Source organism: Tropicimonas sp. IMCC6043 (genome assembly GCF_004146235.1).
GTDB lineage: Bacteria > Pseudomonadota > Alphaproteobacteria > Rhodobacterales > Rhodobacteraceae > Tropicimonas.
The window spans coordinates 167283-281984 of sequence record NZ_SELO01000003.1 but is presented as its reverse complement, the minus strand read 5'-3'; the positions used below and the strand labels follow the sequence as shown (position 1 = coordinate 281984).

The 114702-nt window shown below is 66.1% G+C and carries 108 protein-coding genes and 1 pseudogene (2 of these 109 running past the window's edge); 75 read left to right on the top strand and 34 right to left on the bottom strand.

What is annotated here, in order from left to right:
• The 9 genes and pseudogenes from EU800_RS05625 to EU800_RS05585 all read left to right on the top strand — a co-directional run.
• A protein-coding gene (locus tag EU800_RS05625; RefSeq protein ID WP_129629428.1) for a YbcC family protein crosses the window boundary here: on the top strand, window positions 1-2060 show its 3' portion. Its footprint begins 319 nt before the window's first position; the window shows 2060 of its 2379 coding nt (coding positions 320-2379); its start codon lies off the left edge, out of view; it ends in the stop codon at window positions 2058-2060.
• Window positions 2061-2140: 80 nt separating this feature from the next.
• Window positions 2141-2800, top strand: a pseudogene (locus tag EU800_RS05620) (SDR family NAD(P)-dependent oxidoreductase); the annotation flags it as partial.
• 558 nt (window positions 2801-3358) lie between these two features.
• Window positions 3359-4483, top strand: coding sequence for a sialidase family protein (locus EU800_RS05615; RefSeq protein ID WP_165354571.1), 1125 nt, complete (start codon window positions 3359-3361; stop codon window positions 4481-4483).
• Between the two features lie 419 nt (window positions 4484-4902).
• Window positions 4903-6240 carry an extracellular solute-binding protein gene (locus EU800_RS05610; protein WP_129629422.1) on the top strand — a complete coding sequence of 446 codons (1338 nt, stop codon included), beginning with the start codon at window positions 4903-4905 and terminating at the stop codon, window positions 6238-6240.
• Between the two features lie 102 nt (window positions 6241-6342).
• Complete coding sequence (locus tag EU800_RS05605; protein ID WP_129629420.1) at window positions 6343-7260, top strand: carbohydrate ABC transporter permease; 918 nt, start codon at window positions 6343-6345, stop codon at window positions 7258-7260.
• Between the two features lie 23 nt (window positions 7261-7283).
• Window positions 7284-8111, top strand: a complete 828-nt coding sequence (locus tag EU800_RS05600) for a carbohydrate ABC transporter permease (RefSeq protein ID WP_207209856.1) — start codon at window positions 7284-7286, stop codon at window positions 8109-8111.
• Complete coding sequence (locus EU800_RS05595; protein WP_129629416.1) at window positions 8108-9604, top strand: aldehyde dehydrogenase; 1497 nt, start codon at window positions 8108-8110, stop codon at window positions 9602-9604. Before EU800_RS05600 ends, EU800_RS05595 begins: the two co-directional genes overlap by 4 nt.
• 42 nt (window positions 9605-9646) lie before the next feature.
• On the top strand, window positions 9647-10855 hold the full coding sequence (locus EU800_RS05590; protein ID WP_129629414.1) for a sialidase family protein: 1209 nt from the start codon (window positions 9647-9649) through the stop codon (window positions 10853-10855).
• A 79-nt stretch (window positions 10856-10934) separates the two neighbouring features.
• Window positions 10935-12026, top strand: a complete 1092-nt coding sequence (locus EU800_RS05585) for an ABC transporter ATP-binding protein (protein WP_129629412.1) — start codon at window positions 10935-10937, stop codon at window positions 12024-12026.
• A gap of 18 nt (window positions 12027-12044) precedes the next feature.
• Here EU800_RS05585 and EU800_RS05580 read toward each other — a convergent pair whose 3' ends face one another.
• Genes EU800_RS05580 through EU800_RS05565 form a run of 4 tightly spaced genes read right to left on the bottom strand, consistent with a single transcriptional unit; the run spans window position 12045 to window position 16634 of the window.
• On the bottom strand, window positions 12045-13244 hold the full coding sequence (locus tag EU800_RS05580; protein ID WP_129629411.1) for a mandelate racemase/muconate lactonizing enzyme family protein: 1200 nt from the start codon (window positions 13242-13244) through the stop codon (window positions 12045-12047).
• Window positions 13244-14149 (bottom strand): NAD(P)-dependent oxidoreductase, encoded by a 906-nt coding sequence (locus tag EU800_RS05575; protein ID WP_129629409.1) that lies wholly within the window; start codon window positions 14147-14149, stop codon window positions 13244-13246. Before EU800_RS05575 ends, EU800_RS05580 begins: the two co-directional genes overlap by 1 nt.
• A gap of 3 nt (window positions 14150-14152) precedes the next feature.
• Entirely contained in the window at window positions 14153-15637 is a 1485-nt protein-coding gene (locus tag EU800_RS05570; protein ID WP_129629583.1) for an aldehyde dehydrogenase, read from the bottom strand.
• Window positions 15638-15665: 28 nt separating this feature from the next.
• The gene (locus EU800_RS05565; RefSeq protein ID WP_129629407.1) at window positions 15666-16634 is read right to left on the bottom strand and encodes a dihydrodipicolinate synthase family protein; all 969 of its coding nucleotides are present in this window, start codon (window positions 16632-16634) and stop codon (window positions 15666-15668) included.
• Window positions 16635-16834: 200 nt separating this feature from the next.
• Between EU800_RS05565 and EU800_RS05560 the strand changes: the two genes are divergently transcribed.
• Window positions 16835-17974: a GlxA family transcriptional regulator gene (locus EU800_RS05560; RefSeq protein ID WP_129629405.1), complete on the top strand. Its 1140-nt coding sequence runs from the start codon at window positions 16835-16837 to the stop codon at window positions 17972-17974.
• A gap of 62 nt (window positions 17975-18036) precedes the next feature.
• Here the strand turns inward: EU800_RS05560 and EU800_RS05555 are convergent, their stop codons facing one another.
• Window positions 18037-18702, bottom strand: a complete 666-nt coding sequence (locus EU800_RS05555; RefSeq protein WP_129629403.1) for a PRC-barrel domain-containing protein — start codon at window positions 18700-18702, stop codon at window positions 18037-18039.
• A gap of 167 nt (window positions 18703-18869) precedes the next feature.
• Here EU800_RS05555 and EU800_RS05550 point away from each other — a divergent pair, with 167 nt between their 5' ends.
• Window positions 18870-19130, top strand: coding sequence for a hypothetical protein (locus tag EU800_RS05550; protein WP_129629401.1), 261 nt, complete (start codon window positions 18870-18872; stop codon window positions 19128-19130).
• Between the two features lie 50 nt (window positions 19131-19180).
• On the opposite strand, the gene EU800_RS05545 is transcribed toward EU800_RS05550, so the two are convergent.
• The 4 genes from EU800_RS05545 to EU800_RS05530 form a co-directional block, all read right to left on the bottom strand.
• Window positions 19181-20962, bottom strand: coding sequence for an SLC13 family permease (locus EU800_RS05545; protein ID WP_129629399.1), 1782 nt, complete (start codon window positions 20960-20962; stop codon window positions 19181-19183).
• 215 nt (window positions 20963-21177) lie between these two features.
• The gene (locus EU800_RS05540) at window positions 21178-21840 is read right to left on the bottom strand and encodes a flavodoxin reductase (protein WP_129629397.1); all 663 of its coding nucleotides are present in this window, start codon (window positions 21838-21840) and stop codon (window positions 21178-21180) included.
• Between the two features lie 131 nt (window positions 21841-21971).
• The gene (locus EU800_RS05535) at window positions 21972-23687 is read right to left on the bottom strand and encodes a thiamine pyrophosphate-dependent enzyme (protein ID WP_129629395.1); all 1716 of its coding nucleotides are present in this window, start codon (window positions 23685-23687) and stop codon (window positions 21972-21974) included.
• Between the two features lie 9 nt (window positions 23688-23696).
• Window positions 23697-25331 carry an FMN-binding glutamate synthase family protein gene (locus EU800_RS05530; protein WP_129629393.1) on the bottom strand — a complete coding sequence of 545 codons (1635 nt, stop codon included), beginning with the start codon at window positions 25329-25331 and terminating at the stop codon, window positions 23697-23699.
• A gap of 326 nt (window positions 25332-25657) precedes the next feature.
• On the opposite strand from EU800_RS05530, the gene htpX reads away from it, so the two are divergent.
• The 4 genes from htpX to EU800_RS05510 all read left to right on the top strand — a co-directional run bounded on the left by htpX (window position 25658) and on the right by EU800_RS05510 (window position 28253).
• Entirely contained in the window at window positions 25658-26563 is a 906-nt protein-coding gene (gene htpX, locus EU800_RS05525; protein ID WP_129629392.1) for a zinc metalloprotease HtpX, read from the top strand.
• Window positions 26564-26716: 153 nt separating this feature from the next.
• Window positions 26717-27166, top strand: a complete 450-nt coding sequence (locus EU800_RS05520) for a hypothetical protein (RefSeq protein WP_129629390.1) — start codon at window positions 26717-26719, stop codon at window positions 27164-27166.
• 126 nt (window positions 27167-27292) lie between these two features.
• Entirely contained in the window at window positions 27293-27589 is a 297-nt protein-coding gene (locus EU800_RS05515; protein WP_129629388.1) for a hypothetical protein, read from the top strand.
• Window positions 27590-27593: 4 nt separating this feature from the next.
• The gene (locus EU800_RS05510; RefSeq protein WP_165354569.1) at window positions 27594-28253 is read left to right on the top strand and encodes a Fe2+-dependent dioxygenase; all 660 of its coding nucleotides are present in this window, start codon (window positions 27594-27596) and stop codon (window positions 28251-28253) included.
• 48 nt (window positions 28254-28301) lie between these two features.
• Here the strand turns inward: EU800_RS05510 and EU800_RS05505 are convergent, their stop codons facing one another.
• From EU800_RS05505 to EU800_RS05485, 5 genes are all read right to left on the bottom strand, one after another.
• Window positions 28302-29711, bottom strand: a complete 1410-nt coding sequence (locus EU800_RS05505) for a CoA transferase (RefSeq protein ID WP_256369755.1) — start codon at window positions 29709-29711, stop codon at window positions 28302-28304.
• Window positions 29712-29764: 53 nt separating this feature from the next.
• Entirely contained in the window at window positions 29765-31399 is a 1635-nt protein-coding gene (locus tag EU800_RS05500; protein WP_165354567.1) for an ABC transporter permease, read from the bottom strand.
• Window positions 31386-32174 (bottom strand): ABC transporter ATP-binding protein, encoded by a 789-nt coding sequence (locus tag EU800_RS05495; protein WP_129629380.1) that lies wholly within the window; start codon window positions 32172-32174, stop codon window positions 31386-31388. Before EU800_RS05495 ends, EU800_RS05500 begins: the two co-directional genes overlap by 14 nt.
• Window positions 32175-32212: 38 nt before the next feature.
• Window positions 32213-33229 (bottom strand): ABC transporter substrate-binding protein, encoded by a 1017-nt coding sequence (locus EU800_RS05490; protein ID WP_129629378.1) that lies wholly within the window; start codon window positions 33227-33229, stop codon window positions 32213-32215.
• A 275-nt stretch (window positions 33230-33504) separates the two neighbouring features.
• Complete coding sequence (locus EU800_RS05485; protein WP_129629376.1) at window positions 33505-33909, bottom strand: helix-turn-helix domain-containing protein; 405 nt, start codon at window positions 33907-33909, stop codon at window positions 33505-33507.
• Window positions 33910-34000: 91 nt separating this feature from the next.
• On the opposite strand from EU800_RS05485, the gene EU800_RS05480 reads away from it, so the two are divergent.
• Window positions 34001-34846 (top strand): SDR family oxidoreductase, encoded by an 846-nt coding sequence (locus EU800_RS05480; RefSeq protein WP_129629374.1) that lies wholly within the window; start codon window positions 34001-34003, stop codon window positions 34844-34846.
• Window positions 34847-35008: 162 nt separating this feature from the next.
• Here EU800_RS05480 and EU800_RS05475 read toward each other — a convergent pair whose 3' ends face one another.
• Window positions 35009-35905 (bottom strand): LysR family transcriptional regulator, encoded by an 897-nt coding sequence (locus EU800_RS05475; protein WP_129629372.1) that lies wholly within the window; start codon window positions 35903-35905, stop codon window positions 35009-35011.
• A 168-nt stretch (window positions 35906-36073) separates the two neighbouring features.
• On the opposite strand from EU800_RS05475, the gene EU800_RS05470 reads away from it, so the two are divergent.
• The 9 genes from EU800_RS05470 (at window position 36074) to EU800_RS05430 (ending at window position 45035) form a co-directional block, all read left to right on the top strand.
• A complete protein-coding gene (locus EU800_RS05470) occupies window positions 36074-36496 on the top strand; it encodes a DoxX family protein (protein ID WP_129629364.1) in 423 nt (140 codons plus the stop codon).
• A gap of 90 nt (window positions 36497-36586) precedes the next feature.
• Window positions 36587-37411: a 4,5-DOPA dioxygenase extradiol gene (ygiD, locus tag EU800_RS05465; RefSeq protein ID WP_129629362.1), complete on the top strand. Its 825-nt coding sequence runs from the start codon at window positions 36587-36589 to the stop codon at window positions 37409-37411.
• Window positions 37412-37792: 381 nt separating this feature from the next.
• On the top strand, window positions 37793-38794 hold the full coding sequence (locus EU800_RS05460; RefSeq protein ID WP_129629360.1) for a LacI family DNA-binding transcriptional regulator: 1002 nt from the start codon (window positions 37793-37795) through the stop codon (window positions 38792-38794).
• Complete coding sequence (locus EU800_RS05455) at window positions 38791-39810, top strand: ABC transporter substrate-binding protein (RefSeq protein ID WP_129629358.1); 1020 nt, start codon at window positions 38791-38793, stop codon at window positions 39808-39810. The genes EU800_RS05460 and EU800_RS05455 overlap by 4 nt, the downstream gene beginning before the upstream one ends.
• Window positions 39811-39814: 4 nt before the next feature.
• Entirely contained in the window at window positions 39815-40642 is an 828-nt protein-coding gene (locus tag EU800_RS05450; RefSeq protein ID WP_129629356.1) for an ABC transporter permease, read from the top strand.
• Window positions 40639-41418 carry an ABC transporter permease gene (locus tag EU800_RS05445; protein WP_129629354.1) on the top strand — a complete coding sequence of 260 codons (780 nt, stop codon included), beginning with the start codon at window positions 40639-40641 and terminating at the stop codon, window positions 41416-41418. Before EU800_RS05450 ends, EU800_RS05445 begins: the two co-directional genes overlap by 4 nt.
• On the top strand, window positions 41411-42385 hold the full coding sequence (locus EU800_RS05440; protein ID WP_129629352.1) for an ABC transporter ATP-binding protein: 975 nt from the start codon (window positions 41411-41413) through the stop codon (window positions 42383-42385). Before EU800_RS05445 ends, EU800_RS05440 begins: the two co-directional genes overlap by 8 nt.
• Complete coding sequence (locus tag EU800_RS05435; RefSeq protein WP_129629350.1) at window positions 42385-43275, top strand: nucleoside hydrolase; 891 nt, start codon at window positions 42385-42387, stop codon at window positions 43273-43275. The genes EU800_RS05440 and EU800_RS05435 overlap by 1 nt, the downstream gene beginning before the upstream one ends.
• Window positions 43272-45035 carry an adenine deaminase gene (locus tag EU800_RS05430; RefSeq protein ID WP_129629348.1) on the top strand — a complete coding sequence of 588 codons (1764 nt, stop codon included), beginning with the start codon at window positions 43272-43274 and terminating at the stop codon, window positions 45033-45035. The genes EU800_RS05435 and EU800_RS05430 overlap by 4 nt, the downstream gene beginning before the upstream one ends.
• Here EU800_RS05430 and EU800_RS05425 read toward each other — a convergent pair.
• Window positions 45027-46184 carry an amidohydrolase gene (locus tag EU800_RS05425; protein ID WP_129629346.1) on the bottom strand — a complete coding sequence of 386 codons (1158 nt, stop codon included), beginning with the start codon at window positions 46182-46184 and terminating at the stop codon, window positions 45027-45029. The genes EU800_RS05430 and EU800_RS05425 overlap by 9 nt on opposite strands.
• A gap of 47 nt (window positions 46185-46231) precedes the next feature.
• Between EU800_RS05425 and EU800_RS05420 the strand changes: the two genes are divergently transcribed.
• From EU800_RS05420 to EU800_RS05405, 4 genes are all read left to right on the top strand, one after another.
• A complete protein-coding gene (locus EU800_RS05420; protein ID WP_129629344.1) occupies window positions 46232-46918 on the top strand; it encodes a phosphoribosyltransferase in 687 nt (228 codons plus the stop codon).
• Between the two features lie 171 nt (window positions 46919-47089).
• Window positions 47090-48271 carry an anaerobic sulfatase maturase gene (locus tag EU800_RS05415; RefSeq protein WP_242500406.1) on the top strand — a complete coding sequence of 394 codons (1182 nt, stop codon included), beginning with the start codon at window positions 47090-47092 and terminating at the stop codon, window positions 48269-48271.
• A 178-nt stretch (window positions 48272-48449) separates the two neighbouring features.
• Window positions 48450-48878, top strand: a complete 429-nt coding sequence (locus EU800_RS05410; RefSeq protein WP_165354566.1) for a VOC family protein — start codon at window positions 48450-48452, stop codon at window positions 48876-48878.
• Window positions 48879-49150: 272 nt separating this feature from the next.
• Entirely contained in the window at window positions 49151-49519 is a 369-nt protein-coding gene (locus tag EU800_RS05405) for a hypothetical protein (protein WP_129629340.1), read from the top strand.
• 71 nt (window positions 49520-49590) lie between these two features.
• Here the strand turns inward: EU800_RS05405 and EU800_RS05400 are convergent, their stop codons facing one another.
• Entirely contained in the window at window positions 49591-52692 is a 3102-nt protein-coding gene (locus EU800_RS05400; RefSeq protein ID WP_129629337.1) for an efflux RND transporter permease subunit, read from the bottom strand.
• A gap of 12 nt (window positions 52693-52704) precedes the next feature.
• Entirely contained in the window at window positions 52705-53856 is a 1152-nt protein-coding gene (locus tag EU800_RS05395; protein WP_129629335.1) for an efflux RND transporter periplasmic adaptor subunit, read from the bottom strand.
• A 494-nt stretch (window positions 53857-54350) separates the two neighbouring features.
• Between EU800_RS05395 and EU800_RS05390 the strand changes: the two genes are divergently transcribed.
• The 11 genes from EU800_RS05390 (at window position 54351) to EU800_RS05340 (ending at window position 64510) form a co-directional block, all read left to right on the top strand.
• The gene (locus tag EU800_RS05390; RefSeq protein ID WP_129629333.1) at window positions 54351-54521 is read left to right on the top strand and encodes a Flp family type IVb pilin; all 171 of its coding nucleotides are present in this window, start codon (window positions 54351-54353) and stop codon (window positions 54519-54521) included.
• Between the two features lie 134 nt (window positions 54522-54655).
• A complete protein-coding gene (gene cpaB, locus EU800_RS05385; RefSeq protein WP_129629331.1) occupies window positions 54656-55462 on the top strand; it encodes a Flp pilus assembly protein CpaB in 807 nt (268 codons plus the stop codon).
• Between the two features lie 23 nt (window positions 55463-55485).
• Window positions 55486-57081, top strand: a complete 1596-nt coding sequence (locus tag EU800_RS05380; protein ID WP_129629329.1) for a pilus assembly protein TadG-related protein — start codon at window positions 55486-55488, stop codon at window positions 57079-57081.
• Window positions 57082-57085: 4 nt separating this feature from the next.
• Complete coding sequence (locus EU800_RS05375; RefSeq protein ID WP_165354565.1) at window positions 57086-57595, top strand: TadE/TadG family type IV pilus assembly protein; 510 nt, start codon at window positions 57086-57088, stop codon at window positions 57593-57595.
• Window positions 57592-58308: a TadE/TadG family type IV pilus assembly protein gene (locus EU800_RS05370; protein ID WP_129629325.1), complete on the top strand. Its 717-nt coding sequence runs from the start codon at window positions 57592-57594 to the stop codon at window positions 58306-58308. The genes EU800_RS05375 and EU800_RS05370 overlap by 4 nt, the downstream gene beginning before the upstream one ends.
• 26 nt (window positions 58309-58334) lie before the next feature.
• On the top strand, window positions 58335-59549 hold the full coding sequence (locus tag EU800_RS05365; protein WP_165354564.1) for an AAA family ATPase: 1215 nt from the start codon (window positions 58335-58337) through the stop codon (window positions 59547-59549).
• A 16-nt stretch (window positions 59550-59565) separates the two neighbouring features.
• A complete protein-coding gene (locus EU800_RS05360) occupies window positions 59566-60957 on the top strand; it encodes a CpaF family protein (RefSeq protein WP_129629321.1) in 1392 nt (463 codons plus the stop codon).
• 3 nt (window positions 60958-60960) lie between these two features.
• Entirely contained in the window at window positions 60961-61932 is a 972-nt protein-coding gene (locus EU800_RS05355; protein WP_129629319.1) for a type II secretion system F family protein, read from the top strand.
• A 9-nt stretch (window positions 61933-61941) separates the two neighbouring features.
• Window positions 61942-62943, top strand: a complete 1002-nt coding sequence (locus EU800_RS05350; protein WP_129629317.1) for a type II secretion system F family protein — start codon at window positions 61942-61944, stop codon at window positions 62941-62943.
• Between the two features lie 234 nt (window positions 62944-63177).
• Window positions 63178-64032, top strand: a complete 855-nt coding sequence (locus EU800_RS05345; protein WP_129629315.1) for a helix-turn-helix transcriptional regulator — start codon at window positions 63178-63180, stop codon at window positions 64030-64032.
• On the top strand, window positions 64022-64510 hold the full coding sequence (locus EU800_RS05340) for a prepilin peptidase (RefSeq protein ID WP_165354563.1): 489 nt from the start codon (window positions 64022-64024) through the stop codon (window positions 64508-64510). The genes EU800_RS05345 and EU800_RS05340 overlap by 11 nt, the downstream gene beginning before the upstream one ends.
• Window positions 64511-64527: 17 nt before the next feature.
• On the opposite strand, the gene EU800_RS05335 is transcribed toward EU800_RS05340, so the two are convergent.
• The 3 genes from EU800_RS05335 to EU800_RS05325 are packed head-to-tail and all read right to left on the bottom strand — an operon-like array spanning window position 64528 to window position 68935.
• Window positions 64528-65394, bottom strand: a complete 867-nt coding sequence (locus EU800_RS05335) for a DMT family transporter (RefSeq protein WP_129629310.1) — start codon at window positions 65392-65394, stop codon at window positions 64528-64530.
• Entirely contained in the window at window positions 65391-67754 is a 2364-nt protein-coding gene (locus EU800_RS05330) for a PIG-L family deacetylase (RefSeq protein ID WP_129629308.1), read from the bottom strand. The genes EU800_RS05335 and EU800_RS05330 overlap by 4 nt, the downstream gene beginning before the upstream one ends.
• A gap of 8 nt (window positions 67755-67762) precedes the next feature.
• Window positions 67763-68935 carry an ROK family transcriptional regulator gene (locus EU800_RS05325; RefSeq protein ID WP_207209854.1) on the bottom strand — a complete coding sequence of 391 codons (1173 nt, stop codon included), beginning with the start codon at window positions 68933-68935 and terminating at the stop codon, window positions 67763-67765.
• Between the two features lie 128 nt (window positions 68936-69063).
• On the opposite strand from EU800_RS05325, the gene EU800_RS05320 reads away from it, so the two are divergent.
• The 6 genes from EU800_RS05320 to EU800_RS05295 are packed head-to-tail and all read left to right on the top strand — an operon-like array spanning window position 69064 to window position 75562.
• Window positions 69064-70323: an extracellular solute-binding protein gene (locus EU800_RS05320; protein WP_129629304.1), complete on the top strand. Its 1260-nt coding sequence runs from the start codon at window positions 69064-69066 to the stop codon at window positions 70321-70323.
• 52 nt (window positions 70324-70375) lie between these two features.
• Window positions 70376-71269, top strand: a complete 894-nt coding sequence (locus EU800_RS05315) for a carbohydrate ABC transporter permease (protein ID WP_129629302.1) — start codon at window positions 70376-70378, stop codon at window positions 71267-71269.
• A complete protein-coding gene (locus EU800_RS05310) occupies window positions 71269-72153 on the top strand; it encodes a carbohydrate ABC transporter permease (RefSeq protein ID WP_129629300.1) in 885 nt (294 codons plus the stop codon). The genes EU800_RS05315 and EU800_RS05310 overlap by 1 nt, the downstream gene beginning before the upstream one ends.
• Entirely contained in the window at window positions 72150-73634 is a 1485-nt protein-coding gene (gene argH, locus EU800_RS05305) for an argininosuccinate lyase (protein ID WP_129629298.1), read from the top strand. Before EU800_RS05310 ends, argH begins: the two co-directional genes overlap by 4 nt.
• A 3-nt stretch (window positions 73635-73637) precedes the next feature.
• Complete coding sequence (locus EU800_RS05300; protein ID WP_129629296.1) at window positions 73638-74696, top strand: ABC transporter ATP-binding protein; 1059 nt, start codon at window positions 73638-73640, stop codon at window positions 74694-74696.
• Window positions 74693-75562, top strand: coding sequence for a carbohydrate kinase family protein (locus EU800_RS05295; protein ID WP_129629294.1), 870 nt, complete (start codon window positions 74693-74695; stop codon window positions 75560-75562). Before EU800_RS05300 ends, EU800_RS05295 begins: the two co-directional genes overlap by 4 nt.
• On the opposite strand, the gene EU800_RS05290 is transcribed toward EU800_RS05295, so the two are convergent.
• Both EU800_RS05290 and EU800_RS05285 read right to left on the bottom strand, forming a co-directional pair.
• Window positions 75559-76233, bottom strand: a complete 675-nt coding sequence (locus EU800_RS05290) for a GntR family transcriptional regulator (protein WP_129629292.1) — start codon at window positions 76231-76233, stop codon at window positions 75559-75561. The genes EU800_RS05295 and EU800_RS05290 overlap by 4 nt on opposite strands.
• A complete protein-coding gene (locus tag EU800_RS05285; RefSeq protein ID WP_129629290.1) occupies window positions 76233-77264 on the bottom strand; it encodes a Gfo/Idh/MocA family protein in 1032 nt (343 codons plus the stop codon). Before EU800_RS05285 ends, EU800_RS05290 begins: the two co-directional genes overlap by 1 nt.
• A 187-nt stretch (window positions 77265-77451) precedes the next feature.
• On the opposite strand from EU800_RS05285, the gene EU800_RS05280 reads away from it, so the two are divergent.
• The 6 genes from EU800_RS05280 to EU800_RS05255 all read left to right on the top strand — a co-directional run bounded on the left by EU800_RS05280 (window position 77452) and on the right by EU800_RS05255 (window position 83035).
• Window positions 77452-78459, top strand: coding sequence for a tripartite tricarboxylate transporter substrate binding protein (locus EU800_RS05280; protein ID WP_207209853.1), 1008 nt, complete (start codon window positions 77452-77454; stop codon window positions 78457-78459).
• 72 nt (window positions 78460-78531) lie between these two features.
• Window positions 78532-79281 (top strand): hypothetical protein, encoded by a 750-nt coding sequence (locus EU800_RS05275; RefSeq protein ID WP_242500405.1) that lies wholly within the window; start codon window positions 78532-78534, stop codon window positions 79279-79281.
• A gap of 1 nt (window position 79282) precedes the next feature.
• The gene (locus EU800_RS05270) at window positions 79283-80794 is read left to right on the top strand and encodes a tripartite tricarboxylate transporter permease (RefSeq protein WP_129629288.1); all 1512 of its coding nucleotides are present in this window, start codon (window positions 79283-79285) and stop codon (window positions 80792-80794) included.
• Complete coding sequence (locus EU800_RS05265; RefSeq protein WP_129629287.1) at window positions 80794-81084, top strand: putative quinol monooxygenase; 291 nt, start codon at window positions 80794-80796, stop codon at window positions 81082-81084. Before EU800_RS05270 ends, EU800_RS05265 begins: the two co-directional genes overlap by 1 nt.
• Complete coding sequence (locus tag EU800_RS05260) at window positions 81081-81878, top strand: N-acyl homoserine lactonase family protein (protein ID WP_129629285.1); 798 nt, start codon at window positions 81081-81083, stop codon at window positions 81876-81878. Before EU800_RS05265 ends, EU800_RS05260 begins: the two co-directional genes overlap by 4 nt.
• The gene (locus EU800_RS05255; protein WP_129629283.1) at window positions 81875-83035 is read left to right on the top strand and encodes an isocitrate/isopropylmalate dehydrogenase family protein; all 1161 of its coding nucleotides are present in this window, start codon (window positions 81875-81877) and stop codon (window positions 83033-83035) included. The genes EU800_RS05260 and EU800_RS05255 overlap by 4 nt, the downstream gene beginning before the upstream one ends.
• A 54-nt stretch (window positions 83036-83089) precedes the next feature.
• Here the strand turns inward: EU800_RS05255 and EU800_RS05250 are convergent, their stop codons facing one another.
• The gene (locus tag EU800_RS05250) at window positions 83090-83776 is read right to left on the bottom strand and encodes a winged helix-turn-helix transcriptional regulator (protein ID WP_129629281.1); all 687 of its coding nucleotides are present in this window, start codon (window positions 83774-83776) and stop codon (window positions 83090-83092) included.
• Between the two features lie 177 nt (window positions 83777-83953).
• On the opposite strand from EU800_RS05250, the gene EU800_RS05245 reads away from it, so the two are divergent.
• The 6 genes from EU800_RS05245 (at window position 83954) to EU800_RS05220 (ending at window position 88761) form a co-directional block, all read left to right on the top strand.
• Window positions 83954-84160 carry a hypothetical protein gene (locus tag EU800_RS05245; protein WP_129629279.1) on the top strand — a complete coding sequence of 69 codons (207 nt, stop codon included), beginning with the start codon at window positions 83954-83956 and terminating at the stop codon, window positions 84158-84160.
• A 54-nt stretch (window positions 84161-84214) separates the two neighbouring features.
• Window positions 84215-85111, top strand: a complete 897-nt coding sequence (locus EU800_RS05240) for a class I SAM-dependent methyltransferase (RefSeq protein ID WP_129629277.1) — start codon at window positions 84215-84217, stop codon at window positions 85109-85111.
• 241 nt (window positions 85112-85352) lie between these two features.
• Window positions 85353-85916 (top strand): OsmC family protein, encoded by a 564-nt coding sequence (locus EU800_RS05235; protein ID WP_129629275.1) that lies wholly within the window; start codon window positions 85353-85355, stop codon window positions 85914-85916.
• Window positions 85917-85983: 67 nt separating this feature from the next.
• The gene (locus tag EU800_RS05230) at window positions 85984-87219 is read left to right on the top strand and encodes an NAD(P)-binding domain-containing protein (protein ID WP_129629273.1); all 1236 of its coding nucleotides are present in this window, start codon (window positions 85984-85986) and stop codon (window positions 87217-87219) included.
• A 17-nt stretch (window positions 87220-87236) separates the two neighbouring features.
• On the top strand, window positions 87237-87794 hold the full coding sequence (locus EU800_RS05225; protein WP_129629271.1) for an OsmC family protein: 558 nt from the start codon (window positions 87237-87239) through the stop codon (window positions 87792-87794).
• Between the two features lie 187 nt (window positions 87795-87981).
• Complete coding sequence (locus tag EU800_RS05220; RefSeq protein WP_129629269.1) at window positions 87982-88761, top strand: SDR family oxidoreductase; 780 nt, start codon at window positions 87982-87984, stop codon at window positions 88759-88761.
• A 94-nt stretch (window positions 88762-88855) separates the two neighbouring features.
• On the opposite strand, the gene EU800_RS05215 is transcribed toward EU800_RS05220, so the two are convergent.
• From EU800_RS05215 to EU800_RS05180, 8 genes are all read right to left on the bottom strand, one after another.
• Window positions 88856-89629 carry a hypothetical protein gene (locus EU800_RS05215; RefSeq protein WP_129629267.1) on the bottom strand — a complete coding sequence of 258 codons (774 nt, stop codon included), beginning with the start codon at window positions 89627-89629 and terminating at the stop codon, window positions 88856-88858.
• Between the two features lie 33 nt (window positions 89630-89662).
• The gene (locus EU800_RS05210) at window positions 89663-90037 is read right to left on the bottom strand and encodes a hypothetical protein (protein WP_129629265.1); all 375 of its coding nucleotides are present in this window, start codon (window positions 90035-90037) and stop codon (window positions 89663-89665) included.
• Window positions 90038-90138: 101 nt separating this feature from the next.
• On the bottom strand, window positions 90139-91032 hold the full coding sequence (locus tag EU800_RS05205) for a GTPase (protein ID WP_129629263.1): 894 nt from the start codon (window positions 91030-91032) through the stop codon (window positions 90139-90141).
• Window positions 91029-93158: a dynamin family protein gene (locus tag EU800_RS05200; protein ID WP_129629261.1), complete on the bottom strand. Its 2130-nt coding sequence runs from the start codon at window positions 93156-93158 to the stop codon at window positions 91029-91031. Before EU800_RS05200 ends, EU800_RS05205 begins: the two co-directional genes overlap by 4 nt.
• Before the next feature lie 166 nt (window positions 93159-93324).
• Window positions 93325-94554, bottom strand: coding sequence for a hypothetical protein (locus EU800_RS05195; RefSeq protein ID WP_129629259.1), 1230 nt, complete (start codon window positions 94552-94554; stop codon window positions 93325-93327).
• Entirely contained in the window at window positions 94551-95507 is a 957-nt protein-coding gene (locus tag EU800_RS05190) for a PP2C family serine/threonine-protein phosphatase (protein ID WP_129629257.1), read from the bottom strand. Before EU800_RS05190 ends, EU800_RS05195 begins: the two co-directional genes overlap by 4 nt.
• Window positions 95491-96819 (bottom strand): FHA domain-containing protein, encoded by a 1329-nt coding sequence (locus tag EU800_RS05185; protein WP_129629255.1) that lies wholly within the window; start codon window positions 96817-96819, stop codon window positions 95491-95493. The genes EU800_RS05190 and EU800_RS05185 overlap by 17 nt, the downstream gene beginning before the upstream one ends.
• On the bottom strand, window positions 96816-98276 hold the full coding sequence (locus EU800_RS05180; RefSeq protein ID WP_165354562.1) for a serine/threonine-protein kinase: 1461 nt from the start codon (window positions 98274-98276) through the stop codon (window positions 96816-96818). The genes EU800_RS05185 and EU800_RS05180 overlap by 4 nt, the downstream gene beginning before the upstream one ends.
• 296 nt (window positions 98277-98572) lie before the next feature.
• On the opposite strand from EU800_RS05180, the gene EU800_RS05175 reads away from it, so the two are divergent.
• The 17 genes from EU800_RS05175 (at window position 98573) to EU800_RS05095 (ending at window position 113822) form a co-directional block, all read left to right on the top strand.
• A complete protein-coding gene (locus tag EU800_RS05175) occupies window positions 98573-99013 on the top strand; it encodes a paraquat-inducible protein A (RefSeq protein ID WP_129629251.1) in 441 nt (146 codons plus the stop codon).
• Between the two features lie 215 nt (window positions 99014-99228).
• A complete protein-coding gene (locus EU800_RS05170; RefSeq protein ID WP_129629249.1) occupies window positions 99229-99501 on the top strand; it encodes a hypothetical protein in 273 nt (90 codons plus the stop codon).
• A gap of 57 nt (window positions 99502-99558) precedes the next feature.
• Window positions 99559-100920, top strand: coding sequence for a DNA repair protein RadA (radA, locus tag EU800_RS05165; protein ID WP_129629247.1), 1362 nt, complete (start codon window positions 99559-99561; stop codon window positions 100918-100920).
• 43 nt (window positions 100921-100963) lie between these two features.
• Window positions 100964-101536, top strand: coding sequence for a CvpA family protein (locus EU800_RS05160; protein WP_129629245.1), 573 nt, complete (start codon window positions 100964-100966; stop codon window positions 101534-101536).
• A gap of 125 nt (window positions 101537-101661) precedes the next feature.
• Window positions 101662-103149, top strand: coding sequence for an amidophosphoribosyltransferase (purF, locus tag EU800_RS05155; protein ID WP_129629243.1), 1488 nt, complete (start codon window positions 101662-101664; stop codon window positions 103147-103149).
• A 327-nt stretch (window positions 103150-103476) separates the two neighbouring features.
• Complete coding sequence (locus EU800_RS05150; protein ID WP_129629240.1) at window positions 103477-104130, top strand: DUF1236 domain-containing protein; 654 nt, start codon at window positions 103477-103479, stop codon at window positions 104128-104130.
• Between the two features lie 333 nt (window positions 104131-104463).
• A complete protein-coding gene (locus tag EU800_RS05145; protein WP_129629238.1) occupies window positions 104464-104715 on the top strand; it encodes a hypothetical protein in 252 nt (83 codons plus the stop codon).
• A gap of 46 nt (window positions 104716-104761) precedes the next feature.
• Window positions 104762-105403, top strand: coding sequence for an SDR family oxidoreductase (locus EU800_RS05140; RefSeq protein ID WP_129629236.1), 642 nt, complete (start codon window positions 104762-104764; stop codon window positions 105401-105403).
• 213 nt (window positions 105404-105616) lie between these two features.
• A complete protein-coding gene (gene ruvC, locus EU800_RS05135; RefSeq protein WP_129629234.1) occupies window positions 105617-106120 on the top strand; it encodes a crossover junction endodeoxyribonuclease RuvC in 504 nt (167 codons plus the stop codon).
• Window positions 106117-106782 carry a Holliday junction branch migration protein RuvA gene (gene ruvA, locus EU800_RS05130; RefSeq protein WP_129629232.1) on the top strand — a complete coding sequence of 222 codons (666 nt, stop codon included), beginning with the start codon at window positions 106117-106119 and terminating at the stop codon, window positions 106780-106782. Before ruvC ends, ruvA begins: the two co-directional genes overlap by 4 nt.
• Before the next feature lie 108 nt (window positions 106783-106890).
• Window positions 106891-107934, top strand: a complete 1044-nt coding sequence (gene ruvB, locus EU800_RS05125; RefSeq protein ID WP_129629230.1) for a Holliday junction branch migration DNA helicase RuvB — start codon at window positions 106891-106893, stop codon at window positions 107932-107934.
• A 157-nt stretch (window positions 107935-108091) separates the two neighbouring features.
• Complete coding sequence (locus tag EU800_RS05120; protein ID WP_129629228.1) at window positions 108092-109888, top strand: long-chain fatty acid--CoA ligase; 1797 nt, start codon at window positions 108092-108094, stop codon at window positions 109886-109888.
• A gap of 134 nt (window positions 109889-110022) precedes the next feature.
• Window positions 110023-111126 (top strand): AI-2E family transporter, encoded by a 1104-nt coding sequence (locus EU800_RS05115; protein ID WP_129629226.1) that lies wholly within the window; start codon window positions 110023-110025, stop codon window positions 111124-111126.
• A gap of 203 nt (window positions 111127-111329) precedes the next feature.
• Window positions 111330-111551, top strand: a complete 222-nt coding sequence (locus EU800_RS05110; protein WP_129629224.1) for a twin-arginine translocase TatA/TatE family subunit — start codon at window positions 111330-111332, stop codon at window positions 111549-111551.
• Window positions 111552-111590: 39 nt separating this feature from the next.
• Window positions 111591-112079, top strand: a complete 489-nt coding sequence (gene tatB / locus EU800_RS05105; protein ID WP_129629222.1) for a Sec-independent protein translocase protein TatB — start codon at window positions 111591-111593, stop codon at window positions 112077-112079.
• Between the two features lie 7 nt (window positions 112080-112086).
• Entirely contained in the window at window positions 112087-112974 is an 888-nt protein-coding gene (gene tatC, locus EU800_RS05100; RefSeq protein ID WP_129629220.1) for a twin-arginine translocase subunit TatC, read from the top strand.
• Window positions 112974-113822 carry an ATP-binding protein gene (locus tag EU800_RS05095; RefSeq protein ID WP_129629218.1) on the top strand — a complete coding sequence of 283 codons (849 nt, stop codon included), beginning with the start codon at window positions 112974-112976 and terminating at the stop codon, window positions 113820-113822. Before tatC ends, EU800_RS05095 begins: the two co-directional genes overlap by 1 nt.
• Here EU800_RS05095 and EU800_RS05090 read toward each other — a convergent pair.
• Together EU800_RS05090 and EU800_RS05085 are read right to left on the bottom strand one after the other, a co-directional pair.
• Window positions 113812-114561 carry a hypothetical protein gene (locus tag EU800_RS05090; protein ID WP_129629216.1) on the bottom strand — a complete coding sequence of 250 codons (750 nt, stop codon included), beginning with the start codon at window positions 114559-114561 and terminating at the stop codon, window positions 113812-113814. The two genes, EU800_RS05095 and EU800_RS05090, sit on opposite strands and share 11 nt — an antisense overlap.
• Before the next feature lie 92 nt (window positions 114562-114653).
• Window positions 114654-114702 carry the end of a peptidoglycan DD-metalloendopeptidase family protein gene (locus tag EU800_RS05085; RefSeq protein ID WP_129629214.1) on the bottom strand. It continues 1109 nt past the right edge of the window, so the window shows 49 of its 1158 coding nt (coding positions 1110-1158); its start codon lies off the right edge, out of view; its stop codon occupies window positions 114654-114656.

Here is a 114702-nt window from a genome sequence, read left to right as displayed (position 1 = left end):
CCTTTGCCAGCGACGGCCCGGCCGGTGGACCCGCTGCCCTGCCGACGGTGGCCGACCTCGCGGCCGAGCCAACCGGCGTGGACTGGCCGTCCCTCATCGAGAAATCCTTCGGACTCTGGGCCGCAGGAGAGTTCGACCGGGGGCAGGCACTCTGGTCGCCGACGCCAGGAATGGAAGCGTTTGCGTCCTGGCGGGCCTGGGCCACGCATGACCTGACGCCGGAGATCGCGGGCCTCGCCGGCTTCTGCGCTCATGTGGCGGCGGCGCCGGACACTGCGGAGCGCGCAATACTGCGGGCCGCGGATGCACTCGGTCTGGACGAGGCGGCTTGCGAGACCGCGTTCCACCGGCTCTTCATGGATCTCGGCGGCTGGTCGCAGCATGCGCGCTGGCTCCTCTGGCAGGCCGAACTCTCCGGAGAGACAGACCGGACACTGACCGATCTGCTGGCGATCCGGCTGATCTGGGAGGAGGCGCTTCTCGCGCATGTGCCGGAGGTCGCTGCCAAATGGACCGAGACCGTCGCGGCACACAGAGCGCCGATCGAGCCCTCGGAAGAGGATGTTGCCCTGTCCATCCTTCAGGAGGCGTCGGAACGGGCGCATCAACGGAGGCTTCGGGCCGCGCTTGACGGAGGCTCCCCGTCCGAGGGCCGGCCCTCGCTGCAGGCGGCATTCTGCATCGACGTGCGCTCCGAGATCTTCCGGCGCGCGCTGGAAAGCGTTGCCCCCTCCATCGAGACGATCGGTTTCGCGGGCTTCTTCGGCCTGCCGCTGGCACACAGGTCGCAGGGGTCGGATGTAATTGAGGCGCACCTGCCGGTTCTTCTCAAGCCGGCCATCGAAACCGCGAGCCATGCCGACCCTGCGCGCGAGCAGGACCGCCGGATCGCGGCGCGGACCCGTCGTGCCTGGGGCCGGTTCCGCCAGGCGGCTGTCTCCTCCTTCGCCTTCGTCGAAGCGGCCGGGCCCTTCTATGCCGGAAAACTGCTGCGCGATTCCTTGGGCCTGGGAGCGAGGGCGAATGAGCCGGCTCCGACGCCGCAGGTCATTGGCGGTCTCGACGCCGCAGCGAAGACCGAAATTGCAGCCGCTGTGCTGGGCGCCATGAGCGCAACCGATGGGCATGGCGAGGTCGTTCTGCTTCTCGGACACGGCGGACAGGTCACGAACAATCCGCATGAAAGCGCCTATCATTGCGGCGCCTGCGGCGGCTACACGGGCGAGGTGTCCGCGCGGCTTCTCGCCACCCTCCTGAACGACCCTGAAACGAGGGACGGTCTGGCCGGGCGCGGCATCGCGATCCCGGAAGACACGCTCTTCGTCGCCGGCCTGCACGACACGACGACGGACGAAGTCACGATCTATGACGACGGACTGCCCGCAAACCGGGCCGCGGACATCAGCCGGATCGAGGGCTGGCTGAAGCAGGCCGGACGGATTGCCCGGGCGGAACGGGCGCCCAAGCTGCCGGGGGCCAAGGCTGCCAACGTCACCGACCGCGCCCTGAACTGGGCCGAGATCCGCCCCGAATGGGGGCTTGCCGGCTGCGCCGCCTTCATCGCTGCCCCGCGCGCCGCAACCCTTGGCAAAGACCTTGGCGGGCGGGCCTTTCTCCACAGCTATGACTGGCAGGCGGATGACGGCTTCGCAACGCTGGAACTGATCCTCACCGCCCCGGTCGTCGTGGCAAGCTTGATCAGCCTTCAGTATTACGGATCGTCGGTGATGCCGGACGTGTTCGGTGGCGGTAACAAGCTCATTCACAACGTGGTCGGGGGCATTGGCGTGATCGAAGGCAATTCGGGCCGGCTGAGGCCGGGATTGCCGTGGCAAGCGGTGCATGACGGCGAAAGGCTGATGCACGAACCGCTCCGCCTCACGGTCATGATCGACGCACCGCGTGACGCCATTGCCAGTGTTCTCGAGCGCCACCCGGACGTTCGCGATCTCTTCGACAACGGCTGGTTGCATCTCTTCGCGTTGAAGGATGGCAAGGTCGACGCCCGGTATCGTCCCGGACTGAACTGGACGGAATCGGAGGAGGATCTCGCGGCCTGATCCTCGCCAAAAGGGCTGACTGTTGCGTCACGCATCGCGAGGACACGGCGGTCAGCTAAGCGTTTTCAGGCAGGTATGTCTGTGTGCACTATGCGGGCGCCAGGGCCGCCGCAGAACAGGTGGCAGGTGAGATCGAGGCCCTCGGGCGCCGTGCCGCGGTCGTCGGGGGCCATCTTACGGCCGAGCATGTCGCGGAGGACCTCGTGTCAGGCGCGGCGTCCGGTCTGGGCGGTGGTGTGGACCTCCTGATCGCCAATGCAGCGGTTCAGATCCGGCAGGATTGGCGCCGTGTCGATCGCGATGCGGCGCACCGGCAATTCGATGCCAATATCATGGCAACGATCGCGCTGATACAGGCGGCGACCCCCCATATGATCGCGCAAGGTTGGGGCCGGATCGTCACCATCGGGTCGATCCAGCAATGGCGACCACATCCCGAGATGCTGGTCTATGCCGTGATGAAGAGCGGGATGGAAAACATGGTCCGAAGCCTCGCGGCGCAACTCGCCCCGGACGGCATCACGGTCAACAACGTGGCGCCCGGTGTCATCGGAACGGAGCGCAACGCAGACGCCCTTTCCGACCAGACCTACCGCTCGCGAGTGGAGGACAAGATTCCACTTGGACGCGTCGGGTGCGCGGAGGAATGTGCAGGCGTCGTCGCAATGCTTTGCGCAGCCTCCGGCGATTACATCACCGGTGTTGATATTCCGGTCGATGGCGGGATGCGGCTCGGGTGAACGGTGGTTGGGCGCGACCCGCCCCGGCGCGTCGTGGCGGCGGAGATACCCACACTGTCTGCCGGATCGTTCCGTCTTTCCGGGGGAGGGCCGGGTCCTCCGTTATGAGCACGAAGCATTCGCGTCCCGCAGTCCCCGGTCCGCCGGAACCGTCCCGATGACCGGCAGTGCACAATCCCGGTCGCGGCGGGTCAATGCGCCGCCGGCCGGCTGCTCGATAGTCGGGACGACCTGAACGCGATCCCGACGCGCCTGCATTCGCGAACCCGGCGATGCCGGTTCACCTGTGTCGCACACAGTGTGAACGGCCTGGGCCCGATCCGGCGCAGGTGGTGGGAGAGTTTCCGAGATTTTAGATGGGAAAAGAAATGATCGGGTGCAGTGCTGGAGTGGGGGATATGCGAACGCACGTCGCACGCAACGCGCGACATCGAGCCCTCCGCGTCCGCTGTGTCTCCGGCGATCATGATCGTCGCGTCAGTGTCAACCCGACTCGACGGCAATGCTGCCTGCCGCGCGTGCCGAAATGACGCCCCCCGCAGTGAAAGGCTGTCCGACATGATCCATGCAGACGATGTTGAGCACGCGGTCCTCTTCCGCGATCCTCACAGCTATCTCGCGCATCCCGATGCGATCCGGCTCGCCGATGGCGGGATCGCGATGGTCTTCAACAAGGCCCCGAGGCGCGAGATCATCATGCATCCGCCACAGGATCCGATGTTCATGAACGTGGTGACTCGGTCGGAGGACGATGGCGAGACCTGGTCGCCGCCCGAGGTCGCGCCCGGCTATGGCTGGACCGGAACGGAATGCGCCGGCCTGACCGAACTGCCGGACGGGCAGGTGATGCTGAACCAGTGGCGGGGGACCTGGATTCCCCTGTCGCGGGCGCGGACGATGGAGGCCGAACCGCTGATGACCTGGCCGGCGGAGCTTCTCTCGCCCTGGATCGCCGCCGGCGTCTATTCGGGACACGACGCCGAACGCAATCCCGAGGCGCACGCGCCCTGGGTCCGCAACGGCGGCCGGTGCTTCGTTCATTTCTCAAGGGACGGCGCGCGATCCTTTGCAGAAACGGTCGAGATCGATACCGCGCCGCTGATCGGCGGCTATGGCAATCGCGGCGGCGTTGTCACGCCGGGCGGGCGTATCCTGCTGCCGCTGACCGATGCCTATCGCTTCGCGACCCTGTTTCTCGTCACCTCCGACGACATGGGCCGGACATGGTCGGCTCCGACCGTGCTTGCGGATGCCGAGGGCAGCGAGTTCGAAGAGCCCGCGACCCTGATTACCCGGACCGGCCGGATCCTGATGATCCTGCGCGACAACGGGTTGCGCACCATGCACGCCATCCATTCGGACGATGGCGGCGCGACCTGGTCGCCTCGGCGCGACCTCCAGACGGCGGGGCTTCCGGCGCATCTGGCGGAACTTGCCGACGGGCGGATCCTGATGACCTACGGATGGCGGATTCCGGACCACGGAATTCGTGCCGTCTGGTCCGACGACGATGGCGAGACGTGGTCCGAACCTGTCGTGATCCGCGCCGGGATGGGCAACGGCAATCTCGGCTATCCCTGCACGATCCCCTGCGGCGACGGATCACTGCTGACGCTTTACTACGGCGAGGATGGCGACCGGACCACCTGTATCCTCCGCACGCGGTGGTCGCTGCCCGCCTGACGCGGGAAACGGCAACGCCACTGCTCTCATCCTCCGCGAGTCAGGAACGGCGCGGCGCCTCGGGGCGCCGCGCCGTTAACGATTCGAACTTGCGTATCAATGCATCGCGAAACCCAGAGTTTGGCCGTTTCGATCAACAATCTATCCGAATGGATCAATTTAAGCTGCGGGGGCCGCGTCATGATATCGCTATGGGCGGTGCGACTGGCCGCCTCTGCAGCGAGCCATGAACAACCGGAACCCGGTCCCACGCGTCTGAATCGTGCGAGTCAGCGAAGGGGACAGGTGTATCTAGAGGAACCACAAACCCGGTCATTTGGCGAGCAGGTTCGCAGGCGGACCACCGTGGCGGCAATGCCGCCGCGGCGAGAGACGATACATGTAAATTCGGGCCGTGCCCGGAGCAACAGGGGACCCTGATGATGACCAAGATCACCAACACACCGCACCCTATGTCCCGCCGCCGCCTGCTGAAATCCGGCGCGGCGGCCGTCGGTGGCGCCCTCGCGGCACCGACGCTTTCCACCCGTGTCTGGGCGCAGAGCCCGATCGAGATCGTTCACTGGTCGTGGCTGGCGGCCTCCGACGGCGAGGTCTGGGCCAAGTCCATCGATGCGTTCAACGAGGCGCACAAGGACAAGGGCGTGCAGATCAAGATGGAGCTGGTTCCCGAGGACCAGGTCGTGACCAAGACCCTCGCGGCGGCCGCGACCGGCCGCGCACCGGATTTCGGCTGGGGAACGGCTGGCAAGGGCGCCAAGCTAGCTCGCGACGGCGTGACCGTGCCGATGGACGAGCTTGCCGTCGAAAGCGGGCTGGACCTCTCGGATTTCGAGGAAGGCCCGCTGAACGCCGCGCGCTACCCGGCCTATGACAACGCGCTTTATCTCATTCCGATGGACCTGATGAGCCTCCAGCCGGAGATCAACCTCCAGCACATGGCCGAGGCCGGGTTTGCGCCCGACGCTGCCCCGGAGACCGGCGAGGAGCTGATCGAATGGGGCAAGGCGATGACCAGGATGGATGGCGACACCGTGACGAGGTCGGGCATCCTGATGACCGGCTCGGGCGTGCAGCCCACCGTGACCTGGGGCATCGTCGCGGCCCAGATGGGCTTCGAGCGCGCCTCAGCCGATCTCAAGACCGCCGCTGTGAACCCGGAAGCCGGTATCGCCGCGATGGAATGGGTCCTGGCGCTCTTCGACGAGTGGAAGGTCTCCACCCGCGACGTGACCGACCGCTACAAGGCCTTCGGCACCGGCCAGGGCTCGATCTTCTGGACCGGACCATGGACGCTCAACGGCTATGTCGGCCAGGGGCTGGACTTCAAGACCGCGCTCTTCCCACAGATCGGAGAGAAGCGCCGCACCTATTTCGAAGAGGGCGGGCTTGAGATGTATGTCCAGCAGGACAAGGGCCGCTACAAGGCAACCATGGACGCCATCAAGTGGCTTTCCGACAATTCCTTCGAGTGGACGACGGTCGGGCGCGGCGCATCGCCCCGGAAGTCGATCCTGGCGATGCCGGGCTACGACACCGCTGGCCATCCGTGGAACGTGCGCGGAGCCTTCATCGAGGGGATGTCCTTTGCCGATATCTACGAGGTCCCGGTGCTCGACGGCCCGGAATTCACCATCTACTCGGGCGGCAATATCCTCGCCAAGACGCTCGAACTCGTCTGGACCGGCCAGGCGACTCCCGCCCAAGCGATGGAGCAACTCGCCACGGCGTGGCAGAAAGCACTCGACAAGGGCTGATACGGACCAGGATGGGCGGGCGGCCCGGATTGCCGGCCGCCCGTTCCATGTCCGAGGACATCCACCTGTCGAAACGCGGCGCGGAACTGAGGTGCAAAGAGCATGACAACCTCCACCGGGACGATTGCGGGGGCGACGGCAGGTCTTGCCGAGGCGGAGCGTGAGCGGATCCATTGGGTCGGCTACCTCTTCATCGCCGCGTTCGGCATTCCGTTCCTGATCTTCAACGTCCTGCCGGTCATCTTCGGCTTCTATGTCGCCTTCACCGAGTGGTCGATCTTCGGCGCACCGGAATATGTCGGCAGCCGGAACTTCGAGGAGATCTGGTCCGACCCTTGGGCCTGGCAGGCCTTCACCAACGTGCTGTGGTACGCGCTCTGCATCGTTCCGTCGGTGACGGTCCTGGCAACGCTCTTCGCGCTCTACGTCAACCGCGGCTATCCGGCCTCGGGACTGGCGCGGACGCTCTTCTTCTCGCCCAATGTCGTGTCGGCCACGGTGATCGGGCTGGTCTGGGTGTGGATGCTCGACACCCAGTTCGGCCTGATCAACCACTATCTCGGATTTGTCGGGATTGGCCCGATCCCCTGGCTGACATCTATCGACTGGTCGCTCTTCGGCGTCGCCATCGCGTCGGTCTGGTGGGACCTCGGGCTCGCCTTCGTGCTGATACTGGCGGCGCTCCAGGACATCCCGAAAGACCTGATCGAAGCCGCGCGGGTTGATGGGGCGGGGCCGTTCAGCCGGCTGCGCTTCATCATCCTGCCCCAGCTGCGTCCCGTCCTGTCGATGGTCGTCACGCTGCAACTCATCGCCACGCTCAGGATCTTCAGCCAGATCTTCGTGATGACCGGTGGCGGGCCGGCCGGGTCCTCGGCCTCGCCGATCTACTACATCTACACAACCGCGATCACCCGCAACCTCTATGGCTACGCCTCGGCGCTGGCGATCATCCTCTTCGTACTGATCCTGCTGATCACCGTCGTGCAGCGCGTCATCTTCCGGGAGGTCACACATTGAAAGGCCGGATGCGCGAGTTGGGCATGACCCGCGGCGACGTGATCGTCTGGATCGGCGGCCTGCTGGTGGCGCTGGCCTGGGCGGCGCCCTTCGTCTGGATGGTTTCCACCTCCTTCAAGTTCCCCGCCGACGTGATGACCCAGGACATCGAATGGTTTCCGCGCCGCTGGACCCTCGACAACTACCGCAAGGTGTTCGAATACCCGGTGATCCGCTGGGGGTTCAATTCGCTGGTGCAGGCGACGGTCTCGACCGGGCTCTGCGTCTTCTTCGGCGCCATGGCGGGCTACGCGCTGGCGCGGCTCCGGGTGCCGGGCGGGCGGATCATCTTCCTTGTCTTCCTTGCCTCGCTGATGATCCCGAGCGAGGTCACGGTCGTCCCCATGCTGCTCGCCTTCATAAAGATCGGCTGGGCCTCGACCTATCAGGCGCTGATCCTGCCGACGATCGCCAACGTCTTCTCGGTCTACATCTTCCGCCAGTTCTTCCTTTCCTTCCCGCGGGAGATCGAGGAGGCCGCGCGGCTGGACGGTGCCTCGGCCTTCAAGACCTTCCTCCTGGTCGCGCTGCCGCTGGCGCGCGCGCCGATGATCGCCGCCTCGGTCATCATCTTCACGCTGAACTGGAACAACTTCCTGTGGCCTCTGCTGGTGGTCTTCGACGACGAGATGAAGACCCTGCCGGTCGGCATCGCGGCCTTCGCACCAATCACCGGCTCGCACACCCAGCTCGAAGCCTTCTCGGTCTCGATGGCCGCGGTGACGGTGCTGTCGGTGCCGTCGCTGCTGCTGTTCTTCTTCCTTCAGAAATACTTCATCCAGGGCATCTCCCAGGGAGGTGTGAAGCAATGAGCCACACCGTTTCCACGCCGATCCTCGATCTCCTCGCCACCATCCTGTCCGGCGACGCGCCGACGCTGCCGTCGATCTACACCGCGGCGGGCGGGACACCGGCCGCGGGGGGCGAGACCTTCGACAGCCACGATCCCTCGACGGGACGGCTGATCGCGCGGCTCGCCCGGGGCAGGGCGGAGGACGCAGAGCGCGCCGTCGCCTCGGCAACGGCGGCGCTGCCGAGCTGGCGCGACATGGTCCCGCAGGATCGCGGTCAAATGCTCATGCGTCTTGCGGAGGTGCTGGAGGCGCATTCCGACCTGCTCGCACGTCTTGAGACGATGGATATGGGAAAGCCCCTGTCGGCGGCGCGGGGCGACATGCGAGGCTGCGTCGGCGGACTGCGCTACAACGCTGGCTGGGCCGACAAGCTTCAGGGGATCACCGTGCCCCTCGGGCCGGATTTCGTCGACTATGCCGAGCTGGAGCCGCTCGGCGTGACCGTCCATATCACGCCCTGGAACTACCCGCTCGGCATGGCCATGCGCTCGGCAGCACCGGCTCTGGCGGCCGGCTGCACCGTCATCCTCAAACCCGCCGAGCAATCCTCGCTGACCACCCTGGCCTTTGCCGAGCTCTGCCGGGTGGCGGGGCTTCCGGCGGGGGTGGTGACCTGCGTGACCGGCTTCGGGGCGGAGGCCGGCGCCGCCCTGACCGATCATCCCGGCATCGATGGGATCACTTTTACCGGTTCTGTCGCGACCGGCCGGCGCATCGGCGAGGCCGCGGGGCGGAACCTCAAGCCGGTGGTGCTCGAACTCGGTGGCAAGAACCCGATCCTGATCTTCGACGATGCCGATATCGACGCCGCGGTCGAGGTCGTCCTCGACGGTGCCTTCGACAATTGCGGTCAGGTCTGTTCCTCGGTGTCTCGTGTGGTCCTGCAACGGGGCATTCACGATGCCTTTCTCGACCGCCTTGTCGATGCCGCGAAGGGGGTCACCGTCGCGCCCGGGATGGAGGACGCGATGATCGGCCCGCTGGTCTCGGCCGAGCAGCACGCCAAGGTCATGTCGCATATTGAAAGCGCGCGGACGAACGGGGCACGGCTGCTTCTCGGCGGCGGGCGCCCCGCGGGGCTCGAGGATGGCTGGTTCGTCGCGCCCACGATCTTCGCCGATGTCGACCCTGCGAGCGCCATAGCCAGCGAGGAGACCTTCGGCCCGGTGATCACGGCCTTCGCCTTCGACACAGAGGAGGAGGCGCTCGCGCTCGCCAACCGGCTGACCTACGGGCTCGTCGCCGGCGTCTTCACGAAAGACATCGACCGGGCCTTGCGCCTCTCGCGCAGCATCCGGGCCGGGTCGGTCTGGATCAACGGCTGGTTCATCGGCGGATTGCAGGCCCCGACCGGCGGAACGCGTGACAGCGGCGTCGGCCGCGAGCGCGGCGAGGCCGGGATCATGAACTACGTCGCCCTCAAGAACATCGGCATCCGCATTCGACGCTGACGCCGGAGTGGAAACCTGGAAACCAAGGACTCAGGACAGATCATGGCAATCATTTCTGACATCGAGCACGTGACGATCGAGACCAGCGACGTCCATTGCCTGAATCAGATCGCGGCCCGCACGCTCAGGAACGGCGACATCCTCGCCGTCTTCAACGAGGAACGCTTTCCGATCCACCACGACACCGGCCAGACCCGCATCACGCGCTCGAAGGACGGCGGAAAGACCTGGTCGGTGTCCAAGGTCGTCTATCCCTGGTCCGACGTGGAAGGGAACTGGGATTGCGGCATCTGCGAGATGGAAGACGGCACGCTGATCGTGAACTTCACCATCACCGCCTTCTTCAAGCGCGGACAGAAGCACCTCCAGCCCTCCTGGGCCGCCGGGCCGCTGACCGAGGAATGGGGCGACTGGACCTGGTCCTACCGCCTGCGCTCCTGGATCGGAACCTATGTGGTGTATTCCCACGATGGCGGCGAGACCTGGACGGAGAAGCCCGTCGCCTGCAACGTCCGGCCGATGAAGCACGCGGGCTGCCGCCTCGGCTGCTGGCAGCTGCCCGACGGCGGGCTCCTGATGGGGCTCTATGGCCGGATGCACGGCTACGAGGAGGAGGGCGAGGGCGAGACCACGCGCTCCTTCCTGATCCGCTCCGACGATGGCGGGCGCAACTGGGAATATTACTCGACCCTCGCCTATGATCCCGCAAATATCATCGACTACGAGGAACCCGCGATCCTGCGGCTGAAGGACGGGCGGCTGGTCTGTTTCATGCGGACGCATGTGAACCCCTCCTCGGACGCCAAGAACATGGTGATGACGATCTCCGAGGATGACGGTTTCTCCTGGACGCCGCCGAAATGGACCAACATCTGGGGCTTCCCGGCCGAGTTGATCACGTTGCAGGACGGCCGCTACCTCATGGTATACGGCTATCGCAAACCACCCTACGGCGTGCGCGGCATCATCTCGGAGGACGGCGTTACCTGGGACGTGAAGGACGAGTTCGTCATCCGCGAGGGCGGCGTCCCCGGCAAGTCGGCCGAGGGCAAGGTGGCGAGCACGCTTGGGTTCAGCGCCGGCGGTCACAAGGGCGGGGAGGTCAACTGGGAGCATCCGGGCGTCTACCAGCATATCGGCTACCCCTCGATCGTGAAGGTCCCGGACGGTACCTGCGTCGCGCTCTATCACGAGTGGAGCGAGGACGAGGTACCCCTGCAATATGTCCGCTGCACGCGCTTCAGGGTCTGAGCCAGCCGCGATACCACCGTGCCCGGCGCCCGCTGCGCCGGGCCTCCGCCCGAGGGCAACCTGAACGAGAAAGAGCGCAATGAGCGATGTCGAACTGGTGCAAGTCGGAAAGAACTTCGGGGCTTTCGAGGCCATTGGCGAGGTCAGCCTTCACCTGAACTCCGGCGAGCTGGTGGTGTTCGTGGGCCCCTCGGGATGCGGCAAGTCCACCCTGTTGCGCATGATCTGCGGGCTCGAGACCCTGACGCGTGGCGATATCCGGATCGGCGGGAAGTCGATGCGCGATGTCGACGCTTCCAAGCGCGGCGCGGCGATGGTGTTCCAGAGCTATGCGCTCTATCCCCACATGACGGTCGCCGAGAACATCGCCTTTCCGCTCCGAATGGCCGGGATCGGCAAGGCGGACCGGCTCGAGATGGCCCGCAAAGCGGCCGCGATCCTGCAACTCGAGCCGCTGATGGACCGTTATCCGCGGCAGCTTTCCGGCGGCCAGCGCCAGCGCGTCGCCATCGGACGGGCCATCGTGCGTGAGCCGGACGTGTTCCTGTTCGACGAGCCGCTCTCCAATCTCGACGCCGAGTTGCGGGTGCAGATGCGGCTGGAGATCACCTCGCTGCACCGCAAGCTCGGGGCGACGATGATCTATGTGACCCACGATCAGGTCGAAGCGATGACCATGGCCGACAGGATCGTGGTGCTGCGCGACGGAAGGATCGAACAGGTGGGCACGCCCATCGAACTCTTCACCCGACCGGCGAATGTCTTCGTCGCGGGTTTCGTCGGCTCGCCGCGGATGAACCTGCTCAAGGGCCGGGTGGTTGCGCTCTCGGAGGCCGAGGCGCAGGTGGAGATCGCGGGATGCGACGCGCCGGTGCCTGTCAAGGTCGCGCCCGGGAGGCTGCGTGTCGGCGATCCGGTGACGCTCGGGGTGCGTCCCGAGCACCTGACGCTGTCCGAGGTCGGTCCGTTCCGGGCCGAGGTGACCTTCGTGGAGCGGCTCGGCACCGTGTCGTTGCTGCACGCGCCCGATCACCCGGCGGGTCCGGTGATCATGGAGTTCCGGGGGCTGAACGTGCCCGAGGGCGGCCCTGTTCGGGCTGCGCCCGACACGGCGCATCTGCATCTCTTCGATGCCGACGGCATCGCCGTCGGCGCCGCTTCGGAAGGTTGAAGCCGCCGCTTCGGACGGTCAGCGGGTCCAGTATTCGTCGGGCGGCGGGCCGTAATCGGCCAACATGCAGGAATAGACCGCGCTCTCGTCGAACGGGTAGCGCGCCTCGATCTCCGGCGTCAGGCTCACGCCGATCCCGGGCGCGTCCGGCCGCAGCAGCCGGCCGTCGACGATGCGCGCGCGCCCGCCGATCATGTCGTCGGTCAGCGGGTGATACAGCATCGGCCATTCCACGAGGTCTCCGCCCCCGGCAAAGGCCGCATGGTAGGACGCCATGATCGCCGCCGGTCCGCCCCAGGCATGGACGATCACCCGGACACCGGCAGGCCCCGCCGCGGCGAACACCTCCATGACCGCCGAGATGCCGCCGATCACCGAGGCGTCGGGCTGCACGCCGTCATAGGTGCCAGCCTCCAGACGGTCGATCATCTCCTTGGGCGTGGTGATGATCTCGCCGCCATAGACCGGCACGTCGATCCGCTCGCGCAGGGCGCGGAAGTTCTCCGGCGCATCCGGGCCGAGCGCCTCCTCGACAAAGACCATCGGCACCGATGTCAGCCGCGCGACGCCCTCGATGAAGCTCGCGGCATCGGCCACCGATTGCGGCGGGTCGGCGAGGTTCTGGCACATGTCCACGCCAACGCCGATGCCGCGCGCCGCCGCCTCTTCCAGTACCCAGGCCGTGCGCCTCAGATCGGTCTTGACCGAGCGGATCTTGTAGAGCCCGATCCCCTTGCTCTCCAGCAGGTCGAGCTCCCGCAGGAACTGTTCCTTGCGGTCGCAGCAGCCGCCGGAGCCATAAATCTGCAGGCTCTGGGCCTCGGCCTTGCCGAGCAGCGCATGCACCGGCTGGCCCTTTGTCTTTCCCATCGCATCCCAGAGCGCGATCTCAACCGCGGAGATCACGTGGCGCGCCGCGCCCTGCAATGACCAGTAGTCGCAGACCGACCGCATATCGGCGACGCGCCGCGGGATGTCGAAGGCGTCGCGTCCGACCAGATAGGGGGTGAGAAGCTCGACGATCGACTTGAAGACCAGCGGCGCGAACACCGCGAGATAGCCCTCGCCGATGCCGTTTGTCCCGGTGTCGAGCGTCAGCTCGACCATGCCGATCGTGCGCTTTGGACCGTTCGGGAAACACTCCTTGATTTCCGGGTCCTCTGCGTCGGCATAGGGCGAGGAGAGCAGGACGGTCCGTACGCTGCGGATGGCGGGCATCAATATCCCCTTTCAAAGCTGACGATTCCCTGCAGCGGCTCGCCCGCGCGGAAACGTGCAAAATTGGCCAGGAAGTGGTCGATTTTCCGGTCGATCTCGTCGCCGGTGCCTCCGGCGGAATGCTGGGTGAGGATCAGGTTCGGCGCGGTCCAGAACGGGTGGTCGGCGGGCAGAGGTTCTTCGCGGGTAACGTCGACTACGGCGCCGCCGAGTCTTCCCGTGTGCAACGCTTCGGCAAGTGCGGTCTCGTCGAGCACCAAGCCGCGGCCAAAGCTCGCGACGATCGCCTGCGGCGGCAGGATTGCCAGCCGCCGGGCGTCGAAGACATCGCGGGTGCAGGGTGTGTCGGGCGCCGTTGCGACGAGGATGCCGGAGCTCTTCAGCGCAGCGTCGAGGTCGGCCGGCTGCCAGTCGCTTCGGAAGGTAGCGATATCGCATCCGAACGCTGCGAGCATCTCCGCCAGCCGCCGGTTGATCGCCCCCATGCCGAACAGGGTCACGCGCGCACCCGAGAGGCAGCGCAGGGTGGGGCGGATGTTGTCGCCCAGCCAGTGCCCGTCACGTCTGAGCAGCGTCAAGCGATCGATCCCCCGCAGCAGCGCGAGAAGGCCCGCGAGGATGGATTCGGCGACGGGCTCGGCAAAGAACCCCGCGAGATTTGTCAGAACGGCGCCACCGAGATCCTGGCCGGCATATTCGCCGAAGCCTACCGACTCGAGTTGCACCCAGCCGGGTCCGGGCGACGCCTTCAGCCAGGCCAGGGGTGGATTGCCGAAGGCGATTTCGGCTTCGCGGAAGGCGTCGGGGCAGGGCCCGCCATCCGGCAGGAAGACGGGCTCCAGCCCCGCCGCCTCAAGTCGTGCGGTCTGGTCCGGTGTGAGTTGCAGCAGAACGGCGGTCCGCATCGGTCAGCGCAGCGCGATCCAGATCGTCTTGGTCTGAAGATACTGGTCCATCGCCTCCGCCCCGTTGTCACGGGCGAGCGACCCCGACCGCTTGTATCCCCCGAAGGGCGTGGTGATGTCCCCTTCGGAGAAGGCGTTGACGCTGACCGTGCCACAGGGCAGCGCCCGCGCCATCCGCATCGCCTTGTCGATATCCTGGGTGAAGACAGAGGCATGCAGCCCGTAATCGGTGTCCTTGGCGATGCGCAACGCCTCGTCCAGTCCATCGACCGGCAGGATGCCGAGGACCGGGCCGAAGATCTCCTCGCGCGCGATGGTCATCGAGGGCGCCACGTCGGTGAAGACCGCGGGCTGGATGAAGGTGCCCGGCGCGTTCGTCGCGAATCCGCCGCAGACGAGGGTCGCGCCTTCGCTCTTGCCGGTCTCGATATAGGACATCACCCGGTCCTGGTGCTCTCTGGTCACCATCGCGGGGACGTCGGTCTCGGGATCGAGCGGGTTGCCGAGACGGAACCGCTTTGCCCGCTCGGTGACACGTTCGGCAAATTCGCCGGCAATGCGGCGGTCCACGAGTTGGCGCATGTTGGCCGAGCAGTTCTGGCCGCCGTTCCAGAAGGCGCTCATTGCGGCGTTCTCGATCATGTCGTCATCCATGACGGCATCCTCGAGCACGATGAAGGGCGACTTGCCGCCCATCTCGAGCCCGACGACCTTCATGTTCGATTCCCCCGCATAGCGCAGGAAATAGCCGCCGACTTCGGTCGAGCCGGTAAAGGACACCACATCGATGTCATTATGCCGGCCAATTGCCTCGCCGGCCGTCTCGCCCAAGCCGGGCAGCACGTTCAGCACGCCCGGCGGAACGCCCGCCTCGGCCGCCAGAGCCGCCAGACGGATCGCGGTGAGCGGCGTCTGTTCGGCCGGCTTGACGATACAGGAACATCCCGCCGCCAGCGCCGGCGCGAGTTTCCACGCCGCCATCAGGAGCGGGAAGTTCCACGGCAGGACGAGGCCGACGACGCCGACCGGCTCCCGGACGATCATCGCCAGCGTGTCCTGCCCCGTTGGCGCGACCTTGCCAAAGGTCTTGTCGATAAGCTCACCGTACCATTGAAAGAAATTTGCCACTTCGGTGCCGATCTCGTGCAGGCAGTCGGTGATGGTCTTGCCGCTGTTGATGCTTTCGAGAACCGCCAGCTCCTCGGCATGTTCCCGCACCAGGTTCGCGAGCGTCAGCAACACTTCCTTGCGCATGGTCGGGTCGGCGCGGCTCCAGGTCCCGGCGTCGAAGGCACCGCGCGCGGCCGTCACGGCCCTGTTCACATCCGCGGCCTTGCAATGGGCGATCTCGGCGACGACCTCTCCGGTCGCCGGGTTGATCGAGGCGAAGGTATCGCCGTCCTTGGCGTCGACATAGTCGCCGCCGATGAAGGCGCGGGTCTCGGGCTTCAGCGATGCGGCGATATGCTGGGCGCGGTCGAGGGTCATGTCGGACATGGGATTGGTCTCCGGTGGCTCACGGGGCAGGGGAGGGCAGGCGCGGGGCGCCGATCTGTCGGAGCATCGCCAGCGTGGCCTCCCGGTATCGGTTGCGGATGTCGCGTGTCGGCGGCCGGCATCGGCTGGAGGGCAGGCCGATCAGTTCCATGCAGAGCTTGTCGAGATAGCCGTCGCCGCTGGTGAAGTCCTTTTCGATCTGAACCCAGAGCTTGTAGAAGGGCATCGCCTCCTCGACGAGCATACGCGAGATTTCGGCGTAGTTTCCGCCTCTTACCTCGTCGATCAGCTTGATCCCCCATTCCGGCCAGAAGTTGCAGTTATGGACTTCAAAGGCGCGAGCGCCGAGCGCGGGCGTGGCCGAATAGGCAAAGAAGAGGTTGTTGTCGATGACAGTGAAACGGTCCGAGAAATGCGATGTCACGTCCTCGAACTCCATGGCGTCGGTGCGGGGCGTGGCCCATTTCAGCCCGACAACGCTCGGGATCTCCGCCAGCCGTTCGACCATCGCGAAGGAGACGCCCTGAGAGGTCCAGAACGTGTTGTAGATGATGATGCCGATCTCTGGTGCAGCCTCGGCCGCAGCGAGCACGAACTCCTCGAAATCGGCTTCGGTGTGGGTGAAATAGAACGGGCAGGAGACCTGGATATAGCTCGCGCCGAGTTCCGAAGCCCTGCGGGCGATCCGCCGAAGCTCAAGCGTCGAGGTCGTCTGCGCCCCGACCGCGACCGGCACGCTCCCTTTTACCTCGTCGAGCACGATTTCCGCCACGCGCATGCGCTCGTCGAAGGTCATGGTCGAGAAATCGCCGGCGGCACCGCCGGCAAGGAGCGTCGCGTAGTCGGCGGTCAGCCCGGCGTCGATCAGGAACCGGACATAGGTTCGCAGCGCCTTCTCGTTTACCGGCATGCCGTCGCTGTCGCTGAACGGCGTCGGGATCGTGACGTAACATCCCTCGAGATCGGCTCTCAATTGATCTGGTGTCACGCAGTTCCTCCCAGGATGGTCCGGACCACACGACGCCACGCCGCGCACGGGTGTGGCGGAACTGTTTTTGCCGAGATCCGTCAGGGTCACTCCGGCTATCGCGCAGGCCGGCTCGATAGGGCCAGTTTCCGTGGCAAGCCTCGGAAGCTGTTGACGCTGGAAGCCATATCATGCATCGATCTGGCCAAAATTGAGACATCATGGCCCCAGAGCTTCACCGCCCCTCCAGCATGCCGCCGATCTTCCTGTTGTTTCTGCAGCCGGAATTTCCGTTGAACGCGCTCGTGCTGGCGATCGACGCGCTCCGGATCGCCAACCAGAACTCGGGGCGGGAACTCTACCGCTGGGTTCTCGTTTCGGAGACCGGCGGCGCAGTGCGCGCCTCCAACGGGATGTGCCTGGACGCCGATTGCTCATTCGAGACGATGCCGGTGGGGACGCATTACATGGTCTTCGAGGGAAACCTGCCGACGCAGCACAATTCCAGCAAACTGCTCAATCACCTGCGCGCGGCGGCCCGGTTCGGCGCGGTCGTCGGGAGCGCCGACACCGGTGCCTTCGCACTTGCCCAGGCCGGACTGATCGGCACGGCGGAGATCCCGGAGGTCGTGCTTCACTGGGAGGCGGCGCGGACCTTTCAGGAACTGTTTCAAAGCTCCGTCGTCGAGGATCGCCTGTTCCGGATCGGCAACGGCCGGGCGCAGTCAGCGGGCGGGATCGCGACGCTGGACATGATGTTGGAGCTCATCGCCGGCATCAGCGGCGAGGCGCTGGCCAACGAGGTCGCGAATGCCATGGTCCATACCCGTCGCCCTGCCACCGTGGCGCAGCGCGGCGACGCGGCGCCCCGGACCGAAACCACCACCCTCGCCGCGCGGCTGATCACCAAGATGGAGCAGAATCTCGACTTCCCGCTGACCCTGGATGCATTGGCCCGGGAACTCGCGGTGTCTCCACGCACCCTGACACGGCTCTGCCAACGTACCTTCGGCGAGAGTCCGATGCGGCTCTATCTCAGGATTCGCATTCAGGCGGCGCGGAACTTCCTGTTCTACGAGGAATTTTCGATCGGCGATGTCGCGATCGCCTGCGGATTCTCCTATCCGGCGGTCTTCTCGCGCTCGTTCAAGCGCCAGTATGGCCAGACGCCACGGGAGTTCCGCGAGCACCTGCGCCGCAACCAGTATTCATCGCTTCGTCCGGAGATCCGGAGGCCAGTATTCATCGCTTCGTCCGGAGATCCGGAGGCTGGCGCGCGACAGCCGCGGCTATCCGGACCTGGCTGCGCCGACGGGGTCTGCCGGAAACCAGACGTGACAGTGCCCGGAGAAAGGCGCTGAGGGGGCGACCAGCCCGGGCGCTCCACTTGCCGCCGGATGTCATTCCGCGTGATGCATCGGCGTCAGCGGGAGGCAACCTCCTCGGGAACTGCCGTCTCCCCGAAAACGAGATGGGTGCCCTGTTCGGCGATGTGACGCAGCATGACGTAGGGCAGCGCTGCGCCACGGGAGGGCAACGGCCCGGGGCCGTTCAGCACGAAGGCCAGGATTCGGCCATTCTGCGGATCGAAATCCATGTCGTGGAGGCGGCCGATCTCGCCGCTCGCGTCGAAGGCCGGAAGGCCGAGCCAGTGGCCGACGCGCTGAAGCGACCGGATCAGGGGCGCCGCAGAGGTCCCGTCGAGGGTGTCGTCGTCCCGATCGTCCTTGCCGGCCTGCAATTGCTCGTAGAGCAGGATCGGCGAGATCGTGCTGCCGAACGGGCCGACGATGACCGGCGGCCAGAGGCGGAGATCGATCTCTTCGGCCCGATCCGTCTCGTTCCATCGCGGCGCTGTTTCGAGCGCTGCCTCGTCCAGCGAGACGCTCCAGCGGCCGCTATCGCCTTCCGGCGGCGAAAGCAGATCGGTCGAAACGATGACGGTGTCGGTCGTCAGCCAGCCGCCTAGGTCGAGCGCGATGTAGCGAATCATGCCGTCTTCGAGGCGAAAGAACGCATCGCGGAACTCGCCCTCCCGGTCGCCGACATCCAGTCGCGTTCCGATCAGGTCTCGTATGGACTGAAGCATCTTCAATCTCCCTGGTGGTGCTGGAACGTCAACGTTCCAGACGCCGATGAGTTCCAATTTCCGTGATTGATCGCAACCTTTCCGGCATGGCAGGCTCCTTGACGAACCGTAATCGGACAGCCCGGCCGGCGGCCCCGCGCCGGAGCGCAACCAACAGGGAGAAGCCCATGACCGAGTCTCTGGATCCCATCGTCGAGGGGAGGCTACTCGCCTTTCGGCATATTCTCTGCCTGCTTGCGGCGGGCGTCAGGGGAGAGGCGCTGCTCTCGGCGCTCGAGACCAGCTATCAGGACGGGCAGGAAGATCCCGGCGCTTCGGCGGAGGATTCCGTCGATGCCGTTGTCTTCGCAATCGAGACTGCAAAGGCGGACGAAGAACGTGCGATCCGCGACCTGCTCGAGCTGACGCTCGGAGCCCGAAGCAGCTGACGGCGTCCCTGCCGTAGACCTCCGGCGCGTGTCACCGGTCAGCCGCCCGGTTACAGCGGCCAGACCAGAAGGATCATCGGCACGGCAATGGCGACGACAAGGATTTCGAGCGGCAACCCCATGCGCCAGTAGTCGCCAAAGGCGTAGCCGCCCGGACCGAGGATCAGGGTGTTGTTCTTGTGCCCGATCGGCGTGAGGAAGGCGCAAGAGGCCGCGACGGCGACCGCCATCAGGAACGGGTCCGGGCTGACGCCGAGGCTTTGGGCCATCTGGATCGCCACCGGCGCGGCAACCACGGCCGTGGCGGTGTTGTTCAGGACATCGGATAGCGTCATGGTGACGATCATGAGCAGGCAGAGCAGGGCCCATGCCGGCCATCCCGCGCCCAGCCCGAGCAACGCATCTGCGATCAGGGCGGTCCCGCCGGCCGCGTCGAGAGCCGCGCCGAGCGGGATCATCGACCCCAGCAGCACGACGACCGGCCACTCGATGTTTTCGTAGAGCTCCGCGAGCGGCAACACCCCGGTCAGCACATAGGCGACAACGACGATGCCGAGCGCCACGGGAAGATAGACCAGGCCGAAGGACGCCGCGGCGACCGCCAGGCCGAAGATCCCGATGGCCGTCCAGACCTTGGCGAAATCCGTGACGACGAGGCCCCGGTCGGCGAGCGGCAGGACGCCGAGCCAGTCGCTAACCGTCTCTTCCTCGCCCTTGGGCGTCAGGAGGAGCAGGATGTCGCCGGCACGGACATCGGTTTTGCGGACCTCCTTCGGGATCCGGCGCCCCCCGCGCGAGATTCCGAGCAGGACGGTGCGCTGCCTCCAGGCGAGCCCGATCCGTCGCGCCGACTTGCCGACGATCCGCGCCGTTTCCGGCACGACGGCTTCGACGATCGACAGGCCCTCGCCGACGAGCCCGATCCGCGCACCTTCCTCTCCGTCAAGGAATTCCAGTCCGGTTGCCGCGCGATACTCGTCGAGCGCCTCCGGCAGCGCCTCGAGGACGAGCGAGTCGCCCTCCTGCAGAACCGTGTTGCGCTGTGTCCCGTAGCGACGCTTGCCGTCCCGCGCCAGGCCGATGACGGCGACGTCGTTCTTCTCGGCCGCCTCGTAGGTCTCGAAGAGCCGGCGCCCGATCAGGTCCGATCCGGGGGGGATCTTCAGCTCGGCAACATAGTCCTTCACCCGTTCGCGCGCTTCCGACAGCACTCCGTCGCCCTCGGCGCGCGGAATCAGGCGCCAGCCAACCAAAGCCACGAAGGCGAGTCCCACGAGCGCCACGCCGCCACCGACCGGGGCGAAATCGAACATGTTGAACCCTTCGCCCAGCTGGTCCCGCCGGATGCCCGCGATGATGATGTTGGGCGGCGTGCCGATGAGCGTCGCCATGCCGCCGAGGATCGTGCAGAAGGAGAGCGGCATCAGCGTCAGCCGGGCCGACCTCCCGGCCTTTCGGGCCGTCTGGATATCCACCGGCATGAGCAGGGCAAGCGCCGCGACATTATTCATGAAGGCGGAGAGCGCGGCCGCGATCGCCCCCATGAAGGCGATATGCGCACCGACGCTGCGCGCGGAATCGACCAGCGTCCGCGTGATCAGGTAGACCGCCCCGGACCGCTGGAGCCCGGCAGAAACGACCAGCACGAGCGCGACGACGAGGGTGGCCGGATGTCCGAACCCGGCAAAGGCCTCTTCGGACGGAACGAGCCCAAGCACCACGCTTGCCATCAGCGCCGAGAAGGCGACCAGATCGTAGCGGAGCCGCCCCCAGAGGAGCAGCGCGAAGACCACGCCAAACAGGGCGAAGAGGAGTGTCTGTTCGGCTGTCATTGGATGACCCTATGCGCCGGCGGTCGACCGGTCCAGACCTGCCCGGGGGAGTTCGGTTGCGTGAGACGGTAAATGGCGTCGACCTGAAGGATCAAGCTTGGCCGCTGGCCCGCCGGACGGGTACTTCCTGACTTCGATCGTTCGGAGCAGGTCATTCTCCCGCACGTCTTGCGGCGACGCGGCAGCGGGTGCCGCGCCGTTTCACCTCGCTGATGCTATTCCTCGCGCGTAATGCGGTCCGAGGGCACGCCCCGTTTCTCAAGGATTTCAGCCACATGCTCTTCCATCTTTGGCGGCCCGCAGAGGTAGAACCGCTGGCCCCAGTCGTCGATCACCGAGTCGAGGAGTGCTTCGTCGATCCGGCCGGTCCTCAGGCCGCTGCTCTCCTCCTCGACGACAAAGACAGTCACGAGGCCGTCCATCCCCTCCCACAGCGGTCGCAGGATGATGTCGCGTTCCGTCGCGTTGGCAAAGACCAATGTGGAGCCCGACAGCGTGCCCGACCGGGCGCGTGCCGACAGGATGCCGATGAACGGTGTGATCCCGGCGCCGCCGGCGAGGAACACGCCCGGCCCGTTATCCGCGATGGCGCCCCAGGGATCGCCGATCAGCAGGCTGTCGCCGGCCTTCAGGGAGTGGAGTTCCTTCGTGACGCCGTCATGATCGAAATAGCTCTTGATCGTGAAGCTCAGGACATCGGCATCCGGGTCGCTGGTGAAAGTGAAGGGCCGCGTCTCGTCGCGCAAGCCGTCACGGTCGATTGCGACCTCGGTCGCCTGTCCGGGCGTGAACGTGTAGCCCGAAGGCTTGGTGATGACGTAGTGCCGTGTATCCCGTGTCAGCGGGACGACGTCGAGCAGTGTAGTTCTGTGTGTCATGTCGGCTCCTTTTGACGAGAACGCACCAGACCGGCGCAGGTTCCGAATGCTCCAACCGGCAGGAGATTTCCGCGCCCGCCGTTGAGGAAGTCGCGGGCATGGGCAGCCACCAGCCGCGTTCCTCCGCCCGGTTAGCGCAGGAAGTTGTCGCGCAGCAGCGCGACGACCTCTTTGCCGCGCCCGTCGAGCACCGCCTTCATGCCGAAGAGCGCCGTCGAGGCCACCTGTCCCGTGGTCACTTCCGGCGGCATCACCAGTTCCATGCGGTTGACCTTGACGTCGAGGAGCGCCGGCCCCTCGGCCGCGAGCCACGCGCGCATCGCCGGTTCCAGCGCGTCTGCGCTGTCCACGCGCCACCCCTTCAGGCCGCAGACCTCCGCCAGCTTCGCGAAATCGGGGTTCTCGAGTTCCGTGAAGGCGTCGAGCAGACCTTCGACGCGCTGTTCCATCTCGACGAAGCCGAGCGAGCCGTTGTTGAAGACAAGGAGCTTCACGCCGAGCCCCTCCTGCTTCAGCGTCAGCAGGTCGCCCATCAGCATCGTCAGCCCGCCATCACCACAGAGCGCCACCACCTGCCGGTTCGGAAAAGCTGCGGCGAGCCCCATCGCCTGCGGATAGGCGTTGGCCATGGTGCCGTGCAGCAGGCTCGTCAGGAAGTGCCTTTGGCCATTGGCGGTCAGGTGCCGCAGCAGCCAGACCATGGGCGAGCCGCCATCGGCGGTGAAGAGCGCGTCGTCTCCGGCAAGCCGGTCGAGCATCTGTGCCACGCTTTGCGGATGGATCAGCGTCGGGTCGCGGTTCTCCCCGCTCTCAGCGTAGCTCTCGCGGTCCTTCTGCCAGCGGTCCAGCGCGGCCTGAAGGTGGCTGTCGTCCTCGCGCGGTTCGAGGCGCGGCAGCAGCGCGTCGATCGTGTCGCCCACATCGCCCACTAGCCCCATGCGGATCGGTGCGCGGCGGCCGAGATGGGTCGGGTCGCTGTCGATCTGGATGACGTGCTTGGCCTCGGGATAGAACTGGGTCCAGGCGAAATCCGTTCCGAGGCAGAGCACGATGTCGGCCCGGTCCATCGCCTCGGCGCCAGCTCTGTTCCCGAGGATGCCCGTCATGCCGACGTTCCATGGGTTGTCGGGCTCGATGAATTCCTTGGCGCGGCTGCTGTGGACGACCGGCGCCCGAAGCGCCTCGGCGAGCCGGACCACGTTGGGCCCCGCGTCGCGCGCCCCGATGCCGGCATAGAGCGTCACCGATGGCGCGCCGTTGAGGACCTCTGCCAGCGCGCCGAGCTCGTCGTCGGAGGGGCGGAGCACCGGCGACGGGCGGTGGACCGACCAGTCGAGCTTGTCCTCCGCCGTCGCGTTGAACATGTCTCCGTTGACGATCACCACCGCGACGCCGCCGCGGGTCAGCGCCGCCTGGGCCGCCATCGCGGTGATCCGTCGGGCCTGGTCCGGGTGCGAGATCGCCTCGCAGAACACGCTGGTTTGCTCGTAGATCTTCCGTTGGTCGACCTCCTGCGGAAAGTTCAGCCCGGCCTCGGAGCGGGCCACGTCGGAGGCAATCAGCACCACGGGCGCGCCGTTTCGGTGGCTCTCGAAGATGCCGTTGACGAAATGCAGGCTGCCCGGCCCGCAGGTGCCGGCGCAAACTGCCAGCTCCCCCGTTACATAGGCTTCACCGCCGGCCGCAAGAGCGCCGGCCTCCTCGTGACGCACATGGATCCAGCGCAGGTCCGAGCGGCGCACCGCGTCCGTGAAATGGTTGATCGTGTCGCCGACGATGCCCCAGCAGCCTTTCGCCCCTGCCTTCAGCAGAGTATCGACGACGATTTCGGCAACAGTCTCGGCCATGGAAAGCTCCTACATTTCTGTTTGGTCGGTGCGGGTGCGCGCGCGCCCCGACACCAGGTCGATCGCCGGGCGGAAACTGTCGGCCTGCGCCGCCTTCCACCAGTCGGCGTAGATGGTCTCCTCGGGCGCATCGATGAGCACGCCCCGCGCCAGGAAGGTGTGCACCCGATCCATCGGCACCGCGCGTTCCGGGCCGACCCGGTGCATCAGGTGATGCGGCTCCAACTCGGCGGGGTGCTTGAAGCCAGCAGATGCGACGATGTCGGCCAGCGCTTCGAGCGTCCTGGCGTGGAACTGCGCCGCGCGCTCGCCCTGAACCTCCGGCACCAGCCCGCGCTGGCGACCGGCACTCTGGGTGGTCACCCCGGTGGGGCAGGTGCCCAGGTGACAGCGTTGCGCCTGGATGCAGCCGATCGACAACATGAAGGCACGCGCCGCGTTGCACCAGTCCGCGCCCTGCGCAATGGCGCGGGCCAGGCCCATCCCGGAATAGACCTTGCCGCTGGCCGCGAGCCGCACGTGCTCCTTCAGACCGGCGCCGACCAGGGCATTGCGCATCAGGACCAACCCCTCGGATAGTGGCATGCCTACCCAGTCCGACAGCTCCAGCGGCGCCGCCCCGGTGCCGCCTTCGCCACCATCGACGACGATGAAATCGGGCCGGATGCCGGTTTCCAGCATGGCCTTGACCAGCGCGAAGGGCTCGTGCGGGTGGCCGATGCAGAGCTTGAGCCCCACCGGCTTGCCGCCCGACAGGTCGCGCAGCTTTGCGGCAAACTCCATCAGCTCGATCGGGGTCGAAAAGGCCGAATGCGCGCGCGGCGAGAGGCAGTCCCGATGCGCCGGAATCTTTCGGATGCCGGCAATCTCCTCCGTCACCTTGGCCGCCGGAAGTAGCCCGCCGTGGCCGGGCTTGGCGCCCTGGCTCAGCTTGATCTCGGTCATCCTGACAGTTTCCCGGGCGGCTCCGTCGCGGAAGCTCTCGGGGTCGAAGCGCCCGTCCTTGTCGCGGGCGCCGAAATAGCCCGATCCGAGTTCCCAGACGAGATCGCCGCCATGCTCCAGGTGATAGGGGCTGATCCCGCCCTCGCCGGTGTCGTGGTAGAACCCGCCGAGCGCCGCGCCACGGTTCAGCGCCCGGACGGCATTGGCCGACAGGGCGCCGAAGCTCATCGCGGAGATGTTGAGGATGGAGGCGGAATAGGGCCGGGAGCACTGGTCATTGCCAACCGTCACCCGCGGGGAGGTGTCGGGGTCGGACTTGGCCGCGATAGAGTGGCCGACCCAGTGATATTCCGCCGACTCGACGTCGCGCTCGGTGCCGAAGGGCTGGGTGCCGGTCTCTCCGCGCGCGCGCGAATGGATCAGGTTACGCGCCTCGAAGGAATAGGGCGTGCCGCTCAGGTCGTCCTCGACGATGTAGGCGTGCAGATAGGGACGCAGCTTGTAGAACAACCAGCGGATCCGCCCCGCGACGGGATAATTCCGGGTGATCGTCCAGCGGGTCTGCGAGAAATCGTAGATGCCGAGCGCGACAATGGCGAGGGCCGGCAGCGCGAGCCAGATCCAGCCTTGCGCAAGCGCGACTGCCGCCAGAAGTGCGGCGAGCAGCGGAATGATGGCGCGCTTCAGAAGATCGGGCACGGGCACGCCTCCGGATTTTTGGTGAAAGGGGCAGGGGAGGGCATGCGGCGTATGCCAAGGCGCGGCATGTCGCCGGGCCGCGAACGGGCGCGTCGGTTCATTTTCACCTCTCTACCGGAATTTGCCCGGTCCTGTTTCAACGAGGGTCAACGCCGCTGCGGCCGATTTGTTTCCTTTGCCGTGCAACTTCGGTCACTCGGTCGCACTCGTTGCGGCTGCGCTCATCTGGACCGGGTGCAAATGCGACCCGCTCCGAAAGCAGCAATTGTGCGACGGAGAACTGCGCCTATATCTTTCGCGACGATCAGATCCGGAAAGTGTGACCGATGGGCTATGTGAAGACAGCCATTCTGATGGCGGCGATGACGGCACTCTTCATGGGGATCGGCTATCTGCTGGCCGGAAGCGGGGGCATGGTTTTTGCCCTCCTGGCCGCAGCTGCGATGAACGCCTTCGCGTGGTGGAATTCCGACAAGATGGTGCTCCGGATGCACAACGCGCAGCCGGTCGGTGGTCACGACCCCGTCGGGCTGGTCCGCATGGTGGCCGACCTGGCGGACAACGCTGGCCTGCCGATGCCGCAGGTCTACCTGATCGACACACCGCAGCCGAATGCCTTTGCCACCGGCCGGAATCCCGACAACGCCGCCGTGGCGGTGACGACCGGCCTCGTGCGCAGCCTGTCGCGCGAGGAACTGGCCGGGGTGATCGCGCATGAGCTGGCCCATATCCGAAATCACGACACTGCGATCATGACGGTGACCGCGACCTTTGCCGGCGCGATCACGATGCTGGCCAATTTCGCCCTGTTCTTCGGGGGGCGGCGGGACCAGGGGCCCGGCCTTCTGGGCACGCTCGCGCTGATGTTCCTGGCGCCGATGGCGGCGGGTATTGTGCAGATGGCCATCAGCCGGACGCGTGAATACGCGGCAGACAAGGCCGGGGCCGAGATCTGCGGCCACCCGCTCTGGCTTGCCTCGGCACTGGAGCGCATCCAGTCGGCGGCGTCCCGGATCGACAATGACGTGGCGGAGCGCAATCCGGGCACGGCGCATATGTTCATCATCAACCCGCTGCACGCCCATGCGCGCGACAGCCTGTTCGCGACCCATCCGTCGACGGCCAACCGTGTGGCGGCCTTGCGCCAGATGTCGGCCGGCATGCCCGGGGCCGGACGCGAAGCTCCTCGGCAAGCCAGGAGAAATCGGCCGCCGTCCGGGCCCTGGGGATAGGCCCGTCGGGGATGCCCGGGTGAGCTCGCTTTCGCAGAGGCAGGTGAGACGCTTCGAGGCGGCGAGGCGGGCTTGGTTTCCCGCCGGCACCCGGACACGGTGGCCCGGCTCGGCTTTGTTGATGTAAATTATCAGAATATTTGGGGCGGAACCATGAGCACGGACGGAATCAAGCCGCGGCGTGTCGTCGAGGCGCGGCGGGTTCTCGCCCTCGGGGCATCGGCCGCCGTCCTCGGCGCGGCCTCCGGTGCGGCCCCGATGACGCCAACCTGGATCACGCCGAAGAGCCTGGTGCATCAGGTCGATGCCGAAGGTGAAGGCAGCGAGGCACCCGTCGAGGCGGAAGGCGAGGCGGAAAGCGGGGGCGATGCGGAGAGCGAAAGCGGTGAGGGCGGCGAAGGCGCCGTCAGTGCGGAGGGCGAGTCCGAGGGGGGAGATGCGACGGCTGAGGCGTCAGACCGCAGCGGCACCCTTGTCGTGATCGGCGGCTTGCTGCGCGCGGCCGAGGCGCTCCGCGCGGCGGGATATCCCGAAGCGGGCGCGCTTGTCGAGGAGGCGGCCGAAGCCGCAGAGCATGGTCTAGACGGAGCGCTGGCGGAGTAGCTCTACGAGGCGATCGAGGCTCTGGAGGATGCACAGGGGACCGAGGGATTTGCCGGCGTTCAGGATCGGCTCGCGACCGCTCTGGCAGGGGAGGACGCCGCGGACCGGCTCGAAGCGCTGCCTCCGGTGCTGCGCCAGGCGGGCGGAGCCTATGCCGAGGCCGTCGCAGACGGCGCCGTGACCGACCGGACCGAGTATCTCGAGGCGCTTGGCTTCTATCAGGCGGTCGGGGCCGAGCTGGAGGCGCTTTCCGGTGCCGGTGACGCAAATCTGGCCGAAGTCGTGGCCATGATGCAGGCAAGCCTGGAGGATGCGGCGCCGGCCTTCGGCGGTCTTTCGGGGGAGGGTATTGCCACTCCGGACGCCAGCCTGATCTATGGCGCGGCGGCGCGCATGGAACTGGCGGCGCTCAGGCTGCGCTGATCCGATGGCGCACGTGATCGGCGGCGTCGTTGACGCGCACGAAGTCTCGGCGATGCGGCAGGCGATCGAGGCTCTTGAGTTCGAGGACGGGCGCCACAGCGCGGGCCGATACGCCCGAGGCGTGAAGAGCAACGAGCAGGCGGCCGCAACGCCGGGGCGGGACGCGATCTTTGCCACGCTGCGCAAAGCGTTGAACGCCAACGCACTCTTCGTCAGCGTCGCGCGCCCCCGGAAGTTCGCCCGCATGCTGATCTCGCGCTATGGACCGGGGATGGAATACGGTACCCATGTCGACGATCCGATCATGCAGGGTAGCCGGACCGACCTCTCCTTCACGCTCTTCCTGAGCGCTGCCGACAGCTATGACGGCGGCGGGCTTGTGCTGGAAGATCCGCTTGAGGACCGGGTCTTCCGGCTCGAACCGGGCGACATGATCCTCTATCCGACGAGCGCCCTGCATCGGGTGGAGCCGGTAACACGCGGCACCCGTCTCGCCGTCGTGGGTTGGGTGACAAGCTGGGTGCGCGAGGCGGACCGGCGCGAGGTGCTTCACGATCTCGACCTCGCCGCGCGGTCGATCTTCGATGCGCAGGGCAAGACACCCGCCTTCGACCGCCTGCTGAAGGCAAAGAGCAACCTCTTCAGGATGTGGGCTGAGGGATGACGGTGGAGGGTGCGCGACCCGATCACGCGCACCGGGGGGCGTCGCAGGTCACTCTGTCCAGGCCGGAGGATCGGCGCCGGGCAGCGGCGGCGGACGGCGCCGGCGCGGCGGCGTGATGTCCATGTCCGTGACGGGCGGCAGGTGTCGGAGCCTTCCGAACGGCGTCCGGCTTTCCACCAGCAGGTCCTCGAAGAGGTCGGGTTCGGCCGGCGCCATGTGCTCCGGGACCGTGCCAAGCCTTGTGAGCCACATGCCGGTCTGACAGAGCGACGCGCGCACATGCCAGCTCCCGCCCTCCCGGCTGCGGCGCAGCAGCGCCTCCATGACCCCGCGTGCCGCCAAATAGCCGGTGAGGTAGTCGCAACAGGAACAGGGCGCGAGGCGCGGCGGGCGTCCGTCTGTGCCCGGCACCGTGACGCCCGTGGCGGCCTGGGCCAGGCCCTCCCATCCCCTGCGCCCGGACCAGGCGGTGTCGTGGCCGTAGCAATTGATGGACAGGTAGATGATGCCGGGGCGCAGGGCGGCGACCTGGTTCGCGCCGAACCCGAGACGGTCGAGTGCCCCGGTCCGGTAGCTCTGGCAGATAACGTCGGCGTCGCGCAGCAACTCCACGAGTTTTTCCCGCCCCCGGTCGGTCTTGAGATCGAGCGCGGTGCTGCGCTTCCCATGGCCGGTATCGGCGAGAAAGGGCTGCCGGTCGCGTCGCCCGGCAGCGGCGACATGCAGCACCTCCGCGCCGTGCTCCGCGAGCGTCCTTGCACATGTCGGCCCCGCGAGCGCGGAGCTCAGGTCCAGCACCTTCAGACCCGAGAGCGGCGCGCCACCGGCGGGCAGGGGAACCGGCAGCGCCTCGCCTATCCGATGCAGTTCGACCACCGGCCGGTCCCGAAGCGACTGTGCCACCGGGTGGTCGCGCCATTCCGCGGCGGTTCGCACGATCGCGCCGCAGGTCTCCGCCTCTGCCAGCGTCTCCTCCAGATCGTCCGAGTGCCACCTGCCGACCGCCGTGGCGATCCCGGCCGGATCGGTGTCCAGAACCTCGAGGAGGCGCTCGGCGAGATGCGGCAGGCCTCCGTGGAGGTGGATCCACCGGCCATCGGCGCAACGATAGATCCCGACGGCGGGGTTGCTCGCATTCTCGCCGCGCAGAACCGACCTCGCGCCCCAGGCGCGCCAGCCGCCGGGCTCGGCCTCCCAATCCTCGGCGCGTGCGCCCTCGCCGGGTGTGAGGCGCAGATAGGCGTAGCCGGCGAGCGACGCAGCCGCCGCGCGCACGTCGACGCGGACAGATTGGCTCTGGCCGGTGCGTCGGCGCCAGATCTCCGCTGCGGCGTCGCCGCAGAGAGCGATCGCCGTTGCAGCCGCCTCTCCGAGCGGTCGCGGAAACCGCATGACCGGGTCGCGGCCGGTGATGTTGGGTGCCTCGCCCATGAATGCGAGGCCGCCTTTTGCGGCCATATCGAGTGCGCGCTGCGGAAACGCCGGTGAAAGTCCGGGGTCGGCTTCTGTTGTCATTGCAGATGCTCGGGAGCGAACCGCCGCAAGACGGCGCGCTCTGCCAGCGAAATCAGCCCGTAGGCCGCCATTGACAGGAGGGTCAGCACAACCGCCACAGACCACAAGATGGCGTATTCGGCGTGGTACACGCCCGACAGGATGGCATTTCCCATGCCGACGCCGGTGATCAGCCATTCCACGATCACCGCGCCGAGAATCGAGGTCGGCACCGCAATTCGCGCCGAGGCCATCAGGGCAGGAAGCGCCGTTGGAAGCTCGGCGCGCCACAGGATCGTCCAGCGATCCGCGTTCAACACCCGCAGCAGATCGGTGATCGAGCGCCGGGTCAACCGCATGGCGACCACAAGGTTGATGAGCGTGGGAAAGAACGAGAGGATCGCGACGATCATCGTGGTCGCCGCGAGGGTGCGCCCGAAGAGAAGGATCACCAGCGGCGTCGTGGCGAGGATCGGGATCGAGCGGAGGGCGATGGCGACCGGCATCGCGGCGCGTTCCACCGATGGCCGCAGCACGAAGAGGATGGCAACGAGAACCCCGCCGGTCATCCCGGCAAGGAATCCGAGCAGCGCGTTGCCGATCGTCGTCGGCAGCCCGCCGAAAACGCTCTGTCGATTCGACGCGGCATCGGGGACGGCGAACAGGAATTGCCAGACATCGACCGGACCCTTGGCAAAGAACGCGTTCAGCCCGGCCAGATGGATGAAGAGCGCCCATCCGCCGAAGACAACAAGGAGATTGACGCCGATCGTTCCGGCCAGCCGCGCGAGACGCTGTCCCTGGCCGCCGGAGCGTCGGGCGCCGCCACCGCGCTCCGCCGCCTGGACGATCTCCATCTCGCCTGCCCAGGGCGTCAGGCGCCTGCCGACCCATCCGATCAGCAGATACCCGCCGGTCGAAAGCGCCGTCGCCAGCGCCGCGACCGTCCAGACGCGGGTCGTCTCGAGATCCGCCAGCGCATTGGTGATCAGAACGCCGAGGCCGCGTTCCGCGCCCATGAACTCGCCGACGGTCGCGCCCAGAACCGCCGCCGGCGCGGCGATGCGCAGGCCAGCGAAAAGGCTCGGGAGCGCGGCCGGGACGCGGACGCGGACGAGTTTCTGCCATGTCGATCCGCCGAGCACATGCACCATGTCGAGCGCCGCGGGGTCGGCCGACCGCAGCCCGAGAGCCGCCGCGACGAGGGTGGTGAAGATCACCGCCAGCGCGCTCAGCGCAACCATTGCCGCGTCCCGGTCGAGCAGGACCATCAGGATCGGCGCCAGTGCTATGATGGGTAGCGCGTAGATCGCCAGCGCTGCACTGAAGACAGGGCGTTCGAGGGCGGGGATCGTCACGATCAGCGCCGCGGCGAGGATTGCGATGAGATTGCCGATGACGAATCCCTGCACGGCGGTCCAGAGCGTGGCGCCGAGATTTCGCGCGTAGAGATCCCAGCTTTCCGCAAGCTGGAGAGCGATCTGGGATGGGGCGGCCAGCGCGAAGGCATTGGCAAGAACCATGCGCGCCAGCGCCTCCCAGGCAAGGACGAGCGCCACGAGCAGAAGCGCGGTCTCGGCCCCGCCCGGCAGCCCGCCGAAACGCGCCGCCCCGCGGGCGGCGGTCGGCAGGGCCGCGTCATCCGCGTGCATCGGCCTCTCCGGCGGCGAGGATTTCGGAGAGCGTGTCGGCAAACCGGTGGAAGGCCGCCTCGCGCAGCAGGCCGGCATCGCGGGGACGTCCGAAGGGCACCTCGACCTCGGCCAGGATCCGGCCCGGGCGCGGGCTCATCACGATAACCGTGTCGGACAGGAACGCCGCCTCCTCGATCGAATGGGTGACCAGCATTGTCGTCGTGGCCTGTGCCGCCCAGATGCGCAGCAATTCGTGGTTCAGGCGGCGTCGCGTCAACTCGTCGAGCGCGCCGAAAGGTTCGTCGAGGAGCAGCACCTCCGGCGCGGTGACCAACGCTCGCGCGACGGCGACCCGCTGGCGCATGCCTCCGGAGAGCTCCGCCGGGCGGGCATCCTGAAACCCGTCGAGACCGACCAGATCAATGAGCGCGTCGGTGTCCGCCCCGTCCGGCCGCGTTCCGGTCACCCGCAGGGCGAGGTCGATATTGGCGCGCACCGTCAGCCAGGGCAGCAGAGCCGGCTCCTGGAACACGATCCCCAGCTTGCCGTCGCGGCGCAGGTCGGACGGTGTCCGGCCGTTGGCGAAGAGCCGGCCCGCCGTCGGTGCCTCGAGATCGGCAAGCATGCGGAGCATCGTGGATTTACCGCAGCCCGACGGGCCGATCACCGCGGTGAAGGACCCGCGCCGCGTCGCAAAGGAGATCTTCTCCAGGGCGGTCACCGATGCCCCGCGCAGGCCGAAGGTCTTGGACACGCCGTCGAGCAGGATTCCTGCGTCAGGCTGCGCGGCCATGGCCGATCCCGGCGCCGATGTCGCGCGGCGGTCGAGCACTAGATGCGCGCCCGGCCCTGGTAGATGTCCTCCAGGATCGACCTCGAGAACAGGCTGCGATCCACCTCGATGCCGAGGATGTCCATCGTCGCCAGATTCGCGTCGATCTTTTCGTCCGACATCCAGAACAGGCCGTTCGCCTCGGTCTCCGGGGTCACCAGAAGGTCGAGCTGGGCCTGCGCCTGAAGGCGCTGTTGCGCCGGGTCCAGCCCCTGGTCCACGGCGTATTTCTCGACCGTGAGCTGGGTGGCGTAGTCGATATCCTCGACGAAATCCTGCCAGCCGCGAATTTCGGCCCGGAGCAGCCGCCGGACCAGATCACCACGCGCCGCGAGCGTGTCCTCGGTGGCGATGTAGATGCCGGAGAAGATGTTGTAGCCGTAATCCGAGAGCAGGAAACTGTAGGTCTCGATGCCCTGAAGCTCGAGGGCGATCGGTCCGGTGGTGAACAGGGTGAGGAAGCAGTCGACCTCGCCATTGGCGAGTGGGGCCGGGTTCCCCTGGGTCGTCACGACATTGATCTTGGAGGCGTCGAGACCATTGAGCCGGGCGATCGCGTCGATCAGCGGCTGGTTGATGGTCGCGAGCCCCAGGCGCGGCCCGTTTTCGAGGTCCTTCGGCGTTCGCACCGGGTTGTCGGCGCGCGAGGTTATGCAGAAGGCGTGCCGCTGGTTCTTGGCGCCGAGGATCCGGTAGCCTGCGCCGTTGAGATGGGCGCGCGCAGCGTAATCCGTCGCCGACACGCCGACGAGCGCCTGGCCCGAGATCACGACCGGGTCGACCGGCGCGTTGGGCCCACCCGGCAGCAAACTGACCTCAAGGCCCTCATCCGCGTAATACCCGCGCTCCTCGGCGATGAAACTCCCGGCATATTGAACGCTTTTCAGCCAGCCAAGCTGCAAGGCGACGCTGTCGGCGGCCCAAGCCGCACCCGGACGCAGCGCCGCGAATGCAGTCAAACCTGCACCGAGTTTCAAAGAATGGCGCAGCATGTTGCGCCGGGAGATCGATTGCATCCTGATCCTTTCAGCCGGTTGCGCCGGCCCGAGCGGGCCGACAGGTCCTTTTTTCGTGGGGCTCCTCTGCCCGGATTGCCCGGGGGAGCCCGTGACCGCTATCGGCCCGCCGTTCCGCCGACCGGTCTTCGCGTCGTTGGTCACTCAGACAAGATATGACACGCTTTCGCCATCTGTCGAGCGACCGCGCCGCTGCCGCCTTGCGAAACCGTTTCCGGCATTTCGCTGGACCCGCTTTCCGGATTCCGTCGCGGCGGGACCAGGCCGGCACTTCGTCAACCAGTCTTTCGCTCGTCCCAGACCCGGGCCACGCGCGGCAAGTTGATCTCAACCCAATCCGCCAGCGCGCGCACTTTCTCGGCCGCTTCGATGCCCAGGGGCGTCAGGCTGTATTCGACATGCGGCGGAACGACGTCGAAGGCGACGCGCCTTACGAACCCGTCATGTTCCAGGTCGTGGAGCGTCTGCGCGAGCATGCGTTCGCTGACTCCACCCACCTTCCGCCGCAGGGCGCTGAACCGGAGCGTCTCGCCTTCGAGGGCGATAAGAACCAGCACGCCCCATCGGCTGGTCAGGTGCTTGAGAACAACCCGCGAGGGGCAGTTGACGGACAGCAGATCGCCGCGGGCCAGGCGATCCGAGAGTCTTTCCGGTTTCAGCCCGGAGGCGTTTTGCAGCATTTTCTACACTTACTTTTTTGTGCGTTCTTACTTTTCGTTTGCTCTCCGAATATCTGGGTTTCCGACGCGAAAATCAAGGAAAGGTCGTCACATGAATATCGGAGTTACAGGAGCCACAGGCCAGTTTGGCCGGAATGTCGTCGCCGGGCTGGTGGCCAGGGTGGGCGCCGAGTCCGTCGTCGCCCTCGCGAGATCGCCCGAAAAGGCTGCGGATCTCGGCGTCGAGGCGCGGCTGGCGGATTATGACCAGCCCGAAACGCTGGCGCCGGCCCTTCAGGGCGTTGACACGCTCCTGCTGATCTCGGGCAGCGAGCTCGGCAAGCGCGCTGAGCAACATCGGGCCGTCATCGACGCGGCCAAGGAAAGCGGGGTGTCTCGCATCGTCTACACGAGCCTGCTCAAGGCCGACACGTCGCCGCTGAGCCTCGCCGAGGAACACCGTCAGACGGAGGCGATGATCAAGGAGTCCGGCATCGCCTACACGATCCTTCGCAATGGCTGGTATACGGAGAACTACACTGGTTCCATTCCCGCCGCGATCGAGGCCGGAGCGCTTGTCGGGTCCGCGGGCGAGGGCCGCATCGCATCGGCGACGCGCGCCGATTTCGCCGAGGCCGCGATTGTCGTGCTGACCGGACGCGGCCATGACCAGAAGACCTACGAGCTGGCGGGAGATGACTCTTACACGCTGGTCGACCTGGCTGCAGAAGTCAGCGATCAGGCGGGAAAGACCATTCCGTATCAGGACCTGCCGATGGAAGATTATTCCGGGATCCTGATCTCCGTGGGTCTGCCCGAGGGCTTCGCCCGGGCGGTCGCGGGGTTCGATGTCGCGGCGTCCGAGGGGGCTCTCTGGCATGATGGACGGGACCTGTCCCGGCTGATTGGCCGTCCGACGACACCGTTGCGAGATGCGGTTGCCGCGGCGCTCGCCTGACTGGACGGAGGCTGCAGGACTCTCCGCCTCGTCGGATGAGAACCATGCTGAATTGAGCAGCGCCACTGGCTTTCCCGGCCGGTGGTGCTGTTGATTCGCGTGGCTTCGAAAGGTCGCGGGCACAGCAATGATCCGCCCCGGTTTCCGTGCGGTCCACAGGATTTACAGGATGTCCGCGGCGCGGATGTCCTCCAGGGCGAAATCGATCAGGGCGCGCACCTTTCGGGGAAGGGTGCGGCCTTCGAGGTAGACCGCGTAGAGCGGGCTGCCGTTGCGATTGTAGCTCTCCAGAAGCTGGACCAGCGCACCGGAGTCGAGGGCGTCATGGGCGGCGAAACGCGGGGTGTTGGCAATGCCAAGGCCATCAGCGGCCAGACCGGCTGCGGCGCGTGCCGAGTTGACATGGATCTTCCCCTGCACGTTCACGACGACCTCCTGGCCATCGCGTTGAAAGACCCAGCGTCGGGGGGAACGCCTGTTCGTGTCCACGATGCAGTTGTGTCCGGACAGATCGTCCGGCGTTTGCGGCGCGCCATGGCGCTCGATGTATTCAGGGCTCGCCACGACCACGGTGCGAAATGTGCCGAGCCTTCGGGTCTTGAGCGACAGCATGTCGGAGGATCCCATGCGAAAGGCCAGGTCGATGCCGTCGGTCGCGAGGTCGACATAGCGGTCGGTCAGCCTCAGATCGAGCGTCAGGCCGGGATTCAGCCGGGCAAATCGGCCCAGCATTGTGCCGACATAGATTTCACCGAAGGTAACCGGCGCGGAGATTCGGATGACGCCGGAAAACCCGTGCGAGCCCTCGGCGATCTCCGCCAGCAATTCGTCGAGATCGTCGAGCAGGGCAGGGGCCCGCGCTAGAAGGTCCTCTCCCGCGGGGGTCAGCCCGACCCGCCGGGTGGTCCGCTGGAACAATCTCACGCCGAGCCGCGCTTCCAGTTCCGCGACGTATTTCGATGTCAGGCGGTTGGACACGCCAAGCTGATCCGCGGCCGCCGTGAACGACCCGCTCTGCGCGGTGGCGACGAAGGCCTTGAGTTCGTCAACGATATCCATGTTGGCCTCATTAAGAACAAATCAGAGATAGTCATTCCATAGCTTCGCCATTTCGGAGATCTCTCTCAAGCCCTAACTTCGCTTCAGAACCCCGATGGCCGTCGCAGGGCACCGAAACCAAACCCCAATGGCACGCCGCCGGATCCCATTCTGAAAAGGACCAACGACATGACCACGAACACCCCCTCCGACTACGCCGCCTTCGCCCTCCGCGTTTCCAGCGGCATCCTCTTTCTCGCCCACGGCCTCATGAAGGTGCAGGTTTTCACGATCGCCGGCACCGTGGCCTATTTCGAAAGCATCGGCCTGCCCGCCATCGTCGCTTACTTCACGATCTTCGCGGAAATCGCCGGCGGCCTTGCGCTGATCCTCGGCGTGGCGACGCGGCTCGTCTCGCTGGCGCTCGTCCCGATCCTGCTGGGTGCTGTCTGGGCGCATTCGGGCAACGGCTGGGTCTTTTCCGCCGAAGGCGGTGGCTGGGAATACCCGCTGTTCTGGGCCGTCGCGCAAGCCACGCTCGTCCTTCTGGGCAGTGGCGCATTTGCGCTCCGGGTGCCGCTCGTGCAAAAAACACTCGGCCAGTTCGCCTGATCCTGCCGGGCCGACGCAAGGGCGGCCCGGACTCGTCCAAACCCACCGGGCCGCCATATTGGCGGCCCGATCATCTCCAAGGAGGTCGGTATGAGCACCGCACACGCCCTGAATACCTTGCGCGACCGGCTGTCGCCGTCGGAGCGGATGCCGCTGGTTTTCCTTGGCCATGGCAGCCCGATGAACGCTATCGAGGACACCGCCTTCAGCCGCGCCTGGTCGGAGCTGGGCCAGAGCCTGCCACGCCCCGAGGCGATCCTCGTGGTCTCGGCCCACTGGATGACCCGCGGCACCACGCTGGTGGATGTTTCGGCCATGCCGCGTACGATCCACGATTTCTACGGCTTCCCCGAAGCGCTCTATGCCGAAACCTACCCGGCGCCCGGCGACCCGCAGCTGGCACGTGAGGTGGTGACGCTGCTCGCCAGCCACCACGCCGGGGAAGACGACAGCTGGGGACTCGACCATGGCGCCTGGACTGTCCTGAAATTCCTCTATCCTGGCGCCGATGTGCCTGTCTTCCAGATCTCCATCGACATGAGCCGCGGGCTGGATTACCAGCTCGATATCGGCCGGGCCCTGTCGGAGCTGCGCGACCGGGGTGTGCTGATCCTCGGTTCGGGCAACGTAGTGCACAACCTGCGCGCCATGCGGCCCGGCGGCAAGCCGCAGGATTTTGCGCTTGAGTTCGACACGCTCTTCGCCGACCGGCTGGCCGACCGCGACCTTGCGACCCTCGCTGACCGCGCGCGGCTGGGGAACCTGCTGGACATGGCGCACCCGTCCGTCGACCACTACCTGCCGGCACTGACCATCGCCGGTGCCTCCGACGCGCGCGACGACCTGACCTTCATGACCGACGCAATCGACCTAGGCTCGGTCTCCATGCGCTCCTTCGTGTTCCACGCCGCCTGAGGCGCCCGGCCCACCGCTCGGCAGTGCCGCTCCCATGCTGCTTGAAGGGCAGGGTGGTGGTCGGGCGCGAAGCGGATTCGATCCCGTCCGGACCCTTGGGACTCGGGAGTGCACAGTCACTGGGCATGTCCGGGGTGGGCGGCTCAATCGCCCGGCAGTTCCGGCGCGGTCGAAACGATTTCCGCGACGATCCGTGCCGGGGCACTGCGCAACAATCTCCCTAGCGCCCTGAAAAATATACGCGAACCGATCTCTTCGCAGCCAGGTCACTCCGCGCCCCGCGATTGGGCTCGGAATGCCCGCGGTTGACAGATCGAGCGCAGGTCTTACGCTGATTAAACGATTTTTCACGTTCCAGACGGCAGGGCAGCGCATCTCTCCATGCAGCCGAGACTGAAGGAAATCGCGAAGGCCCTCGGCGTGTCCACGGCGACCGTTTCGAATGCTCTCTCGGGCAAGGGGCGCGTGTCGGAAGAAACCCGCAAGCTTGTCATCGAGAAGATCCGTGAGGTCGGGTATCGTCCGGGCGGGCCGGGGCGGGCCCTGCGCACCGGGCGGAGCGGCGTATTGGGTCTGGTCCTTCCCGACATTTCGAACCCGCTTTTCCCGGCCCTCGCTCAGGCGATCGAGACCGCCGCCGAGCGCGCGGGGCAGGGCATCCTGATCGCGGATTCTCACGGTGATCCCGGCGCCCAGTCCGAGGCATTGCGGCGGATGGTGCAGCGCGGCGCCGACGGTATCATCATCGTGCCCTGCCGGGGCACGCAGGTCAGCGATCTGTCGCTGCCGGCCGTCGTCATCGACTCGGCAGTGACGCCCGGAAATTGCGTCTGTTCCGACCACCGGCAGGGCGGTCAGGTGGCGGTGGAATATTTGCAGCAACTGGGGCACAGGACGCTCGTCCTGCTGGGCCAGAGCCGCCGGTCCCTCGTGCAATCCGACCGGGTCGCCGGGATGCAGGACGCGCTCGGTCCCGGACTCCGGGCAGAAACCTTCTGGCTCGAGGACGGAACACCGGACCTCGCGAAACTGGTCCGCCGCGGCGCAACGGCTATCGTTGCGACCTCGGACCTGCACGCGCTGACCGCCCTGACGCGTTTGCAGGGCGCCGGCTTCTCCGTGCCCGGGGATGTCAGCGTGCTCGGCTTTGACGACCTCAGCTTCTCCGCGCGCATCACGCCCGGCCTGACGACGCTTGCGCAGAACATGCCGGACATCGCCACCGCCGCCGTCGAGCACATCCTGCTGCAACTCGAAAACGCCCCCCTTCCGGCGGCGCGGCTGGTGCCGATGGAACTGGTGGTGCGGGGCTCCACGGGCCCTGCGCCAGCTGAACGACCCACCCGAGAAACAAGACCCCAACAAGGAGATGTAACGACATGAAGACCCTGGTACTGGCCGGCGCCTCGACGCTGGCGCTCACGGCCGCGGCGATGGCCGCCGACAAGACACTGACCATCTCGGTCTATTCCTTCTCCCAGGACGAGTTCAAGGAACTGGTCTACGACCCGTTCGAGGAGATCTGCGGCTGCGAGATCGTCGTGGAGACCGGCAACTCCATCGAGCGCCTGTCCAAGATCGAGGCCAACAAGGACGCGCCCGTGATCGACATGGCGGTGCTCTCCACCCATGACGCGCTCGGCGCCGCCCGCAAGGGGCTGCTTCAGCCGATCGACACCTCGAAGCTCAGCAACTTCGACAAGCTCTACGACATCGCCAAGGACCCGCTCGGCGACAGTATGGGCGTCGGTTACACCTTCTATGCCACCTCCATCGCCTATCGCTCCGACAAGGTGACGGTCGAAAGCTGGGCGGACCTGCTGTCGCCGGAACTGGCGGGCAACGTGGCTCTGCCCGATATCACCACCAACCAGGGCCCGCCGGCGCTCTACATGATCGGAAAGGCGCTCGGCGACACCGACAGCTCGCTGACCGCGCCGATCGATGCCGTCGCGGAGAAGGCCGACGATATCGTTACCTTCTATGTCCGCTCCTCCCAGCTCGCCCAGCTGATGCAGCAGGAAGAAATCTGGGCCGCACCGGTCGGCCGTTTCGCCTGGGGCAGCTTCAAGGATAACGGGTTGCCGATGGCCTGGGCCGAGCCCAAGGAAGGCCAGACAGGTGGCATGAACGTGATGGTCATGACCGCCAATAACGGCAACGAGGATCTGGCGCTGCAGTTCATGGATTTCTGGCTCTCCACCGAGATCCAGACCGCGCTTGCCAACGCGCTGATCGACAGCCCTGCCAATGCCGAGGTCGTGGTCTCCGATGATATCGCTGCCAACCTGACCTATGGCGCCGAGACCGTGGATCAGCTCCACCTGCTCGACCCGGCTACCATTCTCGACATGCGCGAGAGCTGGCTGGAGCAATGGAACGCGAAGGTGATGAAGTAGCTTCATGTTCGAAAACCGGGCAATCGGTCTGGCCCTGGTCCTGCCCGCGGCGATCTTCGCCGCGGCGCTTTTCCTGCTGCCGGTCGGCATCCTCCTCTCCGAAGCCTTCCGGACCGATACGGGCTGGTCGGTGTCGGCCTATGGCGAATTCTTCGCCTCCTCCCGCAACCAGACGGTGTTTTTCCGCACGCTGAAACTGGCCTCGCTCGTCGCCGGCGTCTCCGCCGTGGTCGGCTACGCGGCGGCCTTCGCCATCGTCAACCTGCCGGCCAGCTCCCGCGGGCGCATGTTCGGGCTGGTCACGCTGCCGCTGATGATCTCGCCGGTGGCGCGCACCTATGCCTGGCTGGTGATCCTCGGGCGCACCGGCTTCGTCAACAAGTTCCTGGTCGATCTCGGCATCACCGATACGCCGCTGCGGATCCTCTTTACCGAGACCGCCGTCTTCATCGGCCTGCTGCAACTTTTCCTGCCGCTGATGATCATTTCGCTTGTCTCGGCAATGGAGAACATGCCGCGCGACGCGGTTCCGGCCGCGCGCATCCTCGGTGCCAACTGGCTTCAGGTGTTCTGGCGCGTGATCCTTCCGCTCACGCGCGAAGGGCTGGTGATCGGTGGTACGCTCGTCTTCACCGGTTCCATGACCGCCTATATCACGCCAGCGATCCTCGGCGGCTCCAAGGTCCTGATGCTGGAAACGCTGCTCTACCAGCGGGTGACGGTCGCCAACGATTTCGTCTCCGCCTCCGTGATCGCCATGATCCTGATCACCATGAGCTTCTCGGCCAACCTGCTGCTCAAGCGGCTGGCCACGGCAAGGAAATCCCGATGAACAGCCGCCTCAGCACCTGGATCATCCTCGGCCTGACGCTCACCTTCCTGATCGGGCCCTTCCTCATCATCATCGCCGCCGCCCTGTCGGCCGGAAACAACCTCGCCTTCCCGCCACAGGGGCTGTCGCTCAAATGGTTCATCAAGGTTTTCGAGGTGGAGAGCTTCCGCGCCAGCTTCGGCGTCTCGATGTTCCTCGCCATCTTCGGAACGCTCGCCGCGCTGGTACTCGGCGTTCCGGCGGCCTACGCGATGACGCGCTACCGGGTGCCCGGCGCCGAGACGGTGAAACTGATCGTCTCCTCACCGATCATCGTGCCCGGCATCATCGTCGGCCTTGCTCTGCTGCAATATTTCGTCATCCCGATCGGTGCCGGCATCGGTCCGGCGCTTTTTCTGGCCCATACCGCGCTGATCCTTCCCTACGCGGTACGCGTCGTTTCGGCCTCGATGGAGAATCTGCGGGTGGACATGGAGGAGGCGGCGCTCCTGCTCGGCTGCACCCGCTTCGGCGCCTTCCGTCGCGTTGTGCTGCCCAACATTCGCGGCGGTCTGCTCGCGGCTTTCATTCTCGGCTTCGTCACCTCCTTCAACCAGGTGCCGGTCTCGCTTTTCCTCTCTGGCCCCGGGCTGCGCACGCTGCCCATCGACATGATCGCCTACATGGAAATCAATTATGACCCGTCGGTCGCGGCCCTTTCGGCGCTGCTGGCCTTCATGTCGGTCGGCATCGTCTTTGCCGCCGAACGTTTCATCGGATTGTCCCGCTATGTCTGACCCCGCTACGTCACAGTACGTCTCCCTCAAGGATCTGACGCTCGCCTATGACAAGACCGTCGCTGTCGATCGTCTCAACCTCGACATCCACAAGGGCGAGTTGATCGCGCTGCTCGGCCCCTCTGGCTGCGGCAAGACGACGACCATGCGGGCCATCGCCGGTCTGCTCACCCCGCGCAGCGGCAGCGTGCATATCGACGGGCGCGACGTGACCCGCGTGCCGCCGAGCCGCCGCGAGGTCGGGCTCGTCTTCCAGTCTTATGCGCTCTTTCCGCATCTCAGCGTCTTCGAGAATGTCGCCTTCGGACTGCGCCTGCGCCGCGAGCCGGACCTCAAGGCCAAGGTGATGGAGGGCCTCCAGACGGTCGGCCTCACCGAGTTCCTGGACAGGCAGCCCGCGGACCTTTCGGGTGGTCAGCAGCAGCGCGTGTCGCTGGCCCGGTCTCTCGTGATGCACCCCAAGGTGCTCTTGCTGGACGAGCCACTGTCGAACCTCGATGCCCGCCTGCGACTGGAGATGCGGACGGAGTTGCAACGCGTCCAGCGCGAAACCGGCATCACCATGGTCTTCGTCACCCATGACCAGGCCGAGGCGCTGGCGCTGGCCGACCGGATCGTGCTGATGCGCAACGGGGCGATCGAGCAGATCGGCACCGCCGAGGAGATCTATAACGCGCCTGTGTCCGGCTTTGCAGCCGATTTCATGGGCTTCGAGACGATCCTGCCGGGCGAGGCCGGCGGCGGTCTGGCCTGGCGGCCGGGAGCGGTCGTTCTCGGCAAAGGGCCGCATCAGGGTCAAGTCCGTGGCGCCTCCTTTGCCGGCGAGCGCCGCGAATACGTGCTCGAGAGTCCGTTTGGGACGATCAAGGCGGATGTGCCCATCTCGGAGACCCGTTTCGAGATCGGCCAGCAGGTCGCGTTCGACCTGCCGCGCGAGAGCGCGGTGGAACTGGCGCGGATCGACTGATGGGGATCTGGGTCGACACGGATATGGGGGGCGACGATCTCTTCGCAATTCTTCTTGCTGAGCGCGAGAGGAAGGTGGACGGGATATCGCTCAGCTTCGGCAATGCGCCGCTGGCGCAGGTCCGGGCCAATGCCGCCGGGGCGGCGACGGCCTTTGGCTGGCGCGTGCCGGTGTTTGCCGGGGCAGGGGCCTCGATCCTTGGAGAGGTCACCACGGCCCAGTATGCGCTTGGTTCGACCGGTATCCCGACCCGGGGCCTGACCCTGCCGACCGCGGATGCCGATCACCCCGACGCTCTCCCCGCGCTCGCGGACTGGCTGGCAGGTGAATCCGAAGCAGAAATCCTCGCGCTCGGGCCGCTCACGAACCTCGCGATCCTTGCGCTTGCCCGTCCCGATCTGCTCGACCGGATCGGGCGCATTACCTGGATGGGCGGCGCCATCGGGCGCGGCAATCACACCGCCTCCGCCGAGTTCAATGCCGCCGCCGATCCGGAGGCGATTGCCATCCTGCTCGCCCGAAACGTGCCGTTTGCGATGGTCGATCTCGATGCTTGCCGCAGGGTGGAGATTGTCGAGGCGGATGTCACCGCCACCGACGGCTCGCCGCTGCTGCGTGACCTGCTCGGCGGTTATCTCGATATCGCTCTGAGCCGGGGCCGCCCGGCCATGGCGCTCTACGACCCCGTCGCGGCGGCACTTCTGGTTGCTCCGGAGCTGTTCACCCTGGCGCCTGCGGAAATCACCGTCGAACTGGCCGGGGCGCTGACCCGGGGCCGCACCATCGTCGACCAACGTGTCCCGGAACGCGCCAATGCCTTTATCGTGCAGGATCTGGACGCCGCCGCCATCAAGGCGCTCTGCCTTTCCGCGCTGGAGGGCCATTCATGATCCCGGAGCCGCAAGACCTCAACGATGCCGTCCTGCGTGACCGGGCCGTCGCCGCCGCCCGTGGCGATGCCGCCTTCGACCGGTTGATCCGTGGCGCGAAGCTGGCCGACGTCGCAACCGGGGAGCTGCGCCTGGCCGATATCGGTCTCGTCGGGCCGCTCATCGCTTCAGTCCACCCGACCGGTCAGCGCGACGATGCCGCCGAGATCATCGATGCCACCGGGCTCATCGCCGCGCCCGGGCTGATCGACACGCATATGCATGTCGAAAGCTCCATGGTGACGCCCGAGACCTATGCGCGCGCCGTCCTGCCGCGCGGCGTGACGACGGTCGTCTGGGACCCGCATGAGTTCGGCAATGTCGCGGGTCTGGACGGCGTGCAATATGCGCTGGACTGTGCCGCCCGCTCCGCGCTCCGCATCCTGCCGCTCGCGCCCTCCTGCGTGCCCTCCGCGCCCGGCTACGAGACCGCCGGGGCCGATTTCGACGCGCAGGTGATCGAAACCATGCTGGCGCTCCCCGGCATCCACGGACTGGCCGAGGTGATGGACATGCGCGCCGTCACCTCCCGCGCCGAGCGGATGCGCGGGATCGTTCAGGCCGGCTTCGCGTCTGGCAAGCTCCTCTGCGGCCATGCGCGCAGCCTCTCCGGCCCGTTGCTCCAGGCCTATGCAGCCGCCGGGATAAGTTCGGATCACGAGATCACGTCCGCAGACGACCTGCTGGAAAAGATCCGCGCCGGGCTGACCATCGAGCTGCGCGGCTCGCATCCCTACCTGCTGCCGGATTTCGCCACCGCGCTGCAATCCCTGCCGCAGATGCCACCAACGGTGACGCTTTGCTCCGACGACGTGTTCCCGGACGACCTGCTCGCAACCGGCGCCGTGGACGAAATGCTCCGCCGTATGATCTCACACGGTCTCGATCCCATGCGCGGACTGCAGGCGGCGACGCTCAACGCCGCGATCCGCATCGGACGCCGCGATATTGGCCTGATCGGTCCCGGCAAACGCGCCGATATCGTCCTTCTGGAAGATCTCGAAGCCGTCCGCGTCCGAAAGGTCCTGCGCAACGGCGCGCCGCTCGGCGACAGCGGGGAAGCTTCCCGTTTCCCCGAAGCCTTTCTCGACACCTGCGCGCTCCCCTCCTTCAAGCCGCAGGATTTCGTTGTCAGCGCAGAGGGCTCAAGCGTCCGCCTTGCCACGATCTCCCGCCCGCGCTTCACCGAATGGGGCGAGGTATCGGCGGAGGTGAAGGACGGGGCGGTCGTCCCGCCCGTAGGCACCACGATGATCGCGGTCATCAATCGCCATGGCGGCGACGCGACGCCGAGGATCGGCTTCCTGCAAGGCTGGGGCCGGTGGAACGGCGCCTTCGCGACGAGCGTCAGCCATGACAGCCACAACCTCACCGTCTTCGGCAACGCGCCCGAGGACATGGCGGCCGCCGCAAATGCGGTGATAGCAGCGCGGGGCGGCATGGCTGTGGCGCAGAACGGAGAAGCCGTCGCGACACTGCCTTTGCCGGTGGCTGGTCTCGTCTCCGACGCACCGTTGGCGCAGGTTGCGGCGGAATTTGCCGCCGTCCGGAGCGCCATGGACCGCGTCGTGGCGTGGGAGCCGCCCTACCTGACTTTCAAGGCGCTGGTCGGCGCGACCCTTGCCTGCAATGCCGGCCCGCACCAGACGGACCTTGGCATCGCCGATTCCCACGCCGGGATCCTGCGTCCTTCGCCGATCCTGTCTGAGAGCTCAGGCTGAGAGCGCCCGCCGCGCCACCTCGGCCCAGAAGGCAACACCTGTCGCGATGGCATTGTCGTTGAAGTCATAGCCCGTATTATGGTGCAGGGCGCCATCCCGGGCCGGACCGTTGCCGAGCCAGACATAGGCCCCCGGCACCTCCTGCCCGAAAAAGGCGAAGTCATCCCCTGCGGTCGAGGGCGGGAAGTCCTCGCGCACGCCGCCCCGCGAAACAGCCTTCGCCGCCGCCAGGGCCACCGCCGTGGTGGCCGGATCGTTGACCACCGGCGGAATACGGCGGATGAACGTGTACTCCGCCTCAACACCCATGGCCTGCGCGATCCCGTGCGCCAGCCGCCCGATCTCGGTCTCCAACTGATCCCGAACCTCGGGCGTATAGGCCCGCGCCGTCCCACCGATCTCCACGAAATCCGGGATCACGTTCAGCGCCTTCGGGTCACCCGCAGCCAAGGAACAGGCGCTGACCACGGCCGGTTGCAGCGGGTCGACGACCCGCCCCGGAATGCTTTGCAAGGCAGCCAGGAAATGCCCCGCCACCGTCACCGGGTCCCGCCCCAGATGCGGCTTCGCGCCATGCGTGCCGACCCCGCGCAGCGTCACCCGCCAGCTATCGGAGGAAGCAAGCTGCGGACCGGCCACCACGGCCATCTCGTCCACCGCCAGCCCCGGCATGTTGTGCAGGCCGAAGACCATGTCGCAGGGAAATCGGTCGAAGAGACCGGCCTCGACCATGGCCCGCGCCCCGCCGCGCCCTTCCTCGGCCGGCTGGAAGATGAAGAACACGTTCCCCATTGGCGGATCGGCCGCCAGCGCCGCAGCCGCGCCTAGCAGCATCGCGGTATGCCCGTCATGGCCACAGGCATGCATCGTCCCAGGGATCGTGGAGGCCCATGTCGGCGTTCCCGTCTCGGGCATGGCGAGCGCGTCCATGTCGGCGCGCAGACCCACGGAGCGGGTGCCGCCGCCGCGCAACGCCCCGACCACGCCGGTGCCGCCGATTCCCTCGGTCACCTCCAATCCGATATCGCGCAAGAAAGCGGCAACAATGCCGGCCGTGCGCGTTTCCTCGAAGCCGAGCTCGGGATGTGCGTGAAGGTCCCGCCGGATGTCGGCAAGGCGCGGAAGGTCGATGGACGCTGGATCTTTCATGGCGCTATAGGTAGCCATCCCTTCCGGACTTGAACAGGACGCAGATGATGGAGCCGCATGAATTCTGGCAGGAGCTTCACCCGCCCGAGGATGCCGTTCCACCGCCCTGGCAGGACCGCTTTCCTGCCGAGCTTCCCGACGGGCGAATCCTGTTCCTGCCGATCCGTGTCTTGGGTGATACCGGCACCGGGATCGCCTCGCTGATCCTCAACCAGGCCGGCTTCGCGGTCGAGACGGCGCTGGCCGATCACCTTGCCGCGCGGCTCACGCCGCTCGATATCGACATTGTCGTGGGCCTGCCGACTCTTGGCTTGTCGCTGGCGCGCGCGGTGGCCGAACGGCTCGGCCACGCGCGCTACATCCCGTTGGGGACCTCCCGGAAATTCTGGTATCGCGACGAGCTGTCGGTCCCGCTCAGCTCGATCACCAGCCCCGGGACGGTCAAGCAGCTCTATCTCGACCCGCGCCTGATCCCGCTGCTCGAGGGCGCGAGGATCGCCCTCGTCGATGACGTCATCAGCACCGGAACCTCGATCTCGGCCGGGCTCGACCTGCTGCAACTCGTGGGCCGTGGACCGGAGGCAATCGGAACCGCGATGCTGCAAACCTCCCGCTGGCGCGACGCTCTCTGCGCCGGGCGGGGGATCGAGGAGGAGCGCGTGCACGGGGTGATCCGAACGCCTCTCCTTCGGGCGACGACCGAGGGATGGCGGCGCGAGAGCGACACCGACTGAGCGGGACCAGACGGATCAAGCCAGCCCCGATCCGGCAGGACTGCCATCCGGATCGACTTAATTCCGGCGCATGTCTTTGCTCGAGACGGCGGCCGGCGTATCGTCCCGGTCGGATACGAGCAAACGAGCGTCCCTCCGCCAAATCGCCACGACCCACAGGATCCGACCACCGTGCCACACCCCTTCCACGTGATGACCAAGCCGATCGGGCCGCGTTGCAACATCGACTGCAGCTATTGCTACTACCTCGAAAAGGAGAAGCTCTATCCGGACGAGAAGAAGTTCCGGATGCAGGACGACGTCCTGGAAGCCTATGTGAAGGGACTGATCGAGGCGGAGGTCGCGGCGGGGATGCGCGAAGTGCCCTTCGCGTGGCAGGGCGGCGAGCCGACGATGCTGGGGCTGGGGTTCTTCGAGCGAGTCGTGGAGGTGCAGGCCCGCCATTGTCCGGACAGCGTTCGGATCACCAATGCGTTGCAGACGAATGGCATGCTGATCGACGATGCCTGGGCGCAGTTCTTCGCCCAGCACGACTTCCTGATCGGGATCAGCGTGGACGGACCCAAGGCGATTCACGACCGCTACCGTCGCGACAGGGCCGGTCGGCCCACTTTTGACGCTGTCATGAAGGGACTCGAAACCCTGCGCCGCAACGGCGCCGCGTTCAACATCCTGTGTACCGTCCACCGGGCCAATGCCGGCAAGGGCAAGGAGGTCTACCGGTTTCTCCGCGGTCTGGGCACGCAGCACATCCAGTTCATTCCCATCGTCGAGCGGCGCGCGGCGGATGGCGGGCTCGCCGCCGCGCCGCAGCTCGATGCCGATCCCACATCCCTGGTCACCGAATGGAGCGTCGCGCCAAAGGCTTATGGCAAGTTCCTCTGCGATGTTTTCGACCAGTGGTATCGCCACGACATCGGTCAGGTGTTCGTCCAATTCTTCGAGAACCAGGTGGGCATGTGGATGGGCCATCCGGCGGGTCTGTGCATCTTTGCCGAGACCTGCGGCGACGGCTTGGCGCTGGAGCACAACGGCGATCTTTATGCCTGCGATCACTTCGTCTATCCGGAATACAAGCTCGGCAACATTCTCGAACACGACATCGGCACCCTCGCCTGGGGTGAGGCGGCGCACGACTTTGGTGCGGCGAAACGCGACATGCTGACGGCCCAGTGCCGGCGCTGCGACTTCCGGTTTGCCTGCAACGGCGGCTGCCCGAAGCACCGCTTCCTGACGTCAAAGGACGGAGAGCCGGGCCACAACTATTTCTGCGAAAGCTACACGATGTTCTTCCACCATGCCGGTGACCGCCTGCGCGAGATAACCTACAACCTGTCCCAGGCCCCTGCCTGAGGATCACGACAGAAGGTGTCGGAGACGGCCGGTCGGGCAGGCGAATGGCGGATCGGACGTTGACCTTTTCGGCGCGTGGGGCGATATGCCTACAGACGCAAGGCCGGAAGCTGTTCTTTATTCCCCAGAACACAGCTTGCGCGCTTCGCGCCATCTCATGACAGGTCGAGAAACACGAATGCCCTCCGAAATTGATGCGAAGTTCGATCCGCCTTCCAGGCTGTCGGATGTTGTCGAATGCCACGGCCTGATCCTCTTCACGGAGCGATACGACGAATGCGTGGCCTTCTACCGGGACCGGCTCGGCCTTCCGCTCTGGTACGAGAAGGACGGGCTGACATGCCTGCGCTTCGGGGCTGGCTACCTGATGATCGAGACGGGTGGAGTCGCCCGTGACGCGCGGAAACCGATCGCCGAAAACCCGACCGCGATCCGTTTCAACGTTCCCGACGTCGCCGAGGCCGCACGGTTGCTTGAGGCACAGGGCATCGCTGTCGACGTCAGGGTCCATAGCTGGGGGACCACGGGCGCATTCACCGATCCGGACGGGAACGTGTGCAGCCTGAAAAACGCCGACGATCCTTTCTTCACCGGGCACGCTGGCTAGGGCGAGGACGGTCGAGCAGCGCGACGCGGGCAGCGAGTCAAACCGCGCGCCGCGGGGGAAATGCGCGGAATTTATCCGAAATCTGCCGACGGGAAACGGGCCAGTTTCGGTTCGGGTGTCGATGCTGTATTCGGTGTCCGAAAGCAGGAGCGCCGGCCGGAAACGCGTGCCGGCGCCTCGATAAACCGCTAATATGTGAGTGACATCTGGAGTCCGCTGGAGCGCGGTTTGCACGCGTTGAACACCGGCTTCGATCTCGAAAGGAGGACATCATGACAGCAAAAGGCGCTCTGATGCTTGTCTTTTCCATCGCTCTGGCCGCGTCGGCGGCGCCGGGGATGGCCGACAGCAAGAAGCCCAACAAGGTCTACAAGGTCCCGCCCGGCAAGGCCGCGGGTGTACCTCCGGGTCTGGCCAAGAAACCTGGTGGCATGCCACCGGGGCAATACAAGAAGATCTATCGCAAGGGTGAGGTCCTCCCCGGGGACTACATCTGGATCACCGACTACGACCACTGGCGCCTGCCGCCGCTGGCACCCGGGCAGGGCTATGTGCGCTATGACAACGAGGTCTACCGGGTCGCCCGTGATACGGCCATTGTTCTCGAGGCCATCGGAATCGTCTCGGACCTCTTGCGCTGAGCCCTGCCCGGTGGGGGCAGAGGCGGGAGCGCTTAGGGCGCTGTAGGCGACGGCAAACCGTGCGCTGTCCTTCAGGTTGAAAGCGCTTCCTCCAGTTCGCGCGCCAGGCGGCGGGTCTCTTCCGCCCGCGGCGTCGAGAAACGGGCGAGCAGAAGGTAGGCCACCGGTGTGAGGTAGAGCGTGGACAAGGTCGCCAGGCCGAGCCCGCCGACAATCACCCAGCCGAGCGCCTCGCGCGCCTCGGCGCCGGCGCCGGCCGACAGGATCAGCGGCACGCCCCCGAGCACGGTCGAGGTCATGGTCATCATGACCGGCCGCAGGCGGACGGTCGAGGCGTCGAAGATCGCCTTTGCGACGTCCTCGCCGCCGTCCCGAAGCTGGTTGGCGAACTCGACGATCAGGATGCCGTTCTTGGCCATGATCCCGATCAGCATGACAAGTCCGATCTGGCTGTAGACGTTCAGGCTGAGCCCGGTAAAGAGGAGCGCGAAGACCGCGCAAGCCAATCCGATCGGCACCGTCGCCATGACCACGATGGCCGAAACGAAGCTCTCGAACTGAGCCGACAGAACGAGGAAGACGACCGCGATGGCGAAGCCGAAGATGATCGCGAGACCGGCATTTGTCTGGTCGAGCGTGGCGGCCTCGCCGAGCGGGACGATCCGGTTTTCCTCGGCCAGCAGCTCTGCGCCGAGACGCTGCACTTCGGCCAGCGCGTCGCCGAGCGCAAAGCCCGGCGTGAGCCCGGCCGAGATCTCGACCGAGCGGTTCTGGTCTTCCCGGTCCAGCTCCGGCGCGACTGCGCGTTCCTCGAGCCGCACGAAGCTCGACATCGGCACCATCTGCCCGGCCGCGGTGCGCACGAAAACGTTCTCGAGATCACCCGGGTCGTCCACCGGGTTTGAGGTCGAGAGCAGCTGCACGTCATAGCTCTTATCACCGATGAAGACCGAGCCGACGCTGCGGCCGTTCAGAACGGCCCGGAGCGCATCTCCCAGGCCGGAAATGTCGATGCCGAGATCAGATGCCCGGGTGCGGTCGATCTCGACGAAGAGCTGTGGCTGGGTGCGCTCGTATTCCAGCCGGACCGAGCCGAAGGCCGGGTTCTCTTCCATCCGGGCCACCAGGGCGTCTGAAACCGCGGCAAGCTGGTCGTAGCTGTCGCCCGTCACGGCAAAGCTGAGGCCCCGCCCGGCGCCGCGGATGCCGAGCGAGTTGGGCTGGATCACGAAGGCACGCACGCCGACGATGTCCCGCAGCCGGGCGTTCATGTCGTCCACGATCTCCTGCTGGCTCCGCGCGCGCGCGTCCCATTCGGCGAGCGAGAACACCATGAAGCCGCGGTTGTCGGACCCGAAACCGGAGATGGAGAAGACATTGGTGATCTCGCCGTCATCGCGCAGCGGCTGCACCGCGTCCTCGATCGCCCGCATCCGGGACTGGGTATAGTCGAGCGACACGCCCTGCGGGGCGGTGATGCTGAGCAGCGCCACGGCGCGATCCTCGCGCGGGGTCAGTTCCTGGCGGATGCCGCTGCTCATCAGCACCGCGGTGCCGGCGAAGAGCGCCGCGGCGGTGAGAACCACGAAAGGTGCCGACAGCGCCCAACGCAGGCTGCGCGCATAGAAACCGGCCAGCCGTGCGCCGACCCAGCCGATCGGGCCATGTGCGTGGGAGCGGCTCTTTCGGAGCAGCCGGCTTGCCATGACCGGGCAAAGCGTCAGCGCGACCACGGAGGAGATCGCGACTGCGATGGCGAGGGTAAAGCCGAACTCGCGGAACAGGCCGCCCGCCTGGCCGGGCAGGAAGGAGAGCGGCACGAAGACGGCCGCGAGCGTCGCTGTCGTGGTGACGACGGCGAAGAAAACCTGCTTTGTGCCCAGCACCGCGGCGGCGCGGGCGCCCATTCCCTCGGAGCGGCGGCGCACGATGTTCTCCAGCACGACGATGGCGTCGTCCACGACCAGCCCCGTGGCCAACACCAGCGCAAGCAGGGTGAGAATATTGACCGAGAAGCCGACGATGTAGATCGCCGCCAGCGTCCCGATCAGGGCGACGGGCATCGTCAGGGCCGGGATCAGCGTCGCGCGCACGTCGCGCAGGAACATGAAGATCACCAGCACGACGATGCCGATGGCGAGCAAAAGCGTCTTCAGCACCTCGAGGATGGCGCCCTTGACGAAGATCGCGTCGTCGGAGGTGACGAAGATGGAGATGTCGTCGGGCAGCGTGCGGTCGAGTTCGGAAACCGCGTCCCGGACCGCGCTCGAGATGTCGAGCGTGTTGCTGCCGGCCTGCCGGATGATGCCCATGCCGATCCCGGCCCGGCCATTCGCGCGCAGGATGGTTTCGTTCGGCGCCGGGCCGAGGTTTACGCGCGCGACGTCGCGCAGGTAGACATTGTCCGCGATCATCAGTGCCTCGAACGCCTCCGCTGAGGCGACCATCGCGGTCGTGCGAACGTTGATCGACTGGCGGTTGCCTGCGAGTTCCCCGGACGCGGCGTTGAAGCCCGCATCCGACAGCGCGGCGCGGATGTCGGCGAGCGTGAGCCCCCGGCTCGCCAGTTGCGCCTGGTCGATGTCGACGCGGAAGATCGGCTCGGCGTCGCCGTAGATGCTGACATCGGCCACGCCGTTGACGGAGATCAGCCGGTCTTCGATGCGTTCCTGCACGATCTCGGTCAGCTCGTGGGAGGATCGCCCGGTCGAGGTGACCGCGATGCGCATGACGGGCTGGGCGTCGGCGTCGGCCTTGACCACCTCGGGGTCGTCGGCCCCGTCGGGGAGTTCGCCGGCGATGCGGGCCACCGCGTCGCGCACGTCGGTGGCGGCGACGTCGATATCGACGCTTTCTGTGAATTCGAGCGTCACCCGGCTGCGCCCGAAGCGCGAGTTGGACGAGATCGTGCGCAGTCCCGAGACCCGGCCCACCGCGCCCTCGATCCGACCGGTGATCTCCTGATCGATGGTCTCGGGCGAGGCGCCCGGAAACCCGGTGGTCACCGTGACCACGGGGCGGTCGACGTTCGGGAGCTCCCGGATCTCGACGCCGAAGAGCGCCGCGACACCTGCCAGCACGATCAGGGTGCTGACCACCAGCGCCAAGATCGGCCGCCGCACGAACAGGGCCGGGCCGCCGCCTTCGCTCTCACGGGTCGCCTGTTCCAGCATCGCCTGTCCCCCCTACGCCCGACCAACGCGAAGCGGGCCGTCGAGCGCCGCCTGTGGCTCGACGATCTCGACCTCGGCGCCGGGCCGCAGGCTCTGCACCCCCTCGGTCACCACCTGGTCGCCGGGCGAGAGCTCGGCCCCGACCAGCACCCCGTCGACATTGCGCTGCCGGATCTGCACAGGCACCCGGCCGGCCTTGCCCTCGCGCACGACCCAGACATAGGCGCCGTCATTCGACCACTGCACTGCCAGCGGATCCACCTTCGGCAGGGTCTCGCCGGCAAAGCCCAGCTCCACCTCGAAAGCCATGCCGCCGCGAAGCCGGTCGCCCTCGTTGTCGAGGCGCCCCTGCACCCGCAGGGTGCGGCTGGCGCTGTCGACGATGTTGTCGACCGCGTGGATCTCGCCGCTGAGCTCCAGCCCCGGCAGGGCGAGCGGGCGCGCGAGAAGCGGCATGCCGGGCGTCACGCGTCCGACCACGCGCTCGGGAAGATGGAAGTCGATCAGGATCTTCGAGCGGTCTGTCAGCGTGACCAGGCTGTCGCCGCTCGACACGCGGTCTCCCACCGAGATGTCGATCACGCCCAGCCAGCCGGATATCGGCGCCCGGATCACGCGCTCGGCAAAGTCGAACTCGGCCTGGCGAAGCTCCAGTTCCGCCGTGCGCAGGGCGAGGTCGGCCTCGCGCCGCCGCGTCACCGTGACGGCACCGGTGGTCTCGAGCTGCGTCACACGCTCCGCTTCGTCACGCGCATCCTCAAGCACGAGCGATGCGCGCTCCAGCGCGATCCGCTCGGCTTCGTCATCGAGCCGCACCAGCATGTCGCCCTGTTCGACCCGGCCACCATCTTCGAAGCCGAGTTCCACGATCTGGCCGGTCACCTTGGCGCGGACGGTGACGGTATGGAGCGCACGCCCGTCGCCGATCGCCACGACGCTGTCGCGGATCTTTCCCAGTTCGGCGGGCTTGACCACCACAAGCGCCGGTCCGCCACGACCGAAGGAGCGGCCACCGCCGTCCGCGCGGCCTTCGGGAGCCTCCAGTCCGAGCACGGAAAGAACACCCAGACGGTCCAGAATCGGCATCGCCGCCGGTACATAGGCGATCCACAGCGCGAGCGTCCCTGCAATCAGCAGGGCAGAGAGCAGGATTTGCCGAAACATGAATACTCCAGACAGGGGACAACGGGCAGCCAGCCAGAAGTGACCATATAGCGCTGCACGGGGAAAATCACGTTGGCGTTTTGCGGGATAACGGGATTTCGCTCCCGTGTGCGCGCGACGGCCAGGCTCGCGAGACCTTCAGTTCCAGCCCCCGACTTGTCCGAACTTGTCCAGCTGAGCGGGGCAGGGCGCCTTTCCAATATCGGCCCCCCTGTGGTGAACGCCCATCCGGCGGTCCGAAGCCGCCGCAGCGAGTCGAATCATCCGGGAATGTGGCGAGATTCAGGCAGAAATCTTGCCGAAGTGGGAAGACTTTCAACCTATGCGTGTATTCTTCCCCCCTTTGAACGATGCGCGCGGTTCGTCGTGGGGCGTAATTTGGGCGCAAGCTCTCACGATGAGGGGGCTTGCAGCGCCGCAGAATTACTGCGGCAGGACCCACCACCAAAGCCGCAATTTCCCGCGGCAAGACTTAAAACCTAAGGAGTAACGATATGTGGAAGCTTTTTGAAATCGTGAACCGCCTGAACCGTGACGAGCGTGGCGCGACCATCGTGGAATACGGCGTTGCGCTGATCATCGTGACCGGCGTCGGCGCGCTCGTGCTCGGCAACCTTGCCACCGACGTGTTCAACTCGTTCACCGCTGCCGAAGCGATCATGTAACTGGCGCCGAGGGCGTCACGCCCTCGACCAACCCGGGAAAGCGGCGGCTCCGGCCGCCGCCTCCTCCCACCGGATTTCAATCCGTCGCGTCGGCCCGAGCCGACATCTCCCTGCAAACGCGAAAGGACACTGACATGAGACTTTCCGCCTTGATCACCGCTCTGACGGGGCTCGCCGTGGCCGGGGGATCCGTCTATCTCGCCCGGGACTACATCCGGTTCGAGCCCGCCACCGCAGAAGCATCTGCCGAAAGCGAAACCGTCGGTGTCATCGTGGCGGCCCGCGACATCTCCTTTGGCGAGGCGATCGAACCGGGCACGCTGACCGCGATCGAGTGGCCGCGCGCCGCGCTGCCCGCCGGGGTCTATACCGACTACGAAGAGCTTCTTGCCGCAAGCAACCAGCCTCCGCGACGCGCCCGCCGGCCGATCGCGCAGGGCGAACTGCTGCTGACGACCAAGATTTCCGATTTTGGTGAGAAAGTTACGATCGTTCAGACGATCGGCGCGAACAACCGTGCCATGGCGATCGAAGTCGATGCAGAAACCGCTGTCGGCGGCTTCGTGACACCGGGCGACCGGGTCGACATCGTGATGACCGAGGGCGCGAAAGAGAACATGCGCGCGATCACCATCCTGCAGAACATCCGTGTGATCGGCGTGGACCAGGAAGCCGACGAACAGACCGACAGCCCGAGCGTCGCACGCACGGTGACCGTCGAAGTCACGCCGGATCAGGGCCAGCGCCTTGCCCTGGCGCAACGCGCCGGCCGCCTCAGCCTCACCCTGCGTTCCATCGAGGACACCGAGGACCGGACGCTCGAGATGACCCGGCTCCACGACCTGCTCCAGGACCCCGATCCGGAGACGGTCGAAGAGGTGCGCAAGTCCGTGATCCGCGTCCGCCGCGGAACGGACATGACCGAAGCCGTGATCAACTGATCCCGGCCGTGGAGAGCCCGACCATGACCCCAGCAAATGCCATAGACGCCTTCCGCCGCTCCGAAGACGGCGCGATCCTGGTCTTCGTGGCGGTCGCCCTCGCGGCGATGCTGGGAATGGCGGCTCTCGCCTTCGATTTCGGACGTGTCACGGTCACGCAGAGCGAGCTTCAGAGCTACGCCGACAACGTGGCGCTCGCCGCCGCCGGCGAGCTTGACGGTCACGCCGACTCGATCACCCGCGCCACCAACGCTGCGGCCAGCATGATCAGCGACTGGCAGACCTTCGGAACCCGCAACAAGGACAACACCCTGTCCGGCAACACCGATTACCAGCTCTTCTTCTACGAGGACCCGGGCAATCCGGCCATCGAGCCTGGCCAACCCGGCGAGTTGCTCGATGCGTCCGCTCCGGTCAGTGCTCTGAAAGCGACCTATGTGCGGGTGGTCGTGGCAACCCACGAGATCGACACGCCGCTGGCGGCCGCTGTCGCGACGCTCACCGGAGATCCCTATCGGTTCGCCTCCGTCAAGGCCGAGGCGGTCGCCGGCTTCACCCTCTCCGCCTGCGACATCACGCCGATGTTCTTCTGCCTGCCGCAGCCCGGGCTGGACGTCACCGAAGGCCAGATGATCAAGATGGTCAGCCAGGGCGGCGGCACCGAACAGTGGGGTGCGGGCAATTTCGGCTTCCTCGCGGCAGACGACATCCTCGGAATCGACGAAGACGGCGCCTGCGCGTCGGCCCCTCCGGGACAGGAAGATTCCTGTGCCCTGGCCGCGTCCAGATCCGTGTCCAAGTGCTTCAGCCAGAAAGGCGTCGAGACCAAGCCGGGCCTGAGCGTCGGCAACATGATCGCGGGCTTCAACACGCGCTTTGACCGCTACAACGCTTCCTCCAAGCAGTATCAGAATGACAGCAAATTCGACGTGGACAACTTTGCCGCCGCGCCGAACGTTCTGGACGGCTGGATCACCGAGGCCAACGGCAGCAATTGCACCAGCGTGCAATCTCCGCCCTACGAGACCGTCGACCCCGACGATCCGACCGCGACCATCATCGATCCGACAGCGACTGTCGGGCTCCCCTTGGACGATTGCTTCGAGAGCGGCACGTGCCCCCAAGACCGGATCGGAGACGGCGATTTCAGCGACGGGCTTCAGGACTACCTGACCGTGAATTACGGGGTCGACGCCGCCAGCGCGACACCTGCCACCGTCCCCGACTGGTTCCCGACCGACGGCACGCGCTACGACATCTACAAGGCCGAGATCGCCAACCAGTCGGACCTGCAGGCCCGCCTGACCACCCTGGGCAAGGCCGAAAGCAGCCTTCCGGGATGCCAGGCGCCCTCCACGGCGGCAAAGGCCAATCCCAATCGCCGGGTGATCGTCGCGGCCGGGATCGACTGCGCCAGCTACGAGAGCGAGCTCAACGGCGGGTCCGGAGTCATTCCGGTGTCGAAATTCGTCGAGATGTTCCTGATCCGTCCCTCGGAATCGGACGGAACCGGCGCCAACGCCATCATCTACGGAGAGGTGATCCGCACGATCGAGAGCGGCCCCGAAAGCGGTGGCGTGGGCGGAATCCTCCATGACGTCGTGCAACTCTACAGGTGAACCGATGACCATGATTTCCCGACATATCCGCCAAACGGCCCGCCGCTTCCTGCGGGCGGACTCCGGCGCCGTCCTCGTCGAGTTCGCCATCCTCCTTCCGCTGACCCTCGCGGTCTTCGCGCTGATCGCGGAAGGGGGGCGGCTCTTCTGGTCCTACCAGAACGCGATCACCGGCGTCCGCGACACCACGCGCCACCTCGGTCGGATCGCGCCGTCTGATCTTTGCGGAGCGGGGTCGAGCAAGTCGATCTCCGACTACACGACCTTCGTGTCCGACTCGCTGACGGCGCTCTCGACCCCAAAGATCGAAGTCGGCCTCGATACGCTCGACACAGTCTGCGTCGGTGAGCCCGGCGAGTATCGGGGCGGGAACCGCGTGGCGGTGGCCGTCGTCTCGGCGAAACTCACGATCACCGAACTGCCCTTCGCGCCGTTCTTCCAGCTGGTTGGCGGGTCGGACATGGCCCAGATCGAAACGACGGTGACCGACCGCAGCCGGGTGTTCGGACCATGACCTATCGCATCTCCTCTCCGCGGGCGCTGCTCGCCCGGTTCGGTCGTCACGAGGACGGCGCAACGATCGTGGAACTCGCCATCGTCCTGCCGATCTTCCTCCTGATCTTCCTTGGCCTGATCGATTTCGGCCGGCTGGCCTTCCATTTCTCGGCCACCGAGAAGGCGGTGCAACTCGCCGCGCGCATCGCGGCGGTGCGTCCGCCGGCCTGCGACGCGCTCGTCGCCTTCCTCGACGATCACAGCGACACCAATCCCCGCGGCAGCTACACGGATGTTTCCGGCCCGCGTTTCGGCACCAATTGCGCCTATGCATCCGGGGTCTGCCTCGATCCGAAAATTCCCCCTTGTGCGGGAAACGCGGCGGCCGATGCGGACGCCCGGGCCACGGTCGACGAGATCTGGACCATGCTGCAATTCGCTGTGCCGAACGATCCGACCGCAGATTTCGACAAGAGCAACCTGACCTTTTCCTACGAGTTCGACCCCGACATGAATTTCCTTGGCGGGCCGTTCGTGCCGATGGTGACTGTCACGATCGAGGAACTTCCGTTCCGCTTCGTTTCTCCGCTCGGGGCGCTTGCGGCCCTGGCGGCGAACGGTGCCACGGCCGAGAGCGACGCTCTCACCACCGTAACAACCAATTTCAAGATCTTCTCCGATTTCAGCGCAACCTTGCCGGGTGAAGACCTCGCCAGCGGTTCCAGCGGCTGAGCGGCAAAGCAAAAGGAGTTATGACCATGACCGAAGTCAGATCTGTCGTCCTGATTGCCGATGACGACGCGATGAAAACGGCCGTCGGCAAGGCCATCGATCACCTGGGCGACATGTCGCTGGAGGTGCGCACCGGGACATTGTCCTCGGTCAACGGGGCCGCGGCCCAGTTCCTCAACGATCATGATCTCCTGATCTTCCGCCTTTCGGATGACGCCGATACCGACCTGGTCTCCCAGATGCGGCGGCAGGTCAGCGCCTCGGGCACGCTCATGGCGCTGTCGGACCGCGACATTTCGCTTTCGGAGATGCGTGCACTGAAGAAATCCGGCGTCGACGAGATCCTTCCCTTCCCCATCGGCCGCGACGAGCTTGCCGAGCAGATCCAGCGCCTCGCGACGCCCCGTTCCATGCTGCCGACGCTCTATTCCCAGCCGGGAACGCGGCGTCTTGGCCAGGTTATCGGCGTCTGCCCGGTGCGCGGCGGAATCGGCGCCTCGACGCTGGCCGTCAACCTGGCGGATCAGTTGCAGGGCCGGACGGGAACGTTCCGGAAGCGCAACCGCAATCGCGTCGCCGTGGTTGATCTCGACATCCAGTTCGGCACGATCGCGACCGAGCTCGACCTCGCGCCGTCCGCCGGCCTCTTCAAGATGGCCCGCGACAGGGTCAGGCCCGACCGCACATTCCTGGAACAGTGCCTCGTGAAGCATGCGTCGGGCCTCGAGGTTCTGACCGCGCCGGACGAGTTCATGCCGCTCGACGCCTTCAGCCGCGAACAGATCGCGACCCTCATCGAGACGCTGCGGCAGGAATTCGACTATGTGGTGCTCGATCTGCCCCGGACCCTGGTCGACTGGCTCGGCGCCATCGTGTCGAGCTGCGACCGCATGCTCATGGTGACAGACAGCACCGTGCCGTCGATCCGCCAGGCCTACCGCCTGATCGATTTCTTCTCTCAGGAGCGGCTCGAACTGCCGGTCGAGATCGTCGTCAGCCACGAGAAGAAGAAGATTTTCGGTGCCGCACATTATGCCGAGGCCGAGAAACTGCTCGGGCGCAAGCTGCGTCACTGGCTTCCGCATGATCCTCACAACGCTCGGATCGCGCTCGACCGCGGCCAGCTCCTGTCCCAGGCCGCCCGCGGGTCCGGCCTCTCCAAGGCCATCCGTCACCTTGGACGCAAGATCATGCAGGAAACGCAATCCGTGGCGCTCGGCCACGCTCACAAAGCCGCATAAACCGGAGATTATTGAAATGTTTGATAAATTCAGCCGGTCTATGCCGGCCGCACAGCCCAATGTGATCCATCTCACCGATCACGCCAAGGTGGCCACGGTCAAGGAGCTTCAATCCCAGCATTCCGCGGAAGATCCCCAGCTCGCCGAGTGGCTGGAGCTCAAGAGCACCCTGCATGAAGCGCTGCTCGAGCGGCTGAACCTCTCGGTGATCGAGAAGGTCGAGCGCGACGCGCTGCGCCGCGAAGTTGCAGGTGTTGTCAGCACGGCCCTGGGCGACGCGGGCAAGCCCCTCAATGGCGATGATTTCAACCGGATTGTCGACGAGCTTCTGGACGAGATCCTCGGCTTCGGCCCGCTCGAGCCGCTGCTTGCCGATCCCACTATCAACGACATCCTCGTCAACGGCTACAGGACTGTCTATGTCGAGCGCTACGGCCTGCTCGAGCGCGTTCCGGTCCGGTTCCGCGACGAGAAGCACCTGCTGCGCGTGATCGACAAGATCGTCAGCAAGATGGGCCGCCGCGTTGACGAGAGCCAGCCCTGGGTCGATGCGCGTCTCGAGGATGGCAGCCGCGTGAACGCGATCATCCGGCCCTGCGCGATCGACGGCCCCTCGGTCTCGATCCGGAAATTCTCGGCCTCGCCGCTGACGATGCAGAAGCTGGTCGACACCGGCGCGCTCAATTCGCATGCCTCCGATTTCCTGCGTGCGCTTGTCTATGCACGCCTTAACATCCTCATCGCGGGCGGCACGGGCTCTGGCAAGACCACGATGCTCAACGCCATGTCGTCCTTCATCGACCACAGCGAGCGCGTCGTGACGATCGAGGACGCGGCCGAACTTCAGCTCCAGCAGGAGCACGTCGTGCGTCTCGAAACCCGCCCGCCGTCGCCGTCCGGCACCGGGGCGGTCGCGCAGCGGGACCTGGTGCGCAATGCGCTCCGGATGCGGCCCGACCGGATCATCGTCGGCGAGGTCCGCGGCGCGGAGACCTTCGACATGTTGCAGGCGATGAACACCGGCCATGACGGTTCGATGACGACCGTCCACGCCAACTCCGCCCGCGACGCCCTCGGACGCCTGGAACAGATGGTCACCATGATGGGGATCGAATTCCCGGTCTCGGCGATCCGTGCCCAGATCGCCTCGGGTCTGCAATTCGTCGTCCACCTGTCCCGTCTGGCCGACGGCACGCGCCGTGTGATGAGCATCTCCGAGATCACCGGCATGGAGGGGCAGGTCATCACCATGCAGGACATCTTCGTGTTCCAGAAACAGGGACGTTCGGAGAGCGGCGAGGTCCTGGGGCGCTTCGTGCCCACCGGGATCCGCCCGAGATGCGCCGAACAGCTGATGGCGGCGGGCGTCGACCTCGATCCGGAAACCTTTCGTGCAGCAAAGGACTGAGCCATGACTTCCCTTCCTGCATCCGAGTTCCTCGACCACATGCTGCTGGCCGGCATGTTCGTCGGCATCTTCCTCCTGATCACCGGTCTCGGCCAGTTGATCGGCCGCGGCGAGGCGTCTGCCTCGGCGCGCAACCGCCGCCTGCGCATGATCCGAGCGGGCGCGTCGGAGGACGAAATCCTGGCCCTGCTGCGGCCCGATACGAAGGGCGGTCTCGTCGGGCGCCTGCCGCTTCTCGGCAATCTGCCCAAGATGCTGTCCCAGGCGGGCATGACCATCTCGCCGCAGAGCTTCCTGACATATTCCGCGCTCGGGGTCGTCGCGATCGCCGCCGTTTCCGCGGTTCTCCTCCCGCTCTGGCAGGCGCTGCCGATCGCCCTGACGCTCGGCCTCGTCCTGCCGGTGCTCACGGTGAAGGCCCGGCGTGACAAGCGCAGCAAGATGCTCACCGCGCAACTGCCCGATGCGCTGGAGCTGATGGCGCGTGCGCTCAAGATCGGCCATCCGCTCAACGTCTCGATCGGCACCGTGGCCGACCAGATGCCCGATCCGATCGGCACCGAGTTCGGCCTGATCTTCGATCAGATCAACTTCGGCGACGAACTTCCTGATGCGGTGCAGGATTTTGCCGATCGCGTTGGCACAGAGGATGCGCAGTACCTGGCCGCGAGCATCGCGATCCAGCACGGGACCGGGGGTGACCTCGCACGGATCGTCCTGGTCCTGGCCAAGGTCGTGCGGAGCCGGATCTCACTGCGCAACCGGATCAAGGCGATCTCGTCCGAGGGGCGCCTGTCTGGTGTGCTGCTGTCGATCATTCCGCTGATCATCGTCGGGATGATGTCGCTCAACGCGCCCGGCTACTACACCGACCTGAGCGACGATCCTACCTTCGTCAAGCTCGCGATCCTGGTGGTGTTCATGATGGTGGCAAACATCGTCGTGCTCCACAAACTCGTCAACTTCCGCGTCTGAGGTGGTCCCATGGAACGATTTCTGGAAACCCTGTCCCTGCGCTCCGGTCTTTCCGCCGAAACGCTGCTCATGGCGGGCCTCGGGCTCGGCGTCCTGCTGCTCTTCGTCTCTGTCACTTCGGCACTGACGCAGAAAAACCCCGCGGCGGCACGCATGGCCGAGTTGCGCGGCCTGAAAACGGCCTCGCGGCGCGACCGGGGCCTGCTACGAGACACCGTCCAGACGCCGAAAGGACTCTTTAAGGCGGCGCTCCCGGGCAAGGCATCGGAGCGGCAGAAGATCGAGGAGAAACTGCTCCAGGCAGGACTGACCGGCCCCAACGCGCTGCGCTACTACACGCTCGCGCGCGTCTGGCTCGGCCTCTTCCTTCCGTTCAGCGTGGCGGCGCTGACAATTGCGTCCAAGGTTCCGGGAACGCCGGTTCCGGGCGTCATTGCCGAGATCTTTGCGCCGCTGAGCCAGGCCAAGGCCGTTCAGGTGGTGGGTGTCCTGGCCGGCATCGGGTATTTCCTGCCCGCGGCCTGGCTCAACCATCGCCAGAAGGAGCGCCAGCTCCGGATCAGCGAGGCGTTCCCCAACGCGCTCGACCTGCTGCAGGTCTCGGTCGAGGCCGGGCTCGGATTTGACGCGGCGATGACCCGCGTGGGCAATGAACTGGTCCACGTCTCTCCCGACCTTGCCTTCGAGTTCCTCAGCACCCAGCACGTGATCCAGGCGGGCCGTCCGCGCGATCAGGCGCTGTCCGAGATGGCACGGCGCACCGGCGTGGAAACGGTCCAGTCCTTCTCTTCCGTGGTGCAGCAGTCGATGCGGTTCGGCACGAGCATGTCCGAGGCCCTGACGACCTATGCCACAGAGATGCGCGAATACCGCGAGACCAAGGCTCAGGAAATGGCCAACAAGCTGCCGGTCAAGATGTCCGCGGTGCTCGCTGCGCTGATGCTTCCGACGTTGATGATCGTGACGGCCGGCCCGTCGATGATTCGCTATTTCCAGAGCTTCGGCGGATAGGCGTTTCGCAAACGGGCAAGATGTGCCGACGGGAAGCGGGACTGTTGCCGGCAGGAAACCGTCCCGCCCCTCCATCCGACAGGAGTCCCCGGGGAATCGGTCTTTTTAGATTGAATTCCCCGGTTTTTTTTGACCGACACAACTCAAACGGGTATAGTTTAACGATAGATTAATGCCGATCGGTGGGGGCATTATTTCGAGGACGCGGGTCCGTTTGGATCCGTATTTGATAATATGAGTATTGCCTACCGGAGGGCGGATGCCGCCCGTTTTGACTCCAATTCCGTCTCGCGCTTGTTCGAAATCGTGGCCGTCCTGAGCCAGGCGTCTCAGGGGTCCGTGGCCCTTGTCGAGGCCCTGCGACGAATGGGAAACCTGATCGGGAGCAACGTGACCGCGATCTGTCGCGTCGATCTTACCGCGTCGCATGACGTCGCCAAGGTCTTCTGCCATGAATCGCGTCGACCGGTGTCCGAGGACGCCGGCCCCTTCGAGGTGTCGTTCGCCCGTGGCGTCTGCGGCGCGAGTATCGACACGGCGAAGGCCGGAACGGTCTGGCGTGCAACTCTGGCGGATATCGAGACCCGTGAGCGACTGGCCAGCCTCTTCCGGCACCGTAGGCTCGCCGAAACGGTCGTGATACCGCTCCAGAAGGACAACGGTTCGGGCGACTTCCTCGAACTGCACTTCACGCAGCCGGTTTCGGCCACCCTCCTGGAGTATCTCGAATACATGGGGCCGGTATTGGCGCGGTGCTGGAAGGGGCGTTCCCCCGGGATGTTCTCGGATTCCATGCTGTCGCGGCGTCGGAAGCTCCCGCCGTCGCCGGTTTCGGGCGCGATCCTGTCGATGGAGAATCCGTGCCGGCTCAGCCGCGCGGAATACCGCGTCTGCGTTCTTCTGAGCCGCGGTTTGAACAATCAGGCGGTTCTGGAAGAGCTGTCAATCACCATGGCGACCCTGCGCACCCATCTGCGCAATATCTATGCCAAGACGGACAGCGCCTCGCAGCCGGAGCTGATCCACAAGCTTCTCAGCACAACCCCGAGGCATGGCTTGCGGCGGGAGGGCGACGCCTATGTCGCCTGAACTCGCGGCGTTCCTGCCACTTCTTCTCGTCGCCCCCTTGCTTGCGGCGATGGCTCTCGGGGACCTGCGGCGCCTCAGGATTCCCAACTGGCTCGTGCTCTCCATGGTCGCGGTCTTCGTCCTGACCGCGCCTTTCCTGTTGCCGGCGCCGGAAATCGGATGGCGGCTTGCCGCCGCGGTCGCGGTTTATGTGCTTGGCCTCGCCGGGTTTGCCCTCGGCCTCTGGAGCGGCGGCGACGTGAAGGCGGTCTCGGCGCTGATGCTGTTTTTGCCCAGTGCCACGCTCACAATCTATGCCTTCACATTCTCGGCCTCGATGTTCGCGGGTATGACGATGGTCCTGTCGCTCCGGGCCGTCATCGGAACGCCCGAGAGTGCGTGGCGGTCCCTCCGGCCGCGGGCCGAGTTCCCAATGGGGGTCTCCATAGCGCTGTCCGGGTTTCTGCTGCCGCCAGCGGTGATGCTGCTGATTTCCTGAGCATCGGGTCCGCGGATCTATCGACGGACGCCGCGCGGGTCCGCCGTCACCCAGAGCGCAGCGCCGACGACAAGCGATGCGCCGAGCGCGAAGGCCGGGCCGGGCCGTTCGCCGAACACGACAAAGCCGACGCCGACCGAGAACACGAGGCTGAGATAGCTCAGGACGGAGAGGAAACCGGCGGCGCCATGATAGTGGGCCCTGAGGAAGCAGGCCTGCGCCGTCTGAGCGAAACACCCGATCAGGATCAACGGCAGCAGGTGACCGTGCTGGATCGGCGTCCAGTTCCAGAGGGTGAAGGGTGCCGAAAAGACGGTCAGACCGGCCGTATAGAACGCCATCATCACGATCACCGGCGCATCCCGGAGCCGCCGGGTCGCGATGATGGCGGCGGATCCCGACAGCACGACGACCACCATCGCGGCCAGGCCCCAGCTCCAGGGGACCTCACTCGGGTTCACCGCGATCACGATGCCGAAGAACGCCACGCCGGCGGCGATCCAGCGCCGGCGCCCGATCACTTCCCCGAGCAGGAGCGCGGCCAGGACCATGGTGATGAGCGGGCGGGTGAAGCCGATCGCAGTAAAGGTTGCCATCGGCACACGCGGAATCGCGAAGAAGCTCGCGGTCAGGGTAACCACCGCAAAGCCGACGCGGAGCAGGTGCAGGTCGAGGTCGGGCAGGCCGCGGAACGCCGCCCGCCGGCGCCAGGCCATCGGCAGGATCAGGACCAGCCCGACAAGCGCCCGCAGGAAGACGACCTGCGAGGAGGCGTAGTCCGCGCCGAGCCACTTCACGATCGACAGCGCCCAGATGTTGAGGGACAGATCCGCCAGAAGCCACGCCCCGCCACGCAGGTTGTCGCGTATGGGGGTGTCGGTCATTTCCGCGGCGCGATGAGATTCGCCATCAGGCGGAAGGCGCCGGGTACGAGGTTCTCCATCTGGTGATGCAGGATCAGGGAGGTGTGGACATGCCGCCCCTTGCCGATATCGGCGACCAGCAGCGCCCCGCGATGTGGCGCTTCGTCGGCATCCGCCATCTCAAGGAGCGGCACGTAACTTTCGTCCCAGCTCTTGGCAAAGTAGAGGCCGCGCTCCTTGACCCATCCCTTCCAGTCCTCCGGGCCGATCCGGTTGGGCGTTTGCAGGACGGGGTGATCGGCGAGGTGACGGACCCCGGCCGTCTCGTCGGTGACACGCCATCGAAGCGACGGCTGGCCGATCTCGAGTCGGCGCGGCGGAATGACGTCCGGGTCCCAGTTGTCCCAGGGGCGGTGATACAGCGTGACCAATGTCCCGCCGGCCTCCACCCAGCGGTGCAGGCGCGGCATCGCCTCGACCAGTCCGGGCCGGAACCGCATGGCGAAGATGCCGATGACGATGGTTCCGAACCCGGCCAGCGCGCTGTCGCTTTGCAACTCCTCGTCGCCGATGGCCGTGACATCCGCGCCGAGCGCCGAGAGCCAATGGTCGACCCGATCGTTTCCGGCGCCGATATAGCCGACCCGCACATCCGGCACCGCGACATCGAGAACCCGCAGCCGAATGCCCGCCGGACGGGCGCGGGCCGTCGGCGCCACATGGGCATGCTCGATCCGGCGCAGATCCGACGCGTCCCGCCCGTCAAGGCGAACCGGCAGGTGATACATCCCGGTCGCCACGTCGTCGGGCAGGGTGAGGCGCGCCGACCCGTCCTCAAACGCCACGGACCAGTCCGGCGGCATCGCGATGTCCAAGGATGCGTCGGCCGGGCGGAGATTCCGAAACGTCACGGTGAGCGAGCGGTCCGTCCCGGACAGGTTGACCAGCGCCGCCTCCGGCGAGACCGACACCACGCGCTCAGGCAGGATGATGGGCTCCATGTCGAACGGGAGCCGGGTCTCCACCCGGTGTCCGCCCGCCGAGATCCTCAGCCGCAGTGCCGGGGCCGTTGGCGCGGCGGGATCATAGGCGCTGCGATAGGGATCACTGGGCCGGGCGTCCGCCGGGATCGACAGCATCCCGTCCGAGACGGACCAACCCTCCGGCAGCACGCAGTCCAGGTCGACCGTATCCGCCCGGCCTTTTTCAAGCTCGACGGTGAACGGGGTGGTCTGACCCGGCAGCAGGAATGCCTCGCCGGACCGGCCCTGCGCCTCGACGCCGAGCGCGAGGCGGATCACATGGCCGAGCTGTACCTCCTTGGCGTCCAGGCGGTGCAAGAACTCGTCCTGCGCCTCCTCCGGACAGCCCGCGCGCGCGCTGCGGATTGCCTCGAGTGCCCGCAGCGCCGCCGCCGCGACGGCCGAATAATAGGGAAAGCCCGTGATGGCCGCGTCGATCGAGGCCTGCGCCGTGGCCAGCGCGTCCGCGATTGGGCCGGCGCCCGGCAGTCCGGCCAGGTCGCCGACGGTTGCGGGAAGCCCGGAGGCCAGCGCGGTGTCGGGCCCCTCGACATGGCTCTTGGCGAGGTGCAGCGGCCAGTCGCCCGAGCCCGCAAGTCCGATCCAGCGCCCCATGCCCTGGGTCCGGTGGAAGGCGCGGGATTGCTGCCCGAGCCGGTCCCATGCCCATCCGCTCATCGGATCGTGGCCGGATCCGTCGACCACCAGGGTCGCGGGCGGTGGCGGCTCGGAATCGTCATAGGCCTGACCGGCACCGGATTTCGCCGGCAGGTAGAGCTTCCGGACCTGCCAGGGCGGCAGGTTCGACGGGAAGCCGGGATCGGCGGCGGCGGCCATGACCTCATGCGCGGCCTGAGTCATGGCGCGATGGTGGCCATGCTGACCCGGCACGTCGAGAAAGGTCGGGCAGAGGATATCGGGCCGCTCCGTCCGGACGATCTCGACGAATCTTGCCAGCGTCCGGGTGTGCCCCCATTTGCCAAGGGTTTCGACGCCGCTCTTGGAAAAGCCGAAATCGGTGATCGGATCTTCCGGGTTCTCCGAAAGCCAATACATGCGCATGCCGAGAATATCGCAGGCACGCTCCATTTCCCGGGTCCGGAGGGCGCCCAGGTCGGCCCCGGCCTCGGTGCCGATGTCGTTCTGGCCGCCTTCGCCACGCGTCGAACAGGCATAGGACAGGTTCACGCCGTCCCGGAAGGCCAGCGCCGCCAACATGCCCGACATCTCGTCATCGGGATGGGCGCCCGATTGCATGAAGCGGATTACCGAGGTGAGAGGGCGGAGTGCCCACCACAACTCAAGGATCCGCGGGCGCGCGCGATCCAGCTCGATGCGGGTCTGATCCGGTGTGGGCATTGGGTTTCCTATGTCTGGGTCTGGGCGGCGATCTGTGGGGTGAAAGCCTGGTTGAGCACGAGGGCGGCGGCGCCGAGCGTGGCCGTCATCCGCCCGGAAGCACCGCGCATCAGGCGCGGCCGGGATCTGCGCGCCCGCAGCGACACGGACCGTGTCGGCAGGCGCACCGAGGCCAAAAGATGGTCGAGGATCGCGTCCGGCATCGCGCCGCCGAGGATCACCGTCTCCGGGTCGAACAGGTTCTCGACGATCGTCACCGCGGCGGACAGGGGCTCGATCGCGGCTTCGAGCCAGGCCAGCAGCACCGGGTTGCGCTCCTCGTAGAGCCGGGTGATTTCGTCGCCGCTCGATACGTCGATCCCGGCATCGTGCAGCGTGCGCCGGACGGACAAGCGGCTGACCAGGCTCTCGAGCGGCACCGACCTGCCGGCAGCGGGGACCGGGATATGGCCGATTTCGCCGGCGTTTCCGAAAGCCCCGGCAATCAGGCGCCCCTTGTGCACCGAGCCGAGGCCGAGCCCGGTGCCGAAATAGAGGAACGCATAGGTATCGAGCCCCTGCGCGACGCCGGCGATCCGTTCCGCGATGGCGGCGGCGTTCGCGTCGTTTTCGACCACGACGGGCACGCCGAGCGCCTCCGCAAACCAGGCGTCGGGCGCGGTGTCGTCCCAGGGCAGGAGCTCGGAGCCGCTGCCCTTGATGCCGGTTATGCCGAACGGGCCGGGCATCACGACGCCTGCACCCAGAACCCGCTCCCGCGGCGTCGCCGATTCGGTGAGAACCCGGTCACACAGCCCGACGACAGAGCGGGTGATGGTTGCACGGTCCGTCGCCGGCAGGGGGGTTCGTTCGGCGCAGATCGTGCTGCCGCAGAGGTCGAGCACAGCGGCGAACACGGCATCCGGCCGGATCTCGACGCCGAGCGCAAAGCCGCCCTGGGCATGGATCGCATATTGCACGGGTGGCTGTCCGCGACCTGCGGAGCGGCGGCCCATTTCGACGATCAGCCCGTCTTCCAAAAGGTTCGCGATGATGTTGGAGACGGCCTGGATCGACAGGCCCGAGGCACGGGCGATCTCCGCACGTCCGATCTGGCCCGCAGCCCGGATGCGGCCGAGCACGACCTGCCGGTTGTGGTTGCGGGAGCGCTCGGCATTGGCGCCCACGACGATGTCGGTCATCGAGATCATGTTTTCGACGTAGCGAACTTGACATTAAAGCTCAATACAGTTGAGTTAATCGCATGAACGATGCGGTATGCCGCAAATGGATCGGCGAAGGCCGACGACAAAAACCGGGGAGACCAATCATGAAACTCAGCAGAATGAGAGCGCTAGCTCTTGCTTCCGCTACGAGCGTCGCGGCGCTCGTGGGGTCCGCTGCGAACGCGGTCGAGATCGAATACTGGCAGTATTTCTTTGATGCGCGCGTCACCGCGATGGAACAGCTGATCGAGAATTTCCAGGCGGCCAACCCGGATATCACGGTCAAGATGACCCATTTCCCCTATGCCGATTACCGCACCAAGGTCGCTGCCGCGATTCCCGCGGGCGAGGGGCCGGACGTCGTGCAGCTCTTTTACGGGTGGCTGAACGACTACGTGCAGGCCGAACTCATCCAGCCGCTGCCGGCGGATGTCTTCCCGGCCGCGGAGATCGACGAGCAATTCTTCCCGATGGTCCAGGCGATGAAGGACGGCGACCAGTATTGGGCGCTGCCGACCGCGGTGCGCTCGCTGGCGCTCTTCTACAACGAGCGGCTTCTCGACGAGGCGGGCGTCGAGCCGCCGACAAATCTGGAAGAGCTGGTGAGCGTCGCCGAAGCGACGACCAAGCGGGATGGCGCGGGTAACATCACCCAGGTCGGTCTCACGGCCGGGATGACGGCGCAGGACCACCACTGGTGGCGCGAGGTTCTGGTCCGTCAGTTCGGCGGCGAGCCTTATCTCGATGACTATCGCACCGTGAACTACAACAACGATGCCGGAATCGCCGCGCTTGAGTTTTACGCGGACCTCTTCATGGGCGACACGCCGGTCACCGCGATCGGGTTCATGGACGAGCCACAGGCGGCCTTCAAGGCGGGGCGGGCCGCGCTGCATATCGACGGCTCCTTCCGCATCGGGGCGCTTGCCGATATTCGCGGTCTGAAATGGGGCGTGGTGGAACTGCCCGCCGGCCCCGACGGGACGGAGTCCAACTACTCCTCCTACTGGGTGAACGCGATCACCACGAAGGCCGAGGGCGAGAAATACGACGCCGCAGTCAAGTTCATGGAATATATCACGTCGGACGAGGCGATGCAGATCTGGCTCGACGTCGTGGGCGAGCTTCCGGCCAAGCCGTCTGTCGGGATGACCGAGGCCAATGCGAACGATCCGGTCTTCGGGCCGTTCATCCGCGGGCTCGAATATGCCCACACCACCAAGTTCGTCGACGAGAGCGCTCAACGGCAGCTGATGGTCGAAGCGGTCGAGCGGATGCAGCTGCAAGGCATGTCCGCCGCCGACAGCCTCGCGGTCGCCGCCGAAGCCGAGCAGAAGCTGCTCGACGAATACTACAACGATTGACGCGATACGGTGCCCCGGCCCTCGGGCCGGGGCTTGCCCGACAGGACGACCGATGAAGCTTTATCGCGATCTTACGATCCGGCAGAAACAGATTGCCTGGGCCTGGGCCTTTCTGGCCATTCCTGTCCTGTTTTACGGAATCATCCGTTTCTACCCCACGGGCAATGCCATCCTGATCAGCTTTCAGGACTGGAACCTGCTCGGTGCGCGGACATGGACCGGCCTCGAAAATTACGAGAAGCTCTTCGCCGATCCGGTCTTCTGGAAGGTCTTCAGGAACACGTTCGTCTACCTGCTGCTGGGCACGCCGATCAGCCTCGTGATCTCCTTCGTGATCGCCTATCACCTCGACAAGACGCGGTTCCTGCACGGTTTTCTCAGGATGCTCTACTTCCTGCCGTTCATGACCTCCGCGGTGGCGATGGCCTGGGTATGGCGCTGGTTCTACCAGCCGGTGCCGATCGGGCTCTTCAACAACTTCCTCGCCTCGCTCGGAATCGCGCAGATCAACTTCCTCAATTCGACCACCAACGCGCTGCCCTCGATCCTGGCGCCGGCCGTCTGGGCGGGGCTGGGGTTCCAGATCATCATCTTCATGGCCGGCCTGCGGGCGATCCCCAGGAGCTATTATGAAGCGGCCCGGATCGACGGCGTCTCGTCCTGGACCGTGCTGTGGGAAATCACCCTGCCGCTGCTCAAGCCGACGATCGTCTTCATCGTGGTGTTTTCGTCGATCGGGTTCCTGCGGATCTTCGACCACGTCTACAACATGACGACGCAGAATCCCGGCGGCCCGCTGAACTCGACCAAGCCTCTGGTGCTGATGATCTACGAAACCGCGTTCAGCTCGTTCGATATGGGCTATGCGGCGGCGCAGACGGTGGTGCTGTTCCTTATCCTTCTCGCGGTGAGCCTTTTGCAGCTGCGCATCCTGAGAGATCGCTGATGGCCGCCATCGACGACACCCGGATCAAGCCCTCATCCGAGGTTCTGCTTAAGAGCGGCCCCTCGCGTCCGCCGCGCAACATGGGCCAGGTCCTCCGCTTCCTGCTGCTGTTTGCCGGCGGCATCCTGATGGTGATGCCGATCGCCTTCATGATCTCGACCTCGCTGAAATGGCCGCACGAGGTCTACAACCTGAATTTCATTCCCGAAGAGCCGACGCTCGAGAACTATACCTATGTCCTCGAGGACGGCCGGTTCTACTGGTGGTTCCTCAACTCGATCATCATCGCCGTGATCACCACGGTCTGCAGCGTGTTCTTCGACAGCCTTGTCGGATATACCCTCTGCAAGTTCCGCTTCCCCGGCCGGTACCTCGTCTTCATCGCGATCCTGTCGACGCTGATGATCCCGACCGAGATGCTGGTCATTCCCTGGTATCTGATGAGCCAGCAGTTCGGCTGGCTGGACACCTACTGGGGCATCATGTTCCCGGGCCTGATGACGGCCTTCGGCACCTTCCTGATGAAGCAGTTCTTCGAGACCGTGCCGGACGATTTCATCGAGGCGGCCCGGATCGACGGGCTGAACGAGCTTCAGATCTGGTGGACCGTCGCAATGCCGCTCGTCCGGCCGGCGCTGGCGGCGCTCGCGATCTTCGTCTTCCTCGGCAACTGGACGGCCTTCATCTGGCCACTGATCGTGACCAACTCGGTCGAGATGTACACGCTCCCGGTGGGACTCTCCTCCTTCGGGGACGAGGCGGACGTGGCCTGGGAGCTCATCATGACGGGGGCCGCGATCTCCACCATCCCGACTCTGATCGTCTTCCTCATCTTCCAGAGATTCATCATCCGCGGCGTGGTCATGGCGGGGCTCAAGGGATGACCGACACATCGACCTTTCCCGACCCGACCTATCGCGACACCGTGCTTGCGCCGCTCTTCGAGGGGGTCAAGCGGCACTACGCGGCCCATATGGGGGCGATCAACCGGGCGCATCTGCTGATGCTCGACGAGACCGGGATCCTGACGGCGGCCGATGCGCGCAGGATCGCCGGCGCGCTCCGCGATATCGACGCCGAGGTGGACATCTCGGCGCTGAGCTACACCGGCGAGTTCGAGGACTATTTCTTCCTCGTCGAGGCGGAGCTGCGCAGGCGGCTTGGCGACCTCGGCGGCGCACTGCACACTGCGCGGTCCCGCAACGACATGGATCACACGCTCTTCAAGATGGCACTGCGCGACCATGCCGACGCGATGATGGCGCAGGTCCTGCACCTTGCCACGGCGCTCGCAGACAAGGCCGCGGCCGAGAAATCCACCCTGATCGTCGCCTATACCCATGGTCAGCCGGCGCAACCGTCGACCTTCGGGCACTATCTCGGCGCTGCGGTGGAGGCGCTGCTGCGCGACGCGGAGCGGCTCGATGCTGCCATCGACGCGCTCGGCCACTGTCCCATGGGGGCGGCCGCCATCACCACGTCGGGCTTCCCGATCGATAGGCCGCGCGTGGCGGAACTTCTGGGCTTCGACGGTCCTCTCCTGAACTCCTATGGCTGCATCGCAGCGGTGGATTACGTGACCGGCCTCTATTCCGCGATCAAGCTGGTCTTCCTGCATCTCGGACGCCTCATCCAGGACATGCAGTTCTGGTCTGCCTTCGAAGTGGGCCAGCTCTACGTGCCCAACAGCCTCGTGCAGGTCTCCTCGATCATGCCGCAGAAGCGCAACCCGGTGCCGATCGAGCATATGCGGCACCTCTCGAGCGTCACCGTCGGCCGCTGCGACATGGTCGTGAACACGATGCACAACACGCCCTTCACCGACATGAACGACAGCGAGGGCGAGGTTCAGCAGGCCGGATATGCCGCGTTCGAGAGCGGCGGGCGGGTGCTGGAGCTCCTGTCGGCGATGCTGCCCGCCTGTTCGATCAACGCCGACCGGGTGCGGGCGACGACAGAGGCCGCCTGCATCACGATCACCGAACTGGCCGATACGCTGGTGCGGGATGACGGGCTGAGCTTCCGCCAGGCGCATGAGGTCGCCTCCCGCACCGCCGCGGCCGTCATCCGGCAGAGGACGTCCCTGGGGCAGGGATATGCCGCCTTCGCGGCCGCGTTCCGGGACGAGACCGGGCGCGACACGGCGCTCACCGCCGAAGCATTCGAACGGGCCACCGCGCCCGAGACCTTCGTCGCCCTGCGCAACCGGCCGGGCGGACCCGCGCCGGAGGCGCTCGACGCTGCCTTCGCGATCTACCGGGACAGGATAGACCGCCTGTCCCGCCGTCGGCATCGCCGGATCGACCGCATTTCCGAGGCCGCTGCCGCCCGCAACGCCGCCTTCGAACGACTTCTGGAGACCTGACCCGTGGCCAATCTCGTCATTCGAGACCTCGTGAAAACCTATGACAAGACGGAGGTTCTCCACAGCATCAACCTCGAGGTCGAGGACGGCGAGTTCGTCGTCTTCGTCGGCCCGTCCGGCTGTGGCAAGTCGACGACTCTGCGCCTGGTGGCCGGCCTTGAGGAGGTCACATCCGGCAGCATCGAGATCGCCGGCAGGGTGGTGAACAATCTCGAGCCCAAGGATCGCGACATCGCGATGGTGTTCCAGAACTACGCGATCTACCCGCACATGACCGTGCGCAAGAATATCGGCTTCGGCCTGCGAAGCTCCAAGGCTCCGAAGCCCGAGAAGGAAAGGCGGATCGAAAGCGTCGCCGAACTTCTCGGCATGACGGAGTATCTCGACCGCAAGCCCAGCCAGCTCTCCGGCGGGCAGCGGCAGCGCGTTGCCATCGGGCGCGCGATGGTCCGCGACCCGGCCGTCTTCCTGTTCGACGAGCCGCTCTCGAACCTTGACGCGCAGTTGCGCACGCAGATGCGGCTCGAGATCAAGAAGCTGCACCAGCGCGTCGGCTCCACCATCGTCTTCGTGACCCACGACCAGGTCGAGGCAATGACCATGGCGGACCGGATCGTCATCATGAAGGACGGTCACATCCAGCAGGTCGGCACGCCGTCCGAGGTCTATCACCAGCCCGCGAACACCTTCGTGGCCCAGTTCATCGGTGCGCCCTCGATGAACATGCTTCCGGGCAGGGTGACAGACGGCGGCAGGATCGACCTCTCGACGGGCGGGTCGCTGGGCTTCGGGCGCGACCTTCCCGAGGGCCGCGAGGTCATCCTCGGCATTCGTCCCGAAGACCTGCATCCGGGGCAGGGGAGCGCGGTCATCGAAGGCGCGGTCAATGTGCGCGAGCCGCTCGGGCACGAAACGCTCATCTATGTCGGAACGTCGAGCGGCGACGTGATTGCCAAGGCGGACGGCCGCACGCCCCCGGCAGTCGGCGAGATCGTCCGGCTCGGCGCGGCCACCGAGACCATGCATGTCTTCGACGCCCAGACCGGCGAGGCGCTCGCGTGACGAACCGGCCGGTGGTTCTGTGCGTCGGGCGCCTCTATTGCGACCTGATCTTTACCGACCTGCCGCGCATGCCGACGATGGGAACCGAGATCTATGCCGGCGGCTTTGGTGTCCATGCCGGCGGCGGTGCGTTCATCACCGCGGCGCATCTAGCAGCGCTCGGCCATGTCTCGGCCTTGTCGGCGATGTTGCCACCGCAACCATTCGGGCAGATCCTTTCGGACGATCTGGAAGAGGCCGGGATCGACCTGCGGTTGTGTGGAACACAGCCGGCGGGCGACGCGCCGCAAGTGACCGTCGCTCTTGCCGGGAAGGGCGACCGCGCCTTCGTCACCCGGCGATCCGGCCCGGCCTTCCCGCCGCTGGAGGCCGGTGACCTGACCGGGATCGGCGCCGCCCATGTCCATATCGGCGAATTGGCCACGCTGATCGAGCGCCCGGAGATCGTCCGCATTGCCCGGAGCGCCGGGGCGACGATCTCGCTCGATTGCAGCTGGGATGACAGCCTTGCCGCCGCGGACATCGCCGACGCCGTCGCCAGTGTCGACCTCTTCCTGCCCAATGACGCCGAAGTGGCGCATCTGCGCGATATCGGCGTGCCCGAGTCCCGGTTCCCGCTGACTGCGATCAAGCAGGGACCCGGCGGCGCGACGGCGCTGGTCGACGGGCGGCAGGTTCACGCGCCGGCGCAACCGGTCGAGGTCGTGGACACGACAGGGGCGGGGGACGCGTTCAACGCGGGTTTCATAAGCGCCTGGCTTGCCGGTGGGAGCGTGGATGCCTGCCTGCGGGCCGGAAACCTGCAGGGGGCCGGGGCGGTTGCGCAGCGCGGCGGGTTCCACCGGCCGAGTGTCGACGCGGGCTAGAGCTGGCGCAGCCGGTGCCGCTCAAGCAGCGAGAGGATCATGTCGCGCGCCCGCTGCCGGTGCGCCCGGTGCAGGTCGTGGGCGGCTTCCGCGTCGCCGCGCTGGATCGCCTCGAAGACGCCCTGGTGATCGAGGTTCGACTGCACCGGCATGGGGCGCATGAAGAGCGTCACCGCCCGCGCGCGCCGCACCTGGTCGCTCATCATCGCCGTGATCGCCATGATCCGGGAATTGCCGCCGAGACGGACGAGTTCGGCATGGAACCGGTTGTCGGCCTCCGCCCAGGCCTCGAGATCGGCAGCCTCGAGCGCCCGGTTCATGTCCGTGATTGTGTTTTCCAGATCCGCCAGTTCCTCCTTCGAATACCGGCGCTCGGCGGCGCGTTCGGCCGCGAGGCTCTCCAGCTCGGTCAGGACGTCGTAGATTTCCCGCATGTCTTCCAGCGACACCGGCAGGATGCGCACCCCCTTGCGAGCCCGCAGTTCCAGCAACCCCTGGCTTTCGAGCGTCCGGGCGGCTTCGCGAACCGGCGTTCGCGACATGCCGAGCCGGTCGGCGAGTTCGCTTTCGAGGTGATCGGATCCGGCTGGCAATTCGCCGGAGAAAACCAGCCGGCGCAGTTCCTCGATTGCGCGTTCCGTGTTCGAAACCGGTTTTTCCGCTCGTGACATCACATGGCCTCCAGGGCGATCTTTCGTCCCGTGCGTGCGGATTCGTAGATCGCCTGCTCGATCCGCATCACCGTCAAGTAGTCCTGAGCCGGGTTCTCCAGTGCCGTGCCGTCGAGGAGACCCGATACGACATGGCTCTGCAAGGCATGGACGCAGTCGCCGCCAAAGCCTTCTGTCCGGTCGGGGGGCAGCAACTCGACCATCTCCGACCCGCCGAAGCGGCGCAGCGTCACGGCGCCGTCGCCCGTCAGGCTGATCGTGCCATCGGTACCTTCCACCAGCGCCTCGCCCATCGTGCGGCGAAGATCCTTCGCGTCGTGGTCGAGGCAGCGGTTGCCGTCAAATAGCGCCCGCACCGCGCCCGGGTGCTCGAAGAGCACATATCCGGCATCCTCGCCCGCGATTGCCGGGTTGACCTGGCGGAGGTCGGCATAGACCGAGAGCGGATCGCCGAGCAGATACCGGAACGTGTCGACCCAGTGAATGCCGGTCTCTCGCACGAGGAAACGTTCCATCGTCCGGAAATAGGGTTGCCGGTCGAGATAGGCGTCCGGTCCCTGGCCGTCGCCCGGGCGCAGCCGGAATGAAACCTGTTGCAGCGCTCCGACCGCCCCCGCTTCGATCGCCGCTCGGATGCGGCGATACCAGGGCTGGAAACGGAAATTCTCGTGGATCACGATCCGCGCACCGGCGGCGTCAGCCTCCGCAATCATCCGCTGCGCCTCGTCGATGTCGTTGCAGAAGGGTTTCTGGCATATGAGGGTCTTTACTCCGGCGGCGAGTGCGGTGCGGATCGTGGCCGCATGAACGACCGGCGGCAGGATGATGTCGAGCAGGTCCGGCCGGGTCTCCCGGATCATCAGGTCAAGGTCGCTGTAGGCCGGAAACCCGGTCCGGCGGGCCTTGTCGATATTTCGGTTGCAGGACCCGACAAGCACAACCCGGTCGATCCGCGCCCAGCTCTCGTATTGGAACTGGCTGAAATAGCCCGCGCCGACACAGGCGACGCGCAGGGTCTCAGCGCCCGTCATGCCGCGCTCCGGCTCGACCAATTCCCGTCTTCAATCCTGCCCTCCGCTGTCTCCGGCATTGCGCGGCTCTCTTCCAGAGTCATTGCGGCATTTTCTTCCGGTTGCAATCTGTCGTTGACAAAATGCACATTAATGCATACGCAAAAATATGCAACAAGGAGCACACAACTGCCAGGAGGAGGCGTTGATGAAGACTTTGCTTGGAACATTCGCAGGGGCCGCGATGGTGATTGCGGGAGCCGCGACGATGACTGCGGCCCAGGAATACCCCTATCGGGACATAACGACGGCAGTGGTCTGGGGCGCCGGGGGCGGCACCGACACGATCAACCGCATGATCATGGCAGAGATGGAGAAACACCTTCCCGTGTCGATCAACGTCATCAACCAGACTGGCGGAGTCGCAGGCTCCAACGGCATGGTCTATGTGATGAACCAGCCCGATGACGGCTACACGCTGGTCGGGCTTTCGGAATCCAACGTCACCGCAGCAGTGCAGGGCGGCTGGGACAAGAAGTTCGACTTCTGGTACCCGTTCATCGTCGGCGGCTCGCCCGATCTCATCTCGGTGCCTGCAAACAGCTCCTACGCGACGCTCGAGGAACTGGTCGATGCCGCGAAGGCGGCGCCGGGAACCATTCCGGCGGCAGCTTCCGGGGCCGGCTCGATCCACCACCTGAACCTGCTGGCGATCGAGAACGGTGCGGGCGCGGAGTTTAAGTTCGTGCCATACAAGGGCTCGGCGCCGGGACAGGAGGCCGCGATTGCGGGCGAGGTCGCGCTCGTCGTGACGTCGCTGGCCGAACAGGCGCCGCTGATCGAGGGCGGTGAGCTGAAGCCGCTCGCCATGCTCACGCCGCAGAGCGCCGAGATCGCCGGCATCACCGTGCCCTCGGCCTTCGACATCTATGACGGGCTCGATGCCTATCTGCCGCTGAAACAGGCGATCGGCTTTGCCGTCCACAACTCCGCCTCCGACGAGGTGAAGGCAAAGCTGACGGAAGCCTTCGATGCCGCCATGGCGGGAGAGGCCGTCGCGGAATGGGCCGCGGCCAACCACTACGACATCGGCGGACAGTCCGGCGAGGAGGCGCAGGCCCTGTTCTCCAACCTCGAGAGCAACTTCGCCTACACGCTGCAGGACCTCGGCGTGGCGACCGTTGATCCGGCGTCGCTCGGGATCGAGAAACCCTGATACAAGGCAGGACAGTGACAGATGTCCGGGAGGCCGCCTGGCACTCCCGGACAAGGCCGGGGAGGGCACGCGTTGGACAAAGAAAACGACAGGACAGTGATGCGCGCCCGCGATTTCTGGGCATCTCTGGTGCTCATGGCGCTGTCCGTCTTCTTTCTGTGGCGCACATCGGACATCCCGCTGTTCAGCTCCACCCAGGGCGGCGTGAAGGGGGTCGAGTGGTTCAACTCTGCCGCGATCGTGCCGCTCGGAATCTTCTTCCTCATGCTGGTCCTGTCCGGCGTGCTGATGCTGATTTCGATCCGGGATGGCGGCGCGAGGCACGCGCTGAGTGCCGTCGGGCTCGGCTGGAGCCCGGCCGAGGCACTTCGCTTCGGCACTCTCGCCGTCATCTTCTTCTTCTACATCGTGGCGCTGGTGCCGCGCGTCGATTTCATCATTTCGTCGGGGCTGCTGATCACCGCGCTGATCTATGGCTACCATGCCGGAAGGCCGGCCCGGATGAAGCTCGCGATGCTGATCGTGGCCACCGCGGGGGCCGCATCGCTTCTGCTGCATTTCCCGCAATCGGAGTGGCAGGCGCATGACGACGACTGGATCGCGCTGCTGCTCTGGGTCGGGCTGACCGGCTGGATGCTTCTGACGGGGCGGGATGACCGGGTGATGCGGATCACGCCGCTGATCGCGGTGGGGGCGCCGCTGATCCTGGTCTGCGCCATGGCCTTCGGGTTCCGGCAGAACGTGCCGAACCGCGGCGGGCTGATCTTTTCGCAGATCGAATACCACTACTACGTGACGCTGCGGCCGCTCTGGAGGGAATGACGTGGATTTCGTGCTGTCCCAACTTGCCGGTTTCGGCGGCGCATTCGCCGCGCTGGTGGTCGATCCGCTCACCTATCTCTACCTCGTGACGTCCGTCTTCCTCGGCATCATGTTCGGTGCCCTGCCGGGCCTGACGGCTACGCTCGCGGTAACCATTCTGACGGGGTTCTTCGGCAACAAGATCCCGCTCGACTATTCGTTGATCGCGCTGCTCGGCGCCTATGTCGGGGCGATCTATGGCGGTTCCTACCCGTCGATCCTGCTCAACATCCCGGGCACCGCGGCCAGCGCCGCGACCGCGATGGACGGCCATCCCCTCGCCAAGGCGGGGCGCGGCGGCGAGGCGCTCGGCCTGACCACGACGGCCAGCTTCATCGGCACTCTGATCGGCACCTTCGCGCTACTGATCTTCGTCTGGGTCCTGCTGCTGATCTCGAAGAACATTGCCAGCCCGGAAAAGGCGCTGCTGGCGCTCTTTGGAATCCTCCTTTCGGGAACGCTCATGAGCGAGGACCTGGTGATCAAAGGCTGGATCGCCGGACTGATCGGGCTGGCGATGGCGATGGTCGGCCTCGACCCGCTGCTCTCCGAGCCGCGCTACACCTTCGGCTGGTCCTACATGATGTCCGGCTTCCAGGTCGTGCCAGTCCTGATGGGCGCCTTTGCCGTGCCGCAGGTCATCGACGGCCTAAGGCATGCCGAGGTCGGGAAACTGACGCAGTTCACCGACCGGATCGTGCCCAGTCTCGCCTCGATCCGGCGATACCTGCCGACGATCACCCGCTCCGGCGTCATCGGCACCGGCGTGGGTGCCCTGCCGGGTGTCGGCGAGGATGTCGCCGGATGGGTGAGCTACGGCGTCGGGAAAACCGTCTCGAAGGACGGCGGAAAATTCGGAAAGGGGTCGATCGAGGGGCTGCTCTCGGCGGAGACGGCGAACAACGCCTGCATCGGCGGCGCGCTCATCCCGTTGCTGGTTCTGGGTATCCCCGGATCGCCACCCGCGGCCGCGCTGATGGGCGCCTTCATGATCAACAACGTGATTCCGGGGCCGACTATCGATCCGGCGATCATCCTGCGCGTCGTGGCGATCCTGGTCATGGCATCGCTCACCATGTTCCTGATGGGGCTCTTCACGGCGCGTGTCTTCATCCGCATCCTGCGGATCCCGCAGACCGTGTTCCTGCCGGTGGTGCTGGTGCTGACCACCATCGGCTCCTTCAGCGTCGGTGGCGGGATCAACGATCTCTACCTGATGCTCGGCGTGGGATTCGTGGCCTATTTCATGAACATGCTGGCCTTCCCGATCGCGCCGCTGGTGATCGGGGTTATCCTGGGTGGGCTGTTCGACGAGACCTTCCGCCGCTCGCTCTTCCTCTCGGACGGCGACCTGACGGTCTTCGCCTCGCGCCCCGGCGCCGCGATCCTTCTGGCGCTGAACGCCGCCCTGATCCTGAGCCAGATCCCCGCCGTCCAGCGCGCCTTCGGGCGCCTGCGGGGGAGGGCGGCCTGATGTATGCCGTCACCGTTTCCTTCACGCTGCGGCCGGGCCGCATGGCAGAATTCATGCCTCTCATGGAGCAGAACGCGCGCACGAGCCTGGCGGAGGAACCCGGCTGCCGGCGGTTCGACATCTGCAGCGACCCGGGCAGCCCCGGCATCGTTTTTCTCTATGAGCTCTATGACGACAGAGCGGCTTTCGAGGTGCATCTCCAGTCGGCACATTTCAATGACTTCGATCGCGCCATCTCGGATATGGTTGCGCACAAGAGCGTCAGTTGCTTCTCGGAGGTGAGGTCATGAGCGAATGGGAGGTCCATGCCGTCAAATACGCGGACCGCAATGCACGGGTCCGGGGCGACAGCTTCATTTTCGACGACAATCACGACGCACCACATGCGATGGACTATTTCATGTGGCTCCTGCGCAAGGGCGACGAGGTTATCCTGGTCGATACCGGGTATGACGATGCCGAGGCGGCATCGCGGGACCGGCCGATACGGCTCGATCCGCGCAGCGCTCTCGCGCCGCTTGGCGTGACGCCGGAGGATATCGGGCAGGTGATCGTGACGCATCTGCACTACGATCACGCAGGCGGGCTGCATCTCTTCCCCAACGCGACCCTTCACATGCAAGCGGCCGAGATGGCCTATGCCACCGGTCCCTGCATGTGCCACGACACGCTCCGCATGCCGTTCTCGGCCGGTCATGTCTGCGAGGCCGTGCGCAGGCTCTACGCCGGAAAGGTGGTGTTCCACGAGGGCGCGGCCGAGATTGCCGAAGGCGTGACCGTTCACCGGATCGGCGGGCACAGCCGCGGCCTACAGTCGGTACGGGTGCGGACGCGTTCCGGCTGGATGGTGCTCGCCTCGGATGCGACGCATTACTACGAGAATGTCTTCGCACGAAAACCATTCCCGATCGTCGTCGATCTCCAGGACATGCTCGACGGATTCGACACGCTCCTGCGTCTTGCCAGCCGTCCGGATCTGATCATCCCGGGGCATGATCCACTTGTCCGCGACTATTTCGCTTGCGGTGCGGCCGATCACATCAGCCGGCTCGACCCCGGCCCGATCGCGGAGATCCCGAGATGACCGCGCGTGACCAGCTGCGGGGAGGACCGCGGCAAGCGACGACCGGGGCACGCATAGCGCTGATCAAGGGCGACGGAATTGGCGTCGACGTTTCCGAGGCGGCGATGCTGGTGGCTGAGGCGGCCTGCCGGCAGGCCGGTGCGCCGGCGCTCGATTTCGACGAGATCCGCGCCGGAGCCGGCTACTTCCGGGAGACCGGCCGGGACATCGAGCCCGGCGGCGAGGTACGGGCGGGCAATGCCGACGCGATCTTTCTCGGGGCCATCGGACTGCCGGAGATCCGTCATCCGGATGGCACCGAGATCTCGCCGCATCTTCGACTGCGCGATCGCTACGGGCTCTACGCCGGGATCCGGCCGGTCAAGGCCTATCCCAACGCGCCGCAGCGACTGGCCGATCCGCGCGCCGCGAAGATCGATCTGGTGATCTTGCGCGAGAGCACCGAGGGCCTGTTCTATTCCGCCGCCGCTCACGGGCGGGCGCAGGTGATCGGGGACGAGGAGGTTCGGGAGACCTTGCGGATCACGCGGGCGACGACCGAGCGGCTGCACCGCTTTGCCTTCCGCCTCGCCGGGAAGCGCCTGGCGCAGGGCAAGCGGGCGCGGCTGACCTGCGTCGACAAGGCAAATGTCTTCACCTCGATGGCGTTCTTCCGGAAGATCTTCGGCGAGGTGGCGGCCGAGCATCCCGATGCCGAGATCGGCTATAACTATGTCGATGCGCAGGCGCTGGACCTGGTCCGGCGGCCGTGGGATTTCGACATCCTGGTGATGGAGAACATGTTCGGCGACATCCTGTCCGATCTGGCGGGCGGGCTCGTGGGTGGCATGGGAATGGCGGCCTGCGGCGAGATCGGCGACGAGACCGGCCTGTTCCAGCCGGCGCATGGCAGCGCGCCGGACATCATGGGCCGGGATGAGGCGAATCCGTTGGCCGCGATCCTCAGCGCGGCCCTGATGCTCGACTACCTCGCCGAGAAGACGGGCATCGCCGCCTATGCGGCGGCGGGCGGCGCAATCGACATGGCCGTCGAGGCCGGCTTTGCCGCCAGGCAACTGAGGCCGATGGAATTCGGCGGCGACATGGGCACGCGCGCCGTGACCGACGCGGTGCTCACCCGGATCGAGACGCCCGAGCAATCCTTGGCCGCGGGCTGACAACCACAGCCGCAGGCGCGCGACCGCCAATCCGCTGCGTCTGCCTTCAGCACGTCAACCGGCCACAGCCTCACGGGGTGAATTGGCAAAGATTCCCGGCCTCAGCCAGGTTGTCACGGTACGGGTCAGGCTTGGGTCCCCATCCATGATCAGGTCGCCGTCCCGGATGGCGTCGCGATAGGTTCGGTCGCCCATCCATATATTCGACAGGGTCTTGACCGAACAGTTGAAGTAGACGTCGATGTCCTTGCCCGGATCCTTGATGCAGACTTCGGACTTTTCCGGGCTCACGACCAGCCACCAGTCACGCTGTTCGCTCAGGTCCGGGAACCGGAACTTGATGACCGTCTCCTGTCCCTTGATCTTTTCGCGGTCGATGCTGCGTTCGAGGTAGAGCATCAGGAACTCCACATCGAAATCCTGATCGAGGATCGTGTTCTTCGCCCAGATGATCCCCCACTCCCCGAGCGCGAACAGAACCGGCATGAGCGCTTCGCAGGCTGCGGTCGGGAAGTATTCGTACCCCTTCTGGCCGGGGATGCGGCGTCGGATGACCATGTTGTGGTCTTCGAGTTGTTTCAGCCGCTTGGTCAGAAGGGCCGGCGAGATGTCCCCCAGCCCGCGTTGCAGCGTGCTGAACCGCCGCCCGCCCATGAGCAGTTCTCTCAGGATCAGGATGGTCCAGCGCTCGCCGAGAATTTCCGCCGCCTTCGCGATCGGACAGAACTGATTGTAGTTCATCGTAGCTCCATCCGGTCGACCCGTCCCAGTTGAACTTCAGATAATGTAGCAGGTTTCTTCGCTTTTTGTAGCGGCTTGCTTTCATGCGTGAAGTATTTTGCCGCGCCTTTCTTCCCTATCCATTGGTCATCGGCGAGCGGACGAACCCTCGCCGCGACGCACCAAGGAGGAAAGGAGATGAATATCAGCGCAGTAGCGGCCCGGATGAGTGGAGGTTCCGCCCGACGGATAGGGCTTCGCGATCGTCTGGAGCTCCGTCCCCAGCGGCGCAGGCTTGGCCTGCCCGCGCCGCATCGGCCGGCCGATCTCGGCAACCGTCCCGAGAACTCGGCAGGCGAAGCCGACAGACCCAACTGGGATGCGCCGGGCCACTGGCACGACTGATACCTCACCCTCTTCCGCTGACTTCCCAATCATATGACCCCCGGAGATACGATCATGACATTCCACATAGATTTCACCGCATCGAATGCGGAAACCCTGCCGCCTTCGCCGATCGTCGAGTTCTGGAACGACACGCTGGCGCCCAAATTCGTGAAATATCGCCATATCCTCGAAGGTGGCCTGTCGCGCCACAGCGAAACCGTGATGCCGCTGCTCGATATCGCCCGCGGCGATTACGTGCTCGATGTCGGCTGCGGCTTCGGAGACACCGCCGTTGCCATCGCCAAACGCGTCGGACCGGAAGGCCGGGTTCTGGGGGTCGATTGCTGCGATGCCTTTCTCGACATCGCGCAGAGCCGACCGGACCGCATGTTCGTTCCCAATCTCCGCTTCGAGAACCGCGATGCCGAGCGCGACCTCGGCAGGGCGGATTACGATTTCGTCTTCGCGCGGTTCGGCACGATGTTTTTCACCAACCCGGTCGCGGGATTGCGCACGATGCGCCGTGCCCTCAGACCCGGCGGCCGCATGGCCCACATCGTCTGGCGCCAGAGGGAAGACAACCCGTGGCTGATCGCGGCCCGTGACGTGGTGCGCCAGTTCCTGCCCGCTCCCGGAGCGGACGCGCAGACCTGCGGCCCCGGTCCGTTTTCCATGGCCGACGAAGCTGTAACGCGGGCCAAGATGGAAGCCGCCGGCTTCACCGACATCGCCTTCCGCCGCGTCGACGCCAAGGTGCAGGTCGGTCGCGATATCGAGGATGCCGTCAGTTTCCAGCTCGCCATCGGCCCCGCCGGGGAGACCTATCGCGAATCCGGCGCCCTCGGTGAGGCTCGCCGGGCCGAGATCGTCTGCGCGCTCGCCGATCTGTTCGAGAGCGTGGAGCAGCGCGAAGGCGGTCTCTGGATGGACAGTTCGTCCTGGCTGATCACCGCCCGCGCTCCGGACTGACCGATTTCGCGAGGGGAGCCAAGGAGTTCACGGCCCGCCTCGCCCTGTTCGGCCGTTCGCGGCGCGACACCGCCGGCGCCGATGAGGCACCGGCACCGGGATGCGCATGCCGGCGCTCAGGCGCCGCCTCACGCATCCCGTCAACCAAACGCCGCTCCGCCAGGGGCGGCATCCAACAGCGGGGTCGCCGTCGCGCGACGTCGCCGATCCAAACCCAAATACAAAACCGAAAGGACCTACCATGACCCAAGTTTCCACCGCCCCCGTCAAGAATGGCGTCAACACCGAAGCCCTCATCGGCGCACGCGGCGCGTTCGCCGAAGCCCCTGCCGCGGCGCAGTTCACGTTCAAAAGCACCTGCGACTGGATCGAAGGCACATACAACCGCAACACGATCGGCGGCTATTTCGGCCTTGGCCAGACCCACGCGCGCAAGCGGACCTTCTCGATCGAGTCCGACCACCCGGAGGTCTTTGCCGCCGCCGACCGTGCCCCGGCACCGCCCGAGATCGTGCTCTCGGCGCTCGCCAGTTGCCTGACCGGCGGCGTGGCGGCGGTCGCCCAGCATCGCGGCGTTCAGTTGCGTTCGGTTCGCGCAACTGTCGAAGGGGATATCGACGTCCAGGGCATCCTCGGCATGGACCCCGACATCCGCAACGGTTTCTCCGCGATCCGCGTCTCCTTCGAGATCGACGCCGACGCCAGCGCGGACGACATCAACGCGATCGTCGCCCAGTCGCAGAAGCGCTCCGCCGTGTTCGACATCCTGACCAACCCGACCAACGTCGCCGTCACCGTCGCGTGACGCTCTCCCGCGCCTGCCGGGGCTCCCCCGGCAGGCGCCATTCCCTTTCTCACACAGGAGCCGGGCCATGAAACGGATCGACACGCTCATCATCGGCGCCGGGCAGGCCGGTCTGGCAATGAGCTATTGCCTGCAACAACGCTCGGTGCCGCACGTCCTCCTCGAACGCGGCGAGGTCGGCAATTCGTGGCGGACGGAACGCTGGGACAGCCTGCGTCTGCTGACCCCCAACTGGCAGAACCGCCTGCCGGGCCACGCCCGGGCGGGGTCCGACCCCAACGGGTTCATGGATATGACTGGAGTCGTGGATTTCCTCGATAGCTATGCCGCCCGGATCGCTGCCCCGGTTGAGACGCAGACCCGCGTCCTCTCGGTGTCCCGAGGAGGCGACGGATACCGGGTCGCCACCGACAAGGGCGACTGGACCTGCCGCAATCTCGTGCTGGCAAGTGGCGCCTGCAACCGCCCCAGCATCCCCGCTTATGCCGAAGAGCTTCCCGGCCACATCACCCAGCTGAGCCCGCTGGAGTATCGCAACCCATCCAAACTTCCCGAAGGTGGTGTTCTGGTGGTCGGGGCTTCGGCTTCCGGTGTCCAGATTGCCTCCGAGATCCGTGCAGCCGGCCGCGAGGTTGTCCTCGCCACGGGTCAGCACATCCGCATGCCGCGCCACTATCGCGGGCGCGACATTCAATGGTGGATGGACCGGTCCGGGATTCTGTCTACCACGACCGCCGAGGTCGACGATATCGCCCGCGCCCGCGCGGTGCCGTCGCTGCAAATCTTCGGCGATGCCAGTAAACAATTCCTCGACCTGAACGCGCTTCAAAAGAACGGGATCGAGCTTGTCGGCCGCCTGGCCGCAATCCGTGGCGACGAGGCGCTGTTTTCCGGGGGGCTGGCTAATGCGGCAATGCTGTCCGATCTGAAGATGAACCGGGCTCTGACGAGCTTCGACGCTTGGGCCGCCGAGGCAGGCATCGCCGGACTTCCATCCCCCGAACGTTTCGCGCCGACCCGCATCCCCGCCAGCCCGAAGCTCCGGCTCGACCTGGCGAAGGGAAAGATTTCGACGATCCTCTGGGCCACCGGCTTCCAGCCGGATTTCAGCTGGCTTCACCTGCCGGTGTTCGACCGCAAGGGGCGGCTTGCCCATCAGGATGGCATCGTTGCGCCGGGGCTCTATGTGCTCGGCCTCCCGTTCCTGCGCCGCCGCAAATCGTCGCTCATCGACGGGGTCGGCGACGACGCGGCCGCGTTGGCCGATCATCTTGTTCAATCCACCCGCTGCAATGCGGCCTGAAGAGAGAGGAAAGAGCCATGACTCTGCATACGAGCCCGCTAAGCGTTGACACCGACCGCGACGCGCGGATTCGGCAAGCGCAGACTGCCGTGATCGCGCGCATGCAATCGGATCCCGGCAAGGCCCGGAGCACGATCCTCACCCGCGGCCACGTCGGCGACGGCCTGGCCTGCCGGGTCACCCAGGGCGATTTCGAGTCCCTGCTCGATCTGGGCCGGGCGATGGGTGGTGACGGCGCCGGTCCGTCGCCGGGGTTCTTCGCCCGTGCCGCCATTGCCGGCTGCGTCGCGATGGCCGTCAAGATGCTTGCGGCGCGCGAAGGGGTCCGTTTCGAGGCGGTCGACGTGGCCGTGGAGACGGATTTCGACGATGCCGCCCTCTTCGGGCTCGGCGGGGGAAAGGCGGCTCCCTTGGAGACGCGCATCAGCATCGACGTCACGACCGACGCCTCCGAAAGCGTGGTGCGGAAGATTGTTGATCAGGCGCTGGCTTGGGACCCCTGGTATCTCGCGCTTCGGGACCCGCAGCAGGTGTCGACACACCTCTCCCTTCGCGACAATCCGTCGAACGGGTAGCAGGCGGGGACGCCGGCTGTCGGGCAAGTTCCCACGAGACCGGCTTGCCGCGATCGGGCATCACCTCGTCGGCCCGAGGTCCTCAAGGAGCAGGACCCGCGCGGTGGGCCGGGGCAATCCGGCCGGTCTTGCCTACCTCGGGGTGGCGGGGCAGGGTGGCGGCCGGAAGAATGGAAAGGAATTTGCCATGGACCTTGGGATTGCGGGCAAGCGGGCGCTGGTGACGGCCTCCTCGAAAGGGCTCGGGCGCGGCTGCGCCGAAGCGCTGGCCGCGGCGGGCGTCGAACTGGTGCTGAACGCGCGCGGAGCGGAGGCGCTGGAGCAGACGGCCGCGGCGATCCGGGAGGCGCAAGACGTGCCGGTGACGGCTGTGGCAGCGGACATCACCACGGCCGAGGGCCAGGCGCTGGTGCTGGCGGCCGCGGGCGATGTCGACATCCTGGTCACCAATGCCGGCGGGCCGCCGCCGGGGCTCTGGAGCGACTGGGACCGGGAGGATTTCATAGCGGCGCTCGACGCCAACATGCTCGCGCCGATCGCGTTGATGAAGGCGCAGCTTCCGGGAATGATCGACCGCGGCTGGGGCAGGGTGGTCAATATCACCTCGGTTTCGGTGAAGGCGCCGGTGCCGGTGCTCGGGCTGTCCAATTCGGCGCGTGCCGGGCTGACGGGCTATGTGGCGGGAACCTCGCGGCAGGTGGCGCCGTATGGCGTGACCATCAACAACCTTCTGCCGGGGATACATGCGACCGACCGGGCGGTGAGCCTCGATGCGGGGGTGGCGAAACAGGAGGGGATCACGCAGGAGGAGGCGCAGGCGCAGCGGCTCGCCACGATCCCGGCGCGGGCCTACGGGCAGCCGGAGGATTTCGGCGCGGCCTGCGCCTTCCTCTGTTCGCAGCAGGCGCGGTTCATCGTCGGGCAGAACATCCTGCTCGACGGCGGGGCGACGAATCTGTCGATGTGACGCTTGTCGTCTCAGGTCGTTCGGAAGACCGGCGTCCCGAAGCTGCGGCGTCCCGCAGGTCTGGGTACGGCGTGCGGGTATCGCGGCGGGAGCGCTAGGCCGGACAGCACTCACGCCAATCTGCGCTCAGCGCCTGCACGGCATCCTCCGGTGCCGCAAAGGCAAGCTGCACGTCGCCATGCCGCGAGAAGAAGAGGCTGTCCGATCCCGCTTCTGCGGCCGAGATCACGAAGAGGAAATTGCCGGACGCGCCGCCGACCAGTTTCTGGTCTCCGTTCAGGAGATCTTCGTGCATTTTGTCAAGAAACGCCTGCAATGGCTCGAATTCAGAGGGTTTTCCGCCGCTTTCGATGACTCCGGCCAGGCTCTGGCACCAGGCCGTGAGCCGGTGTCCGTTGCGCTCCAGAAAACTGGCAACCTCGCGCGGCCGGTCGGGTTCTGTCACCGTATAGAGGGCTTCGTCGCATGATCTCGCCAGAAAGTTCGCCGTCACCCCGCCGGAAATGGTCTGCGCCTCCCGCTGCGGCGCCTCCACGCGAAACGTCACCTCGTCGAGGTCGTCGAGGAATTGCTTCAGGCGTGCGCAGAACGCTGCGATCCCGTCGGTGTCGTGAACATCGAGATCTGTCAGCGCGTCATCGGCCATGCCGAACGCGACCACGGCGCGGTTGGCGACGACACAGGTAAACTCGGGTCGGTCCGGTGCCGTCAGCACCAGCCGCCGCGCAAGGACGATGTCGTCGACCTTCCTGAGCACCATCACGAAAAGACCGGCCTCCGGCAGCGATGTCAGGCGGCCGGTGGTATCGGCCCGTCCGGCCGCCGAGAGTCGCACCAGCTTGTTTCGAAGGATCCGATCCTGGTCCACGAATGCCGCCTTTCCCTACGCGATGCTACCGCTTCAACTCTCGAAATACCCGCAAGCTTCGGCGGTCGTTGTCCGCGCCCATCCCAGGTCGACATCGGGGGCGAACACCACCAGCAGGGCCGTGTCGCCGTCCGCGCCGAGGCGACGCGCCACGAGCGTTCGGGACGGCGTGACCAGGCAGAATTCGCATCGGTCGCCGAAACGATCCCCAAAGAACATGGCGGCAGCGCGGCCAAGCTCGTCGAGCAGCTCCTGCGGCTGATCGATATGCGAACTCGCGCGAAGAACGGTCCTCGCGCGCAGATCGCTCAGCATCGCGCAATCGATTTCGGAATGCGCCAGCCGCAGCGATGCAAGATGGTCCTGATCCCCCATTGGCGCGAATTCGATTGCGTTCTGCCCGTTCATCTGGCCTCGGATCACTCCCACCTACCGGCCCCGGTCGTCCCGGTCAATGTCGCCGGGGCCTGCGCGCGGCGCACGTCTTTTCCAATTATCGGCCCCGGGTATCAGAGGACCTTCTCCGTCAGGACGGATCTCGGGAGGCGCTGCGACGTGCCCCTCTCCGACGATTTCTTAGATTCCACGCGCTTTGGCACCACCACCGAGTGCGCAGCAGGACCCGTGCCGGATCGGGCGGCCGGTTTGGCTGCGCCACGGGACCGGCTCCAGGCGGCATATTGCACAGGTTCCGACGCGGGCTCCGACGTCGACCCGGAGGTCGCGAGTTCGAAGACCATTTCGAGCAGTTTTTGAAGGAACTGCTCCGCGCCGCTCTTTTCCCAGATCTCCCGATCGTCGCCGGCGCGCGCGGCGTCGAGCAGGGAGATCGGGAACACGCCCTGGAAAAGGCCGTCCGTCTCCGCGCGGACGCGGGCCAGAACACGCTGTCCGTCATGCTCGGTGAGCAGTTTGTCGAACCGTGTCAGCAGGAGCAGCCCATGTTCGCGAAGATCGTCCGGCAGGTCACGCCACGTCGCTGCCTCGCTCTGGCGCCAAGCCTGGGTCGCGTGGCTGCACCAGATCACCGCATCGGCAAAAGGGATCGTGCGCTGCCAGCTCTCCGGCGTGAGGTTCGGATCCGAAATCCCGGGCATGTCGACGATATCCATCAGCTGAAGCACGTCCGCCTGCAGACGGATCAGCACATAGGCCGTGTCGTCGACCTGCACCGAGGAAAGGTGCTCCTCGGAGAGAGTCGTGGGCGTTCCCGAGAGGTCCACGCGTATCGGAGCGCCGAAGCCATAAGTGTACCAGATCGGCGGCATCTGGGTCGCCGTGACCCGCACGGGAGACTTGTCCGCTTCGAGAAGCAGGTTGGCCAGCGTGCTTTTTCCGGCACTGAACTCCCCCATCAGGGCGACCACGGGCTTCGCGGCCGTCTTGTGCAAGTGGCGTGTCATCCGCGTTTCTCCAATTCCTCTGACCTGACGTGTTTCGAGAGAACCTTCTTGGCGTTCCGCAGCGCCTCGGCCTTCAGGAGGCGTTCCGATCCGAGGCAGAATTCGGCGACGTCCTTTTCGCCGACCTCGGAGCGGGTCGAAAGCTCCGTGAGGATGTTGCGCTGCATCGCGACGAACTCGCTCAGGATCTTCTCGGCCGCCTCGCGATTCACGTCGCCGTAGTCTTCACTGAGACTGTCGAGGATCGACCGGGTCTCTTCCCGGACCATGCCCGAGAAATCCTTGGCGATGGCGTTGTGGCCGCGGCGGCGTTTCCACCAGCGGGACCACCAGCCGCCGCTGAGATCCAGAGCGATCGTCTTGCCCAGAACCACCGGTGGCGGGAAGACCGGAAGCGCCGGTGCCTCGAGCCAGAACGTCGCCTCGTCGAGGTCGAAAGCCCGGAAATACAACTCGCGGATTTCCGCCGCCGCGCTTTCGTAGACCTCCCGGATCGCGGATCGCGCGCGGCCGGTATAGACAAGGCAGGCAGAGCGGAACAGAACGCGCAGGCCGGTCGGGTCATAGTGCCAGGTGGTCAGCTCGGCGTTCTTTTCGAGATGCGCGGCCAGCGCCGCGGTCGCGCGCGTGGTGAAGCCTTCATGCGCGATCTCGAGGCGCCGGTTGAAATCCTTGGTGAGACCGTCGAACGCCGCGTTCAGCTGCGCGATGGCGCGGCTCTCGATCCGCTCCAGCTCTCCGGGAAGCGAGATGTGATTGAGAGGAATGACATTGGATTCGATCTTCGGGCGCGCCGCCGGAATCAGCGAGGCTTCGAGGCTGCTCGCCAGGTTCATGGCCGAACGGGCGACGCCATCGGCAACCTCGCGGCCCAGATCCTTGTCCAGCCTCTCGGAGAGCACTTCCAGAAGGCGGGGGACACCGGACAATTCCCAGATGATCCGGTCTGTCTCGGTCCCCTCGTTACCCTCCGGCCAGGCGATTTCCTGTGCCTCGCCCCAGCGGATCATCGCCTCGGCGCTCGCCGCATTCATCTGTCCGAGGCTTCCGCGCAGCGCATGTGTGGCCCAGTAGGCGCTTCCGAAAAGGATCTCGGCATCCTCGGGGCCGCGATGCTTCCGGATCGTCTCGCGAATGCTTGCGCGGATCTCCTCGACCTGGCGCGCCGGATCCGGCAGTTCGTCGATACGGTTCACGAAGATCACGACGTTCCGCGACGGGATGTTGGCGATCAGCCGGACCAGTGCGAGGTCGACCGAGGACATCGCCTGGTGCGCCGACAGGACGACGACGCAGGTGCGGCTCTCGCGGATCGCGCGGATGGTGATCTGCTCGCGCATCATGAACGTGTCGTTGACCCCCGGCGTGTCGCGGATGCAGAGGTTCATCGGATATTCCGGCCGAAAGACATAGAGGTCCGCGGATTTCGTGATGTCGGCAAAGCGCCCCTGTGACGGCGACAGGTCGCCCGACATCTCGATATCGTCGCCGAGGCAGACATAGCGCTCGATGAGTTCCTCGTCGAAGGAGCTGTATTTGTGCTCCTGGCCCATCATCAGCTCGAACTTGCGGCCGAGCCGCCGTTTCGATTTCTCGCGCATGGTCTGCAATTGCTGTGACACCAGCGCCAGATCGTCATCCGCTCCGGCGCGGCCGGCCAGTTCGCCGAACCGCCCGCCACGGCTCATGAGCCGGTCCCACTCGTCTTCGGCGAAGAAACGGAACACGGCCTTTCCGCAATAGGGGGTCTGTTCCCTCTGGAGGTGAATCGAGGTGACGACCGAGGTCCATGGGTTCACGTCGGCCGGCAGAAGATCCGGCGTCCCGATCATCGCGTTCACAAGCGTCGTCTTGCCCGATTTGACCTGGCCGATCATCGTCACGCTCGGTTCGACCTGGCGCAGCCGGTTCTGCATCGTGCGGGTCGCGACCGCCACGGAGCGTTCGCCATAGCTGGCGATGACGTCGATCGAATTGTCGATCTCGTCCAATGTCTTGGAGAGCGACCCGAAAACGGCGGCGCTGTTGCGCAGCATCCCCGCATTAGCCGCCTCCGAGACGTGCCGTACGGCCTCCGTTTCGGCCGCATCACCGTCTGTCAGTTCGAGCGTCTTTCCGATCATCATTCGGGTTCATCCCAGGGTTGCTTCGGGCCAGACGGACACAGGACACAACACTTCGGGCAACCAAGGTTGCGCCCGGCGCCGAACCAAGTACTCAATTTTGATATTTTTAAGAAAATCTGGGAGAAACTAAGGCAATCTTCAGGCGAAAACGCCTTTGATGTTTATATCAGGCCGCGAGGCGGGATTCGAACTCGGACCGTAGCTGAAGGAGCACGGACGCGGCATCGATTGCGGGCGCGCCGTCCTGCTCTATCTCAAGCAGAAGCACGAGTTCTTCGGCCTCGATCAGCAGGTCGGACAGAGCCAGAATCGCCGGATCATTCCGTTCCTCCGCATTATCGAGAATGAACGAGAGCTGGCGGATCATGTCGCCGCATCGCGCGATGAAATCGGCTTTCGGCCCGTCTTGACCGGAGGTTTCCAGCAATGCGATGGCCTGTTCGCGGATATAGGCGCAAGCACTGCGGATCGCGGCATTGTCCTTTCGGACGACTTCCGCCTTCCCGGCAAAGCTGTCCGCGCCGGAGCCGGGACCGATGCCAAGAGACAGGATTTCCGCGTCCCGGGGTTCCGGTGGCGTCGCGGCAGCCGATGGCGCGGGGGCAGAGGCAGGGTCTCGATATCCCTGTTTTCTCAGAAATATCAGTGCCATGTCGGCATCGGCGCGACGGCCGTCCGCGGTGTGTCGCTCCAACCCTTCGACCAGCGGGCGGAGCGGTGTCGCGCGTTGCGCCGGATCGCCGGTGCCCGTCTCCGTGTCCGCAAGCTCGATCGCGAAAACATCGAGGAACTCACTGGCAAGAGATTGCTTCAGCTCCCGCACGCGGGTGCCGGTGGTGTCCTGCGAGATCAGGAGGAACGCATGGTCCATCAGGCGTTCCGGCACGCTGCGCCAGAATTGCTGTTCCGCCGCGGTGAAACTCCGAGAACACCAGACCGCAATATCGGCCTTGGCCGCGGCCCAGCGGAGGGCGGCGCGCCTCTCGGCCTGGCTGCCGTCGATCACGAGGTCCAGAACGGTGAAGTGCCGAAGCACCGGCGCCTCGCAGTGCCGTTGAACAAAGACCGCGTCCTCCGGCAGGGTCTCGCCCGTCAGGTCTTCATGGTCACGGACGGACCCGTCAGCATGCGTGACCTTCACCTGCGCCCCAGACCCGAATGTCACCTCTTGCACCGGTCGCGCGCCCGTTTCCGGGATCAGGTCGGTTTCGAGCAGGGCATTGATCAACCGCGGCTGGTCGGAGTCCGCCAGCCCCATGAATGCGATCCGCAAGGGCGTTTCCAGGCGCGCGAGGTATCGTCGGGCCTGCTCCCTGGCGGCCTCGGTCGAGTCTCCGGCGGCGATCAGGTGTTTCAGGTGCCCGATGATGTCTTCGACCGCCGATTCCTCCGTCATCGCGCCTGCCTCCCGACCTGTTCCGGCGATATCCCGACCGGCGCGGCCGCGGTCTCCGTTGTCGGCCGCTCCGACCTCGGAACCACCCTCAACGGTTCGACCGCCGGCTTCTGACGGCGCAGGGAATGGGATTGCCCGCCGGGCCGGGCTCGATCCACGCGGGCCGGAAGCCGCACTTTGAGGACAACGATCGACACGTTGTCCTGGCAGGGATCGCCGAGGCGCTCGATCTCCTCGAGCAGGCGCGCCGCGATTCTCGCGCTCGAAGCCTCCTGAAAGTGTGACAGAACGGTGCGGATGCGCTCGAATTCCAGGAATTGCAATCCGTCGCTGGCCACGACGACGATGTCGCCATCGCGCAGGACCAGCCCGGCCTCGGGACAGTCCACCCGAGCGATTTCGCCGCCGGAAACAACCGATGTCAGGCAATGCCGGTCCGGATGGTCCACGGCCAGTTCCCGGGTGATCTTGCCTGTCCGCACCATCTCGTCGATCTGGGCGCCGAAGGAATGATCTTCGTTCACTTGATGTAGCGTGTCGTCTCGGAACAGGTAGAGGACCGAATCGCCGATCGAGATCCAGTGCATGCGGTCGCGACGGATATGGGCGGCGACGAGCGTCGCGCCCATGCCGGCGGTATCGGGATACTCTTCGGAGTAGGCGCGCAGGCAGTCATTTGCGCCGTTGGCGGCCTTACGGAGCATGTCGCATATGCCGTGATCCGGGACCTCGGCCTGACCGGAGGACATCTTGAGTTCGCTGAAGACCTCTGTGATCACGATCTTGCTGGCGATATCGCCAGCAGCGTGGCCGCCCATCCCGTCCGAGAGGACGACAAGGCCCACGTCGCCGCCGACCGGAAAGTCGGAAATGACCGCATCCTCCTGGCAGTCGCGTTTGCCGAGGCTGATTGCCGATGCGGCGTCAAGGTGGGGTTCACCTTGCCGCAGCATAGAGATCACCGGCACCGGTTTCGTCTTCCCAGTCGAAATCCGGCCCGCAAAGCGCCACGAAGCGTAGCGTCGTCTCGCCGATCCGGATCCGGTCGCCGTCGTTGAACGGCTCGGTGCTGAGGACCGGAATCCCGTTCAGCCGCACCGGGTTGGACTTGCCGCTATGGCCGATGAAAAAGGCGCGCTGCTCGTCGTCATAGGCAACCACGGCATGGCCGTCCCGCGACACGCTCATGTCGCCGAAATCCAGCCGGACGGCCTGGTCCTCGCCGCGGCCGATTTTCGACACGCCCGTGAACAGCGGGAAGAACGCACCCCGCCCGGGGCCTTTCTCCACCACCATCCAGCCCACCGGGAAGGTCGGCTGGCAACTGGCTGCGCCCTGCCTCGCCGCACGGTCAAACGGATCGGCCGGAAGCTCGTCGGGACGGTGGAAGCCGAGCAGGCGAGTCCGGACCCGCCCCGAACGGCGCTGTTGAGACGCGGCCTCGGACAGGTCCGCAATTCCCGCTTCTGTAAAGCCCGGTGTCGCCGGTTCGATCTTGGAGGCGTCTTCGTCCTCCGCCCCGGTCCCGTCGATGTCCCAGATGTTGACTCTGGAGGCGGATTCCGTCCTCTGCGCCGCGATCGGCTCCGCGGGTGACGCGGGAACGTCCGACAGTTCGGCAGCATCGGCCGATTGCGGGGAGGGCGCGCCGAACGGCATGTTGTCCTCGGTCTCGCCGGCGAGCGGCGGAAAGCCGAGATCGTCCGCCGGCCCGAACGGATCTTCTTCATAGGCATCCGCTTCAAATGCGTCCGCTTCGGCCATCGGTTCCTGCCAGGGGTCCGCAAGCGTCTCGCTGTCGTCCGTTGTTTGGTCGGTCAGACCGGGCTCTTCGGCAAAAGCGTCAACCGCACGCTCCGGCTCCGCAGCATCGGCCGGCATCCCGGTTCCGGTGTCTTCCTGTTCCTGCCGTGCCCGTGCAAAGAGACCGCCGGCATCGGGGCGCCGGATCACGAATTCATCGGGGGCGTCGTCATCGTCCTCGAAGAGGGCGGTGTGGTGATCCGCCTCAGCCGACATTCCGGTGTCGCCAAAATCCTCTTCCGTATCGTCACTCTCCACGACATCGCTGTCCGACTCCGTCCGACGATTGGACGCAAAGTGATCGAAATTCGTGGACTGCCGCAGATGCGGGAGGTCCAGTTCGGCAAGCCCGTCCTCCGCATCGCCCGCCGGCGGCACCTCGCGCAACGCGGCGGGATCGGTGAAGACCACATCGACATGCGCAGCCTTCGTCCTGTTGATCAGTTCGTTGAGGAATCTCATCCGTCAAATTCTCCAGCCAGTTGCCCCCTGTTGCTCACGTAGAGAGGGGGAAGGTTCCATTTGATGGCGAAGCCTCGCCGGGGGTGTTTCGTCCTGCTATATGGCGCGTCGGCATGCGCCTGTTCCGCCGGATCCTTCGGGGACCGGACCACGCGCGGGACAGAGTCCACGCCCTGAGCGGTGATGCGCGGGTCCGGCGCCGGACGGTTGCCGCCCGCGCTCTCGCCGGTCCCGGATATGTTCCGTTCAGCTTCCGTGTCGACCGACTCAAAGGAAGACATTTCGGCGGCCTCTTCGGTCGGCACCTGAAACTCTTCCAACGCTTCGGACATGGCCTTGCGCTGCTGCTTGGCCTTCTTGCGCTCCTGCGCCTGCAACGCCTTTTTCTGCGCTTCGGCCTCGCGTTCCAGGCGCGCCTCCTCGGCGGCCTGGCGTTCGAGCGCGGTGTTTGTCTCGAGCACGAGATCCTGCACGAGTTTCTCGATCCTCGCGTCGCTGCGGGCCTTTTCGAGCGCTGCAACCTTGCGGCTCTGGTCGTCGATGGCCAGCAGCCAGCTCCGCGCGGACTGAACCCGGTCGGCGGCGACGACGGCCAGGGCCTTGTCGATCGTCTCTAGCACGCGCGGGTCATACCGGTCGTACCGACCCTTCAGCGGCAAGTACGGGTCCTGTCTTCGTTCGATCATAGCAGCGAGCCGGTACTGGCTCGGCGGCGGAGCCTCGCCGGTAATCGCAAAGTAAAAGGTCGCCGCGAGCGCGTAGAGGTCGCTCGAGGCGGAATGCTTCATCTTGCGGGCATAGAACTCGTGCGGCGAGTAGCCATCCTTGACCGATTGCAATCGCGTGGACAGCTTGCTCTTGCGGCCGCTGTCGCGTGCCGATCCGAAATCGATCAGGACGGGCGTGTTGTGCCGGTCGAGCAGGATGTTGTCCGGCGAGATGTCGCGGTGCAGCACGCCCTGTTCGTGAATGTAAGAGACCGCCCCGAGGACCGTCGTCAGGATCTCGCGCAGCTGAAAGGGGCCGATCCGTTCCGGATCGGTCTCGACGATCTCCTGGAGATCTTTCCCTTCGACGAAATCCATCGCCATGTAGGCCGTCTTGTTGTCGTCGAAGACCTCGTGAACGCCGACGATATTCCGGTGCTGGAGCCGGGCCAGCGCCCGCGCCTCGGCCCGAAACAGGTTGACCAGGGAAAGATACTCGCTCAGGTGATCCATCGAACGAACCTCGACGGCTTCGTCCTTGCGATGGCAGAGAAAGCTCGGGAAACATTCCTTGATGACGACGATGCGGTCGAGGCTGTTGCGCGCGAGATAGGTCATTCCGAACCCGCCGGAGTTCAGGAACTTCTCTATCCGGTATTGACCGCCGGCCAGCGTGACGCCCGCACGCAGCATGTCCCCGCCGGTGTCCGACCTGGTTTCGCGTCCCGGCTCATTCGGTCTCTCGGACATTCGGCGGCCTCTCGGTAGCGGACGTTGAAGACAATGCCTCCCGTCATCGGATAGCTGTTTCCGAAAATTCATCTCATACTGTGGCCGAATAATGTTAAAATGCGGGAATTCTGTGGCAGCGGTCCGGCCCGGGTGTCCGTGAACCCGACCGGAAGGCATGAAAAATAAGGACGGCGGCTGACGCGTTCGGTCGAGACCGGTCCTCCGGCCGACCGCGGAACGCGCCGTCATCGTGGCGTGCCGCCGCGCGCATCCTCCTGTTCCAGCCGCCGCGCCGGTCCTGTATGGCGAAAGCCATGTCGGTCCTGAAATACGCCAACCTCGCCTTGCTGATTCTCTATCCAGTCGCCTGGTTCGCGCCGCTGATGCGCGCCGGGTTTCTGCCGGTCTTCGGCATGAGCGAGATATCGGTGATCTCCGGCCTTCAGGCGCTCTGGAAGAGCGACGTCTTCCTCGCCCTCGCGGTCACCTTCTTCGCTCTCTTCGCGCCCTATCTGAAAACCGTCGGCCTCGCGCTGGTGCATTTCCGGATCGCCCGCCGCCGGTTACTGGGAGCGCTGCATCTCATGGGCAAGCTCGCCATGGCCGATGTCTTCCTCATCGCGCTCTATATCGTGCTGGCCAAGGGAATCGGCGTCGGATCGGTCGAGACCGCCTGGGGGCTCTACCTCTTCACCGGCTGCATTCTCGCCTCGCTCGCGATCGGCCTGCTGAGCGAGCGCCGCGGCGGCGCCTGACATGGTCATCGCAGGCTGCGTCTGAGCAGGGCCAATACCGGCTCCAGCGCCATAATGCCGTCAGTGACCAAGCGGATCAGTCGGAGTCGGTACGACCGTGCAGGTCTGGCCCTGCCGCGATTGCCGCAGTTTCTCCGCGAATTCGAGCCAAAGTCGCCGGTTTGCCCCGCCATTCCGCAAGACGCGCCGATGCGCGGACACCGGAAGGGACGGCAATGGAGATCATCTGCCTTGTGATTCTGGGCGGAGTTGCGACGATGGCCTTCCGCCGGTCGCTTCTGTCGCAGACCTCCAACTGGATCCTCTATGCCTGCGCGACGGGCCTCGCGATGAACGCGATGCTGCTGGTGTCCCTGCCGGGCCTGAACCTGCCGCCGCACACGGCAGAGCTGCTCTCGGTGCTCGCGCTTTCCGGCTGGTGGGGCCTGCGCCGGGTCTGTGCCTGGCGGCGCGCCGCCGGAGCCATGCGCCACTTCCATCCCTACTGATCCCCGTGGCGCGTCGCGCAGTCTTGCCGGCGCCCGGCGGGTCGGGCAGGTAGGGGCATGGCCAGGACCCAGATCTTCACCTGCACTGCCTGTGGCGCGACCCATCCGCGATGGTCGGGCCGCTGCGACGCCTGCGGCGCATGGAACACGATCGCCGAGGAGGCGCCGCTCTCGGCCGGCCCCGCGAAGAAGACCCTCGGCGCGAAGGGCCGCGCCGTCCCGCTGCTGGACCTCGCCTCGGCCGAAGCGCCGCCCCCGCGCACTCGCTCCGGGCTGGACGAACTCGACCGGGTGCTGGGTGGCGGGCTCGTGCCGTCCTCTGCGGTGCTGGTGGGGGGGGATCCCGGCATCGGCAAGTCGACCCTGCTGCTTCAGGCTGCCGCGCGGTTCGCCGGGGCCGGGCTCTCGACCGTCTATGTCACAGGCGAGGAGGCGAGCGCACAGATCAGGATGCGGGCGCAGCGGCTGGGCCTCGGCGACGCGGCGGTCCGGCTCGCCGCCGAGACCAACCTGCGCGACATTCTCACCACGCTCGATGCCGCGCGTCCGGACCTTGTGATTATCGATTCGATCCAGACGATGTGGGCGGACAATGTCGAGTCCGCGCCGGGCTCGGTGAGCCAGGTGCGCGCTGCCGCCCATGAACTCGTGAGCTTCGCCAAAAGGCGCGGGTCGGCGGTCGTGCTCGTGGGCCACGTCACCAAGGAGGGCCAGATCGCCGGCCCCCGCGTGGTCGAACACATGGTCGACACCGTGCTCTATTTCGAAGGTGAGCGCGGGCACCAGTTCCGCATCCTGCGCGCCGTCAAGAACCGCTTCGGCCCGGCCGACGAGATCGGCGTTTTCGAGATGACCGGGAGCGGCCTCGCCGAGGTCGCCAACCCCTCGGCCCTGTTCCTGTCGGACCGCGAGGCGCGGGCGCCCGGCGCGGCGGTTTTCGCCGGCATCGAGGGCACGCGGCCCGTCCTTGTCGAATTCCAGGCCCTTGTTGCCCCGAGCCCGACGCCGCAGGCCCGCCGCACCGTCGTCGGCTGGGACAGCGGCCGGCTGGCGATGATCCTTGCCGTGCTCGAGGCGCGTTGCGCCATCCCCTTCGCCGGGCTCGACGTCTATCTCAACGTCGCCGGCGGCCTCCGGGTCAGCGAGCCGGCGGCCGATCTCGCCGTCGCCGCCGCGCTCATGTCGGCGCGCGAGGACGCCGCGCTGCCCGCCGACATGGTCGTGTTCGGCGAGATCTCCCTCTCGGGCGCCATCCGTCCCGTGTCGCAGGCAGAAAACAGGTTGAAAGAAGCCAAAAAACTTGGTTTCACGCAGGCGGCGTTGCCGGATCGCTCCACTGGATCGGTTCCTGACGGCGTTGGCTTGTGTCGGGCGACCGATCTGGCAAGCTTCGTGGGAGAAATGTTCGGCGCGGGATAGGCGCCCGAAGAACGGCAATGTCCGGAGGCAGGAAGGCAGGCACATGGAAGGCTTCACCATCGTCGACGCAGGCGTCGCGGTCATTATTCTGTTCTCGGCGATCCTCGCCTATTCGCGCGGCTTCGTTCGCGAGGCGCTGGCCATCGCCGGCTGGGTCGCGGCGGCGGTCCTTGCCTATCTCTTCGCGCCCAAGGCCGAGCCGCTGGTGCGCGAGATCCCGGTGCTGCGGGATTTCCTCGACAACTGCACCGCCTCGACCATTGCCGCCTTCGCCGGCGTCTTCGCCCTGGCGCTGATCGTCTTCGCGCTGTTCACACCGGTCTTCTCCTCGGTGGTCCAGCGCTCGGCGCTCAACGCGATCGACCAGGGGCTCGGCTTCCTCTTCGGCGTGCTGCGCGGCATGCTTCTCGTCGTCATCGCGCTGGTGATCTACGAATTCGCCATGGGAACCGAGGGAATCGCGGCGGTCGACGAGAGCCGTTCGGCGCAGGTCTTCGCCTCGATGAAGGAACGAATGAGCGGCGAGATCGCCGACCAGGAGACGGCGCTGGCCTGGCTCACCGACAAGTTCGAAACGCTGATCGACCAGTCCTGCACCGACACCAGCGGCTCCTGACGAGGCGAATCCGGGGCAGGGGGTCAGCGGACTCCGGCGGGTTCGTGACAAAGGGATGACACCCGGCGGAGAAAGCCGTAAACAGGCCCCGCCTCCCTACAGTCCGGATTCGGAGCCATAGCCTTATGCCTGCCGCGCTCGAAACCTCGAAGCCGTTCCTCGCCAATCCTTTCGACGACGATAAGCTCCGGGAAGAATGCGGCGTTTTCGGAGTCGTCGGCGTCGCCGACGCCGCCAACTTCGTGGCTCTCGGGTTGCACGCCTTGCAGCATCGCGGCCAGGAGGCCGGCGGAATCGTCACCCATAACGCCGGCACGGGTTTCCATTCCGCCCGCCGATTCGGCTATGTGCGCGACAATTTCACTTCGCCGACGCTGATGGACACCCTTCCGGGCGAGCTTGCCATCGGCCATGTCCGCTATTCGACCGCCGGTTCCAAGGGGCGGACCGAGATCCGCGACGTTCAGCCTTTCTTCGGCGAGTTTTCCATGGGCGGCGCGGCGATTGCACATAACGGCAACATCACCAATGCCGACGCGCTGCGCCGCGAGTTGATCGACCGTGGCTCGATCTTCCAGTCCGGCTCGGACAGCGAATGCATCATCCACCTGATGGCTCGCTCGCTCCAGCGCGACATCCCCGAGCGGATGAAGGACGCGCTGCGTCGCGTCGAGGGCGCCTTCTCGGTCGTCGCCATGACCCGGACCAAGCTCATCGGCGTGCGCGACCCGCTGGGCGTGCGCCCGCTGATGCTGGGCCGGATCGGCGATGGCTGGGTGCTCTCCTCCGAGACCTGCGCGCTCGACATCATCGGCGCCGAGTTCGTGCGCGAGATCGAGCCTGGCGAAATGGTGGTGATCACCGGCGAGACGGGCGTCAAGAGCCTGCGGCCCTTCGAGGCGCAGTCGCCGAGATTCTGCATCTTCGAGCATGTCTATTTCTCGCGCCCCGATTCGATCCTCGGCGGCCGCTCGGTCTACGAGACGCGCCGACAGATCGGCGTCGAGCTCGCGCGGGAGAACCCGGTCGAGGCCGATCTGGTCTGTCCGGTGCCCGACAGCGGCACGCCGGCAGCGATCGGCTTCAGCCAGGAGAGCGGTATCCCCTATGCGATGGGGATCATCCGCAACCAGTATATGGGCCGGACCTTCATCGAGCCCACCGATCAGATCCGCAACATGGGCGTGCGGCTGAAGCTCAACGTCAACCGCGCGCTGATCGCGGGGAAGCGGGTCATCCTCGTCGACGATTCCGTGGTCCGCGGCACCACCAGCCGCAAGATCAAGGAGATGATCCTCGACGCCGGCGCGGCGGAGGTGCATTTCCGCATCGCGAGCCCGCCGACCGCCTGGCCCTGCTTCTATGGCGTCGACACGCCACAGCGGGAAAAGCTCCTTGCCGCGACCATGTCGGAGGAGGAGATGCGCGAGCATCTGGAAGTCGACAGCCTGAAGTTCATCTCGCTTGACGGGCTTTACCGCGCGGTCGGCGAGGCGGGCGGGCGCGATGCAGGCTGTCCGCAATATTGCGACGCCTGTTTCTCCGGCGAATACCCGGTCGCGCCGTCCGACATGGTGGAGCGTGGCTTCAAACTGAAGACGGCGGCGGAATAGGCGCAGCCTGACCACGGGCCCGGGTGTCTCCCCGTTTCGGGCAACCTCCAGCGCACTCTTCCCGGCCTTGGCCGTCCTTTCCGCTAGGTTCCGGCATCTGTACGCAACCTGTTGTAAAGATGCGACCCTTCCCCGATTTCCGGCTCTTGGAATCGCGTGAGAGGGAACCTGCCGAGCGATTGGCGGGAACCCGCCGCAGCAACGGCCCCGGCATGACCGGGCGATCGGAACGGGAATGGGGTCGGCACGTTCTCCCCGTGAAGCCCGGAGCGGACCGGCATCTCGCTGTTTCCTCACAGCCGGGCTCGAACGAAGAAGGAGAAAGAAATGAAAGTCGTTTTTGCTTCCATGACCGCTGCCATTGCGCTTTCGACTGCCGCTGTTGCTCAGCAACCCACTTCGGCCATTGCGACGACCGACCTGAACCTGCGCGCCAATCCGGGCGCCAACACCGAGGTTCTTGCGGTGATTCCAGCCGAAGGCGAGGTTGCCGTGAGCGGCTGCCTGGACGTCGCGAACTGGTGCGAGGTCACCTTCGACGGCAACACCGGCTGGGCCTATGGCGACTACCTTTCGGTGCAGGACGGCGACACACTGCATGTCATCTCGAACGCTCCCGAGACCATCCAGGTTCCGGTGATCAAGGTTGAGGAGCGGAGTGGCGACGCGGCCTTCACGCTCGGCACGGTGGGCCTCATTGCCGGTGCGGCGATCGGCGGCCCGGTGGGCGCGCTTGCCGGCGGTACTGTCGGCGCCGGCATCGGCGAGATGACGCAGCCGAATGTTGAGGTCGAAACTTATATCGCCGAACACCCGGCGGCGCCGGTCTATGTGGAAGGCGAGGTCGTCCAGGGTGCTACCCTGCCGGAACAGGTGGAACTGATGCCGATCCCCGACAGCGAGTTTGTCTACGCCAATGTCAACAACGTGCCTGTCGTCGTCGAACCAGGCGAGCGGAAAGTCATCTATATCGTTCGCTGATCCGGATACCCGGCAAATGACCTGACCCACCTGCGTCGCCCTCGGGACTCCCGGGGGCGGTGCTCTTCCCTTTGCGGTTCCTTGTGCCGGACCAACCCCGTTCCGGCGGGAAGTCGCCAGTAACCGCGCGGCTTCCGGCCGATCACGCGCCGAGCGCGATCTCGTGACTCCACACTCCCACGCGGCGCTGGTAGCCGGCGTGTCCGCGCCCCGAGGCGGCCGGCCGGAGTGCCGGCGCCGGGGGCGCTTTGATGGTTTTCAGGTTCGATCCGCCCGATCCGCACGCGGCTGCAGCCGCGCGCCGGCGGTCGAACTCGCGCAAGGGGAACACGAATGTCCGAGAACGAAACGGTCGCGAAAGCGGCGACACAGGAGCGGGAGATCCCGCTGGATCGCATGGCCCTCATCGGCACCTTCGGCACCGAGGAGATGCCGCACGCGCTGGTGCGCCAGTCGTCGGGCAGGATCGTCAGGGTCACGCCGGGAGAGCGGCTGGCGGGCCGGCAAGTCCTGTCGATCGGCGTGGGCGAGGTGCTGCTCGGGAAGGGCAACGGGGTGACCAGGCTCGCGATGCCCGCGGGCTGATGCGCGACGGCTTGACCTCGTCCTCGGAGGCGGTGCAGATGCGCCCATGACCAGACTTGCCCTCGTGACAGGCGCCTCCCGCGGCCTCGGTGCGGCCATGGCCGAAGCGCTCGCGCCCGAATACCACATCCTTGCCGTTGCCCGCACCGTGGGCGCGCTCGAGGAGCTCGACGACCGGATCCAGGCAAAGGACGGCGCGGCAACGCTGGCGCCACTCGATGTCACCGACGACGGCGCGATGCAGCATCTCTGCCGCTCGGTCCACGAACGCTGGGGCGGTCTCGACCTCTGGCTGCACACGGCGATCCATGCCGCGCCGCTCACGCCCGCGCAGATGATCGATCAGAAAGACTGGGAGCGCTCGGTCGCGGTCAATGTCGATGCCACGCGCAGGCTCATCGTCTACGTTGCGCCGCTGCTCGCGGCACGCGAGGGCGCCCGCGCGGTCTTTCTCGAGGATGATCGCGCCGGACAGCCCTTCTTCGGCAGCTACGGCGCGACCAAGGCGGCGCAGATGGCGCTGGTGCGATCCTGGGCGGCCGAGTCCCGCCGTCACGGCCCCGAGGTGCGCCTGCTGCAACCGCAACCGGTCCACACCGCGCTGCGCGCACGGTTCTTTCCGGGCGAGGAGCGCGAGCGCCTTGTCAGCACGCGCGCCGAAGGTGCCCGCCTCGCGGCGCTGATCTGACACGCGGGAGCGGGGCACGGTCCCCGACAGGGCGACCGGGACAGGTCTGTTCCGGACTGTCGATGCCCGACTCTGCGAGGCGTCTCCTGCTGTGCCGGACCGGCTCCCCACCGCAACACTCCCGCGCTGTCGCAACCGGCATCTGGCCGATGTTCCCTTTTCGTGCTAGCGAGGGGCAAGAAGAAGAACAGCTGAGGCAGGGGTGCAGCCACCATGCGCGTCATTGGAATCGACCCGGGGCTGAGAAATCTCGGCTGGGGGGTGATCGAGAGCCACGGCTCGCGCCTAACCCACATCGCCAACGGGTTGTGCACCTCCACCGGAACCGACCTCGGCGCACGGCTTCTGTCGCTGCACGACCAGCTTACAGAGGTCATTCACCGCTACGCTCCGGAAGCGGCCGCGGTCGAACAGACCTTCGTCAACCGCGACGGTGCCGGCACGCTCAAGCTCGGCCAGGCCCGCGGCATCGCCATGCTGGTCCCGGCCCAGGCGGGGCTGGCGATCGGCGAATACGCCCCCAACGCGGTCAAGAAGGCGATTGTCGGCGTCGGCCATGCCGAGAAACACCAAATCGCGCACATGATCGGCGTCCATTTCCCGGGCGTGAAGCTCGCCGGCCCCGATGCCGCCGACGCACTCGCCATCGCCATCACCCATGCCCACCACCTGCAATCGGGCAGCCGCCTCTCGGCCGCCATCGCGAGGGCGTCATGATCGGCCGGCTCGCGGGCCGGATCGACTACCGGGGGGCCGATCACGTCCTGCTCGACGTGGGCGGCGTCGGCTATATCGTCTTCGTGTCCGGCCGGACGCTGATGGAGCTTCCCGCGACCGGCGAATTCGCAGCGCTCTACACCGACCTCGTGGTCCGCGAGGACCTGCTCCAGCTCTACGGCTTCCCGACCCATCAGGAAAAGGAATGGCATCGCCTTCTGACCTCGGTTCAGGGCATCGGCGCCAAGGCGTCGATGGCGATCCTCGGGGCGCTCGGCCCGGACGGCACCGCCCGCGCCATAGCGCTCGGGGACTGGTCGGCGATCCGCTCCGCGCCGGGTGTCGGCCCGAAACTCGCCCAACGCGTGGTCAACGAACTCAAGGACAAGGCCCCCGGGATCATGGCCATGAGCGGCAGCCTGGCCGAGGTGATCGAGCCGGTCGAAACCGCCGCGAAACCACCCGCCGCCGGTGCGAAACCGACTTCTGCCGCCCCGTCACGGGCTGCCGCGCAGGCCGACGCGCTGTCTGCCCTTGCCAATCTCGGCTACCAGCCGGGCGAGGCCGCCTCGGCTGTCGCCCAGGCGATCGGCGCGGAGCCCGACGCCGACACCGCCGCGCTTATCCGCGCCGCCCTGAAACTGCTGGCGCCAAAGGGGTAGCGCGATGTTTCTCCTGCTCGGAAATATCCTTGAGGGGCGCGCCGAAAGGCGCGGGGGGCAGACAGCCCCCCTCCAAGACCGTGGCCTGCCCACCGCCGGAGCGCTGTGATGACCGATCCCGACCCGCTCCTGCGCCCAGAGCCCCAACCGGGCGAGACAACCGGGGAAGACCGCGCCCTGCGACCGCAGGCGCTCGAGGATTTCATCGGCCAGGCAGAGGCCCGCGCCAACCTCGCCGTCTTCGTCGAGAGCGCCCGCCGCCGCGGCGAGGCGATGGACCACACGCTGTTCCACGGCCCGCCGGGCCTCGGCAAGACGACACTCGCGAACATCATCGCCCGCGAGCTTGGCGTCAATTTCCGCATGACGTCGGGCCCGGTGCTCGCGCGGCCGGGCGATCTCGCGGCGATCCTGACCAATCTCGAGGCCCGCGATGTGCTCTTCATCGACGAGATCCACCGCCTCAACCCGGTGGTTGAGGAGGTGCTCTACCCGGCGCTGGAGGATTTCGAGCTCGACCTGGTGATCGGCGAGGGGCCGGCGGCGCGCACGGTCCGGATCGAGTTGCAGCCCTTTACGCTGATTGGCGCAACCACCCGCCTTGGCCTGCTCACGACACCGCTGCGCGACCGTTTCGGCATCCCGACCCGGCTGCAATTCTACACCGTGGCAGAACTGCACGAGATCGTCACCCGTAACGCAAGGCTGCTCGGAATCCCCTCGGAGCCCGAAGGCGCCCGCGAGATCGCCGCCCGCGCCCGGGGCACGCCGCGCATCGCCGGCCGCCTTCTGCGCCGCGTCGTCGATTTCGCGCTGGTCGAGGGCGACGGGCGCCTCACCCGTGCCCTCGCCGACAGCGCGCTCACCCGGCTCGGTGTCGACCATCTCGGTCTCGATGGCGCCGACCGCCGCTACCTGCGCCTCATCGCCGAGAATTACGACGGCGGGCCGGTGGGCGCCGAAACCCTCAGCGCCGCGCTGTCCGAGAGCCGTGACGCGCTCGAAGAGGTGATCGAGCCCTTCTTGTTGCAGCAGGGGCTGATCCAGCGCACCCCGCGCGGTCGCATGCTGGCGCGGAAGGCCTGGTCGCATCTCGGGCTCGAGGCGCCGCGCCCGCCGGAACAGCCGGGGCAGGGGGCACTCTTCGAGTGAATCGCGCCGCTGCAACGCGGCGACGGCGCCGTCTTCCCTTGAGGAACCATACCCCTTAGACCCTTTTCGAGGGACAGGACGGCAGGATCGCGCCGCGCCGTGGCGGGGTCCGGCCGGGACGGCGCCAGGGGCGGAGTGGTCCGAAGCAGGAGGAGCCATGCGCAATCACAATATCTCGCCCGAGACGGCCGGAACGCTCTACGGCCTGCTCCGGGAACGCACCCGCCTCTCGCCGCGATCCGTCGCTTACCGGCAATTTGATCGGAAGACCGGAAAATGGGTGAAATTCACATGGCCGGACGTGCTCGCGCGGACCGACCGGTTTGCAGCCGCCTTCCACGCCGCCGGCCTGCGCCCCGGCGACCGGGTGGGCATCCTGCTGCAGAACTGCGTCGACTGGGTCTGCTATGACATGGCCGCGGCGCGCTGCGGCCTGACGGTCGTGCCGCTCTACACCAATGACGCGATCTCGAACGGCGCCTTCATGCTCGCCGATGCGCGCCCCCGCGTCGTCTTCATCGACACGGACCGGCGCTGGCGGGACCTCGAAGGCGCGCTCTCGGAGCATGATTTTATCGAGGAGGTCTGGCTCCAGGAGGTCACTGCCGATTTCGTCATTGGGGTTGACCCGACGGTGAAGCATCTGGGCGACGCGCTACCCGCCGAGCCGGGAGAGCTCCCGGACCCCGCCGACGACCCGGACGCACCGGCAACGCTCATCTACACCTCAGGCACCACCGGCACGCCCAAGGGGGTGATGCTCTCGCATCGCGCGGTGCTCGAGAACGCCGCCGCCACAGCTTCTGTCGTGACGCCGCTCGAGAACGACATCTTCCTGTCGATCCTGCCCATGGCGCATGCCTTCGAGCGCACGCTCGGCTATGCGCTCGCCGTCATGTCGGGCGCCTGCAACGCCTATCCGCAGTCGCTTCTCAGGCTCAGGCAGGACATGACGACGGTGCGGCCCACCGTCATCATGGGCGTGCCGCGCTTCTACGAGACGATACACAGTTCCGCCCGCCGCGCCGCCGCCACCAGCACGCTCAAGGCGCGGCTCTTCGACATGACCGGCCGCATCGGCTACGCCCGCCATGCCGCGCGCGGCGGTCTCGGGCCGGGGCCAAGCCTCGGCGAGCGGCTGATCTGGCCGGTGCTCGACCGGCTGGTGGGACGGAAGGTCCGCGCCGCCTTTGGCGGGCGAATGCGGGTTGCGGTCTCCGGCGGGGCCAACATGCCCGACGAGATTGGCCGCTCGCTCATCGGCCTCGGCCTGCCGATGGTGGAGGGCTACGGGCTCAGCGAGGCAGGGCCGGTGGCCACGGCCTCGCTGCAGGAGGCCTATCTGCCCGGCACTGTCGGCTTTCCGCTTCCCGGCGTCGAGGTGAAGCTTTCCGAACGAGGCGAACTGCTCCTGAAGACACCTGCGAGGATGATCGGTTACTGGCAGCGCGAGGACGCCACCGCCGAGTCCTTCGACCGCGAGGGCTGGCTTCACACCGGGGATCTCGCCGAGATCCGCGACGGGCGAATCCGCATCGCCGGGCGGCTCAAGCATATCCTGGTGATGTCGAACGGCGAGAACGTCAACCCGCGCCCGATCGAGCTCGGCATCGAGAGCGACCCGTTGATCGAACAGGTCTGCGTGGTCGGTGACGGCCGGCCCTTCCTCGCGGCGCTGGTGGTGCTGAACCGCGACCACTGGACCGAGATGGCGACATCTCAGGGTCTCGACGAGAACGACCCCAACGCGCCCGCCGCGGGGCGGCACATTCTCGAGCGGATTCGCGCGGCCTCGGGAGACATTCCGGCCTGGCAGCAGATCAAGGGGTATTTCGCGACGCTCGACGAATGGACCGTGGAGCGGCGGCTGATCACGCCGACCCTGAAACTTCGCCGGGAACGGGTGATCGAGGAATACAAGGACGAGATCCGGAAGATCTACGCCAAGGGATGAACGGGCCGTCGGTGCGGCGCAGTATTGCCGTGCATCGATGAGCGACGCACCCACGGCTTCCGGCTTCCGATGCCTGGAGGGCTTCTTCCCCTCCCGAAAACCCGCTAGGCTCGGTCCGACACCCCGGACCCGACATGCCCGAACCGACGGCCAGACCGCCCTTCCTCAGCCCCGACAGCCTGCGCTGGATCGCACTGATCCTGGTGACCGCGCTGATCACGCTGCTGTTCTTCGGGATGGTCCGCGGTTTCCTGATCTCGCTGGTTCTGGCCGCGATCACCGCAGAGCTTTCGCGCCCGCTCTATCGCCGTATCCAAAGCGTGGTCGGCGGCCGGCGAAACCTCTCCGCCACGATCACACTGGTGCTCATCCTCGTTCTGGTCATCCTCCCGGTGATCTTCGTTGCCACCGTTTCGGCGCAGCAGGCCCTTGCCCTCTCGCGGTCCATCGTGACGATCGTCAACACCGTGACGGAGACCGCCATCCACATCGAGCTCCCAGACTGGATTCCCGTCGAAACGGGCCTCGGCGATCTTGGCCCCGAGATCGCGACCAAGATCGGCGACCTCGTGACCGCCACCGCGCGGTTCTTCGTGTCCACCCTGAACCAGGTCACCCGGGGCACCGCGCGCTTCTTCCTCGACACCTTCATCTTCCTCTACGCGTTGTTCTTTTTCCTTCAGATGCAGATGCCGGTGATGCAGCAGATCCTGCATTTCACCGCGCTGGCCCCAACCACCCAGCACAAGATCGCCGAGCGGGCCGTCTCGGTCAGCCGCGCGACGATCAAGGGCACGCTTGTCATCGGCGTGGTGCAGGGTGTGCTCGGGGGGATCGGGTTCTACGTCGCCGGCATCGAGGGGGCGACCTTCTGGGGGGTGGTCATGGCGATCGTCTCGATCGTGCCGGGCATCGGCCCCGGCCTCGTGCTCGCCATCGGCGTGATCTATCTCGCCGCCATCGGCCAGACCGGGCCGGCCATCGGCCTCGGGCTCTGGGCCGGGCTCGTCGTCACCACGATCGATAACATCCTCCGACCGCTCCTTGTCGGTCGCGACACCCAGATGCACGACATCCTGATCCTGGTCTCGACTTTCGGGGGGCTCGGCATGTTCGGCGCGGTCGGCCTCATTCTGGGCCCCGTCGTCGCCGGGCTCTTCGTCACCATCTGGACCACCCTCTCCGAGACGATGCAGCCGCCCGACCCGGCCGATGCCCCGGCGCTGCCGCCGGACTGAGCGCCCGCGTCGAAGAGACGGAACGGTCAACTCCGCCTCCTTGCAATTCCCTTTCGAATCCGCACCCCTTGCCGCAAGGAAAATTCGCCGATCGGCTGCGTTTGGGGCTTTGATCTCCCCGCCGAAACCCATAAGTAAGGCCGGTAGCCGAACGTATCGACCGGCGCATTCGCGCCCGGGTCCGTCGCCAGGGGAGAGAAGGAATGCTGAACAACATCGGCCCCATGGGCCTCTTGCTGATCGCCGTGGTCGTCATCGTGCTCTTTGGCCGGGGCAAGGTGTCCTCGCTGATGGGCGAGGTCGGCAAGGGCATCACCGCCTTCAAGAAGGGCGTGTCCGAGGGCAAGGACGAGATCGAGAAGGAAAAGCTCGAAGCGGCCCGCGACGTGACACCCGAAGAGGAAACCGAGAAGGACAAGGCCTGATCCCGCGCCCCGCGGGGATGGCCATGAGGCGCCGGCGCGATGCTTGACCTGGGATGGACCGAACTTCTTCTGATCGGCATCGTCGCGCTGATCGTGGTGGGCCCCAAGGACCTGCCGGTGATGTTCCGCACGTTGGGCAGATACACCGCCCGGCTCCGTGCGATGGCGCGCGACTTCACCCGCGCGATGGAGGAGGCGGCGGACGAGTCGGGCGTCAAGGATGTCGCGAAGGACCTGCGCAAGGCGACCAGCCCGAAGGCCATGGGGCTCGACAAGCTGAAGTCGGCCACGAATTTCGACGATTTCGATCCGTTCGGCGATGATGACGACGACGCGCCGAAGCCGGCCGCCCCGAAGACGGCCGAGATGACCGAGGAGCGTGCCGAGACCGCACGCAAGATCCAGGCGAGTGCGGCCGCGGCGGCCACGAAACGCCACGAGGCCGATGCGGCCGCGAAGGCCGCGGCGGAGACGCCTGCGCCGGAAACCGATTCGGCCGAGACCCCGGCCGGGCCCCCGAAGGCATGAGCCTGACATGAGCGACCTTCCAGAAGACGACGAGATCGAAGACAGCGCCGCGCCGCTGATCGAGCACCTGGCCGAGTTGCGCACGCGGCTGATCCGTTCGGTGATGGCCTTCGTGGTGGCCATGCTGATCTGTTTCACCGTGGCAGAGCCGATCCTCAACTTCCTCGTCGAGCCGATCGCCGAGATCCTGCGGTCGAGGGGCGAGAACCCGCAGCTCATCTTCACCGCGCCGCAGGAAAAGTTCTTCGTCCTGATCCGGATCTCGATGATCTTCGGACTCGCGCTCGCCTTTCCCTATATCGGCAACCAGATGTGGCGTTTCGTGGCGCCAGGGCTCTACAAATCGGAAAAGAACGCCTTTCTGCCCTTCCTGATCGCCTCGCCCGTGCTGTTCGCCATGGGCGCGGCCTTTGCGCATTTCATCGTCACGCCGCTGGCGATGAATTTCTTCATCGGGTTCTCGGACGCGATCCCGGCGCTGACGGCGATCCTCTCGGGAGAAGCCGTCCCGACGGATGTTCAGGACGCGGAACTCCGGACGGTCTTTCTCGGCTCGGTCCGCGAAAGCCTCGACCTCTCGCTCAAGTTCATCATCGCCTTCGGCCTCTGCTTCCAGCTACCGGTTCTGCTGACGCTGATGGGCAAGGCCGGGCTGGTCTCAGCCGAAGGTCTGCGCGGCGTGCGCAAATACGCCGTCGTCGGCATACTGACGCTGGCTGCGCTGGTCACGCCGCCCGACGTCATCACCCAGGTGATCCTCTTCTCGGTGGTCTATTCGCTCTACGAGGTCTCGATCTTCCTCGTCGCCCGTGTCGAGAAGAAGCGCAACCAGGAGTTGCGCGAGGCCGGGCTGCTCGATGACGAGGAAGGCGAGGACGGGACGGAAACCGCCTGATGGATTTCACCGCCGAGGAACTTGACCGCATCGCCGCCGCGCTCGAGCGCATCGCGCCTGCTCCCGCGGCCGCTCCCGATTTCAAGGCCGCGGAGGCCTTTGTCTGGCACACGGCACCCGACCACCTCGCGCCGGTGGCGCGCGTCAACCGCGTCGCGCTGCCGCTGCTGCTCGGGATCGACCGGGCGCGCGACACGCTGCTCAAGAACACGTTGCAATTTGCCCGCGGGGTGCCCGCGAACAACGCCCTTCTCTGGGGCGCGCGTGGAATGGGAAAGTCGAGCCTTGTCAAGGCAGTCCACGCCGAAGTTCGCGCGCAGGGCGAGGATCTGAAGATCGTCGAGCTGCAACGCGAAGACCTCCCCTCGATCCAGCGGCTGCTGGCGCTTCTGCGTGCCGCGCCCCGGCATCGCTTCCTGCTGTTCTGCGACGACCTCTCCTTCAGCCATGACGATCAGCACTACAAATCGCTCAAGGCGGTGCTTGACGGCGGCATCGAGGGCCGGCCGGACAACGTGTTGTTCTATGCCACCTCAAACCGCCGCCATTTGATGCCGCGCGACATGATCGAGAACGAGCGATCCTCGGCGATCACTCCGTCCGAGGCGGTGGAGGAGAAGGTCTCGCTTTCCGATCGTTTCGGCCTCTGGCTGGGCTTCCACCCCTGCAGCCAGGACGAGTATCTGGCGATGATCCGCGGCTATTGCGACGCCTATGGCGTGACGATCGACGATGCGACGCTGCGCGCCGAGGCAATCGAGTGGCAGGCGACGCGCGGGGCGCGCTCCGGCCGGGTCGCCTGGCAGTATTTCACCGATCTCGCCGGGCGCCGCGGCGTCACTCTCTGAGCCGCGCGTAGGCCGCGCTCCAGGCCGCGTCGATTGCATCGATCCGCGCCGGGTCGAACCTCGTCTCCGCCTCCCAGTAGCGCCCCGAGGCAACCACGTAGCCCGCATCCCGCTCCAGCTGCTCGGCCGCCTCCGTGATCCCCGCCGGCAGATCCGGCGCGCTCACCCGGGCCGTGGCGAGCTCAGGCAGCGTTGCGCGGGGAAAGACCAGCCGGCTTTCGGACGGGGAGAGGTTGACACAGGCGCACCCGGCCTGCGCCGCCTTGAGCGCGAGCCGTGCCGCCTTGGCCTCGAGCGAGCGCAGCGATAGGTCGGGACGCAGCGGGTCGGCCGTGCCGGTGCCATAGAAATGCGTCGGTCCGGAGGAAGGATAGACCATGTCACAGCCGACAAAGGCGATCACGCGCGGCTGTAACCGGTGCAGCGCCCAATATCCCGCAGTGAAGGCCATCGTGCCACCTGCATAAAGAACGCCGCCGAAGGCATTGTTCGCAGGCACATATTCCTCGTAGGTGACCACACGCTGGCCGGGCCTGCAGCCGGCCGGGCCGCGCTCGGGCGGGAAATCCTCTGGGTGGATGTGATGCGTCCAGTCCGGGCGCACTGCCCAGGCGTTGTTGATCGCCACCACGGCATCGAAGGGAGGATCGAGCCAGTCGCGCGCCGCCACGGCGCCCGGCCCGCTGCCAATCACGAGCACCGTGCCACCCGGCGTTTCGCTCTCGGAGGTCTCCGCCATGCGCGTGCCCACTTCTCAGCCTCGGGACAGAACTGGACCGATCCGCGCGCGGAGACGGCTGGCCCGTCGCGTCGATTCGGTGGCGAGCGCGGTCAGTTCAGATATTCCGCCGGATCGACCGCCTCGACCCCGTCCCGAACC

Bases quoted from the DNA above. Each gene is read 5' to 3' on its own strand.
- EU800_RS05475 (WP_129629372.1), bottom strand. From the start codon at position 35,905: ATGGATATCGTTGACGAACTCAAGGCCTTCGTCGCCACCGCGCAGAGC.
- EU800_RS05555 (WP_129629403.1), bottom strand. From the start codon at position 18,702: ATGCTTCAGTCCATACGAGACCTGATCGGAACGCGACTGGATGTCGGC.
- htpX (WP_129629392.1), top strand. From the start codon at position 25,658: ATGGGCTATGTGAAGACAGCCATTCTGATGGCGGCGATGACGGCACTC.
- argH (WP_129629298.1), top strand. From the start codon at position 72,150: ATGACCGACACATCGACCTTTCCCGACCCGACCTATCGCGACACCGTG.
- EU800_RS05260 (WP_129629285.1), top strand. From the start codon at position 81,081: ATGAGCGAATGGGAGGTCCATGCCGTCAAATACGCGGACCGCAATGCA.
- EU800_RS05290 (WP_129629292.1), bottom strand. From the start codon at position 76,233: ATGTCACGAGCGGAAAAACCGGTTTCGAACACGGAACGCGCAATCGAG.
- EU800_RS05145 (WP_129629238.1), top strand. From the start codon at position 104,464: ATGTCCGAGAACGAAACGGTCGCGAAAGCGGCGACACAGGAGCGGGAG.
- ygiD (WP_129629362.1), top strand. From the start codon at position 36,587: ATGAGCACCGCACACGCCCTGAATACCTTGCGCGACCGGCTGTCGCCG.
- EU800_RS05315 (WP_129629302.1), top strand. From the start codon at position 70,376: ATGAAGCTTTATCGCGATCTTACGATCCGGCAGAAACAGATTGCCTGG.
- EU800_RS05390 (WP_129629333.1), top strand. From the start codon at position 54,351: ATGTGGAAGCTTTTTGAAATCGTGAACCGCCTGAACCGTGACGAGCGT.
- EU800_RS05340 (WP_165354563.1), top strand. From the start codon at position 64,022: ATGTCGCCTGAACTCGCGGCGTTCCTGCCACTTCTTCTCGTCGCCCCC.
- radA (WP_129629247.1), top strand. From the start codon at position 99,559: ATGGCCAGGACCCAGATCTTCACCTGCACTGCCTGTGGCGCGACCCAT.
- EU800_RS05175 (WP_129629251.1), top strand. From the start codon at position 98,573: ATGTCGGTCCTGAAATACGCCAACCTCGCCTTGCTGATTCTCTATCCA.
- EU800_RS05320 (WP_129629304.1), top strand. From the start codon at position 69,064: ATGAAACTCAGCAGAATGAGAGCGCTAGCTCTTGCTTCCGCTACGAGC.
- EU800_RS05115 (WP_129629226.1), top strand. From the start codon at position 110,023: ATGCCCGAACCGACGGCCAGACCGCCCTTCCTCAGCCCCGACAGCCTG.
- EU800_RS05535 (WP_129629395.1), bottom strand. From the start codon at position 23,687: ATGGCCGAGACTGTTGCCGAAATCGTCGTCGATACTCTGCTGAAGGCA.
- EU800_RS05160 (WP_129629245.1), top strand. From the start codon at position 100,964: ATGGAAGGCTTCACCATCGTCGACGCAGGCGTCGCGGTCATTATTCTG.
- tatB (WP_129629222.1), top strand. From the start codon at position 111,591: ATGCTTGACCTGGGATGGACCGAACTTCTTCTGATCGGCATCGTCGCG.
- EU800_RS05235 (WP_129629275.1), top strand. From the start codon at position 85,353: ATGACCCAAGTTTCCACCGCCCCCGTCAAGAATGGCGTCAACACCGAA.
- EU800_RS05485 (WP_129629376.1), bottom strand. From the start codon at position 33,909: ATGCTGCAAAACGCCTCCGGGCTGAAACCGGAAAGACTCTCGGATCGC.
- EU800_RS05445 (WP_129629354.1), top strand. From the start codon at position 40,639: ATGAACAGCCGCCTCAGCACCTGGATCATCCTCGGCCTGACGCTCACC.
- ruvA (WP_129629232.1), top strand. From the start codon at position 106,117: ATGATCGGCCGGCTCGCGGGCCGGATCGACTACCGGGGGGCCGATCAC.
- EU800_RS05310 (WP_129629300.1), top strand. From the start codon at position 71,269: ATGGCCGCCATCGACGACACCCGGATCAAGCCCTCATCCGAGGTTCTG.
- EU800_RS05490 (WP_129629378.1), bottom strand. From the start codon at position 33,229: ATGCAATCGATCTCCCGGCGCAACATGCTGCGCCATTCTTTGAAACTC.
- EU800_RS05255 (WP_129629283.1), top strand. From the start codon at position 81,875: ATGACCGCGCGTGACCAGCTGCGGGGAGGACCGCGGCAAGCGACGACC.
- EU800_RS05140 (WP_129629236.1), top strand. From the start codon at position 104,762: ATGACCAGACTTGCCCTCGTGACAGGCGCCTCCCGCGGCCTCGGTGCG.
- EU800_RS05120 (WP_129629228.1), top strand. From the start codon at position 108,092: ATGCGCAATCACAATATCTCGCCCGAGACGGCCGGAACGCTCTACGGC.
- EU800_RS05230 (WP_129629273.1), top strand. From the start codon at position 85,984: ATGAAACGGATCGACACGCTCATCATCGGCGCCGGGCAGGCCGGTCTG.
- EU800_RS05170 (WP_129629249.1), top strand. From the start codon at position 99,229: ATGGAGATCATCTGCCTTGTGATTCTGGGCGGAGTTGCGACGATGGCC.
- EU800_RS05185 (WP_129629255.1), bottom strand. From the start codon at position 96,819: ATGAGATTCCTCAACGAACTGATCAACAGGACGAAGGCTGCGCATGTC.
- EU800_RS05510 (WP_165354569.1), top strand. From the start codon at position 27,594: ATGGCGCACGTGATCGGCGGCGTCGTTGACGCGCACGAAGTCTCGGCG.
- EU800_RS05500 (WP_165354567.1), bottom strand. From the start codon at position 31,399: ATGCACGCGGATGACGCGGCCCTGCCGACCGCCGCCCGCGGGGCGGCG.
- EU800_RS05195 (WP_129629259.1), bottom strand. From the start codon at position 94,554: ATGACGGAGGAATCGGCGGTCGAAGACATCATCGGGCACCTGAAACAC.
- EU800_RS05605 (WP_129629420.1), top strand. From the start codon at position 6,343: ATGACAACCTCCACCGGGACGATTGCGGGGGCGACGGCAGGTCTTGCC.
- EU800_RS05590 (WP_129629414.1), top strand. From the start codon at position 9,647: ATGGCAATCATTTCTGACATCGAGCACGTGACGATCGAGACCAGCGAC.
- EU800_RS05575 (WP_129629409.1), bottom strand. From the start codon at position 14,149: ATGCGGACCGCCGTTCTGCTGCAACTCACACCGGACCAGACCGCACGA.
- EU800_RS05585 (WP_129629412.1), top strand. From the start codon at position 10,935: ATGAGCGATGTCGAACTGGTGCAAGTCGGAAAGAACTTCGGGGCTTTC.
- EU800_RS05520 (WP_129629390.1), top strand. From the start codon at position 26,717: ATGAGCACGGACGGAATCAAGCCGCGGCGTGTCGTCGAGGCGCGGCGG.
- EU800_RS05380 (WP_129629329.1), top strand. From the start codon at position 55,486: ATGACCCCAGCAAATGCCATAGACGCCTTCCGCCGCTCCGAAGACGGC.
- EU800_RS05595 (WP_129629416.1), top strand. From the start codon at position 8,108: ATGAGCCACACCGTTTCCACGCCGATCCTCGATCTCCTCGCCACCATC.
- EU800_RS05470 (WP_129629364.1), top strand. From the start codon at position 36,074: ATGACCACGAACACCCCCTCCGACTACGCCGCCTTCGCCCTCCGCGTT.
- EU800_RS05210 (WP_129629265.1), bottom strand. From the start codon at position 90,037: ATGAACGGGCAGAACGCAATCGAATTCGCGCCAATGGGGGATCAGGAC.
- EU800_RS05480 (WP_129629374.1), top strand. From the start codon at position 34,001: ATGAATATCGGAGTTACAGGAGCCACAGGCCAGTTTGGCCGGAATGTC.
- EU800_RS05395 (WP_129629335.1), bottom strand. From the start codon at position 53,856: ATGTTTCGGCAAATCCTGCTCTCTGCCCTGCTGATTGCAGGGACGCTC.
- EU800_RS05410 (WP_165354566.1), top strand. From the start codon at position 48,450: ATGCCCTCCGAAATTGATGCGAAGTTCGATCCGCCTTCCAGGCTGTCG.
- EU800_RS05430 (WP_129629348.1), top strand. From the start codon at position 43,272: ATGATCCCGGAGCCGCAAGACCTCAACGATGCCGTCCTGCGTGACCGG.
- EU800_RS05375 (WP_165354565.1), top strand. From the start codon at position 57,086: ATGACCATGATTTCCCGACATATCCGCCAAACGGCCCGCCGCTTCCTG.
- EU800_RS05405 (WP_129629340.1), top strand. From the start codon at position 49,151: ATGACAGCAAAAGGCGCTCTGATGCTTGTCTTTTCCATCGCTCTGGCC.
- cpaB (WP_129629331.1), top strand. From the start codon at position 54,656: ATGAGACTTTCCGCCTTGATCACCGCTCTGACGGGGCTCGCCGTGGCC.
- EU800_RS05190 (WP_129629257.1), bottom strand. From the start codon at position 95,507: ATGCTGCGGCAAGGTGAACCCCACCTTGACGCCGCATCGGCAATCAGC.
- EU800_RS05240 (WP_129629277.1), top strand. From the start codon at position 84,215: ATGACATTCCACATAGATTTCACCGCATCGAATGCGGAAACCCTGCCG.
- EU800_RS05360 (WP_129629321.1), top strand. From the start codon at position 59,566: ATGTTTGATAAATTCAGCCGGTCTATGCCGGCCGCACAGCCCAATGTG.
- EU800_RS05440 (WP_129629352.1), top strand. From the start codon at position 41,411: ATGTCTGACCCCGCTACGTCACAGTACGTCTCCCTCAAGGATCTGACG.
- EU800_RS05220 (WP_129629269.1), top strand. From the start codon at position 87,982: ATGGACCTTGGGATTGCGGGCAAGCGGGCGCTGGTGACGGCCTCCTCG.
- EU800_RS05495 (WP_129629380.1), bottom strand. From the start codon at position 32,174: ATGGCCGCGCAGCCTGACGCAGGAATCCTGCTCGACGGCGTGTCCAAG.
- EU800_RS05245 (WP_129629279.1), top strand. From the start codon at position 83,954: ATGAATATCAGCGCAGTAGCGGCCCGGATGAGTGGAGGTTCCGCCCGA.
- EU800_RS05095 (WP_129629218.1), top strand. From the start codon at position 112,974: ATGGATTTCACCGCCGAGGAACTTGACCGCATCGCCGCCGCGCTCGAG.
- EU800_RS05450 (WP_129629356.1), top strand. From the start codon at position 39,815: ATGTTCGAAAACCGGGCAATCGGTCTGGCCCTGGTCCTGCCCGCGGCG.
- EU800_RS05460 (WP_129629360.1), top strand. From the start codon at position 37,793: ATGCAGCCGAGACTGAAGGAAATCGCGAAGGCCCTCGGCGTGTCCACG.
- EU800_RS05365 (WP_165354564.1), top strand. From the start codon at position 58,335: ATGACCGAAGTCAGATCTGTCGTCCTGATTGCCGATGACGACGCGATG.
- EU800_RS05205 (WP_129629263.1), bottom strand. From the start codon at position 91,032: ATGACACGCCACTTGCACAAGACGGCCGCGAAGCCCGTGGTCGCCCTG.
- EU800_RS05610 (WP_129629422.1), top strand. From the start codon at position 4,903: ATGATGACCAAGATCACCAACACACCGCACCCTATGTCCCGCCGCCGC.
- EU800_RS05425 (WP_129629346.1), bottom strand. From the start codon at position 46,184: ATGAAAGATCCAGCGTCCATCGACCTTCCGCGCCTTGCCGACATCCGG.
- tatC (WP_129629220.1), top strand. From the start codon at position 112,087: ATGAGCGACCTTCCAGAAGACGACGAGATCGAAGACAGCGCCGCGCCG.
- EU800_RS05350 (WP_129629317.1), top strand. From the start codon at position 61,942: ATGGAACGATTTCTGGAAACCCTGTCCCTGCGCTCCGGTCTTTCCGCC.
- EU800_RS05250 (WP_129629281.1), bottom strand. From the start codon at position 83,776: ATGAACTACAATCAGTTCTGTCCGATCGCGAAGGCGGCGGAAATTCTC.
- EU800_RS05110 (WP_129629224.1), top strand. From the start codon at position 111,330: ATGCTGAACAACATCGGCCCCATGGGCCTCTTGCTGATCGCCGTGGTC.
- EU800_RS05580 (WP_129629411.1), bottom strand. From the start codon at position 13,244: ATGCCCGCCATCCGCAGCGTACGGACCGTCCTGCTCTCCTCGCCCTAT.
- EU800_RS05090 (WP_129629216.1), bottom strand. From the start codon at position 114,561: ATGGCGGAGACCTCCGAGAGCGAAACGCCGGGTGGCACGGTGCTCGTG.
- EU800_RS05560 (WP_129629405.1), top strand. From the start codon at position 16,835: ATGGCCCCAGAGCTTCACCGCCCCTCCAGCATGCCGCCGATCTTCCTG.
- EU800_RS05225 (WP_129629271.1), top strand. From the start codon at position 87,237: ATGACTCTGCATACGAGCCCGCTAAGCGTTGACACCGACCGCGACGCG.
- EU800_RS05435 (WP_129629350.1), top strand. From the start codon at position 42,385: ATGGGGATCTGGGTCGACACGGATATGGGGGGCGACGATCTCTTCGCA.
- EU800_RS05325 (WP_207209854.1), bottom strand. From the start codon at position 68,935: ATGACCGACATCGTCGTGGGCGCCAATGCCGAGCGCTCCCGCAACCAC.
- EU800_RS05280 (WP_207209853.1), top strand. From the start codon at position 77,452: ATGAAGACTTTGCTTGGAACATTCGCAGGGGCCGCGATGGTGATTGCG.
- EU800_RS05285 (WP_129629290.1), bottom strand. From the start codon at position 77,264: ATGACGGGCGCTGAGACCCTGCGCGTCGCCTGTGTCGGCGCGGGCTAT.
- EU800_RS05545 (WP_129629399.1), bottom strand. From the start codon at position 20,962: ATGACAGCCGAACAGACACTCCTCTTCGCCCTGTTTGGCGTGGTCTTC.
- EU800_RS05370 (WP_129629325.1), top strand. From the start codon at position 57,592: ATGACCTATCGCATCTCCTCTCCGCGGGCGCTGCTCGCCCGGTTCGGT.
- EU800_RS05455 (WP_129629358.1), top strand. From the start codon at position 38,791: ATGAAGACCCTGGTACTGGCCGGCGCCTCGACGCTGGCGCTCACGGCC.
- ruvC (WP_129629234.1), top strand. From the start codon at position 105,617: ATGCGCGTCATTGGAATCGACCCGGGGCTGAGAAATCTCGGCTGGGGG.
- EU800_RS05200 (WP_129629261.1), bottom strand. From the start codon at position 93,158: ATGATGATCGGAAAGACGCTCGAACTGACAGACGGTGATGCGGCCGAA.
- EU800_RS05180 (WP_165354562.1), bottom strand. From the start codon at position 98,276: ATGTCCGAGAGACCGAATGAGCCGGGACGCGAAACCAGGTCGGACACC.
- ruvB (WP_129629230.1), top strand. From the start codon at position 106,891: ATGACCGATCCCGACCCGCTCCTGCGCCCAGAGCCCCAACCGGGCGAG.
- EU800_RS05570 (WP_129629583.1), bottom strand. From the start codon at position 15,637: ATGACCCTCGACCGCGCCCAGCATATCGCCGCATCGCTGAAGCCCGAG.
- EU800_RS05615 (WP_165354571.1), top strand. From the start codon at position 3,359: ATGATCCATGCAGACGATGTTGAGCACGCGGTCCTCTTCCGCGATCCT.
- EU800_RS05400 (WP_129629337.1), bottom strand. From the start codon at position 52,692: ATGCTGGAACAGGCGACCCGTGAGAGCGAAGGCGGCGGCCCGGCCCTG.
- EU800_RS05420 (WP_129629344.1), top strand. From the start codon at position 46,232: ATGGAGCCGCATGAATTCTGGCAGGAGCTTCACCCGCCCGAGGATGCC.
- EU800_RS05600 (WP_207209856.1), top strand. From the start codon at position 7,284: ATGACCCGCGGCGACGTGATCGTCTGGATCGGCGGCCTGCTGGTGGCG.
- EU800_RS05265 (WP_129629287.1), top strand. From the start codon at position 80,794: ATGTATGCCGTCACCGTTTCCTTCACGCTGCGGCCGGGCCGCATGGCA.
- EU800_RS05335 (WP_129629310.1), bottom strand. From the start codon at position 65,394: ATGACCGACACCCCCATACGCGACAACCTGCGTGGCGGGGCGTGGCTT.
- EU800_RS05330 (WP_129629308.1), bottom strand. From the start codon at position 67,754: ATGCCCACACCGGATCAGACCCGCATCGAGCTGGATCGCGCGCGCCCG.
- EU800_RS05345 (WP_129629315.1), top strand. From the start codon at position 63,178: ATGAGTATTGCCTACCGGAGGGCGGATGCCGCCCGTTTTGACTCCAAT.
- EU800_RS05150 (WP_129629240.1), top strand. From the start codon at position 103,477: ATGAAAGTCGTTTTTGCTTCCATGACCGCTGCCATTGCGCTTTCGACT.
- purF (WP_129629243.1), top strand. From the start codon at position 101,662: ATGCCTGCCGCGCTCGAAACCTCGAAGCCGTTCCTCGCCAATCCTTTC.
- EU800_RS05550 (WP_129629401.1), top strand. From the start codon at position 18,870: ATGACCGAGTCTCTGGATCCCATCGTCGAGGGGAGGCTACTCGCCTTT.
- EU800_RS05540 (WP_129629397.1), bottom strand. From the start codon at position 21,840: ATGACACACAGAACTACACTGCTCGACGTCGTCCCGCTGACACGGGAT.
- EU800_RS05355 (WP_129629319.1), top strand. From the start codon at position 60,961: ATGACTTCCCTTCCTGCATCCGAGTTCCTCGACCACATGCTGCTGGCC.
- EU800_RS05505 (WP_256369755.1), bottom strand. From the start codon at position 29,711: ATGGCCGCAAAAGGCGGCCTCGCATTCATGGGCGAGGCACCCAACATC.